This is a genomic window from Leifsonia naganoensis (assembly GCF_013410615.1).
GTDB classification, from domain to species: Bacteria; Actinomycetota; Actinomycetes; order Actinomycetales; family Microbacteriaceae; genus Leifsonia; species Leifsonia aquatica.
Genome location: NZ_JACCHJ010000001.1, coordinates 847,087 through 960,804, shown reverse-complemented (window position 1 = coordinate 960,804; position 113,718 = coordinate 847,087). Strand labels below are relative to the sequence as shown.

At 70.8% G+C, this 113,718-nt stretch carries 105 protein-coding genes and 1 tRNA gene (2 of these 106 cut by a window edge); 67 read left to right on the top strand and 39 right to left on the bottom strand.

Features of this window, described 5'->3' with window-relative positions; translation table 11 throughout:
* The 3 genes from HNR14_RS04575 to HNR14_RS04565 form a co-directional block, all read left to right on the top strand.
* On the top strand, window positions 1–353 hold the 3' portion of the coding sequence (locus HNR14_RS04575) for a MaoC family dehydratase (RefSeq protein ID WP_179700070.1). Its footprint begins 88 nt before the window's first position; the window shows 353 of its 441 coding nt (coding positions 89–441); the start codon falls outside the window, past its left edge; its stop codon occupies window positions 351–353.
* Entirely contained in the window at window positions 350–1,504 is a 1,155-nt protein-coding gene (locus tag HNR14_RS04570; protein ID WP_179700069.1) for a UDP-N-acetylmuramate dehydrogenase, read from the top strand. The genes HNR14_RS04575 and HNR14_RS04570 overlap by 4 nt, the downstream gene beginning before the upstream one ends.
* Window positions 1,505–1,603: 99 nt before the next feature.
* Complete coding sequence (locus HNR14_RS04565; RefSeq protein WP_179700068.1) at window positions 1,604–2,311, top strand: hypothetical protein; 708 nt, start codon at window positions 1,604–1,606, stop codon at window positions 2,309–2,311.
* Window positions 2,312–2,343: 32 nt separating this feature from the next.
* Here HNR14_RS04565 and HNR14_RS04560 read toward each other — a convergent pair whose 3' ends face one another.
* The 5 genes from HNR14_RS04560 to HNR14_RS04540 form a co-directional block, all read right to left on the bottom strand.
* A complete protein-coding gene (locus tag HNR14_RS04560; RefSeq protein WP_179700067.1) occupies window positions 2,344–4,440 on the bottom strand; it encodes a RecQ family ATP-dependent DNA helicase in 2,097 nt (698 codons plus the stop codon).
* A gap of 109 nt (window positions 4,441–4,549) precedes the next feature.
* The gene (locus HNR14_RS04555) at window positions 4,550–5,362 is read right to left on the bottom strand and encodes an ABC transporter permease (protein ID WP_179700066.1); all 813 of its coding nucleotides are present in this window, start codon (window positions 5,360–5,362) and stop codon (window positions 4,550–4,552) included.
* Entirely contained in the window at window positions 5,359–6,237 is an 879-nt protein-coding gene (locus HNR14_RS04550) for an ABC transporter ATP-binding protein (RefSeq protein WP_179700065.1), read from the bottom strand. The genes HNR14_RS04555 and HNR14_RS04550 overlap by 4 nt, the downstream gene beginning before the upstream one ends.
* A gap of 7 nt (window positions 6,238–6,244) precedes the next feature.
* Window positions 6,245–6,682 carry a hypothetical protein gene (locus tag HNR14_RS04545; RefSeq protein WP_179700064.1) on the bottom strand — a complete coding sequence of 146 codons (438 nt, stop codon included), beginning with the start codon at window positions 6,680–6,682 and terminating at the stop codon, window positions 6,245–6,247.
* 8 nt (window positions 6,683–6,690) lie between these two features.
* Window positions 6,691–8,289, bottom strand: a complete 1,599-nt coding sequence (locus HNR14_RS04540; RefSeq protein WP_179700063.1) for a PspC domain-containing protein — start codon at window positions 8,287–8,289, stop codon at window positions 6,691–6,693.
* 116 nt (window positions 8,290–8,405) lie between these two features.
* On the opposite strand from HNR14_RS04540, the gene HNR14_RS04535 reads away from it, so the two are divergent.
* Together HNR14_RS04535 and HNR14_RS04530 are read left to right on the top strand one after the other, a co-directional pair.
* Complete coding sequence (locus HNR14_RS04535) at window positions 8,406–9,596, top strand: ATP-binding protein (RefSeq protein WP_179700062.1); 1,191 nt, start codon at window positions 8,406–8,408, stop codon at window positions 9,594–9,596.
* Complete coding sequence (locus HNR14_RS04530) at window positions 9,593–10,291, top strand: LuxR C-terminal-related transcriptional regulator (protein WP_179700061.1); 699 nt, start codon at window positions 9,593–9,595, stop codon at window positions 10,289–10,291. Before HNR14_RS04535 ends, HNR14_RS04530 begins: the two co-directional genes overlap by 4 nt.
* Window positions 10,292–10,301: 10 nt before the next feature.
* On the opposite strand, the gene HNR14_RS04525 is transcribed toward HNR14_RS04530, so the two are convergent.
* The 3 genes from HNR14_RS04525 to HNR14_RS04515 are packed head-to-tail and all read right to left on the bottom strand — an operon-like array spanning window position 10,302 to window position 14,608.
* Window positions 10,302–11,684 (bottom strand): L-serine ammonia-lyase, encoded by a 1,383-nt coding sequence (locus HNR14_RS04525; protein WP_179700060.1) that lies wholly within the window; start codon window positions 11,682–11,684, stop codon window positions 10,302–10,304.
* A 3-nt stretch (window positions 11,685–11,687) separates the two neighbouring features.
* Window positions 11,688–13,133: an MFS transporter gene (locus tag HNR14_RS04520; protein ID WP_179700059.1), complete on the bottom strand. Its 1,446-nt coding sequence runs from the start codon at window positions 13,131–13,133 to the stop codon at window positions 11,688–11,690.
* Between the two features lie 26 nt (window positions 13,134–13,159).
* Window positions 13,160–14,608, bottom strand: coding sequence for an amidase (locus HNR14_RS04515; protein ID WP_179700058.1), 1,449 nt, complete (start codon window positions 14,606–14,608; stop codon window positions 13,160–13,162).
* Window positions 14,609–14,648: 40 nt separating this feature from the next.
* Here HNR14_RS04515 and HNR14_RS04510 point away from each other — a divergent pair, with 40 nt between their 5' ends.
* Window positions 14,649–15,296, top strand: coding sequence for a TetR/AcrR family transcriptional regulator (locus tag HNR14_RS04510; protein WP_179700057.1), 648 nt, complete (start codon window positions 14,649–14,651; stop codon window positions 15,294–15,296).
* A gap of 31 nt (window positions 15,297–15,327) precedes the next feature.
* A complete protein-coding gene (locus HNR14_RS04505) occupies window positions 15,328–16,158 on the top strand; it encodes an alpha/beta fold hydrolase (RefSeq protein WP_179700056.1) in 831 nt (276 codons plus the stop codon).
* 18 nt (window positions 16,159–16,176) lie between these two features.
* Here the strand turns inward: HNR14_RS04505 and HNR14_RS04500 are convergent, their stop codons facing one another.
* The gene (locus tag HNR14_RS04500) at window positions 16,177–17,064 is read right to left on the bottom strand and encodes a hypothetical protein (RefSeq protein WP_179700055.1); all 888 of its coding nucleotides are present in this window, start codon (window positions 17,062–17,064) and stop codon (window positions 16,177–16,179) included.
* Between the two features lie 364 nt (window positions 17,065–17,428).
* Here HNR14_RS04500 and HNR14_RS04495 point away from each other — a divergent pair.
* From HNR14_RS04495 to HNR14_RS04465, 7 genes are all read left to right on the top strand, one after another.
* Window positions 17,429–17,501: transfer RNA gene (locus tag HNR14_RS04495), tRNA-Trp, on the top strand.
* Window positions 17,502–17,543: 42 nt separating this feature from the next.
* Window positions 17,544–17,816 (top strand): preprotein translocase subunit SecE, encoded by a 273-nt coding sequence (gene secE, locus HNR14_RS04490; RefSeq protein ID WP_039923027.1) that lies wholly within the window; start codon window positions 17,544–17,546, stop codon window positions 17,814–17,816.
* Between the two features lie 73 nt (window positions 17,817–17,889).
* On the top strand, window positions 17,890–18,810 hold the full coding sequence (nusG, locus tag HNR14_RS04485; RefSeq protein WP_039923029.1) for a transcription termination/antitermination protein NusG: 921 nt from the start codon (window positions 17,890–17,892) through the stop codon (window positions 18,808–18,810).
* A gap of 101 nt (window positions 18,811–18,911) precedes the next feature.
* Window positions 18,912–19,343 carry a 50S ribosomal protein L11 gene (rplK, locus tag HNR14_RS04480; RefSeq protein WP_021764077.1) on the top strand — a complete coding sequence of 144 codons (432 nt, stop codon included), beginning with the start codon at window positions 18,912–18,914 and terminating at the stop codon, window positions 19,341–19,343.
* Window positions 19,344–19,434: 91 nt separating this feature from the next.
* Window positions 19,435–20,124 (top strand): 50S ribosomal protein L1, encoded by a 690-nt coding sequence (rplA, locus tag HNR14_RS04475; RefSeq protein WP_021764078.1) that lies wholly within the window; start codon window positions 19,435–19,437, stop codon window positions 20,122–20,124.
* A gap of 231 nt (window positions 20,125–20,355) precedes the next feature.
* Entirely contained in the window at window positions 20,356–22,350 is a 1,995-nt protein-coding gene (locus tag HNR14_RS04470; protein WP_218874970.1) for a S53 family peptidase, read from the top strand.
* Between the two features lie 85 nt (window positions 22,351–22,435).
* Window positions 22,436–22,975: a GNAT family N-acetyltransferase gene (locus HNR14_RS04465; RefSeq protein WP_179700054.1), complete on the top strand. Its 540-nt coding sequence runs from the start codon at window positions 22,436–22,438 to the stop codon at window positions 22,973–22,975.
* A gap of 18 nt (window positions 22,976–22,993) precedes the next feature.
* On the opposite strand, the gene HNR14_RS04460 is transcribed toward HNR14_RS04465, so the two are convergent.
* On the bottom strand, window positions 22,994–23,962 hold the full coding sequence (locus tag HNR14_RS04460) for an NADP-dependent oxidoreductase (protein WP_179700053.1): 969 nt from the start codon (window positions 23,960–23,962) through the stop codon (window positions 22,994–22,996).
* 182 nt (window positions 23,963–24,144) lie between these two features.
* Between HNR14_RS04460 and HNR14_RS04455 the strand changes: the two genes are divergently transcribed.
* Window positions 24,145–24,852 carry a DUF998 domain-containing protein gene (locus tag HNR14_RS04455; RefSeq protein ID WP_179700052.1) on the top strand — a complete coding sequence of 236 codons (708 nt, stop codon included), beginning with the start codon at window positions 24,145–24,147 and terminating at the stop codon, window positions 24,850–24,852.
* Here the strand turns inward: HNR14_RS04455 and HNR14_RS04450 are convergent.
* From HNR14_RS04450 to HNR14_RS04430, 5 genes are all read right to left on the bottom strand, one after another.
* Window positions 24,809–25,576: a YqaJ viral recombinase family protein gene (locus HNR14_RS04450; RefSeq protein WP_425485022.1), complete on the bottom strand. Its 768-nt coding sequence runs from the start codon at window positions 25,574–25,576 to the stop codon at window positions 24,809–24,811. The two genes, HNR14_RS04455 and HNR14_RS04450, sit on opposite strands and share 44 nt — an antisense overlap.
* 35 nt (window positions 25,577–25,611) lie before the next feature.
* Window positions 25,612–26,655 carry a Gfo/Idh/MocA family protein gene (locus HNR14_RS04445; RefSeq protein WP_179700051.1) on the bottom strand — a complete coding sequence of 348 codons (1,044 nt, stop codon included), beginning with the start codon at window positions 26,653–26,655 and terminating at the stop codon, window positions 25,612–25,614.
* Between the two features lie 263 nt (window positions 26,656–26,918).
* Complete coding sequence (locus tag HNR14_RS04440) at window positions 26,919–27,650, bottom strand: ThuA domain-containing protein (protein WP_179700050.1); 732 nt, start codon at window positions 27,648–27,650, stop codon at window positions 26,919–26,921.
* Between the two features lie 3 nt (window positions 27,651–27,653).
* On the bottom strand, window positions 27,654–28,745 hold the full coding sequence (locus HNR14_RS04435; RefSeq protein ID WP_179702532.1) for a Gfo/Idh/MocA family protein: 1,092 nt from the start codon (window positions 28,743–28,745) through the stop codon (window positions 27,654–27,656).
* Between the two features lie 170 nt (window positions 28,746–28,915).
* Window positions 28,916–30,106 (bottom strand): ROK family transcriptional regulator, encoded by a 1,191-nt coding sequence (locus tag HNR14_RS04430; protein ID WP_179700049.1) that lies wholly within the window; start codon window positions 30,104–30,106, stop codon window positions 28,916–28,918.
* A 149-nt stretch (window positions 30,107–30,255) separates the two neighbouring features.
* Between HNR14_RS04430 and HNR14_RS04425 the strand changes: the two genes are divergently transcribed.
* The 5 genes from HNR14_RS04425 to HNR14_RS04405 are packed head-to-tail and all read left to right on the top strand — an operon-like array spanning window position 30,256 to window position 34,930.
* Entirely contained in the window at window positions 30,256–30,999 is a 744-nt protein-coding gene (locus tag HNR14_RS04425) for a sugar phosphate isomerase/epimerase family protein (protein ID WP_425485021.1), read from the top strand.
* Window positions 30,996–32,093 (top strand): Gfo/Idh/MocA family oxidoreductase, encoded by a 1,098-nt coding sequence (locus tag HNR14_RS04420; RefSeq protein ID WP_179700048.1) that lies wholly within the window; start codon window positions 30,996–30,998, stop codon window positions 32,091–32,093. Before HNR14_RS04425 ends, HNR14_RS04420 begins: the two co-directional genes overlap by 4 nt.
* A gap of 27 nt (window positions 32,094–32,120) precedes the next feature.
* The gene (locus HNR14_RS04415) at window positions 32,121–33,254 is read left to right on the top strand and encodes a Gfo/Idh/MocA family protein (RefSeq protein ID WP_338092039.1); all 1,134 of its coding nucleotides are present in this window, start codon (window positions 32,121–32,123) and stop codon (window positions 33,252–33,254) included.
* Window positions 33,251–34,282 (top strand): sugar phosphate isomerase/epimerase family protein, encoded by a 1,032-nt coding sequence (locus tag HNR14_RS04410; protein WP_179700046.1) that lies wholly within the window; start codon window positions 33,251–33,253, stop codon window positions 34,280–34,282. The genes HNR14_RS04415 and HNR14_RS04410 overlap by 4 nt, the downstream gene beginning before the upstream one ends.
* Before the next feature lie 45 nt (window positions 34,283–34,327).
* Window positions 34,328–34,930 carry a pentapeptide repeat-containing protein gene (locus tag HNR14_RS04405; RefSeq protein ID WP_179700045.1) on the top strand — a complete coding sequence of 201 codons (603 nt, stop codon included), beginning with the start codon at window positions 34,328–34,330 and terminating at the stop codon, window positions 34,928–34,930.
* A gap of 61 nt (window positions 34,931–34,991) precedes the next feature.
* On the opposite strand, the gene HNR14_RS04400 is transcribed toward HNR14_RS04405, so the two are convergent.
* Entirely contained in the window at window positions 34,992–35,663 is a 672-nt protein-coding gene (locus HNR14_RS04400) for an ATP-binding cassette domain-containing protein (protein ID WP_179700044.1), read from the bottom strand.
* A gap of 23 nt (window positions 35,664–35,686) precedes the next feature.
* Window positions 35,687–37,264, bottom strand: a complete 1,578-nt coding sequence (locus HNR14_RS04395; protein WP_179700043.1) for an ABC transporter permease — start codon at window positions 37,262–37,264, stop codon at window positions 35,687–35,689.
* Window positions 37,265–37,429: 165 nt separating this feature from the next.
* Between HNR14_RS04395 and HNR14_RS04390 the strand changes: the two genes are divergently transcribed.
* The 8 genes from HNR14_RS04390 (at window position 37,430) to HNR14_RS04355 (ending at window position 43,957) form a co-directional block, all read left to right on the top strand.
* A complete protein-coding gene (locus HNR14_RS04390; protein ID WP_021760255.1) occupies window positions 37,430–38,200 on the top strand; it encodes a response regulator transcription factor in 771 nt (256 codons plus the stop codon).
* The gene (locus tag HNR14_RS04385; RefSeq protein WP_179700042.1) at window positions 38,197–39,879 is read left to right on the top strand and encodes a sensor histidine kinase; all 1,683 of its coding nucleotides are present in this window, start codon (window positions 38,197–38,199) and stop codon (window positions 39,877–39,879) included. The genes HNR14_RS04390 and HNR14_RS04385 overlap by 4 nt, the downstream gene beginning before the upstream one ends.
* The gene (locus HNR14_RS04380; protein ID WP_179700041.1) at window positions 39,876–40,652 is read left to right on the top strand and encodes an alpha/beta fold hydrolase; all 777 of its coding nucleotides are present in this window, start codon (window positions 39,876–39,878) and stop codon (window positions 40,650–40,652) included. The genes HNR14_RS04385 and HNR14_RS04380 overlap by 4 nt, the downstream gene beginning before the upstream one ends.
* Before the next feature lie 241 nt (window positions 40,653–40,893).
* Window positions 40,894–41,409 (top strand): 50S ribosomal protein L10, encoded by a 516-nt coding sequence (gene rplJ / locus HNR14_RS04375; RefSeq protein WP_025158075.1) that lies wholly within the window; start codon window positions 40,894–40,896, stop codon window positions 41,407–41,409.
* A gap of 68 nt (window positions 41,410–41,477) precedes the next feature.
* On the top strand, window positions 41,478–41,864 hold the full coding sequence (rplL, locus tag HNR14_RS04370) for a 50S ribosomal protein L7/L12 (RefSeq protein WP_021760246.1): 387 nt from the start codon (window positions 41,478–41,480) through the stop codon (window positions 41,862–41,864).
* A 225-nt stretch (window positions 41,865–42,089) separates the two neighbouring features.
* Entirely contained in the window at window positions 42,090–42,233 is a 144-nt protein-coding gene (locus HNR14_RS04365) for a hypothetical protein (RefSeq protein WP_021760242.1), read from the top strand.
* 103 nt (window positions 42,234–42,336) lie between these two features.
* On the top strand, window positions 42,337–43,290 hold the full coding sequence (locus HNR14_RS04360) for a DUF7507 domain-containing protein (protein WP_179700040.1): 954 nt from the start codon (window positions 42,337–42,339) through the stop codon (window positions 43,288–43,290).
* A 55-nt stretch (window positions 43,291–43,345) separates the two neighbouring features.
* Window positions 43,346–43,957, top strand: coding sequence for a class I SAM-dependent DNA methyltransferase (locus HNR14_RS04355; protein WP_343064413.1), 612 nt, complete (start codon window positions 43,346–43,348; stop codon window positions 43,955–43,957).
* Here the strand turns inward: HNR14_RS04355 and HNR14_RS04350 are convergent.
* Window positions 43,878–45,362 (bottom strand): amino acid permease, encoded by a 1,485-nt coding sequence (locus HNR14_RS04350; RefSeq protein WP_179700039.1) that lies wholly within the window; start codon window positions 45,360–45,362, stop codon window positions 43,878–43,880. The genes HNR14_RS04355 and HNR14_RS04350 overlap by 80 nt on opposite strands.
* Window positions 45,363–45,456: 94 nt before the next feature.
* Here HNR14_RS04350 and HNR14_RS04345 point away from each other — a divergent pair, with 94 nt between their 5' ends.
* Together HNR14_RS04345 and HNR14_RS04340 are read left to right on the top strand one after the other, a co-directional pair.
* Window positions 45,457–45,927, top strand: a complete 471-nt coding sequence (locus HNR14_RS04345) for a MarR family winged helix-turn-helix transcriptional regulator (RefSeq protein ID WP_039921464.1) — start codon at window positions 45,457–45,459, stop codon at window positions 45,925–45,927.
* 59 nt (window positions 45,928–45,986) lie between these two features.
* Window positions 45,987–47,225 (top strand): MFS transporter, encoded by a 1,239-nt coding sequence (locus HNR14_RS04340; protein WP_179700038.1) that lies wholly within the window; start codon window positions 45,987–45,989, stop codon window positions 47,223–47,225.
* A gap of 165 nt (window positions 47,226–47,390) precedes the next feature.
* On the opposite strand, the gene HNR14_RS04335 is transcribed toward HNR14_RS04340, so the two are convergent.
* From HNR14_RS04335 to HNR14_RS04315, 5 genes are all read right to left on the bottom strand, one after another.
* Window positions 47,391–48,425, bottom strand: coding sequence for a LacI family DNA-binding transcriptional regulator (locus HNR14_RS04335; RefSeq protein ID WP_179700037.1), 1,035 nt, complete (start codon window positions 48,423–48,425; stop codon window positions 47,391–47,393).
* Window positions 48,426–48,441: 16 nt separating this feature from the next.
* Window positions 48,442–48,681 (bottom strand): hypothetical protein, encoded by a 240-nt coding sequence (locus HNR14_RS04330; RefSeq protein WP_179700036.1) that lies wholly within the window; start codon window positions 48,679–48,681, stop codon window positions 48,442–48,444.
* Window positions 48,682–48,685: 4 nt separating this feature from the next.
* Entirely contained in the window at window positions 48,686–49,600 is a 915-nt protein-coding gene (locus tag HNR14_RS04325) for a carbohydrate ABC transporter permease (protein ID WP_021760227.1), read from the bottom strand.
* A complete protein-coding gene (locus HNR14_RS04320; RefSeq protein WP_021760225.1) occupies window positions 49,597–50,634 on the bottom strand; it encodes a carbohydrate ABC transporter permease in 1,038 nt (345 codons plus the stop codon). Before HNR14_RS04320 ends, HNR14_RS04325 begins: the two co-directional genes overlap by 4 nt.
* Before the next feature lie 85 nt (window positions 50,635–50,719).
* Window positions 50,720–52,003 carry an ABC transporter substrate-binding protein gene (locus HNR14_RS04315; RefSeq protein ID WP_179700035.1) on the bottom strand — a complete coding sequence of 428 codons (1,284 nt, stop codon included), beginning with the start codon at window positions 52,001–52,003 and terminating at the stop codon, window positions 50,720–50,722.
* A gap of 232 nt (window positions 52,004–52,235) precedes the next feature.
* On the opposite strand from HNR14_RS04315, the gene HNR14_RS04310 reads away from it, so the two are divergent.
* The 4 genes from HNR14_RS04310 (at window position 52,236) to HNR14_RS04295 (ending at window position 59,299) form a co-directional block, all read left to right on the top strand.
* Window positions 52,236–54,107, top strand: coding sequence for an ABC transporter ATP-binding protein (locus HNR14_RS04310; RefSeq protein WP_081703905.1), 1,872 nt, complete (start codon window positions 52,236–52,238; stop codon window positions 54,105–54,107).
* 241 nt (window positions 54,108–54,348) lie between these two features.
* A complete protein-coding gene (locus HNR14_RS21295) occupies window positions 54,349–56,565 on the top strand; it encodes an adenylate/guanylate cyclase domain-containing protein (protein WP_179700034.1) in 2,217 nt (738 codons plus the stop codon).
* On the top strand, window positions 56,558–57,979 hold the full coding sequence (locus HNR14_RS04300; RefSeq protein ID WP_218874968.1) for a mechanosensitive ion channel domain-containing protein: 1,422 nt from the start codon (window positions 56,558–56,560) through the stop codon (window positions 57,977–57,979). The genes HNR14_RS21295 and HNR14_RS04300 overlap by 8 nt, the downstream gene beginning before the upstream one ends.
* Before the next feature lie 78 nt (window positions 57,980–58,057).
* Window positions 58,058–59,299 (top strand): Nramp family divalent metal transporter, encoded by a 1,242-nt coding sequence (locus tag HNR14_RS04295; RefSeq protein WP_179700032.1) that lies wholly within the window; start codon window positions 58,058–58,060, stop codon window positions 59,297–59,299.
* Window positions 59,300–59,584: 285 nt separating this feature from the next.
* Here the strand turns inward: HNR14_RS04295 and HNR14_RS04290 are convergent, their stop codons facing one another.
* Window positions 59,585–60,253 (bottom strand): metal-dependent transcriptional regulator, encoded by a 669-nt coding sequence (locus tag HNR14_RS04290; protein WP_179700031.1) that lies wholly within the window; start codon window positions 60,251–60,253, stop codon window positions 59,585–59,587.
* A gap of 64 nt (window positions 60,254–60,317) precedes the next feature.
* Here HNR14_RS04290 and HNR14_RS04285 point away from each other — a divergent pair, with 64 nt between their 5' ends.
* The 3 genes from HNR14_RS04285 to HNR14_RS04275 all read left to right on the top strand — a co-directional run bounded on the left by HNR14_RS04285 (window position 60,318) and on the right by HNR14_RS04275 (window position 63,433).
* Complete coding sequence (locus HNR14_RS04285; protein ID WP_179700030.1) at window positions 60,318–61,682, top strand: cystathionine beta-synthase; 1,365 nt, start codon at window positions 60,318–60,320, stop codon at window positions 61,680–61,682.
* Between the two features lie 95 nt (window positions 61,683–61,777).
* Window positions 61,778–62,941 (top strand): cystathionine gamma-synthase, encoded by a 1,164-nt coding sequence (locus tag HNR14_RS04280; protein WP_179700029.1) that lies wholly within the window; start codon window positions 61,778–61,780, stop codon window positions 62,939–62,941.
* 75 nt (window positions 62,942–63,016) lie between these two features.
* Complete coding sequence (locus HNR14_RS04275) at window positions 63,017–63,433, top strand: VOC family protein (protein WP_179700028.1); 417 nt, start codon at window positions 63,017–63,019, stop codon at window positions 63,431–63,433.
* A 25-nt stretch (window positions 63,434–63,458) separates the two neighbouring features.
* On the opposite strand, the gene HNR14_RS04270 is transcribed toward HNR14_RS04275, so the two are convergent.
* Window positions 63,459–64,271, bottom strand: a complete 813-nt coding sequence (locus HNR14_RS04270) for a hypothetical protein (RefSeq protein WP_179700027.1) — start codon at window positions 64,269–64,271, stop codon at window positions 63,459–63,461.
* A gap of 122 nt (window positions 64,272–64,393) precedes the next feature.
* On the opposite strand from HNR14_RS04270, the gene HNR14_RS04265 reads away from it, so the two are divergent.
* Entirely contained in the window at window positions 64,394–65,515 is a 1,122-nt protein-coding gene (locus HNR14_RS04265; RefSeq protein ID WP_179700026.1) for a glutamate--cysteine ligase, read from the top strand.
* 66 nt (window positions 65,516–65,581) lie between these two features.
* Entirely contained in the window at window positions 65,582–65,851 is a 270-nt protein-coding gene (locus tag HNR14_RS04260) for a hypothetical protein (protein WP_021764468.1), read from the top strand.
* Window positions 65,852–65,882: 31 nt separating this feature from the next.
* Here HNR14_RS04260 and HNR14_RS04255 read toward each other — a convergent pair whose 3' ends face one another.
* Both HNR14_RS04255 and HNR14_RS04250 read right to left on the bottom strand, forming a co-directional pair.
* Window positions 65,883–66,089 carry a hypothetical protein gene (locus HNR14_RS04255; RefSeq protein ID WP_021764467.1) on the bottom strand — a complete coding sequence of 69 codons (207 nt, stop codon included), beginning with the start codon at window positions 66,087–66,089 and terminating at the stop codon, window positions 65,883–65,885.
* Between the two features lie 85 nt (window positions 66,090–66,174).
* The gene (locus tag HNR14_RS04250; RefSeq protein WP_179699271.1) at window positions 66,175–66,381 is read right to left on the bottom strand and encodes a hypothetical protein; all 207 of its coding nucleotides are present in this window, start codon (window positions 66,379–66,381) and stop codon (window positions 66,175–66,177) included.
* A gap of 157 nt (window positions 66,382–66,538) precedes the next feature.
* Here HNR14_RS04250 and HNR14_RS04245 point away from each other — a divergent pair, with 157 nt between their 5' ends.
* The 5 genes from HNR14_RS04245 (at window position 66,539) to HNR14_RS04225 (ending at window position 72,763) form a co-directional block, all read left to right on the top strand.
* Window positions 66,539–66,742 carry a cold-shock protein gene (locus HNR14_RS04245; protein ID WP_179700025.1) on the top strand — a complete coding sequence of 68 codons (204 nt, stop codon included), beginning with the start codon at window positions 66,539–66,541 and terminating at the stop codon, window positions 66,740–66,742.
* Window positions 66,743–66,908: 166 nt separating this feature from the next.
* Window positions 66,909–68,159 carry a bifunctional glycosyltransferase family 2/GtrA family protein gene (locus tag HNR14_RS04240; RefSeq protein ID WP_179700024.1) on the top strand — a complete coding sequence of 417 codons (1,251 nt, stop codon included), beginning with the start codon at window positions 66,909–66,911 and terminating at the stop codon, window positions 68,157–68,159.
* Between the two features lie 4 nt (window positions 68,160–68,163).
* On the top strand, window positions 68,164–70,236 hold the full coding sequence (locus tag HNR14_RS04235; RefSeq protein WP_179700023.1) for a glycosyltransferase family 39 protein: 2,073 nt from the start codon (window positions 68,164–68,166) through the stop codon (window positions 70,234–70,236).
* A gap of 41 nt (window positions 70,237–70,277) precedes the next feature.
* On the top strand, window positions 70,278–71,597 hold the full coding sequence (locus tag HNR14_RS04230) for an APC family permease (RefSeq protein ID WP_179700022.1): 1,320 nt from the start codon (window positions 70,278–70,280) through the stop codon (window positions 71,595–71,597).
* 182 nt (window positions 71,598–71,779) lie between these two features.
* Entirely contained in the window at window positions 71,780–72,763 is a 984-nt protein-coding gene (locus tag HNR14_RS04225) for a LacI family DNA-binding transcriptional regulator (protein ID WP_179702528.1), read from the top strand.
* 21 nt (window positions 72,764–72,784) lie between these two features.
* Here HNR14_RS04225 and soxR read toward each other — a convergent pair whose 3' ends face one another.
* Window positions 72,785–73,240: a redox-sensitive transcriptional activator SoxR gene (gene soxR / locus HNR14_RS04220; RefSeq protein WP_281371270.1), complete on the bottom strand. Its 456-nt coding sequence runs from the start codon at window positions 73,238–73,240 to the stop codon at window positions 72,785–72,787.
* A gap of 36 nt (window positions 73,241–73,276) precedes the next feature.
* Here soxR and HNR14_RS04215 point away from each other — a divergent pair, with 36 nt between their 5' ends.
* Window positions 73,277–74,725 (top strand): MFS transporter, encoded by a 1,449-nt coding sequence (locus HNR14_RS04215; RefSeq protein ID WP_425485020.1) that lies wholly within the window; start codon window positions 73,277–73,279, stop codon window positions 74,723–74,725.
* Here HNR14_RS04215 and HNR14_RS04210 read toward each other — a convergent pair.
* Window positions 74,722–75,351, bottom strand: a complete 630-nt coding sequence (locus HNR14_RS04210) for a TetR/AcrR family transcriptional regulator (protein ID WP_179700020.1) — start codon at window positions 75,349–75,351, stop codon at window positions 74,722–74,724. The two genes, HNR14_RS04215 and HNR14_RS04210, sit on opposite strands and share 4 nt — an antisense overlap.
* An 84-nt stretch (window positions 75,352–75,435) precedes the next feature.
* On the opposite strand from HNR14_RS04210, the gene HNR14_RS04205 reads away from it, so the two are divergent.
* Window positions 75,436–76,866, top strand: a complete 1,431-nt coding sequence (locus HNR14_RS04205) for a purine-cytosine permease family protein (protein WP_179700019.1) — start codon at window positions 75,436–75,438, stop codon at window positions 76,864–76,866.
* Entirely contained in the window at window positions 76,863–78,485 is a 1,623-nt protein-coding gene (locus HNR14_RS04200; RefSeq protein WP_179700018.1) for an amidohydrolase family protein, read from the top strand. Before HNR14_RS04205 ends, HNR14_RS04200 begins: the two co-directional genes overlap by 4 nt.
* Window positions 78,486–78,574: 89 nt before the next feature.
* Here the strand turns inward: HNR14_RS04200 and HNR14_RS04195 are convergent, their stop codons facing one another.
* Window positions 78,575–79,903: a M20/M25/M40 family metallo-hydrolase gene (locus HNR14_RS04195; RefSeq protein WP_343064412.1), complete on the bottom strand. Its 1,329-nt coding sequence runs from the start codon at window positions 79,901–79,903 to the stop codon at window positions 78,575–78,577.
* 16 nt (window positions 79,904–79,919) lie between these two features.
* Window positions 79,920–81,371: an anaerobic C4-dicarboxylate transporter family protein gene (locus HNR14_RS04190; protein WP_179700017.1), complete on the bottom strand. Its 1,452-nt coding sequence runs from the start codon at window positions 81,369–81,371 to the stop codon at window positions 79,920–79,922.
* A gap of 91 nt (window positions 81,372–81,462) precedes the next feature.
* Between HNR14_RS04190 and HNR14_RS04185 the strand changes: the two genes are divergently transcribed.
* Complete coding sequence (locus HNR14_RS04185) at window positions 81,463–82,443, top strand: substrate-binding domain-containing protein (protein ID WP_179700016.1); 981 nt, start codon at window positions 81,463–81,465, stop codon at window positions 82,441–82,443.
* A gap of 48 nt (window positions 82,444–82,491) precedes the next feature.
* Here the strand turns inward: HNR14_RS04185 and HNR14_RS04180 are convergent, their stop codons facing one another.
* Complete coding sequence (locus HNR14_RS04180) at window positions 82,492–83,154, bottom strand: ThuA domain-containing protein (protein WP_179700015.1); 663 nt, start codon at window positions 83,152–83,154, stop codon at window positions 82,492–82,494.
* A 155-nt stretch (window positions 83,155–83,309) separates the two neighbouring features.
* Here HNR14_RS04180 and HNR14_RS04175 point away from each other — a divergent pair, with 155 nt between their 5' ends.
* From HNR14_RS04175 to HNR14_RS04160, 4 genes are read left to right on the top strand one after another with little or no spacing between them, the layout of a single operon-like run.
* Complete coding sequence (locus HNR14_RS04175) at window positions 83,310–84,470, top strand: Gfo/Idh/MocA family protein (RefSeq protein WP_343064411.1); 1,161 nt, start codon at window positions 83,310–83,312, stop codon at window positions 84,468–84,470.
* Window positions 84,467–85,624, top strand: a complete 1,158-nt coding sequence (locus tag HNR14_RS04170) for a dihydrodipicolinate synthase family protein (RefSeq protein WP_179700013.1) — start codon at window positions 84,467–84,469, stop codon at window positions 85,622–85,624. Before HNR14_RS04175 ends, HNR14_RS04170 begins: the two co-directional genes overlap by 4 nt.
* Window positions 85,621–86,490, top strand: coding sequence for a sugar phosphate isomerase/epimerase family protein (locus HNR14_RS04165; protein ID WP_343064410.1), 870 nt, complete (start codon window positions 85,621–85,623; stop codon window positions 86,488–86,490). The genes HNR14_RS04170 and HNR14_RS04165 overlap by 4 nt, the downstream gene beginning before the upstream one ends.
* A gap of 5 nt (window positions 86,491–86,495) precedes the next feature.
* Complete coding sequence (locus tag HNR14_RS04160; RefSeq protein WP_179700011.1) at window positions 86,496–87,626, top strand: glycerate kinase; 1,131 nt, start codon at window positions 86,496–86,498, stop codon at window positions 87,624–87,626.
* A gap of 219 nt (window positions 87,627–87,845) precedes the next feature.
* On the opposite strand, the gene HNR14_RS04155 is transcribed toward HNR14_RS04160, so the two are convergent.
* The 6 genes from HNR14_RS04155 to HNR14_RS04130 all read right to left on the bottom strand — a co-directional run bounded on the left by HNR14_RS04155 (window position 87,846) and on the right by HNR14_RS04130 (window position 96,256).
* Window positions 87,846–89,303 carry an FGGY family carbohydrate kinase gene (locus HNR14_RS04155; RefSeq protein ID WP_179700010.1) on the bottom strand — a complete coding sequence of 486 codons (1,458 nt, stop codon included), beginning with the start codon at window positions 89,301–89,303 and terminating at the stop codon, window positions 87,846–87,848.
* Window positions 89,304–89,409: 106 nt separating this feature from the next.
* Window positions 89,410–90,600: a xylose isomerase gene (gene xylA / locus HNR14_RS04150; protein ID WP_039923941.1), complete on the bottom strand. Its 1,191-nt coding sequence runs from the start codon at window positions 90,598–90,600 to the stop codon at window positions 89,410–89,412.
* A gap of 48 nt (window positions 90,601–90,648) precedes the next feature.
* On the bottom strand, window positions 90,649–92,991 hold the full coding sequence (locus HNR14_RS04145) for a beta-xylosidase/alpha-l-arabinosidase (protein WP_179700009.1): 2,343 nt from the start codon (window positions 92,989–92,991) through the stop codon (window positions 90,649–90,651).
* A gap of 57 nt (window positions 92,992–93,048) precedes the next feature.
* Window positions 93,049–93,942: a carbohydrate ABC transporter permease gene (locus tag HNR14_RS04140; RefSeq protein WP_179700008.1), complete on the bottom strand. Its 894-nt coding sequence runs from the start codon at window positions 93,940–93,942 to the stop codon at window positions 93,049–93,051.
* Window positions 93,939–94,922, bottom strand: coding sequence for a carbohydrate ABC transporter permease (locus tag HNR14_RS04135; protein WP_343064559.1), 984 nt, complete (start codon window positions 94,920–94,922; stop codon window positions 93,939–93,941). The genes HNR14_RS04140 and HNR14_RS04135 overlap by 4 nt, the downstream gene beginning before the upstream one ends.
* A gap of 47 nt (window positions 94,923–94,969) precedes the next feature.
* Window positions 94,970–96,256, bottom strand: a complete 1,287-nt coding sequence (locus tag HNR14_RS04130) for an extracellular solute-binding protein (RefSeq protein ID WP_179700006.1) — start codon at window positions 96,254–96,256, stop codon at window positions 94,970–94,972.
* Between the two features lie 226 nt (window positions 96,257–96,482).
* Here HNR14_RS04130 and HNR14_RS04125 point away from each other — a divergent pair, with 226 nt between their 5' ends.
* A complete protein-coding gene (locus tag HNR14_RS04125) occupies window positions 96,483–97,481 on the top strand; it encodes a LacI family DNA-binding transcriptional regulator (protein WP_021764501.1) in 999 nt (332 codons plus the stop codon).
* A 109-nt stretch (window positions 97,482–97,590) separates the two neighbouring features.
* On the opposite strand, the gene HNR14_RS04120 is transcribed toward HNR14_RS04125, so the two are convergent.
* On the bottom strand, window positions 97,591–98,565 hold the full coding sequence (locus HNR14_RS04120) for an acetylxylan esterase (RefSeq protein WP_179700005.1): 975 nt from the start codon (window positions 98,563–98,565) through the stop codon (window positions 97,591–97,593).
* Between the two features lie 26 nt (window positions 98,566–98,591).
* Between HNR14_RS04120 and HNR14_RS04115 the strand changes: the two genes are divergently transcribed.
* From HNR14_RS04115 to yicI, 14 genes are all read left to right on the top strand, one after another.
* Entirely contained in the window at window positions 98,592–99,632 is a 1,041-nt protein-coding gene (locus HNR14_RS04115) for a LacI family DNA-binding transcriptional regulator (RefSeq protein ID WP_179700004.1), read from the top strand.
* A 96-nt stretch (window positions 99,633–99,728) separates the two neighbouring features.
* The gene (locus HNR14_RS04110) at window positions 99,729–100,916 is read left to right on the top strand and encodes a Gfo/Idh/MocA family protein (protein ID WP_179700003.1); all 1,188 of its coding nucleotides are present in this window, start codon (window positions 99,729–99,731) and stop codon (window positions 100,914–100,916) included.
* An 18-nt stretch (window positions 100,917–100,934) separates the two neighbouring features.
* A complete protein-coding gene (locus tag HNR14_RS04105) occupies window positions 100,935–101,627 on the top strand; it encodes a ThuA domain-containing protein (RefSeq protein ID WP_179700002.1) in 693 nt (230 codons plus the stop codon).
* On the top strand, window positions 101,612–102,709 hold the full coding sequence (locus HNR14_RS04100) for a Gfo/Idh/MocA family protein (RefSeq protein WP_179700001.1): 1,098 nt from the start codon (window positions 101,612–101,614) through the stop codon (window positions 102,707–102,709). The genes HNR14_RS04105 and HNR14_RS04100 overlap by 16 nt, the downstream gene beginning before the upstream one ends.
* 417 nt (window positions 102,710–103,126) lie before the next feature.
* The gene (locus HNR14_RS04095) at window positions 103,127–103,582 is read left to right on the top strand and encodes a hypothetical protein (protein WP_179700000.1); all 456 of its coding nucleotides are present in this window, start codon (window positions 103,127–103,129) and stop codon (window positions 103,580–103,582) included.
* Complete coding sequence (locus HNR14_RS04090; protein WP_179699999.1) at window positions 103,579–104,436, top strand: Ppx/GppA phosphatase family protein; 858 nt, start codon at window positions 103,579–103,581, stop codon at window positions 104,434–104,436. The genes HNR14_RS04095 and HNR14_RS04090 overlap by 4 nt, the downstream gene beginning before the upstream one ends.
* Window positions 104,437–104,468: 32 nt before the next feature.
* Window positions 104,469–105,629 (top strand): hypothetical protein, encoded by a 1,161-nt coding sequence (locus tag HNR14_RS04085; protein WP_179699998.1) that lies wholly within the window; start codon window positions 104,469–104,471, stop codon window positions 105,627–105,629.
* Window positions 105,630–105,729: 100 nt separating this feature from the next.
* Entirely contained in the window at window positions 105,730–106,872 is a 1,143-nt protein-coding gene (locus HNR14_RS21290; protein ID WP_179699997.1) for an MFS transporter, read from the top strand.
* Window positions 106,838–107,839 carry a glycosyltransferase family 2 protein gene (locus HNR14_RS04075; protein ID WP_179699996.1) on the top strand — a complete coding sequence of 334 codons (1,002 nt, stop codon included), beginning with the start codon at window positions 106,838–106,840 and terminating at the stop codon, window positions 107,837–107,839. Before HNR14_RS21290 ends, HNR14_RS04075 begins: the two co-directional genes overlap by 35 nt.
* 50 nt (window positions 107,840–107,889) lie before the next feature.
* Window positions 107,890–109,113 carry an ROK family transcriptional regulator gene (locus tag HNR14_RS04070; protein ID WP_179699995.1) on the top strand — a complete coding sequence of 408 codons (1,224 nt, stop codon included), beginning with the start codon at window positions 107,890–107,892 and terminating at the stop codon, window positions 109,111–109,113.
* 184 nt (window positions 109,114–109,297) lie between these two features.
* Entirely contained in the window at window positions 109,298–110,608 is a 1,311-nt protein-coding gene (locus HNR14_RS04065; RefSeq protein ID WP_179699994.1) for an ABC transporter substrate-binding protein, read from the top strand.
* A 72-nt stretch (window positions 110,609–110,680) separates the two neighbouring features.
* The gene (locus tag HNR14_RS04060; RefSeq protein WP_179699993.1) at window positions 110,681–111,640 is read left to right on the top strand and encodes a carbohydrate ABC transporter permease; all 960 of its coding nucleotides are present in this window, start codon (window positions 110,681–110,683) and stop codon (window positions 111,638–111,640) included.
* Window positions 111,640–112,539 carry a carbohydrate ABC transporter permease gene (locus HNR14_RS04055; protein WP_179699992.1) on the top strand — a complete coding sequence of 300 codons (900 nt, stop codon included), beginning with the start codon at window positions 111,640–111,642 and terminating at the stop codon, window positions 112,537–112,539. Before HNR14_RS04060 ends, HNR14_RS04055 begins: the two co-directional genes overlap by 1 nt.
* A 2-nt stretch (window positions 112,540–112,541) precedes the next feature.
* Window positions 112,542–113,718, top strand: the 5' portion of a protein-coding gene (yicI, locus tag HNR14_RS04050) for an alpha-xylosidase (protein ID WP_179699991.1). It continues 1,067 nt past the right edge of the window; the window shows 1,177 of its 2,244 coding nt (coding positions 1–1,177); its start codon is at window positions 112,542–112,544; its stop codon lies off the right edge, out of view.

Genomic DNA, 113,718 nt, shown 5'->3' with positions numbered 1-113,718 from the left:
ACTCCCTCGTCCGCTACGCCGGCGCCTCGGGAGACTTCAACTCCATCCACTACCGCGACGACATCGCGACCTCCGTCGGCCTGCCCGGCGTGATCGCGCACGGGATGCTGACCATGGGTCTCTCGGTGCAGCCGGTCGTCGACTGGGCCAGCGACCCGGCGCGCGTCGCCGACTACCAGGTGCGGTTCACGCGGCCGATCCTGGTGGACCCGGTCTCCGGCGCGACCGTCTCGGTCACGGCGAAGATCGGACAGCTCGACGCGGACGCCCGCGTCGCCCGCGTCGACCTCACCACGACGTTCAACGGCGAGACCGTGCTCGGCAAGGCGCAGGTGCGGGTCACCCTGGCATGACCGACGCCCAGCCGCCCGCCGCGCCAACCGCACTCGCCGACCTCACCACGATGCGGGTCGGCGGCGTGCCCGCGCGCCTCGTCGCCCCGGCCGACCGCGACGGGCTCGTCGCCACGGCGCTCGAGGTGTGGGGGAGCGGCGACGACTGGTTGCTCCTCGGCGGCGGCTCGAACACCATCGCGGGCGACGACGGCTTCGACGGAACCGTCATTCGCATCGTCACCCGCGGCGTCGAGCGCCTGGAGGCACCCGACGGCCGCGTGCGCCTGCGCGTGCAGGCGGGCGAGCCGTGGGACGACCTGGTGGCCCTCACCGTGCGCAACGGCTGGGCGGGCATCGAGGCGCTGTCCGGCATCCCCGGATCGACTGGCGCCGCCCCCGTGCAGAACATCGGCGCCTACGGCCAGGAGCTCGAATCGGCCCTGCTCGGCATCGAGTTCCTCGACTACCGCACCGGCGAGGTGACGACGCTCACGAAGGCGGAGCTCGGCCTCGGCTACCGGATGTCGGCCCTCAAGGGCGGCCTGGCGGGCATCGTGCTCTCGGTCGACCTCGAACTGGCGGACAACACCGTGCCCGGCGGCGTCGGCGCACCGCTCAGCGCCCCGGTGGGATACGCGCAGCTCGCGGATGCCCTCGGCGTCGTGATCGGCGCCCGCGTCCCGATCGCGGAACTGCGTCGCTCCGTGCTCGCGCTGCGCTCGTCGAAGGGGATGGTCCTCGATCCGGACGACCCCGACTCGGTCAGCGCCGGCAGCTTCTTCACGAATCCGATCGTGTCCGAGAACTTCGCGCGGTCGCTGCCCCGCGACGCTCCGCGCTGGCCGGTGACCCCGCCGGAGCCGGACGCCGTGCTCGGCCTGGAGCCCGGCGGGGTGCACCCCCTCGACGTGCCGCCGCTCGCCGACGGCCCGTACGACGTGAAGCTCTCGGCCGCGTGGCTCATCGAGCAGGCGGGCATCCGTCGCGGCTATGGGCTCCCGGGCTCGGCGGCAGGACTGTCCTCCAAGCACACGCTCGCGATCGTGAACCGTGGAGGCGCATCGGCGCAGGACGTCGTGCAGCTGGCGTCGTTCATCCAGGCCCGCGTGCAGTCGGAGTTCGGTGTGCTGCTGCGGCCGGAGCCGGTGCTCGTCGGCGTCGTGCTGTAGGCGACCGCCCGGCTTTCTCTGAGAACTCTCACACGCACGGAACCTAGGCTGACGGCAGCACGGCGCACCCGCACAGCCGTCGACCGAAGGGGCACGACCATGGGATTCCTCGACCGCCTTCTCGGACGCGAAGAGCCGCGTCCCGCCGGCCAGCAGTATCCGGCCGCGCCGGTGCCTCAGCAGGCGCCCGCTCCGCAGCAGCGCACCGACGACGAGATCGCGGTCGAGCGTTACCGCTACCTGCTGCGCACTGCTCCGCCTGAGACCATCGAGCAGGTGCACGAGGAGGCGTTCACGAAGCTGACGCCCGAGCAGCGCAGACTTCTCTTCCAGCAGCTCAGCGAGAACGCCCCGGCCGGTGAGCAGCCGCGCGGCGACGATCCGCGTTCGCTCGCGCAGTCCGCCACGCGCTCCGAGCTGCGTCAGCCCGGGACCCTCGAGCGCTCGCTCGGGGGCCGCGCGGGCGGCGGCGGTGTGGGCTTCGGTGGGATGTTCGCGAGCTCCCTTCTCGGAAGCGTCGCCGGCTACGTCATCGGATCCGCCCTGGTCGGCGCGTTCCTCCCGTCGCCGGCCGACGGCCAGGCGGGCGCGGACAACGGTGACGGCGGCGACAACGGTGGAGACGGCGGCTCCGGCGACGGAGGTTCGGGCGATGCCGGTACGACCGACGCGGCCGGTGCGGACGCGGGCGGCGCCGACATGGGCGGCGCCGACGCAGGCGGCTGGGGTGACAGCGGCGGTGGCTGGGGTGACTTCGGCGGCGGTGACTTCGGCGGCGGCGATTTCGGCGGTGGCGACTTCATCTAGTCGTCTTCATCTCGTCCTCGGCACCCCGACCCTCACCCCCTCAGCGCCGCCGCGAACGGGAGCACGGCCGAGGCGCCCGCGGCCAGCAGGGCGCGCCCGGCGACGGTGATCGTCCAGCGGCTGTCGACGAGGTCGTCAACGAGGAGGACGGGGCGCCCGTTCGGCACGTCGAGACCCTCGGCGCCGAAGCGATCCCACACGGCGGCCAGCCGGAACGCGCTGTTGCCGCCCGGGTCTCCGGTCGGACCTCCTCCGCGAAGCGCGAGCGAGCCGAGGAACGGCAGCCGTCCGACGTCGGCCAGACCGCGCGCGAGCGACTCGACGAACACCGGTCGTCGTCGCGACGGCATCGCGACGACCGCAGCGGGCCGCTCGGCCCAGTCCCAATCCGCCAGGACCCGGATGCAGGCGGCGAGCAGCTCGGGAGGGCACGGCGCGTCCGGAGACTGAGGAGAGAGCACTTCACGAAGACGATTGCCCCAGCCCAGGTCGGTGAGCCGGGCGAGGGCCCGGCCGGACTGCAGCTGCTCGGCAGGGGCGATCTTGCCGCGCACGGACACGCCCAACCGGTCCGCGCCGGTCGGCCAGAGCTTGCGCGGCTCGATCTCGACCCCCACCCGATCGAGCATCGCCGAGACCGACCCGGAGGCCTCCGCGGCGATGGCGCTCGGATACCAGGCGCCTGCACAGTTGTCGCATCGGCCGCACGGTGCCGCTGCCGGGTCGTCGAGGGCTTCCTGCAGGAACTGCATCCGGCACATCCCGGTGCTCTCGTACTCGAGCATCGACTGCTGTTCCGCTTCACGCGCTGCGGCGATCCGCTCGTACCGGTCGCGATCGTAGACCCAAGGCTGACCCGTCGACACCCAGCCGCCAGACACTCGGCGGACGGCGCCGTCGACATCCAGGACCTTGAGGAGCAGCTCCAGCGTCGACGCCTTGAGGTCGACCCGGCTCTCGAGCACGCGGGTCGACTGCGTCTCCTGCGAGAGGGCGTCGAGGACGGCCGCCGCCTTCTCCTCCGACGGCATGGAGGCGGTAGCGAAGTACTGCCAGATGGCGCGGTCCTCCGGGCCCGGCAGCAGTAGGACGTCGGCGTTCTCGGTCGCGCGCCCGGCGCGGCCGACCTGCTGGTAGTACGCGACGGGCGACGACGGCGCCCCCAGGTGGACCACGAAGCCCAGGTCGGGCTTGTCGAAGCCCATGCCGAGAGCGCTCGTGGCGACGAGCACCTTCACCTCGTTGCGCTTGAGCCGCCCCTCCAGATCCTCACGCTCGGCGGTGTCGGTCTGCCCGGTGTACGCGTGCGCCTCGAACCCCGCCTTCCGCAGCACGCGGGCTGTGTCCTCCGCGGCCGCGATGGTCAGGGTGTAGACGATGCCGCTGCCCGGTAGTGCGTCGAGGTTGCTCGCCAGCCACGCGAGCCGCGACGTCGCGTCCTCCAGGGTCAACACGCCGAGGCGCAGGGACCGCCGTGCGAGCGGTCCGCGGATCGTCAGGACCTCCGCGTGCCCACTGCCCTCGCCCATCTGCTCGGCGACATCGGCGACGACGCGCTCATTGGCCGTCGCGGTCGTCGCCAGCACGGGCACGCCATCCGGCAGCGACGCGATCAGGTCGCGCAGGCGGCGGTAGTCCGGCCGGAAGTCGTGACCCCAGTCCGAGATGCAGTGCGCCTCGTCGATCACGAGGAGACCGCTGCGCGCGATCAGGTCGGGGAGGTGCTGGTCGCGGAAGTCGGGATTGTTGAGCCGCTCCGGGGAGACCAGGAGCACATCCACCGAGTCCTCGCGCAGCCGCGCGGATACGTCGTCCCACTCGTGGCGGTTGGCCGAGTTGATGGTGACGGCGCGCACTCCCGCGCGTTCGGCGGCGGAGACCTGGTCGCGCATGAGGGCGAGCAGCGGCGAGACCAGGATGGTCGGCCCGGCACCGCGCTGCCGGAGCAGCATGGTCGCCACGAAGTAGACGGCCGACTTGCCCCACCCGGTGCGCTGCACGACCAGCGCCCGTCGCTGCTCGTCGACAAGGGCCGCGATCGCCTCGTACTGCCCCGAGTGGAAGTCGGCGTCCTCCCGCCCGACGAGGGCGCGGAGGCTGGTGACGGCGAGGTCTCTGGTGGTGCTCATGCAGCCATCGTTCCAGAGGGGGCCGACGCCCGATCGCCCCGGGCGCGGATCGGTGGACAAGTCCCAGGCCGGGACGGCTGTGCAGAACCCTCTGCCACGGCAGCGTGGATCAGCCGTCCTTGCGGATCCACCGGAACGTCAGCCGGCAGGCGATCAGCCCGGCGACCAGCCAGATCAGCAGGACCACGGCCATCCAGCCCAGCTGCCAGCTCCCGCTCGGCTCCTGCGACTCGAACGATGCGGGCAGGAAGACGCTGCGCATCCCCTGCGCGATCCATTTCAGCGGGAACACGCTCGCGATGTTCTGCAGCCAGGCGGGGAGGAGGTTGAACGCCAGGTAGACGCCCGAGATGAACTGCAGCACCAGCACGATCGGGATGATGACGGCCGTCGCACTCTTGCCCGTGCGGGGCACCGCCGACAGGGCGATCCCGAGCACCGCCGACGTCACGATCCCAAGCAGGTAGATCCAGAGGAAGCGCAGCCACGCCTCGGGGTCGGTCGGCAGTTCGACGCCGAAGGCCAGTCTGGCGACCAGCAGCAGGAGCACGATCTGAAGGGCGCTCGTGACGATGACCTGGCCCATCTTGCCCATGAAGTACGAGACCACCGGCAGGGGCGTCCCGCCCAGACGCTTGAGCGTCCCGTTGCTCTTCTCGACGGCGATGTCGACGGCGAGGTTCTGGACGCCGCTGAGCAGGATGCCCGCGGCGATCATGCCGGGCAGGTAGTAGGCGGCCTGCGCGATGCCGCCCGAGCCGTCGGGCGCCGCTCCGACCTTCCCCAGCCCCTGGAACGCGACCGAGAAGATGCCGAGCATGACCACCGGGAAGAGGAAGGTGAAGAAGATCGTGTCGCCCTGCCGGAAGTAGGTGAGGGTCTCGTAGCGGGCACGGGCGATGCCGAGCGGGATGGTCGTCACGCGATCGCCTCCTGCTCCGCGGCCCCCGCCTCGCGCACCAGCTCGAGATAGATGTCCTCCAGGCTCGGCCGGATCACCTCGAGGTCGCGCGGTTCGCCGCCGAGCTCCGCGGTGATCCGGGAGACGAGTGCGCCCGGCTCATCGGTGCGTTCCCGCTGGAGGGCACCGCCGCCGTCTCGCCAGCTGACGATGGGGATGCGCGCATCCGCGCCGCCGATCTCGTCGACGGCGCCGATGTCGATCAGGGTGCCGCGCGCGATCACCGCGACCCGATCGCTCAGTTGGGCGGCCTCATCGAGGTAGTGGGTGGTGAGGAGGATGGTCGTGCCCTCGCGCTTGAGGTCCCTGATCAGATCCCAGAACTGGTGGCGCGCCTCCGGGTCGAAGCCGGTGGTCGGCTCGTCGAGGAAGAGCAGCTCCGGCCGGCCGATGACGCCGAGCGCGACGTCGAGCCGGCGCCGCTGGCCGCCCGACAGATTGCGGATGCGCGTCTTCGCCTTGTCGGTGAGGCCGACCGCTGCGATGAGCTCGTCGACGTCGCGACGCTGAGGGTAGAAGCGCGAGAAGTGCACGAGCTGTTCGCGCACCGTCACGTCGGCGGCTTCGATGCCCGACTGCAGCACGATCCCGAGCCGGGCCTTCCACTCCGTGCCGCCGTGCTGCGGGTCGACCCCCAGCACCTCGGCCGTGCCGCCGCTGCGGTCGCGGTAGCCCTCGAGGATCTCGATCGTCGTGCTCTTGCCTGCACCGTTCGGGCCGAGGAGGGCGAACGTCTCGCCCTCCTCGATGTCGAAGTCGACTCCGCGCAGCGCCTCGAATGCGCCGTACGTCTTGCGGAGGTCGCGGACCGAGACCGCAGCGCGGTGGGGAGTCATGCCCCCATCATGCCGTCTGGCGGCGTCGCTGTGCCGACCGGATCGCACCGAGCAGTGCGAACACCACGATGAGCACGCCCGCGGCAGCAAGCCACAGCGCCCACGCCGTACCGGGTGTGAGGGCGGCGAGCCAGACCTCCACGGCCGCCAGCCGTTCGGGCGCGGACAGGACGAACAGCGTCCCCGCGGCGAACAGCACGAGGAGCAGTCCCCACACCACCCCTCCCCACCGGATCGGCGGACGGGACGCGGTGGATGTCGCGGGTGACCACGAGGACGGTGGCGGTGGGGTCAGCCAGGGTTCGGCGGGCAGCGGGCGCGTCGGCTGAGAGGCGGTCGGCTGCTCCACGGTCGGCTGCTGCGTTGTCGGCTGCTCCGTCGTGGGGAGTGCCTCCGTCGGCTGCGTGTCGGACGGGTCGGGGGTCTGGTTCGCGTCGGTGGTCATGACGTTCCTCACTTCTGCTCGCGCTGGACGAGCACGTCGTCGAGCTGGGCGATCCGGACGACGGCGTCGGGATCTCCACCCGAGCCGACGACGATGTTCGTGCTGCAGCCGCCCAGCGGGCGTGGCTGGCAGCGATGGACGTGCTCGGCGCCCGACGGGTCCGTCACGATCACGGCGGACGGCGTCGCCGCCTCCAGTCGCACGGTGGCGTCGGCAGGGATGATCAGCGTCGTCGCGTCCGAGCCCTTGGCCAGGTCGATCTCGGGTGTTCCCGAGGCCGTCACGGCGTCGGTCAGGTCGATCGTGGTGTGACCCCAGCCCTGCACGTAGGCGGCGTCCGACGACGGCGAGAGGGTCTGGTCGGCTCCCGCGACGATGGACGTCGCGGAGAAGCTCGCGCGAGCGCCCCCGGGAAGAGCCGCCGTGAGCGCGGTGAGAGCGGCGAGGATGATCCCGAACGTGATGAGGAATCCGCTGCGGCGGCGGGCGATGCCCGCGATGAGTGCAGCGAGGCCGAAGACCAGCGTCGCGGCGGCGAGGGCGGCGGTCGACGCGTAACCGGACAGGCCGGTCAGCGGGATCCAGAGCGCCGAGACGGCGGCTCCCGCGATGATCGCGAGGCCGACGGTCAGCCAGCCCAGCGGAGCGCCGACCCGGGGATTGGCGGCGCGGTAGGCCGCGCGTCGCGCGTTGGCCGCGGCGTTGGCGGCGGCCGCCTGGGAGCGGATCTCCGCCGAACGTTGCGCCTTGACGGCACGCATGTCCTCGGCGAGGCGCGCCTTCCAGCGGGCGTGGTCGGCCTTCCACTCGGCCTGACGCTGCTGCCAGTCAGCGAGGTCCTGAGGGCTGGCGCCCACGGTCGGTGCCGGAGGGGCGACCGGCTCGGCGGTGATGTCGAGCGGGGGCGTCGGAGCGCCGGCCTCTGTGGTCGGGTCCGCGCTCGCCGCGGTGGTGGTGGTCGCGCCGTCCGCACCCGTGGCGAACGCGGCGGAGGTGGTGGGTGGGCTCGAGGAGTCGCTGGGTGCTCCCTCGGCCGTCGCGCTCGGCCACGCGCCTGGCGCGGGAGGTGCCGGCCGGTCCGCGGGGGTCGATGCACCCGGCCGTTTGTCGGCCGCCCGCACCGCGAAGACGATCAGCCCGGCGACGAGCGCCAGCACGAGGAGCGTCCAGAACACGCGGCCGACGATCTCGGCCCAGCCCCAGTCGTGCCAGACGCCGCCACCGAACCAGCCGAGCCCGCTCGACCAGGGCAGCAGGGAGAGGACGATCAGAACGCCCGCCGCGACGATCGGCGCGTCCACGTCGCCCTCGAAGAGGCGCTGGAGGTGGATGCGGCCGTCGCGATCGGGGAGGAGCGCCCAGGCGAGCGCGTAGACGAGGAGGACGGGCGCGCCCAGCAGGGCGGCCACGACGGCGATGCCGCGGACGATCAGCGGGTCAATGCCGAGTCGGTAGGCGACGCCGGCGCACACACCGCCGACCCAGCCGTCCGCGCGGACGACGCCGAGGCTGCGCATCCAGTCGAAGAAGCGGGAGCCGCGGCCGGAGAGGCCGGTGCTCGGGCCGCCGTACGGCGGCGGCGTGGTGGTGGAGTCGTTCTGTGACATGCTTCGATCCTGGCGTTCGGAGGCGGCGCTGCGACATGGGGTGACACCCTGAGCGGACCCTGATTCCCCTGCCCGTGGGCTGTCCGGGTGGCTCCGGGTCTGCTTGGATTCTGAACATGACCCCGACCGTCCCCGCTGCCCGGCCGCCGCTCGCGCGTCCGCGCGACTGCGTGTTCGGCGGTGTGAGCCAGGCGCTCGCCGAGCACCTCGGGTGGCCGGTCGCTGCCGTGCGGTGGATCTTCGTCGGGACGACGTTCCTGGCCGGCGCGGGCGTCCTCTTCTACCTCTGGCTGTGGGCGCTCGTCCCCCTGCGCGCGGCGGAAGGGGACGAGGCCGTCCAGCGGGTGCACCGCCGCGTCAACATCCCCTGGTTCTTCGGGATGGCCGGTGCGGCGTCCGGTGTCGTGTCGATCGTCCTGGTGTCGACCGGTGCTCTGGGCTCGGCCATCGGCCTCCTCTTCCTCTCGATCGTCCTGGTCGTCGCCGCCGTGGCCTGGGACCAGCTCGTGGAGGACGACAGCCTCCTCCCCACGCCGTTGTCGGCCACCGCGTTCCGCACGGCCGCCGGCGCGTTCCTGGTCGTGGTTGCGCTCGTGCTGAGCGTGCTCCAGAACGGGCGCAGCTCAGGACCGTTGTGGCTCGGGATCATCGCCGCGACCTTCGCCGGGGCGGCCGTGCTGGTCGCGCCATGGGCCCTGCGCCTGTGGCGGGAGCTGATCTCGGAGCGCACCGCGCGCATCAAGGAGGAGCAGCGCGCCGAGATGGCGGCGCACCTGCACGACTCCGTGCTGCAGACCCTCGCGCTCATCCAGAACCGCGCCGGGGCCTCGAGCGAGGTCGGCCGCATCGCCCGGGCCCAGGAGCGTGAGCTGCGCGACTGGCTGTACGCCGACGCCGCGCACGCGGCCGAGAGGGACGCGGCCGACCTGGCCGGGGAGCTGCGAGAGGTCGCCGCGGCGCTCGAGGTCGACCACGCCGTCCACTTCGATATCGTCTCGGTCGGCGAGCCGGTGCGGAACGCTCCTGCCGAGCTCGGTGCCGCCTCCCGCGAAGCCATGCTGAACGCCGCGCGCCATGCCGGAGGCGAGGTCTCCGTGTACATCGAGAACGGCGCCGGCTCCGCCGACGTCTTCGTGCGAGACCGAGGGGCGGGATTCGACGTCGACGCGCTGCCCGACGGACGCCTGGGCGTGCGGGAGTCCATCATCGGCCGGATGCGCCGCGCCGGCGGCACGGCCACCGTCACCTCCCGGCCCGCCGGCACCGAGGTCCACCTGAGCATCGAGTTCGCGAACGAGGCACCATGACAGACCACACCGAAACCGCCCCTGGCAACGGGGAAACCGATCCGCGGCGCATCACCGTCGTGATCGTCGACGACCACTCCATCTTCCGCTCCGGCCTGCGTGCCGATCTCGACGACCGTCTCGACGTGCTCGCCGAAGCCGCGGACGTGGACGCCGCCGTCGAGGCGATCGTGCGGACACGGCCGGCCGTCGTGCTGCTCGACGTGCACCTGCCGGGCGGCGCGGGAGGCGGTGGCGCCGAGGTCGTGCGACGCACGGTCTCCGAATGCCCGCACACCCGCTTCCTCGCGCTGAGCGTCTCGGACGCCGCCGAGGACGTCGTCGGTGTCATCCGGGCCGGTGCCCGCGGCTACCTCACCAAGGGCAGCTCCGGCGGCCAGGTGAGCGATGCCGTGGTGGCGGTGGCCGGAGGCGACGCGGTGTTCTCGCCGAAGCTCGCGGGCTTCGTACTCGACGCCTTCGGAGCGGCTGCGGGCGAGCAGGCGGAGACCACGGACGAACTGGACCGGCTCTCGGCCCGCGAACGTGAGGTGATGCGGCTGATCGCCCGCGGCTACGCGTACAAGGAGGTCGCGGCCGAGCTCTTCATCTCCATCAAGACGGTGGAGACCCACGTCTCCGCGGTACTCCGCAAACTCCAGCTCTCGTCCCGGCACGAGCTGACGGCGTGGGCTCTGGAGCGCAAGCTGCTGTAGTCCGCCGGCCTCAGCACTCGACGACGTTGACCGCGAGGCCGCCGAGGGACGTCTCCTTGTACTTCATCGACATGTCCTCCCCGGTCTGCCGCATGGTCTCGACCACGGTGTCGAACGAGACCGCGTGGCTCCCGTCACCCCGCAGCGCGAGCCGGGCCGCCGCGACCGCTGTCGACGCCGCGATGGCGTTGCGCTCGATGCACGGGATCTGCACCAGCCCGGCGACGGGGTCGCAGGTCAGGCCCAAGTGGTGCTCGACCGCGATCTCGGCGGCGTTCTCCACCTGCCGGGGCGAACCGCCCAGGACGGCGGTGAGGCCGGCGGCGGCCATCGCGCAGGCCGAGCCCACCTCCGCCTGACAGCCTCCCGCCGCACCGGAGATGGAGGCGTTGGCCTTGATGATCGAGCCGATCGCCGTGGCAGTGAGGAGGAAGTCGCGCGTGCCTGCGGCGGTCGCCGTGCCAGCGGCGAGGACAGCGGACCAGTAGCGCAGGACGGCGGGCACGATGCCGGCGGCGCCGTTCGTGGGCGCCGTCACCACGCGTCCGCCGGCCGCATTCTCCTCGTTCACCGCGAGGGCGAAGACGCCCAGCCACTCGGAGGGGTCCGTGTGCGGCCGGCTCTCGAGCTGCGCCCGGATCGAGGACGCGCGTCGCCGCACGTTCAGCCCGCCCGGCAGGACACCGTTGTGGCTCAGGCCGGCATCAATGCACGCGTCCATGGCCGCGGCGATCGCATCGAGACCAGCATCCACCTCCTCCGCCTGGCGGAGCGACAGCTCATTGCGACGCGCGAGCTGCGCGATGGAGGCGCTCGTGCGCTCGCAGTGGTCGAGCAGGGCCGTCGCGTCGCCGAACGGCACCGGGTATCGCTCGGGACGGCCGGCGGGCTCCTCGTCCTGTGCCGCCGCTTCGTCGTCCCGGACGATGAATCCGCCGCCCACCGAGTAGTACGTCTCGGCGAGCAGTTGCTCTCCGGAGGGCGCGAACGCCCGCAGAGTGAGCGTGTTCGGCTGCCCGGGCACGCGCACATGGGGTCGGAGCCGGATATCGTCCCGCCGGAAAGGCACGGTCGCCCGGTCTCCGATGGAGAGGGTCGCGCCGTCCGTCCAGTCCGTCCAGATCCCTCGCACGAGCGACGGGTCCACAGTCTCGGGATCGTGGCCGAGGAGGCCGGCGACCACCGCATCCGGCGTGCCGTGGCCGAGGCCCGTCGCGCCGAGCGAGCCGAAGAGATCGCACTCGATCCTGGCCACGCGATCAGGAGCGCCCGACGCGACCAGCGTCGCGGAGAACCGTCTCGCGGCGCGCATGGGGCCGACGGTGTGCGAACTCGACGGGCCGATGCCGACGGAGAAGAGGTCGAAGGCCGAGACGTAGGCGGAGCGATCCACGTGCTACGCGCTCTCGCCGCTGATCGCGGGCAGGGGAGCGGGACGAGCCGCCCGCGGGAGCGCCAAGGAGAGGAACGCGCCGATCGCGGCGAGCACCGCACCGATCAGGAACGCGACGCGGAGACCGGCGAGGTCCGGGACGCCGCCGACCGCGCCCGAAGCGAGAATCGCCGCGACGCTCTGGGTCGCCAGGGCGGAGCCGAGGGCGCGGGCGATCGTCACCAGGGCCGTCGAGACGCCGACCTCGTGCTCGCCGGCTCCGCCCGCCGCGGAGGCGAAGACTGCGGTGGAAGCGGAAGAGGCGCCGATCCCGGCGAAGAGGAGGGCGACCACGATGGCGATGGGCTGCGTCGACACGGCGGCGACGAGGGCGCCGGCGGCGAGCACGCCCATCCCGACCACCCCGACGACGGTCGTGCCGACCCGTCGCGCGATCACGCCGGCGAGGGGCGAGGCGATCACCGCGATCCCGAAAGCGGCGGCCAGGAAGAAGCCGGTCTCGGTCGCGCTCGCGCCCAGTCCGTAACCTGTTGCCGGCGACTGGGCGATCTGCTGCGGCACGAGGTACACGACGACGCCGTACGCGGCCCCGATGAAGAGCCCGACGGTGACGGCGCCCCCGACCGCGCGTGTCCGGAGGGTGCGCACATCGATCATCGGCTGCGCGACCGTGCGCTCCACGGCGATCCAGGAGGCGACCGCACCGACCGCGACGATCAGCAGCACGAGTGGCACCGGGGCGAACGGGCCGGCCGCAGCGAGGCTGCCGAGCCATCCGACGGTGGCGACCAGCGCGACCGCCAACAGGAGGGACCCCGCCCAATCGATCCGGGTCGGAGCACCGCGCTCGGCGACGGCGAGAGACGGGCGGGCGGCGAAGAACGCGATCGCGCCCGCGATCACGATCGCGACCGGGGCCGCGAACAGCACCGCTCGCGACAAGTTCTCGACGATCGGCCCGGCGACGAGGACTCCCAGGCCCGCTCCCGCGACCGTCATCGCGACGATGACGCCTGACGCCACCTTGAGGCTCCCGCTGTCGAAGATCGCGGCGATGACGACGAAGCTCACCGGGAGGATGCCGAGGCCGAAGCCCTGGAGCACCTGGCCGACGACGAAGAGGCCGAAGACGGGGGCGAACGCGCTGACCAGACCGCCGGCGATCACGAGGCAGACGAGTACGGCGAGGGTCCGCTTCGCGCCGAAGACGTCGGCGAACCGGCCGGCGAGCGGTGTGACGATGACGGTCGTGACGGTCGGAGCCACGGTCGCGAGCGCGCCCGTCGCGGCGTCGACGCCGAACTCTTTCTGCAGGTGCGGGAGGGCGGGGAGCAGGAAGCTCTCCAACGCGGCGACGGCAACGACGACGAGCGCGAGGCCGGTCAGTGTCAGCGCCCTCCGGCCCGCCGGGCGGGGGGACGGGTGGAGTGGTGCGGATTCGTGGGACACGGGACTCCTTCGGGTGGGTTCGCTCGTCAGCTGCGAGCGGTTCGGGGGACGGAGCGGCGGAGCGGGGGGATGTGGTCGCTCCAGGGCAGCAGCCGCTCCAGCTGGGCGGCGACCGCGAGGAGGAGGTCGTCACGGCCCCAGCGGGCGGTGAGCGAGACTCCGAGCGGAAGCCGGGAGGCACTCCAGCCGAGCGGCAGGCTGATGGCGGGGAAGCCGGTCGCGTTGGCGAGCACGGTGTTGCCCGTGAACAGCGTCATCGCCTCCAGCTCGCCGGCCGGGTCGGTGTCGTCGCGCAGCTCACCGACACGGGTGGGCGGCCGGGTCATCGTGGGGCTCACGACGATGTCGGCGTCGGCGAATCGCTCCGCCCATCGGCCGGCGGCCGACTGCGTGCCGAGGATTGCGGCGGCGAGTTCGCCGGCGGTCGTCGTGGAGGCGCGATGACGCAGGTGCCGGACGATCGGCCGCAGCTGGTGCTCGCGCTCGACGGGGACCGGTTTGGCGCCGGCGAGCGCGCTGAACATCGTGGTGAAGTCGCGCACGAAGATGGTGTCCGTCGGTTGCGTCCGGGTCTCGATGTGATGGCCGGCGGCGGCCAGCGCTACGCCGACGTCCGCGCAGGCGGCAGCCAGCTCGGGAGCGACCTCGCCGCCCGACACGGACCCCTCGGCGACCACGACGCGCAGCGGACCCACGGTCTCGTCGCAGGCGAGGAGGAACCCGCGCCGCCGTGCCGGGTGAATGGTGCCGGCGGGAGCTGCCGCCGCCATCGCGTCGAGCAGGGCGGCGGTGTCGCGGACGGACCGGGCGATGGGGCCCTTGGTCGTCAGCCCGATTCCGTCGGTGGCGGTGGATCCACCCGTGAGCAGCCCGCGGCTGGGCTTCATGCCGATGACGCCGCAGGCGCTCGCGGGGGAACGCAGCGATCCGGCGGTGTCGCTGCCCTGGGCCACCGGGACGAGGCGCGCGCCGACGGCGGCCGCGGCGCCTCCGCTGGAGCCGGCGGCCGAGCGCTCGAGGTCGTAGGGGCTGCGCGCGGGAGGGGCGACATCGGGTTCCGTGTAGCAGGCGGCCCCGAGTTCCGGGACGGTCGTCTTGCCGATGCTCACGAGACCTGCGTCGCGCAGAACGGTGACGATGGTCTCGTCGGCGTCGGGGATCCAGTCGGCGAAGGCGGCCGAACCGAGGGTCGTGCGCACGCCCGCCGTCGCTTCCAGATCCTTGATCGCCGTGGGGACGCCGAGGAGGGGATGGACGTCCTGCTCGCCGTCGTCGATCCGGCGCTGGGCCTCAGCGGCTTCCGCCAGCGCCCGTTCCGGGTTCAGCGTGGTGAAGGCGCCGACGACGTCCTCCCGTGCCGCGCGGTCGAGTGCCGCCGCGACGACCTCGACCACGCCGAGAGAACGGTCGGCGTAAGCCGCGCGCAGCTCGAGCGCCGTCGGCTCGTCGACGGAGGAGGGTGCGTTCGGTGCCATGGGTTTGCCTTTTCGTTACGCGTATCGTTATTGTGTCGGAATGGTACAGCATCCATCCCGCCCCGTGCGAAGCGGTCGTCCCCGGGCCGTCGATCCCGAGCAGGTGGTCGCGGCAGCGGTTCAGCTCGCCGACGACGAGGGGCTGGACGCGGTCACGCTCCGCGCGCTCGGCGACCGCCTCGGTGTCTCGGCCATGGCCGTGCATCGCACGAGTGGCGGTATCGACGCCTTGAGGCGGACGCTCGTCGGGCGTCTGGTCGGCGAGGCGACCGCGACCGTGCGGTGGGGTGAGGACTGGGAGGACGTCGTCCGGACCTTCGCCCGGAGCCTTCGCACCCTCCTGCTCCGCCACCCCCTCGTGCTGGAGGCCCATCGGCAGGCCCCGCTCGAGGCGCCCGGCGCCGACGCGGTCGCGCATCGCGTGGTCGAGGCGCTCGCGGCCGCGGGCCTCTCGGCCGAGGATGCAGCGTATGGCTACGCGACGGTGCACGATTTCGTGACCGGCCACGTGGCCATCCGACTCGGCCGTGGTGAGCTCGAGCTCGAGCGGCTGAGTTCCGAGCGTCGCATCGCGTCGGTCTTCGCCGACCACCATGATTACGACCAGCGTTTCGAGACCGGCCTCGACATCGTGCTCGGCGGCCTCCGGGCGCGGGCGGATGCCGACCGTGAGGCCCGTCGTGGCTGACCGGGCGACCGCGATTCCGCTGACCAGGCGGATGACCGATACGGCGGGGAGGACCATCGCTTGGTGCGAACTCGGCGACCCCGCCGGCCGCCCCGCACTCGTGGCGCACGGCTCCCCGGGTAGTCGCTACCAGCTCCTCCCGCTGCACGCGTCGGCGCGGGCGGCAGGGATCCGGCTCATCGCTCCCGACCGTCCCGGGTTCGGCCTCACCGACCCCAGTGAGGACCGCGCATTCCATTCCTGGGATGACGACGCGATCGCACTGCTCGACCACCTCGGCCTCGACAGTGTCCCCGTGGTCGGCTTCTCCGGCGGCGCCGGGTACGCGCTCGGACTGGCCGCCGCGCATCCCGACCGGGTGGAGAAACTGGTGCTCGCGTGCGGCATGATCCCGGGGGCTCCCGCGGGTGAGCTCCGGGCCCGCCTTCCCCTGATCACGCTGCTCTACCGCGCCTGCCGGTACGTTCCCTGGGTCGCCACTGCGATGCTGGAGGGCCGCGGTCCCTTCCGGTCGACCCGCGCCGCCAACGTCGACAGCTGGCCGGCGGGCGATCGCCGGGTGATGACCGACCCCGCCTCCCAGGCGCTGACCGCTCCGGACGGCGCCGAGGGGATGCGGCAGGGTGCGCGCGCGGCAGTGACCGACCTCGCCCGCTACTATCGCGCGCTCCCCGAACCCCTCGAAGCGATCTCCGTGCCCACCGTGCAACTCCACGGCGACGCGGATGTGAACGTTCCGATCGCGGTCGCCCGCTGGGCGCGCGATCGGCTCCCCGCCTCGCGGCTGGTCGAGATCCCCGACGGCGGACACTACTTCCTGGTGGAGAATCCCGCTCCGCTCCTCGACGCCCTCGCCGGCTGACAGCGACGGGATCCGCCATCATCGCCCGGCCGCTGGGGCGGCGGCGAGCACGGCACGCACCCGACGCGCGAGACCCGGGTCGCCGAGGTCGTCCGGCCCGAGCTCGACGATCGTCCAGCCGTCGGCCTGCAGGTCCAGGCGCCGGCGGAGGTCGCGACGGTACTGCTCCTGCTCGCGGTGATGGTCGCCCTGGTATTCGAGGATCACCCGGCGCTCCGGGAACACGAGGTCTCCGCGGTAGTTCTTGCCGGTGGTCGTCCGGATGGCGAGGTTCGACTCGAAACCCAGCACGCCTCCGGTCACGAGCCGGAAGCGGAGGCGGGATTCCTGCGGTGACTCCGCCCGGGGATCCAGGAGGTCGAATGCCTGGAGCAGCTCCGGCCGGCCGCGCCGCGACGCACAGCGGCTCAGCGCATCGCGCAGCGCACGGAGGCGATCGCGACCGGTGGAGCGACGCGCGACCGCATCGCCCGCGACCACCAGGTCCTCGACGCTGAACATCCCGGCGAGTTCGCACCAGGCGCGCGGGAGGGAGCTCAGCTGCAGACCGTTCTTGACGATCACATCTCCGAACGAGACCCGGACCGAGTGCCCGTGGATGCCCGGCCGCCGCGGGGCGCGAGCCGGCGCGGGCACCGACACATGCAGGCCCGACGGGAGGCGGGGGAGAGGGATGCCGTGGAGCGCCGCCGCGGTCGGCCCCGAGAAGAACGCTCCGGGCGGCGCGACCGGAAGGTAGGCGCGGCACCAGTCGTCGAGCCGGCGGAGGGGTGTCGTCGTCACCACCCCGCGGAACGGGTGATGGACGGTCGGCCCGCGCAGCCGCTTCTCGGTGGAACCGAGGGCTCGCGCCTCCCGCACGGCAAGAGGGCGGCGTTCGAGCTGGACGGGGTGCGCGCTGTTCATGCGCACCACTCTTCCGCGCCGCAGCCCGTCCGACGCGGTTGTCCACAGGCGAGGGAGGCGCGGATCGGGTGAGACGTCACAAGACGCCCTCCAAGGCGGTGAGCGGTCACGGAAAAGGGCGGGTCGTGACTGTTCAACCCAGCCCGGACGCGCGCTTTTGCGCAGGTGGTGCAGCGTCCCGTACACTGGACGCGGTGGTTGAATCTGCCAAGCTTTTCTGCGCCTTTTTTCGGTTGTGGCGACGGCAGATGTGCCGAGCTGCGATCAGGCATTCGGAGCACATTCGGATGCGTGATCGGCTAGCCTTGACCGAGGCTAGGTTTGTCTCAGGACGTGCGGAGCGCTTCGCGGGTTCGTCTTCCCTAGGGCGGTAGCTCAATTGGCAGAGCAGCGGTCTCCAAAACCGCAGGTTGCAGGTTCGATTCCTGTCCGCCCTGCAAGTCGACATTCCGATGTCGGCCCACGAAAGGTGTAACGAGGTGGCCCGAAAAGTTATCGACGAGCCGAGTGAGGACATCGTCGCCAACGCGAAGAAGGATCGCGCTGCGAAGCGCAACCCCTTCGCGCGCATCGCGCTGTTCATCCGCCAGGTCATCGGCGAGCTCAAGAAGGTCGTCACGCCGACCCGCAAGGAACTCCTGAGCTACACGGGCGTCGTGCTCGTCTTCGTGGTGATCATGATGGCGCTCGTGTCCCTCCTCGACTGGCTGTTCAGCCTGGGCGTCGTCTGGGTCTTCGGCAACCCCACCTAGAGCGGACGACTCCCGCTCGAGTGGAAAGCTCGGCCGGACCACCGGCCACCCCGACAGAAATGGAATGAATTCAGTGTCTGAGACGAATCGCGACGACGTGGACTGGGCCACCGCAGCCGAGCAGTCCTCCGAGGACGACGAGGCGCAGACCGGCAACGTGCTCGAGCACGACGAGGACTCGTCGGACGCCGCCGAGCACGAAGCGCTGCACGTCGTGGCCGAGGACGGCACCCAGATCGATCTGGACGCCGTGCTGGACGCGATGGCGGAGGCCGTCGACCCCGAGGCCGATCACGCCGTCGACGAGGCCCTCGAGGTCCACGACGACGAGGAGGCCGAGGCCGCCCAGGAAGCCGTCGAGGACGAAGAAGAGGTCGCCACCGACCCCTACGAGGAGTTCCGCACCGAGCTCCGCGGCAAGATCGGCAAGTGGTACGTCATCCACTCGTACGCCGGCTTCGAGCGCCGGGTGAAGTCCAACATCGAGAACCGCATGGTCTCGCTGAACATGGAGGACTACATCTACGAGGTCCAGGTCCCGATGGAGGACGTGGTCGAGATCAAGAACGGCCAGCGCAAGATGGTCAACCGCGTGCGCATCCCGGGCTACGTGCTCGTGCGCATGGACCTCAACGAGGACAGCTGGTCGGTCGTCCGCCACACGCCGGGCGTCACCGGCTTCGTCGGCAACGCGCACAACCCGACGCCGCTGCGCTTCGAAGAGGCGTTCTCGATGCTGAAGAGCCTCGTCCAGATCGAGGCCGCACCGGTCAAGGGCGCCGCCAAGGGCCAGAAGGCCACCGCCCGGGTCATCCCGGCCGAGGTGGACTTCGAGATCGGCGAGACCATCACGATCAAGGAAGGCTCGTTCGCGGGCCTGCCCGGATCGATCAGCGAGATCAAGCCGGAGAGCGGCAAGCTCACCGTGCTGGTGTCGCTCTTCGAGCGCGAGACGCCGGTCGAGCTCAGCTTCGACCAGGTCACGAAGCTCTGACCCCCTAGTTTTCAGATCACCGGGTCTCGGAAGGGCCGAGAAACCGGGAGAGCGGCACGGAGAGATCCAACGCCGCTCGAATACACAAAGAAGGAAGAGACATGGCACCGAAGAAGAAGGTCACCGGTCTGATCAAGCTTCAGATCAACGCCGGCGCTGCCAACCCGGCCCCGCCGATCGGCCCGGCCCTGGGTCAGCACGGCGTGAACATCATGGAGTTCTGCAAGGCGTACAACGCTGCGACCGAGTCGCAGCGCGGCAACGTCATCCCGGTCGAGATCACCGTCTACGAGGACCGTTCGTTCACGTTCGTCCTGAAGACCCCGCCGGCTGCGGAGCTCATCAAGAAGGCGGCCGGCGTCGCCAAGGGCTCGGGTGTCCCGCACACCAACAAGGTCGGCAAGCTGACCCAGGAGCAGGTCCGCGGCATCGCCGAGCAGAAGATGGTCGACCTCAACGCGAACGACATCGACGCCGCGTCGAAGATCATCGCCGGCACCGCCCGTTCGATGGGCATCACCGTCGAGGCGTAAGCCCCGACCGCCCTCACACACCCTCCGCCGAAAGGCATCACAGTGGCAGAGCCGGCCAGGCTCGCACCACATTCTCGTTAGGAGAAAACTCATGGCACAGAAGTCCAAGGCCTACCGGGCCGCCGCCGAGAAGATCGAAGACGGCAAGTTCTACACCCCGACCGAGGCTGTCGCCCTCGCGAAGGAGACCGGTTCCGCGAAGTTCAACTCGACCGTCGAGGTCGCGCTGAAGCTCGGTGTGGACCCGCGCAAGGCGGACCAGATGGTCCGCGGTACCGTCATCCTTCCTCACGGCACCGGTAAGACCGCGCGCGTCATCGTCTTCGCGACCGGCCCTGCGGCCGAGGCGGCCATCGCGGCCGGCGCGGACGAGGTCGGCGGCTCCGAGCTGATCGAGAAGGTCGCCGGCGGGTGGACCGACTTCGACTCGGCCGTCTCCACCCCGGAGCTCATGGGCCAGGTCGGCCGTCTCGGTAAGGTGCTCGGCCCGCGCGGCCTCATGCCCAACCCGAAGACCGGCACGGTCACCCCGGACGTGGCGAAGGCCGTCTCCGACATCAAGGGCGGAAAGATCGAGTTCCGCGTCGACAAGCACTCCAACGTCCACTTCGTGGTCGGCAAGGCGGGCTTCACGCAGGAGCAGCTCGACGACAACATCAAGACCGCGCTCGAGGAGATCGTGCGTCTGAAGCCGTCGGCCGCCAAGGGCCGTTACATCCAGAAGGGCGCCGTGTCGACCACGTTCGGCCCGGGCATCCCGCTGGACGTCAACGCGATCTGATCGTCACGCAGACACTCGAAGGGGTCGGGACCGGCAGCAGCCGGTGCCGGCCCCTTCGGCGTTGCTGAAGCCCTCCCCACGATTCTGAGAGAACGTACACACTCGTCATGGATCGCGACAGACCCGTCTACCCCCTCTTGTGTGGCAGAACGACGCGGGTTTACGCTCGCTCTGGCGCGCGCCGCGCGTCGGCTCGATGTCGAGTCCGTCCGAGTGAAGGATGACGTTTCCATGACTCCTCGCACCACACGATCCCTCCACAAGAGGGTCGTCGGAATCATCGCCACCGTGGCCGCCACGGTGGCTTTGTCATTGGCGGGTACCTCCGCGGCCACCGCCGCCGACCGGGTGACCTACACAGACTCCGTCCCGTCGTGGGCCACCGCCGCGAACGACGCCGGCGCCGCACCCGCCGACACGACGGTGGAAGGTGAGATCTACCTCCCGCTGCGCGACCAGAAGGGCGCGGAAGCGCTCGCGAAGCAGGTCTCGAACCCGGCGATCGCCGGCTACCGCAAGGCGCTCGCGCCGGCTCAGTGGATCGGGCGCTTCTCGCCGACGCAGGCCGACTCCGACGCCGTGGTCAGCTTCCTGACGACGGCGGGACTCACCATCACCGCCGTGCCCGCCAGCCGTCAGTACGTGGTGTTCCGCGGGACGCCCGATCAGATCGGGTCGATCTTCGGCACCTCCCTTCGCTCGTTCAACTACGCCGGCCGCCAACTGATCGCGCCCGCGACGGCGCCGTCCCTGCCCGCGTCGATCGGCACGAAGGTGTCGGGCGTCAGCGTCGAGCAGTCGCGGACCCTGACCCGGCCGGACTCGATCCAGCAGGGCGACCTCGGATCATCCGGTGAGCCGCAGCTCTCGCGCAAGGTCGCCGCGGCTCCGGTGGTCGACACTCCCTGCTCTCACTACTTCGGTGAGAACACGGTGACGGTCCCCGCCGCCTACAACGGCCAGACGAAGTACAGCACCTACAACTGCGGCTACACGCCGCAGCAGTTGCGCAGTGCCTACGGTCTGAGCGACCTCAGCAAGCGTGGCGTGAACGGCACCGGTCAGACGGTCGCCATCATCGACGCATACGCCAGCCCCAGCATCGTGAAGGACGTCAACTCGTACTCCGCGCAGAACGGCGAGCCGGGTCTGACCAACTCCTCGTACCAGCAGCTGGTGCCGAAGCCGGCCGACTTCACCGACCAGGAGCTGTGCCAGTACCCCAGCGGTTGGCAGGGTGAGCAGACGCTCGACGTCGAGTCCGTGCACGCGATCGCACCGGGAGCGCGCATCCTCTACGTGGGTGGCACGAACTGCGGCGGCGGTCTGGACGTGGCGATGTCCAAGATCCTCGACAACAAGCTCGCGACCATCGTGAGCAACAGCTACGGCAACGTCGGCGAAGCGGTCCCGGCCGACGTGATCCAGGGTGAGGTCAACCTCCAGCTGCAGGCTGCGGGTGAAGGCATCGGCCTCTACTTCTCGAGCGGTGACAACGGCGACGAGGTCGCGAACCTCGGCTACGCGTCACCCGACTTCCCGGCCTCCTCGCCGTGGGTCACCTCGGTGGGCGGCACGAGCATGGCGATCGACAAGAACGGCAAGATCGCCTTCGAGACCGGCTGGGGCGACACCGTCGACCAGATCGTGAAGAACGCCGACGGCTCCCTGAGCTACGCGGAGCCGCTGCCGGGCAGCCGGTTCGTCGGAGGCGCGGGAGGCGGCACGAGCGCCGTGTTCGCGCAGCCGGACTACCAGCGCGGCATCGTCCCGGCTGCTCTGGCCGCGGGCAAGCGCGTCTCGCCGGACGTCTCGGCCCTGGCCGACCCGTACACCGGCTTCCTGATCGGCATCCGGCCCATCGTCGACGACGACACGCTCGCGGTCGGCGACTACATCAACGAGACGTATGGCGGCACCTCGCTCGCCTCGCCGATCGTGGCCGCGCAGATCGCGATCGTCCAGCAGTCGACGCACACGACGATCGGGTTCGCGAACCCGACGCTGTACGCCGTCAAGCGCGTGCTGCCGGGGAGCTTCCGCGACGTGCTGCCGCAGAACCCGACCCAGGCCGTCGCATACACGAGCAAGACCAGCGGCAACAGCTACCTGGTGTCGTTCGATCAGGACACCACGCTGAAGACGGCCAAGGGCTACGACCCCGTGACCGGCCTCGGCGACGTGTCGTTCTCGTTGCTCAGCCTGGTGGCGCAGGGCCGGCACTAGTCGGCGCCTGAACGACCGGACCGGCCGCCCCATTCCCCCGGGGGCGGCCGGTCCCTCCATGCCCGCCACCCGTTACCCTGGTGGCGTGACCGTCACCATCCGTCCCGCCCGCACAGGCGACGCCGCCGCGCTCGCCTCCGTCGCCGCCGTGACCTTCCCGCTCGCCTGCCCGCCCCACACCACGGAGGAGGCGAAGGCGCACTTCATCGCGACCGTGCTCTCACCGGAGCGGTTCGCGGAGTACGTCACCGACCCCTCCCGTCGCGTGCTGATCGCGGAGGACGAGACCGGGGAGGCGATCGGCTACACGATGGTCATCGTGGGGGAGCCTGCCGACGAGGACGTGCGCCGCGCCATCCGGGTGCGCCCGACCGCCGAGCTGAGCAAGTGCTACGTGCTGCCCGGCCACCACGGCGAGGGCGTCGCCGGCCGCCTGATGGTCGCGAGCGTCAGCGCGGCTGCGGACGCCGGGGCCGAAGGGATGTGGCTGGGCGTCAACGAGGAGAACGCGCGTGCCCAGCGCTTCTACGGCAAGCACGGCTTCGAGCACGTGGGGTCGAAGCGGTTCCTGGTCGGCGAGCGGTGGGAGGACGACTGGGTGATGGAGCGCAGCCCGATCTCCTGACCACGCCGTTCGGAGCTCCTACCCCTCGGCGATCTTGAGCACGACCTTGCCGCGGGTGTGGCCGCTCTCCACGGCCCGGTGCGCGTCCGCGATCTGCTCGAGTGCGTAGATCTGGTCGACATGGACGCGGACGTTCCCGGCCTCCAGCAGGCGCGAGATCACCCCGAGGGTGCTGCCGTCCGGGGCGACCCGGTAGCGGGTGCCGCGTACGCCGGCTGCGGCGATCTCGTCCTCGAAGCCGGGCCAGCTCCCGGTCGGCGCGTTGATGATCAGGCCGCCGGGACGCAGGACGCTCAGGGAGCGCGATCCGGTGTCGTCGTGCACGTTCCCGATCAGGTCGATCACGACATCCACCTCTTCCACCGCATCCTCGAACCGGGTGGTGGTGTAGTCGACCACCTCGGCGGCGCCCAGCGATCGCAGCCACGCGGCGTGGGAGCCCGAGGCCGTCGCGATCACGTGCGCGCCGAAGTAGGAGGCGAACTGCACGGCGAAGTGACCGACTCCTCCGCTGCCCGCGTGGATGAGCATCCGCTGGCCCTCGTGCGCCTTGGCGACCTCCACGACCATGCCCCACGCGGTGAGCGCGGCGAGCGGGGCGGCGGCGGCCTCGATGTGGGAGAGGGTGGAGGGTTTGCGCACCACGCTGAGGCTCGGCACCGAGATGTACTCGGCGTAGCTTCCCCCGAACCGCGGCACCATCACCATCCCGAAGACCTCGTCGCCGGGGCGGAGGGGATGGGCGCTGTACGGTGACTCGACGACCACGCCGCTGAAGTCGTGGCCGAGCACGGCGGGGAAGGAGTGGATGGCGTCGAACACCCCGCGGCCGGCGCGCGTCTTCGCGTCGAGGGGGTTCACGCCGGCGGCCACCACCTTCACCAGGAACTCCGCGTTGACACGGTCGGGGGAGATCGTGTCGCCGATCCGCAGGGACTCCGGCCCACCCGCCGCATCCAGGAGTGCGGCCCGCATGGTCTTCGGCATTCGTCGTCCCCTCGTCGGTCGCCCTCCACTGACGCGATCAGGCTGAACCCAGTCAATCCCGGGATTGCGTCACCGGTGTTACGCCGGGGTCACCGCATGTGAACACTCTGTTTCGGATACCCCCAGGACGTTTCCAGGAGGGGTCGCGTTAGGATGCTTCGACCCGGACCCGAGGAGCCAGCGTGCAGCGATTCCTGCGCATCGTGCGCCAGCCCTTCGCGGTGCCTCCGCTCGCCCGCGGGTGGGAGCGCGCCGTGCCCATCCTGCTCGCCATCGGCACCGTCGCGGTGCTCGGCGGGCTCACGATCATCTGGGCCGCCCGGCTCACGGTCGACCGCCCGGTGTACGTGAGCGAGCTGGGCGCGGAGGGCGCCCCGACGGCGGGGATGTTCCGGGTCGCGCTGCTGCTGGTCGCCGCGGGCGGCTTCTCGATCGCTCTCGCGAGCGGGCACGTGCGCTCCCGCATCCGGCCGCTCGACCGCTGGGTGCCGGCCCTCAGCCTCGGTTTCGCGGCGCTCTGCTTCGTGGTGGCCTCGCAGGTGACGTGCACGGCGAACTGCCCGGTGCCGATCGCCGATCCGCGCTCGACGGCGCAGGATCTGACCCACACCGTCTCCGCCGTGCTCGGCTTCGTCGCCGCCTGCTACGCGATGCTGCAGGTGGCGTTCGCGGCGCGGCTGCCGCGGGTCGCGCGGTTCTCACTCGCCAGCTGCGTCGCCGTCGCCGTCATCACGATCGTCGGGGGGATGCTCGCGATCGTGCACGTCGCCACGGACGTGGGCGCCTGGCTGGAGTTGATCGGCACCACGGTGGCGATCGCGTGGATCGCAGTATTCGCGCTCGCGCTCAGTAGAGGGTCGCGACCGGCGCGGGAACAGGTGCAGGCGTAGGAGGAGGAGCGGGTGCGCTGGCCGGCACCGCCGTCGCCTGACGGAGCAGCTCGATCAGGTCGCCCGCGAGCCCGACGAGTTTGGCGATCTCCGCGTCATCGCGGTCGACCCAGCGGCACTCGGGCTCGTCGTGCAGCGGCACGAAACCGTCGTGCTGCTCCCAGACGAACAGGGTGCGCTCGGCGCCGAGCACGTACTGCTGCCACCAGATCTGGCGCAGGTAGCTGCGCGGGATGCTGCGGAACGGCTTGTTCGTCGTCTTGATCTCGCAGAGCTCGATCCGCTCGTCGGAGCGCACGGCGAGTCCGTCGGGCGTCGCAAGATGACGGCGATCCCGCTCGGCGTGGAAGAGGGCGTCCGAGGGCTGGATGCCGTGGGTCGCCGCAACCCAGGCCGCGATCTCCGGCTCCCGCACCCGGCCGTGCTGCGTGTACGAGTTGCCCGAGAATCCGGTGCCGTGCAATTTGTCGTAGACGGCTGCACGCAGGGAGCGCGGTGTCGAGAGCTTGGCGACGTCGGTCGCGGTGATGCCGCGGCTGCGGGCGCGCAGCCAGCCGACGCGGTCGCTGGAGCGCGCCACGACGCGGGCGAGGTGCCCGATCTGATCCGGGACGGCCGGGATCACGGGGACGGGAGCGGGTGCGGCGGCCCTCACCGGGCCGAGGTCTGCCAGCACGCCCGGCCGGTAGAGGTCGGCGGATCGGGTGTGGGCGGGGTCGAGCACCCCTCCATTGTGCCTCGCTCCGGCGACGCCCGCTGTCAGCCCACGCCCGCTGCGCCGAGCTGGCGACGGGCTTCGTCGATCGTGGCGAGCGTCGAGACGGCCTCGTCGAGGGAGTGGAGCGGCGACTCGGTGCGGCCTTCTGCCACGTAGCGGGCGAGCGCTGCACCCTCGTACGACATCCCCTGCCGGTGCGGGCGCCCGTACGGGTCGCGCCAGTGCGCGGCGAGGGACCCGTCGGCGCGGTGCACCCGCAGGCCGCTCGGTCCCCAGAACGGCGCATCCGTCTCAATGCGACCGGACGACCCGCTGATCGTGGCGAGCGACGGCGTGCCGGCCCGCAGCCCGGTGCTGAGCAGCGCCTGCGCTCCCGAGACCGTGCTGAGCACGAGGGCGACCTGCTCGTCCACGCCGGTGGGGGCGAGGGATCCGCTGGCGATGATGCCCGCCGGCGAGCCGAGCGCGAAGGACGCCCACGAGACGACGTACACGCCGAGGTCGAGGAGGGCGCCGCCGGCCAGGTCCGGGTTCCAGAGCCGGCTCGTCGGGTCGTAAGCGGCGTTCCCGCCGAAGTCGGCCGTCACGACCCGCACCTCGCCGAGGGCGCCGTCGTCGAGCAGCTGGCGGGCGATGTCGGTCTGCGGCAGGTAGCGCGTCCACATCGCCTCCATCGCGAACACCCCCGCCTCCCGCGCCGCGGTGACGATGCGGCGCGCCTGATCGGCGGTCGCTGCCATCGGCTTCTCGATCAGGACGTGCTTGCCCGCCGCGATGGCGAGCAGCGCGTGCTCGAGGTGCTCGCTGTGCGGTGTCGAAACGTAGACGACGTCGACACCGGGGTCTCCGACCAGAGCCTCGTAGGAGCCGTGCGCCCGCTCGACGCCGTGCTCGGCGGCGAACGCGGAGGCGCGCTCGGCGGAGCGCGACCCGCAGGCGACGACCCGCTGCGCCGTGTGGGCGTGGAGCGCCTTCGTGAAGTCGGCGGCGATCACGCCCGGCCCCAGGACGCCCCAGCGCAGCGGCGGTGCGTCGGCGGGATCGGGATGCCGTGGTGCGGGGAGGGAGGAGAGCACGTCCGTCATGTGCCCAGTCTGCCGTGCCTCCCCGCCGCGCGGTGAAGGGAGGAGATCCGGCGTCCTCGCGCGCCGACCTCCTCCCTTGCCCGCCATTTCCGGGTCGATCCCGAAAATCTCCTCCCTTTCCGGCCATGCGGCGAAGGGAGGAGATTCAGGGACGTGCGTCGGCGGGTCGCAGGCAACGGAGGAAATCAGCGCCATGATAGGCAGCGAGTTCCTCCGTTGGCGACGGAAGCCGGAGGATCGCCCTCCGGATCGCGGCCCTCTGCCTAGACCGGCTCGGGGTTGGAGACGGCGGGGGCGACGCGGGCGCCGGCCACGGGGGCCGCCCACTGCACACCGTTGGCGAGCACGCGGCGCACCTGCGGGTGGAAGTAGACCGGGTACTCCTGGTCGCCGGGGGAGAAGTAGAAGATCTTGCCGCGGCCGCGGGTGAACGTCACCCCCGAGCGGAACACCTCCCCGCCGGTGAACGAGCTGATGAAGACGAGGTCGTCGGGCGTCGGGATGTCGAAGAACTCCCCGTACATCTCCTGCGCCTCGATCACGATCGGCTGCTCGACCCCGGCGGCGATGGGATGCGTCGGGTTCACGTTCCAGACCAGCTCCCGCTCGCCGCCCTCGGGGTTGCGCCAGCGCAGGGAGCAGGTGGTGCCGAGCATCCGGATGAAGATCTTCGAGAAGTGGCCTGAGTGGAGGACGATGAGGCCCATCCCGCCGAGCACGTGCTCGCGCACCCGCTCCACGACCTCGTCGGCGACCTGGTCGTGGGCGATGTGGCCCCACCAGAGCAGCACGTCGGTCTCGGCGAGCACGGCCTCGCTCAGGCCGTGCTCGGGGTCGGCGAGGGTCGCCGTGCGCACGACGACCTCCTCGCCGAGCAGGTCGCGGAGGCCCTCGGCGATCGCGCCGTGGATGCCCTCCGGGTAGATCGCGGCGATCGCGGGCTGGGTCGTCTCGTGGACGCCCTCGTTCCAGACAGTGACGCGCAATGCGGCCATGGTTCAGGCTCCCTTCGTGGCGACGCTGGTGTCGGCGGTGGTGTCGTCGACGCTGGTGTCGTCGGCGCCGACGGTGGCCGGCTGCAGCCGCACCTCGGCTCCGCGTTCGGCGGACGCGTAGGCGGCGTCGATCACCCGCGCGCGGTCCAGGGCGAGGGAGCCGTCCCACTGCGACCAGTTCGCCTCGTCGGCGACGTGCTCGAGGAACGTCTCCACGACGGCGAGGTGGCCACGGCCCGCGTCGGCGGCGACGCGGACGTCCGCCGTCTCCTCTCCGTCGCCGGTGAAGATGGTCAGCTCGCCGGCGGGGGCGTAGTCGACGACCCGCAGGTCGGCGCCGCCCTCGGTGCCGTACAGCGTGATGCCGAACTCGTCGCCGGCGGGCCGGTACGCGGCCCAGCTCGTCTCGATGACGATGGAGCCGCCGCCCTCCAGGCGGAGCAGCACGCTCGCGAGGTCCTCGACCTCGTAGGCGGAGCCGACCAGCTGCTTGTCCGACGTCGCGCCGCCGCGACCGCGGACGCCGAGCTCGGAGTGGGTGACGGCCGAGACGGCGACGACCTGCGGCTCGCCGAAGAGGTGGAGCGCGTAGTCGAGCACGTGCACGCCGATGTCGATCAGGGGTCCGCCGCCGGCCATCTCGCGGTTGGTGAACCAGCTGCCGAGCGCGGGGATGCCGGCCCGGCGCAGCCAGATGGCGCGCGCGTGGTACGGGCGGCCGATCTGACCGGCGTCGATGGCCGCTTTGAGGGCCTCGATGTCGCCGCGGCGACGGTGGTTGAACGCGACCTCGAGCACGCGGCCCGAGCGATGCGCGGCGTCGACCATGGCCTGCGCTTCGGCAGCGCTGCGGGCGATCGGCTTCTCGCTGAGCACGTGGATGCCCGCGTCGAGCGCCCCGACGGTGATCGGGGCGTGCAGGAAGGTGGGCACGGCCACGCTCACGACGTCGAGGTCGCCGTCGGCGACGAGGTCCTTCCAGTCGGCGTAGCGGCGCTCGACGCCGTACTTCTCGCCGAGGGCGGCGCGAGGTTCGTCCTCCATCCCGGCGATGGCGACGAGCTCGACGCCGGGAAGGGTGGCATAGGCCTCCATGTGCTGCTGACCGGCCCAGCCCAGGCCGATCACGCCGGCGCGCAGGGGTCGACCGGCAGCGGCGCCGGAGGAGAGGGATTCGGTGGTCACGAGAGTCCTTTCAGAGGTGGGGTGGAGCGGGATCGAATCGATTCGATGGTCGATGCGGGTGGACGGGGTGATGGAGGGGGTCAGCGCGAGAGCGCGCGCACCGCCCCCGAGCCGGGATCGAGCACGTGCTGGATCACCATGATCGCGGCACCGATCACACCGCCGGTCTCGCCGGAGCGCGACTCGGTGATGGTGAGGTGCTGGGTGGCCAGCGGCGTCGACCGCTGGTAGACGACCTCCCGCACCCCGGCGAGCAGCTGCTCGCCGACCCGGGAGAGACCGCCGCCGACGATGACCATCGACGGGTTGAGGAGGTTGACGCAGGTCGCCACGACCTCGCCGAGATCGCGTCCGGCCTGGCGGATGGCCGCCTGCACGATCGGATTGCCGGTGCGTGCGAGGTCGACGACGTCGTCGGTGGTCTCGGCGGGGATGCCTGCAGCGGTGAGCGCCCGCGCGATCGCCGGTCCGCTGGCGAGGGCCTCGAGGTCCGCATCCTGCGCGCCGTGGCTCGGGGTGCCCTCGCCGAACGGCACGCGTACATGGCCCAGGTCGCCGGCGGAGCCCTGCGCACCGCGCTGGAGCCGGCCGCCGCTGATCAGGCCGGCGCCGATGCCGGTCGCGACCTTCACGAACAGCAGGTCGGTCTGCTCCGGCCAGACGCGGGCGTGCTCGCCGAGGGCGAGGAGATTGACGTCGTTGTCGACGAGCACAGGCACGTCGAACACGCGACGGACGTAGGCGGGCACGTCGAAGCGGTCCCAGCCCGGCATGATCGGCGGGTTCACCGGGAGTCCGGTCGAGTGCTCCACCGGGCCGGGCACACCGATCCCGATGCCGACCAGGTCGCCGAGCGGGCGGCCGCTCTCCCGGTAGAGGCGCTGCGCGCTCTCGAGCGCCCAGTCGAGCACGGACTCCGGGCCGTCGGCGATGCGGATGCGCTGGGACTCGCGGGCGAGGATGTCGCCGGCGAGATCGGCCAGCGCCACCACGGCGTGCGTCGCACCCAGATCGATCGCGATCACGACGCGCGACGACGGGTTGAAGCGCACCCGCGCGGGCGGGCGGCCTCCGGTCGACACATCGTCGCCCGCGGGTGCGATCAGTCCGGAGGCGGTGAGCGAATCGATGCGCACCGCCACGGTCGAGCGGGCGAGACCGGTGAGCTCGGCGAGCTGGGCGCGCGTGCGTGGGACGCCGTCGCGCAGGATCGCCAGCAGGTCGGCGGCGTCCGTCGCGACCAGGCCCGTCTCGCGCGCGGTGTCGGTCATGCGGTCATTGAACCACACCGGTCGCCCTCCATCCAAAGATCGCGCGGCATCCGTCGACTTTTGATTGACATCCGACAGAAGTCTCGGTTGAATGGAGTCATCGCCATCCGGCGGCCATCCATCCGCACCACCACTCGACGAGGAGTCCTGTGTCGACGTCAAAACTCTCCGTGCAGCTCTACACGGTCCGCGAACTGCTGACCGAGGACACGGCCGGCACCCTGCGCCGCATCGCCGACATCGGCTTCACCCAGGTCGAGCCGTTCGCCTTCCTCGAGTTCGGTGACGCCCTCCGCGACGGCCTCGCCGAGGCGGGGCTCGCCGCTCCCACCACCCACCAGGGTTTCATCGGCGGGGATCTGGATCGGGTCTTCAGCGCTGCGCAGGCCCTCGGCATCCAGACGGTCATCGACCCGTTCGTCGCTCCGGAGCGCTGGCAGACCGCCTCCGACGTCGCCGCGATCGCCGACCAGCTCAACGAGGCGGCCGAGGTCGCCGCCCGCTACGGCGTCCGCGTCGGATACCACAACCACGCGCACGAGATCGAGAGCACCATCGAGGGCACGACCGCCCTCCAGTTCTTCGCGGGCAAGCTGGCCCCGGAGGTCGTGCTCGAGGTCGACACCTACTGGGTGACCGTTGGTGGACACGACCCGCGCACCCTCCTCCCCGCTCTCGGCGACCGCGTCGTCGCCCTCCACATCAAGGACGGCCCCGGCAGCACGGAGACGAAGGACCAGGTCGCCGTCGGCCAGGGCTCGCTCCCGATCGCCGAGATCATCGCCGCCGCCCCGAACGCCCTGCGCGTCGTGGAGCTGGACGACTCGCGCGGCGACCGCTTCCAGGCCGTCGCCGACAGCTTCGCCTTCCTCACCGCCGAGGGCCTCGCGTGAGCGCCGGGCGCGTGGGCGTCGGCGTCATCGGCGCCGGTGTGATCAGCAACGAGTACCTGGGCAACCTCACCTCGTTCCCCGACCTCGAGGTGCGCTTCGTCGCCGACATCGACCAGGAGCGCGCTCGCGCGCAGGCCGACAAGTACGGCGTGCCGGGCTCGGGCTCGGTGGAGGAGCTGCTGGAGGACGACGGCATCGAGATCGTCGTCAACCTCACCATCCCCAAGGTGCACGTCGAGGTGGCGCTGCAAGCGCTCGCCGCGGGCAAGCACGTGTGGAGCGAGAAGCCGTTCTCGCTCGACCGCGCGACCGGGCAGGAGCTGCTCGACACCGCGAACGCACGCGGGCTGCGCGTGGCCACCGCGCCCGACACCTTCCTCGGGGCCGGCATCCAGTCCGCGCGGCGTCTGCTCGAGAGCGGCCGCATCGGCGCCCCGCTCACCGCACTCACGCTGATGCAGTCGCCCGGCCCGGAGTCGTGGCACCCCAACCCCGACTTCCTGTTCCAGGAGGGCGCAGGCCCACTGTTCGACATCGGCCCGTACTACCTCACTGCGCTGGTGCAGCTCTTCGGCCCGGTCGCCCGCGTGGCCGCCGTGGCGTCGAAGTCGCGCGAGACCCGCGTGATCGGCTCGGGCCCGCGCGCGGGCGAGGAGTTCGCCGTGACGGTGCCCACGCACGTCAGCGCTCTCTACCAGTTCGAGAGCGGGCAGACCGCCCAGGCGATCTTCAGCTTCGACTCGAAGCTCGGCCGCACGCTCTTCGAGGTCGCCGGTGTCGACGGCACCGTCGAGGTCCCGGACCCGAACACCTTCACCGGCGAGCTGCGCATCCACGGCGCCGACGGCGAGGAGACGGTCGCCTCGACCGGTTCGACGTCCTCCCGTGGCACCGGCGTCGTCGAACTGGCCCGCGCCATCCGCGCCGGCGTCCCCGAGCGCGCCTCGGGTGAGCAGGCGTTCCATGTGCTCGACGTGATGGTCGCGACCATCGAGGCCGGGGAGTCCGGCGTTCCGGTGGAGGTCGCGAGCACCGTGCAGGTGGCGCCCGCCCTCCCCGAGGACTGGGACCCGCGAGCGGCGACGCTGGCGTAGCCGGCTCGGAGACGTGAGGACGTGACTGTGGGAGATGCGACGAACGGCGGCCTGACCCGCCGCGACGAGAGCCGGGCGGGCGAACGCCTCCGGGTCGCCATCGTGGGCGGCGGCTTCATGGCCGAGGTCCACACTCGGGCCGCACGCGCAGCCCGGGCCGAGCTGGCCGGGATCGTGTCGTCGACGGCCGAGAAGTCGGCCGCGGCGGCGGACCGCCTGGGCGTCGCCCGCGCGTACGGCTCGCTCGACGAGCTGCTCGCGGACGACAGCATCGACGTGGTGCACGTCACCACGCCGAACGCCCTGCACGCGAAGCAGGCCGGGGCGGTGCTCGCCGCGGGCAAGCACGTCATCTGCGAGAAGCCGCTGGCCACGACGACCGCGGACGCGGAGGAGCTGGTGCGGGCGGCCGAGGGGCGCGTCGCCACGGTGCCGTTCATCTACCGCTTCCACCCGATGGTGCGGGAGGCGCGTCACCGCTTCGCCTCGGGAGAGGCCGGTCGGGTACTCAGCATCAACGCCTCCTACCTGCAGGACTGGCTGCTGGGCTCGGGCGACGACAATTGGCGCGTCGATTCGGCGCAGGGTGGACGGTCCCGCGCTTTCGCCGACATCGGCTCGCACCTCGTCGACCTGGTCGAGTTCGTGTCGGGGGACCGGGTATCCCGCGTCTCCGCGACGAAGAAGACCGTGTTCGCCGAGCGGGCGTCGCACTCCGCGATCACCACGGAGGACGCCGTCGCGGTGGTCGTCGAGACCGTGGGCGGTGCGCTCGGCACCCTCCTCGTGTCGCAGGTCGCACCCGGCCGCAAGAACAAGCTCTGGCTCGAGATCGCCGGTACCGCCGAGAGCGTGGCCTTCGACCAGGAGCAGCCCGAGACGCTGTGGGTCGGCCGCCGGGCGGGCAGCCTCCTCATCCCGCGCGACGGCGACCAGCTGAGCGCGGACGCCGCCCGGCTGTGCGTGGTCCCCTCGGGTCACCCGCAGGGCTACCAGGACGCGTTCAACGCGTTCATCGCCGACAGCTACGCGGCGGTCGCGGGGGAGAGCCCCGACGGCCTGCCGCGCTTCACCGACGGCCTGCGGGCCGTGCGGATCACCGACGCCGTGCTCGACTCCGCCGAGGCGGGCACCTGGATCGAATTGGGAACGGAACGATGACGGATCAGAACGAGTCGGGGCGCACTCACCCGGTCACCCTCTTCACCGGCCAGTGGGCCGACCTCACGCTGGAGGAGGTGGCGAAGCTCGCGAGCGGGTGGGGCTACGACGGCCTCGAGATCGCCGCGTCGGGGGAGCACCTCGACGTCTGGCGTGCCGCCGAGGACGACGCGTACTTGCAGGGGCGCCTCGACATCCTGGACACGTACGGACTCAAGGTGTGGGCCATCTCCAACCACCTCAAGGGCCAGGCCGTCTGCGACGACCCGATCGACTTCCGCCACCAGGCGATCGTCGGCTCGAAGGTCTGGGGCGACGGGGATCCGGAGGGCGTCCGCCAGCGTGCCGCCGAGGAGCTGAAGCTCACCGCGAAGGTCGCCCGCAAGCTCGGCGTCGACACGGTCGTCGGCTTCACCGGGTCGAAGATCTGGCCGTACGTCGCCCAGTTCCCGCCGGTCCCCGCCTCCGTCATCGACGCCGGGTATCAGGACTTCGCCGACCGCTGGAACCCCATCCTCGACGTGTTCGACGGCGAGGGCGTGCGGTTCGCCCACGAGGTGCACCCGTCCGAGATCGCCTACGACTACTGGTCGAGCGTCCGCTCGCTGGAGGCCATCGAGCACCGCGAGGCGTTCGGCTTCAACTGGGACCCGTCGCACATGATGTGGCAGGACATCGACCCGGTCGGCTTCATCGTCGACTTCAAGGACCGCATCTACCACGTGGACTGCAAGGACACCCGGCTGCGTCCGCGCAACGGCCGCGCCGGCGTGCTCGGCTCGCACCTGCCGTGGGGCGACCCGCGCCGCGGCTGGGACTTCGTCTCCACCGGGCACGGCGACGTGCCCTGGGAGGACTCCTTCCGCGCGCTCGAGTCGATCGGCTACACCGGCCCCATCTCGATCGAGTGGGAGGACGCCGGCATGGACCGTCTGCACGGCGCGAAGGAGGCCGTCGGCTACATCCGCTCCCTGCTCTGGAAGCAGCCGACCGCCTCGTTCGACGCCGCGTTCAGCAACCAGGACTGAGCCGGCCCCGGCCGGGCTGTCACCCCGGATGGCTAGGCTCGACCCGTGAGTACGGAGAGCATCATCCGGGGTGAGGACTGGTACGGGCGCGACCTCGACGGGGTGGAGTTCACGGACGTCGAGTTCGTGGACGTCGACATGACGGAGCTGCGCTCCTCGGGCGCGACCTTCACCCGGTGCACGTTCCGGTCGGTGCGGTTCAACGTGAGCGAGCACACCGACTCGGCGTTCGTGAACTGCACCTTCCAAGGGTGCAACTTCTTCGACACGACCTTCCGGCGCTGCAAGCTGACCGGCAGCACCTTCCACGCGTGCGACTTCGCGCTGCTCAAAGTGGAGGGCGGCAACTGGGGCTTCACCGGTCTCTCGCGCGCCGAACTGCGGGGCGCGGAGTTCCGCGGGGTGCGCCTCCGGGAAGCCGATCTGGGCGAGGCGCGCTGCGCCGAGTCCCGGTTCGACGGGTGCGACCTCTCGGGAGCGACGCTCACCGGTGCCGACTTCACCGCCGCCTCCCTCGTCGGCAGCGACCTCACCGGGGTCGACCCGGCCGACGTGCTCCTTCGGGGCGCCACGATCGACGAACGCCAGGCCGTCGTGCTCGCCGAGGCCCTCGGGATGTTCGTCGTCCCGACTCCCACCGCCCGGTGATTTGCACCAAATGTCGACTCTGCGACGCGCAGAGTCGACATTTGGTCCAAATCTGAGGGGGTCAGGCGGCCTCTTTGACCTGGCCGTGCTTGATGTGGAGGCGGCGCTGGGCGCGCTTCGCGACCGCGCTGTCGTGCGTCACGATGACGAGGGTGAGGCCGCGGTCGCGCCAGAGCCCCTCCAGCAGGTCCATGATCTCGTCGCGGGTCTCCTCGTCCAGGTTGCCGGTCGGCTCGTCCGCGAGCAGCACGTCCGGGTTCTTCACCAGGGCGCGAGCGATCGCGACGCGCTGCTGCTGACCGCCGGAGAGCTCGGACGGCAGGTGGGTGCCGCGGTCGCCGAGTCCGACGGACGCGAGCGCCTCCGCGGCCCGCCGCTTGCGCTCCTCCGCGCTCACCTTCAGCGGGGCGAGCGCGGTCTCCACGTTCTCCTGCGCCGTCAGCGTCGGGATGAGGTTGAAGCCCTGGAAGACGAAGCCGATCTCGTTCGCGCGGATGCCCGTGAGCTTGCCGTCGCCGAGCTTCGACAGGCTCGACGTGCCCAGCTCGACCGATCCGGTGGTGGGGCGGTCGAGGGCGCCGAGCATCTGCAGCAGCGTCGACTTGCCGCCGCCGGTGGGGCCCTGGATGGCGACGAGCTGGCCGTCCGGGATCTCGAGGGTGACGTCCTTGAGGGCGACGACCTCGCGCTTGGACTGGGTGTACTTCTTGGTGACGTTCGTGAGGGTGTACACGGTTGCTCCTTGAGGCGGTGGGGTCAGGCGACCGAACGGAGGGCGGCGGCCGGGCGGAGGCGCGAGGCGCGCCAGCCGCCGATCGCACCGGCGATCAGGCCGCCGAGGACGGCGAGCCCGACGGCGCCGAGGATGATCCACAGGGTGATGGGCGCGTGGAGGGCGATCTCGCTGGTGGAGGCTGCGGCCTGACGTGCGCCGGAGAAGCCTCCGCCTGCGCCGCCGAAGCCGCCTCCCGCACCGCCGAAGCCGCCTCCCGGCGCATTGGTCGCCGCCGTGCCGACGGCTCCTGCACCGCGTCCCGCGGCGTCGGCGAAGCCGGAGCGGGTGTTGACGCTGCCGGTCAGGGTCGGCGAGACGAGGTTCACGATCAGCACGCCGAGGAGTCCGACGGCGACGCCGATGATGCCGCCGATGACGCCCTGCACGACCGATTCGCCCGCCACCTGGCCGACGATGCGGCCGTTGGACCAGCCGATCGCCTTGAGCGTGCCGAACTCCCGGGTGCGGCGGGTGACGCCGGAGATCGTGAACAGGATGGCGATGAGGAACGCCGCCGCGAGCACGATGAGCGACAGCCAGGTGCCGAGGTTCGCGATCAGGTCGCCGGCGCTGCCGAGCGAGCCGGAGACGTCGGCGGCGAGATCGGCCTCGGTGCTGACGGTCGCGGTCGGGAGCACCTTCGTCAGGTCGGTCTTGATCTGCGAGATGTCGCTGGAGGACGCCGCCGTCACGTAGACGGAGGAGATCTTGGCCGTCTGCCCTGAGAGGGTCTGCGCGACGTCGAGCGGGATGTACGCGTTGGAGGCGGTGGAGGAGTCGGACCCGGTGGCCGCGACCACGCCGATGACGCTGAAGTCCGTGCCGCCGATCGTGACGGTGTCACCGACGGCCTTGCTCGCCGTCTTCGCGTAGGCGGAGTCCAGCACGACGACGTCCTTGCCGGCGTCGGCCTTGGTGAAGGTCCGGCCCGAGGTCAGCGTGACCGATGCGAGCGGGCCGACCGACTTGCCGGCCGGGTCGAGCCCGAGCACGCTGAACGAGTCGACGTTGAACGAGCTGCCGCCTGCGCCGTCCGCGCCCCCGGTCGGAGCGGGGGAGGGAGCGGCCGCGTCGCCGCCGGCCGCCCCGGTGCCGCCGGCCTGCCGCTCCTGGCGCAGCTGCTGGAAGTCGGGGAGCGTGCCGCTGAAGCTGGTGTTGGTGAGGGAGAGCACCGCGGCCGCGGCCGAGACGTTCTGCACCTTCTGCACGGTCGCCAGGGTGGAGTCCGCCATCACGGTGGCCCCGCGTGTGGGCTCGAGCCGGGAGGTGTTGACGCTGCGGCTGCCGCCGGCGTCCGTCCCGGAGTTCGCGCCGAAGTCGAAGCGTCCGCCGCCACCCGCCTGGCCGGTCGCGGTGGGGGCGGTCGCGGGCTCGCTGACGGTGATGTCGGTGCCGACGCCGTAGACGGACTGGAGGACGCTGGCCTGCGCGTCCTTCACTCCGGCGGAGACCGCGTTGACGATGATCACGAGGGCGATCGCGAGGGCCATGCCGATCGCGATGATGATCGTCTGCTTGCGACGATTGAGGAGTTCCCGTCGCAGATATGTGCCGAACATGTGGCTTCCAAACTGGGCTGTGGTCCGATGATGACGGGGGGACGCTAGGTCCGCACCCTTTCGGGCGCTTATGGCGTTCCTATGGTTTCGCTGAAGATGTGAGGGATCGAAGCTCTCAGAGGGCTCATAGGTTTCGCATAGCCAGTGCGAAGACCCCTCTTCATAATGGGAAAGGTGACCATCAACGCCCGCGCCGCCTCCAGCGCCTCCCCCCAGCCCCGTACCCTCCTGCGCCGTGCGGACGGCAGCTCCATCCGCGTGCTCGTCGTCGACGACGAGGCCACGCTGACGGATCTGCTGGCGATGGCGCTGCACTACGAGGACTGGGAGGTGAAGACCGCGGCCAACGGCCAGCAGGCGCTTCAGCTCTCGCGCGAGTTCAAGCCGGACGTCGTGGTGCTCGACATCATGCTTCCCGACATCGACGGGCTGCAGGTGCTCTCCCGGATGCGCGCCGACGGCAACGAGGCGCCCGTGCTCTTCCTCACCGCGAAGGACTCCCTCGACGACCGCATCGCCGGCCTCACCGCCGGTGGTGACGACTACGTGACGAAGCCGTTCAGCCTGGAGGAGCTGGTGGCGCGTCTGCGGGGGCTGCTGCGCCGGTCGCGCGCGGCGGTGGCGGACCAGGACGACCCGGTGCTGATCGTCGGCGACCTCGTGCTGGACGAGGACAGCTACGAGGTGCACCGCGACGGCGAGCCCATCCAGCTCACGGCCACCGAGTTCGAGCTGCTGCGCTTCCTGATGCGCAACCCGCGGCGCGTGCTGAGCAAGGCGCAGATCCTCGACCGGGTGTGGAGCTACGACTTCGGCGGTTCCTCGAGCGTGGTCGAGTTGTACATCTCTTACCTGCGCAAGAAGATCGACGCCGGCCGCCCCGCGATGATCCACACCGTGCGCGGCGCCGGGTACATGGTGAAGGCCGCCCAATGACCGCAGCCCGCACCGCGGGCGCACCGGCATCCGGCGGCGGGACCAGCTGGTTCCGCCGCATCCGCCCTTTCCGCTCGTGGACGCTCCGCAGCCGCGTCGTGCTCGTCGTCGTGGCGATGCTCGCGGTGCTCGGCGCCGTGATCGGGACGGTCAGCGTGCTGTCGCTGCAGAGCTATCTCGTCGGACGGCTGGATTCACAGCTGACCTCGTCGCTCAATCGGGGCCAGCAGCGGGCGAACTCGCTGTTCGGCGAGGGCCCGACCGGTCCCAACGTGACCCAGGTGGTGGCGGCTCCCGGACAGCAGACGGAGACCTTCGGCGTCGTCCGCAGCGGTCAGAACCTCCTCTACCCGGTCATCCTGGCCGATCGCCCACCGGAGGGGACCCCTGACCAGTCCGCGGCCCCGCAGAGCGTGGCCATCAACCGCGCGGTCCTGCTGAAGCTCCCGGCCGACGGGACGCCGCGGACGATCACGCTCGGCCCGACCGTCGGCGACTACCGCGTCGCTGCCGTCCCTCTCGACAACGGCGACAGCGTCATCATCGGGCTGCCTCTCGCCCCGGTGAACGCGACCGTCGCTCAGCTCACGCTGGTCATCGTGCTCGTGACGCTCGCCGGCCTGATCTTCGCGTTCCTCCTGGCGAGCTTCATCGTGCGGCTCGCGATGAAGCCGCTGGAGCGCGTGACCGGCACGGCCGAGCAGGTGGCGAACATGCCCCTCGACCGCGGCGACGTCGCCCTCTCGGTCCGCGTGCCGGAGTCCGACACCGACCCGCACACCGAGGTGGGCAAGGTGGGCTCTGCGCTGAACCGGATGCTCGGCCACGTCGCCTCCGCACTGACCGCGCGTCAGGCGAGCGAGCAGAAGGTGCGCCAGTTCGTCGCCGACGCGAGCCACGAGCTCCGCACCCCGCTCGCCTCCATCCGCGGCTACGCCGAGCTCACCCGCCGCGCCCCGCACGAGCTGCCGGCGGACGTGACGCGCTCGCTCGGCCGCATCGAGTCGGAGGCCACGCGCATGACCTCACTGGTCGAGGACCTGCTCCTGCTCGCGCGGCTCGACGAGGGGCGAGAACTCGACCAGGACCCGGTCGACCTCTCCCTGCTGCTCATCGACGCCCTCAGCGACGCGCACGCGGCCGGCCCCGATCACCGCTGGCGGATCCTCGTGCCCGAGGAGCCGGTGGAGGTCGTGGGTGACGCCCCGCGCCTGCACCAGGTCGTGACGAACCTCCTCGCGAACGCGCGGGTGCACACCCCCGAGGGCACCGTCGTGACGGCGGCGCTCGCCGTCGACCGCGAGGCCGGCCGAGCGATCGTCACGGTGGAGGACAACGGTCCCGGCATCCCCGACGAACTGCAGTCGACGCTGTTCGAACGGTTCGCCCGCGGTGACAGCTCCCGCAACCGGGCGACCGGGTCCACCGGTCTCGGCCTGGCGATCGTGCAGGCCGTGGTGGAGGCGCACGGCGGAGACGTGTCGGTGCGCAGCGAGCCCGGCGATACGGTCTTCACGGTGAGCCTGCCGCTCGTGGAGGGCGACGGCTCGTCCGCCGAGCCCGTGGCGATGCTCGAGCCGGACGACGTCGAATCGGACGAGATCGAGGTCGACGCTGACGAAGGCGACGCTGTCGAAGACGACGCCGTGGAGACCGCGCCGAGAACGGAACGGGAGTGACCCGCCCGGCGACGATCGCCGCGACGCCCTACGGTCCGCCCTCGGCGCCGCCCCTGGTGTTCCTCCGCGGCCTGCCCGCCGTCCCGCACGCACCGCACGGGATCGACGCGTTCACCGAGCGCCTGTCGCTCCGTGGGACCGACGGGCACCGCGTCTACGCGCTGGGTCGTCCCGACACGCTGGCCGGCGCCGTGACCATGCCCGAGATCGCAGACTTCTACGCGAGCACGCTCCGGCGTCGTTTCGGTGCGCCGGTCCCGATGGTCGCGACCTCCACCGGCGCGAGCATCGCCCTCCAGCTGGCCGTCGATCATCCCGACCTCGTGAGCGCCCTCGTCATCGTCTCGGGGGCGGGCCGGCTCGGTGACGAAGGGCGCTTGTTGCAGCGGCGCTACGCCGACCAGGTGGAGGCGGGGGACCGTCGCGCCGACGCCGAACTGGCACTGGCGACCCTCGACTTCCTGGGCGCCGGGCCGATGCTGCGGGCGGTGGCGCCGTTCCTGACGTCCCCGGAGGACGTCGGGACGCTCGTCCCGCTCGTCCGCGCCGAGGACGGCTTCGACATCGTCGACCGGGCAGACCGGATCACCGCGCCCACCCTCTTCCACAGCGGCGACCACGACGCCTTCTATCCGCACGAGGTGGTGCGCGCCACCGCCGACCGCATCCCCGACTCCCGTGTCGTCGTCCACCGCGGCTGCGCTCACGGGGAGGTCGTGCTGCGGCCGGGCTACGGCGCCTCGGTCCGCGGGTTCCTGCGCCGCCACCGCTGACCGCGATTTGCGCCGGGACGCCCCATCACGTACCCTTGACGAAGCCAAAGACCGCTGGTCCCCGTGTCCGCACGGAGAGAAGATCCACTCAGGTGGGCGCCCGCGCAGGTGTATGAAGCAAGACTCGCAGGTTCCTGCGTCCTCCAGCTCCGTGCCTCTGCGCCGGAGCTTTTTTCTTTGCCCGCGGTCGAGGCGCACGCCGCTCCCGCGGTGTGCGACGAAGAAGATTGAGAGGTAGGCCATGGCGAACAAGGAAGCCACGGTTGCCGAGCTCGAGAACCTGTTCACGAGCTCGACCGCCGTTCTGCTGACCGAGTACCGCGGTCTCACTGTCGCTCAGCTCAAGCAGCTGCGCACGTCGATCAGTGAGCACGCGACGTACGCCGTGGTGAAGAACACGCTGACCAAGATCGCAGCGAACAAGGCCGGAATCTCGTCGTTCGACGACGAGCTCGCCGGTCCGTCCGCGATCGCATTCGTGCACGGCGACCCGGTCGCCGTCGCGAAGGCACTGCGTGACTTCACCAAGGCGAACCCTCTGCTGGTGGTCAAGGGCGGTTACTTCGACGGTAACCCGCTCACCGCCGAAGAGGTAGGCAAGCTCGCCGACCTCGAGTCCCGTGAGGTTCTGCTGGCCAAGCTGGCCGGCGCCTTCAAGGCCTCGCTGTTCGGAGCCGCATATCTGTTCAACGCACCGCTGTCGCAGGCCGTTCGCACGGTCGACGCGCTGCGTGAGAAGCAGGAGTCCGCTGCGTAAGGTCCCTCGAGGACCAGGCCCCCGGGCCCCGCAAGCGGTGAGTAACCACACACACTAAGGAGAAAATCATGGCAAAGCTGTCGACTGACGAGCTGCTCGACGCGTTCAAGGAGCTCACGCTCATCGAGCTGAGCGAGTTCGTGAAGAAGTTCGAGGAGACCTTCGAGGTCACCGCCGCCGCCCCCGTCGCCGTTGCTGCGGCCGGCGCCGGCGCTGCTGCCCCCGCCGAAGAGGTCGAGGAGAAGGACTCCTTCGACGTCGTCCTCGAGGCGGCCGGTGACAAGAAGATCCAGGTCATCAAGGAGGTGCGCGCCCTCACCAGCCTCGGCCTCGGTGAGGCGAAGGCTCTCGTCGACGGTGCGCCCAGCACCGTTCTCGAGGGTGCCAACAAGGAGACCGCTGAGAAGGCGAAGGCCCAGCTCGAAGAGGCTGGCGCCACCATCACCCTGAAGTAGTCGACGCCCCATCGGGGCTCTTCTACACGCAGGTTGACGCTGCTCGACGCGGACTCCTCTCACGAGAGTGTCCGCGTTGTGGAGGGCGTCGCCCCCGCTGCGGGGCGACGCCCTCCGTGCGTTTAACGACGCGCGGACGCGGACGCTCATCCACATCGGAGCGTCCGATCGCGCCTGCCTGCGTGTGTCGGTGTGCAAGGACGCACAATCGGAAGAAGAACAACGATGAGTACATCGCTGTGGCGCAGCTGCGCCGCATACCTCCGCGGCTTCGGGGCCGCACTCCTGCACGGTGAGGACCGCGACAACGGTTGCCACCCGCCGGATCTCTGCCGCAGGACCCTCCTGTACGACCGGTACCTGCGGTAACCCGAACCACCTGAGACGCCCTCGGCGCCGGATCCGTCCGGTGCCGGGGGCGTCCGTGTGTGCGGTCTAGAGGGCTCCGATGAGGCTTCATAGGATGGAGCGCATGGGGAGATTCCGCGCACTCGCGCTCGTCGTCGTCGGGGTCGTCACGGCCGGATTGGCGGGGGCGGTGATCGCGGCGCCCGCGTCGGCGGCGCCCAACGCCGAGCTGGTCCTCACCGCCACACCTGACACCCCTGCGGAGCTGACGGCCGGCACGACGATCGTGTTCACGTACGCGGTGACGAACACTGGCGACGCGGCGTTCTCCGGACTCGACGTCACCACGGTCGAGATCTCCGGGACGGGCACCCTGTCGCCCGCGACGTGCGTCGGCCTGCCGCTGGACCCGGGGGCGTCCACCACCTGCACAGCCGACTACACCGTCACCCAACGTGACGTGGATGCCGGGGGGATCGTGCACCGCGCGTTCGTCACCGCCACCGGCAACCCGGGCGAGACGATCGACACCCCCACCGAGGAACTGGTCCTCGACACCGTGCGGGACCCGGGGCTCTCGCTCGCGAAGTCGGTCACCCCGGCCTCCGGGCCGGTCGCTTCCGGCGCTGTCGTGACCTACTCGTACACGATCACGAACACCGGCACGGTGACCGTCACCGCGCTGGCCGTCGTCGAGGGCGCGTTCACCGGGACGGGCACGCTCGGCGCGATCTCGTGCCCCGGCACCACGCTCCTGCCGGGCGAGGCACTGACCTGCACGGCTCCGTACACGCTCACGGCGGCCGATATCGCTCGCGGCACTCTCAGCAACACGGCCACGGCAACGGGCGGGACCCCCGAAGAGACGGTCGTGACTTCTGCCGCGTCCACTGCGACGCGGACCCTGGCAGCCGTCGTCGTCACCCCGACGCCGCAGCCGACGGCCTCTCCGTCGCCGATCGACCCCGCTGTGCTGGCGGACACCGGCTCCACCACCGCACTCGGCGGGCTCATCGCGGCCGCTCTGCTCATCGGTGGTGCCGCCCTCGTCCTGATGCGACGCGTTCGGAGGGTCTGACATCGAGACGACCGAACCCGGCGACCGCGACGCCACCCGCGTCGCCTACGACGCCGTGGCGCAGGACTACGCCGATCTGCTGCGCGACGACCTGCGCGGCAATACGTTCGACCGGGCGGTGCTCGGTATCTTCGCCGAGCAGGTGATCGACGGCGGCGGCGGACCGGTCGCCGATCTCGGCTGCGGTCCCGGACGCATCACAGGTCATCTCGCGGGGCTCGGCCTCGACGTCTGGGGGATCGATCTCTCGCCCGGGATGGTGGAGGTCGCGCGGCGCGAGCATCCCGGCATCCCGTTCTCCGTCGGCTCGATGCTCGACCTGCCGTTCGGGGAGGCAGAGCTGGCGGGCGCGCTCGCCTGGTACTCGATCATCCACATCCCGCAAGACGAGCAGGACGCCCTCTTCCGGGAGTTCGCGCGCGTCGTCCGGCCCGGCGGCCGGCTGGTGCTGGCGTTCCAGGTCAGCACGGCGGGGGACGAGGATGTGGTGCACCTGACGCACGCGTACGGCCACGACATCGACCTGCGGACGCGACGCCAGTCGCCGGAGCGGGTGCGCGGCCGACTCATCGCGGCGGGCTTCGCCCTCACGGGCGAGGTGCTGCGCGAGCCGGTCGCTCCGGAGAAGACGCGGCAGGCGTATCTTCTTGCTCGGCGAACGCGGTGACCCGGCGCCGCACCAGGTACCAGCCGCCGATCAGCAGCGGGACGACGATCACGACGGCGGCGCCGACGGTGAACGTCCCCGTGGGGTAGTCGAGCAGGATGAGCACCCCCACCGTGGCGAGGAAGGCGAGGGCGACGTAGCCGGACCACGGTGACCAGGGCATCCGGAACGACGGCCGCACCTCCTCGCCGCGTCGCGAGCGGCGGTACAGGGTCAGCTGGCACAGCACGATGACGCTCCAGGCGGTCAGCAGGCCGACCGAGGTGAGGTTGATGCCGATCTCGAACGCCTGCTCCGGCAGGAGCACGTTCAGGACGATGCCGAGCAGCGCGACCGTGCCGGTGATGACGATGCCGCCGTAGGGGACGCCCGAGCGGTTCATCCGCGCGGCGAAGGCGGGGGCCGCACCGCGCAGGGCCAGCGACCGCGCGATCCGGCCCGTGGAGTAGAAGCCGGCGTTCAGCGAGGACAGGGCTGCCGTCAGCACGACGAGGTTCATCACCACGTCGGCGCCCTGCACCCCGATCGAGGCGAAGAACGTCACGAACGGGCTCTCGTCGGCGGAGTAGGCGCTCGACGGGAGCAGGAGGGCGAGCAGCAGCACCGAGCCGACGTAGAAGAGGGCGATGCGCAGGATGACGGAGTTGATCGCGCGGGGCATGGTCCGCTCCGGGTCGGCGGTCTCGCCCGCCGCCGTGCCGACCAGCTCGATCGCGCCGTAGGCGAAGACCACGCCCTGGACGACCAGGATGAGCGGGACGACCCCGTGCGGGAACATCCCGCCGCTCTCGGCCAGGAGGGCGAAGCCGGGAGTGTGGCCGGCGACCGGGGTCCCGAGCACCACGAACAGCGTCCCTATGATGAGGAAGAGCACGAGCGCGGCCACCTTGATGAGCGCGAACCAGAACTCGAGCTCGCCGAACACCTTCACCGAGAGCAGGTTGAGGCCGAACACCAGCAGCAGGGCGCAGAGCGCCCAGACCCACTGCGGCACCTCGGCGAAAAACGGGAGGTACGCGCCGAAGAACCGGAGATAGAGGGCGACGGCCGTCGCGTCGACGACGCCGATCATCGCCCAATACATCCAGTACATCCACCCGGTGACGAAGCCGGCCTTCTCGCCCAGGAACTCGCGCGCGTAGCTGACGAACGAACCCGAGTCGGGGCGGCGCAGCACGAGCTCGCCGAGCGCGCGGAGGATCAGGAAGGCGGCGAGACCGCAGACGGCGTAGGCGATGACGAGGGACGGGCCGGCCGAGGCGAGCCGTCCGCCCGCGCCGAGGAAGAGCCCGGTGCCGATCGCGCCGCCGATGGCGATCATCTGGATGTGCCGCGGCTTCAGCTCGCGGTGGTAGCCGCCGGAGCCCGCGGTTCCGGGCCGGTCGGGAGGAGTGCTTCGTCGCATCCTCCGATTCAAGCATCCCGGATGCTGTATATCACTAGCGTGCAATGGATGCATTCGCTTGATTTATATAGGCCAGCTATATAAAATGGAGGACATGTCCGAGAACCGCACCGAAGAACTGAGGAGCACGCTGGGCGACCTGGTCGTCGCCAGCCATCGACTCACCCGCCTCGCCGCCCGGGTCACCGGGAGCACCGAGTCGCCGGCCATCTGGCGCACGCTGAGCGTGCTGCAGACCTCCGGCCCGCTGCGCCTCGGCGAGCTCGCTTCGCACAGCCGGGTCTCGCAGCCGACCATGACCAAGCTCGTCCGCACGCTGGTCGAGTCCGAGTGGGTCAAGCGCATCGCCGACACCGACGACGCCCGCGCGTGGCAGATCGCCCTCACGACGAAGGGCGCGGACGCGCTCCAGTCGTGGCGCGACGAGCTCTCCGCCGCCCTCGTCCCGATGTTCGCCGACCTCAGCGAGGACGAGCTCGCGGCCATGCGCTGCACGGTCGAGGTCATCGCCTCCCGCGTCGACCTCTCGACGGCGACCTCCGCCGCCCTCGCCGGCGCGCGCTGAGCGCGCCCCCGTTCACACCCCTCCCGCACCACCGAATCACCAGGAGCCGTCCACCCTCGATGTCCCACGACAAACCAGACAACATCCTCAAGCAGCCCACCGCCGTGTGGGCCGTCGCCTTCGCCTCCGTCATCGCCTTCATGGGCATCGGACTGGTCGACCCGATCCTCCCGGCCATCGCCAAGAGCCTCGAGGCGACCCCGACCGAGACCGAGATGCTCTTCACGAGCTACCTGCTCATCACGGGCCTGGCGATGTTCTTCACCAGCTGGATCTCGAGCCGCATCGGCGCGAAGCGCACCCTGCTGATCGGTCTGGCGCTCATCGTCGTGTTCGCGCTCGCCGCGGGCCTGTCGCAGAACGTGGAGTCGATCATCGGCTTCCGCGCCGGCTGGGGCCTGGGCAACGCCCTCTTCATCTCCACGGCGCTCGCGACCATCGTCGGCGCCGCCTCGGGCGGGACCTCGGCCGCGATCATCCTCTACGAGGCGGCACTGGGCCTCGGCATCGCCATCGGCCCGCTCCTCGGCGGCCTGCTCGGCAGCTGGAGCTGGCGCGGACCGTTCTTCGGCACCGCCACCCTCATGGCGCTCGGCTTCATCGCGATCGTGATCATGCTGAAGAAGAACCCCGAGAAGCCCGTCCCGACGAAGCTCTCGGCTCCGTTCCGCGCCCTCGCGAAGCCCGCGCTCGGCTTCCTCGCCGCGGCCGCCCTGTTCTACAACATCGGCTTCTTCGTGCTGCTCGCCTACACGCCGTTCGCCCTCGTGCCGCTGGGCGTCGAGGACGCGATCACCCTCGGCCTGATCTTCTTCGGCTGGGGCCTCTCGCTCGCCGTCACGTCGGTCTGGGTCGCCCCGCTGCTGACCTCCCGCCTCCCGCGCACCCGCGTGCTGTGGATCGTGATGCCGCTGCTCGCGCTCGACCTCGCGGCCGCCGGACTGTTCATCTCGTCCCTCGCCGCCCTCATCGTCTGCGTCATCGTCGGCGGCCTGCTCCTCGGCGTCCTGAACACCGTGCTGACCGAGTGCGTGATGGAGGCGACCGACCTGCCCCGCTCGGTCGCGTCGAGCGCCTACTCCGGCGTCCGGTTCCTCGGCGGCGCCATCGCCCCGCCGGCGGCCACGCTCCTGGCCGACACCATCAGCCCGGCCACACCGTTCTTCGCCGGCGCCGTCTCGGTGCTGATCGCCGTCGCCCTCGTGATGATCGGCCACAAGCACCTGCGCCGGGTCGACGCCCCGCAGGAGTCGACGCAGCAGGAGGCCGAGGTGCTGTCGCTCGCCGACGCCGACTGACCGCGCCCGCGGCGCACGCCGTGGAATTCGAAGGGCCGCCCTGTCCTAGTCAGGGCGGCCCTTCTCGCGTCGAGGCCTAGGAGAGCCAGGAGCGAACAGCCGCTGCGCACTCGATCGTGCCTACCCGAAAGGCGCGATCCGCAGCAGCGGCGCAGAAACATTCTTTCAGATGGACGGGGCTGCTCGGTACACGCCGCGCGGAGGGGCCGTCGAGGACCGCACGACGAGCGAGACGGGGGAGCGCACCGACCCGCGGCGCGGCTCGCCGCCGCCGAGTTCGTCGAGCAGGATGCGCGCGGCGACGGCGCCCTGCTCGAACGGGCTCTGCGCCATCGTGGTCAGCCCGAACGACTCGGAGAAGTCATGGTCGTCGATGCCGATGACGGACAGATCGCCCGGCACGCTGAGCCCGTGATCGCCCGCGGCGAGGATCGCCCCGAACGCCATCTCGTCCGACCCGGCGAACACCGCGGTGGGCCGTGGACCGGGACGGTCGAGCAGCCGGTTCATGGCCGCCCGCGCGGCCGGGAGCGCGAAACCGCCCGGCACGGTCCACTCGGGCCGCACCGGCAGCCCCGCCGCCCGCATCGCGATGGTGAAGCCGCGCAGCCGCCCGGCCGGCACCTGGCTGTTGAGCCCCTCCTCGTCCTCGCCGCCGAGATGCGCGATCTCGGTGTGGCCGAGGCTCAGGAGGTGCTCGGTCGCACGGCGCGCGGTGCTGCGCTCGTCGATGCCGACGCTCCGCAGACCCTTCACCGGGCCGCCCACCACGATCGTCGGGTGGCCGAGGGAGGCCAGCTGCTCGCGCTCCTCCACGGTGAAGTCGAGGCAGAGCGCGAGCAGGGCGTCGGTGCGCTTGCGCAGGATGCTGCGGTGGAACACCCGTTCCCGGTCGCCGCGGTGGCCGCCGAGGTTGAACAGGATCATGTCGTAGCTGGCGGCGCGCAGCTCGGCGTCGACGCCCTCCATCACCTGCGTGTAGAACCAGCGGCTCACCGACGGGACCACCACCCCGAGCGCGAGCGTGCGGCCGCTCGCGAGACCGGAGGCGCTGGAGGACGCGACGTAGCCGAGCTCGTCAGCCGCCCTCCGCACCGCCGCGCGCGTCGTGTCGGAGACGTTCGGGAGGCCGCGGAGCGCCCGCGAGACGGTCGCTGTCGAGACGCCGGTCGCGCGCGCGACCTCCTCGATCCCGGGCATCCGCATGGTCGGTCGCTCAGAGCTGCTCGGGCGCGGCGTGCTCCTGCTGCGCTCGGAGGCGCGCCGCCAGGATGCGGCGGCGCGCCTGCCAGAGCGCGATCAAGAGCAGCACCAGGACCAGGGTGATCAGTGCCCAGACGAGCGCCGGCTGGCCGGTCAGCTCGCAGACGAGCGTGATGACGAAGAACGCGACCGCGAAGAAGCCGACGAAGCCGATCCCGACGTCGACGGCTTCTCTCGGATCGCTCCAGCGCATCTGCTCAGCCCTTCACTCCGCCGGCGGTGAGCCCCGCGACGATCCGGCGCTGGAAGATCAGCACCAGGATGATGAGGGGGACGGTCACGATCGTACCGGCTGCCATCACGGCGGTGTACGGCTCCTGGTGCGGCTGGCTGCCGGTGAAGGAGGCGATGGCCACCGTGACCGGCTGGGTCGCGTCGCTCGACAGCTGGCTGGAGATCAGGAACTCGTTCCACGACGAGATGAACGCCAGGATCGCTGTCGTGAAGACGGCCGGGGCCGCCAGCGGCAGGATGATCTTGCGGAACGCCTGCGCCTGGGTGCAGCCGTCGATCCGCGCCGCCTCCTCGAGGTCCCACGGCATCTCCCGGAAGAACGAGGAGAGCGTGTAGACCGTCAGCGGCAGCGCGAACGAGATCTGCGGGATGATCAGCGCCTGATAGGTGCCCATCCAGCCGATGCTCGTGAACAGCTGGAACAGCGGCGTGATGAGCGCGACGCCCGGGAACATCGAGGCGGCCAGGATGATGCCGAGCACGATGCCCTTGAACCGGAAATCGAGCCGCGCCAGGGCGTAGGAGGCGAAGATGCCGAACACCAGCGAGACGACCGTGACGCACACGCCGATGATCAGCGAGTTCAGCAGCGCCTGACCGAGGTGGTTGCCGAGGTTGGTCGAGAACGCGGTCGCGTAGTTGTCCCACGTGAAGTGCGTGAACCACGGCGTCGTGTCGAAGGTGTAGCCGACATCCCGGAACGAGGTGACGACCATCCAGTAGAAGGGCAGCAAGCACCACAGGACGATGACGACGGCCTGCACGCCCGTGCGGACGCCCGCGTTGCGGCGGCGGGAGGCGCCCTTCCTCTTCGTCTGGGTGCGGGGGAGGGCGTTCGCCTCGGCGGTGGCGGCGGCGGGGCCGGCGACTGCGGTCATTGCTTCGCACCCTTCTGCTGGGCTTCCTGCGTTCTCACGACGTTCGTCCCGAGTATTCGGACGAAGATGAACGCGACCAGGAAGATGATGATGAACGTGATGGTGGAGAGGGCGGCCGCGCTGTTGAAGCCCTGCCTGATCTGGTCGATGACCAGGATCGACAAGGTCGTGGTGGCATGGCCCGTACCTCCTCCACCGCCGGTGAGGATGGCCGGCAGGTCGTAGATGCGGAGGGCGTCGAGGACGCGGAACAGGATGGCGACCATGAGCGCCGGCTTGAGCAGCGGCATCGTGACCCGCCAGAACCGCTGCAGGGTGGACGCGCCGTCCATCTTGGCGGCCTCGTAGACGTCTTCGGGGATCAGCTGCAGACCCGCCAGGATCAGCAGGGCCATGAACGGCGTGGTCTTCCAGGTGTCGGCGATGATCACCGCGAACCGGGAGGCCCATTCGTCGCTGGTCCAGAGGATGTGCGCCCCGAGGATCGCGTTGGCGATGCCGGCGACCGAGAAGATGAAGAACCACAGCTTCGCGGTGACGGCGGTCGGGATGGCCCACGGCACCAGGATCGCGGCGCGGACGAAGCCGCGGCCGCGGAACGCGCGGTTCATGATGAGGGCGAACCAGAGGCCGAGGACGGTCTCGAGGATGACGGTCGTCACGGTGAAGAAGAAGGTGACGAACACGGCGTTCCAGAAGGTGGAGCCCAGGTTGCCGGGCGGGCACGCGATGGTGTTGCCGTCCGTCCCCATGCACTGCTGGAACAGCCAGTGCGCGTAGTTCTGGAATCCGGCGAAGCCGCCCTGGACGAACAGGCCGGTGGCCGGGTCGAGGCCGGCATCCTTCTGGAAGGACATGACGATGGCGGTCACGACCGGGTAGCCGATGACGACGGCCAGGAGGATGAGTGTCGGGATGATCAGGTAGAGGGCCCAGCGGCTCTGCTGGCGCCTGTTCTTCTTGATACCGGCCCGGACCGGTGGTTTGCCGCTCTGATTGGTGGATGAGGGGGCGACGACGTTCGACGCTGACATGTGTGCCTCCGGTGACGTGGCAGAAGAGAGGGGGACCGGGCGGCGGGAAGGATCCCGCCGCCCGGTGACCGGTGGACCGGCCGGGTCAGCCCTGGCTGGCCGTCTGGATCGCCGACGCCATGTCCTTCAGCGCCTGGTCGACCGTCTTGTCGCCCTTGAGGGCGGCGTAGGAGTTGTCCTGAACGGCCTTGGTGATGGCCGGGTAGAACGGCGAGACGGGACGCGGCACCGCGTTCTCGATCGACGTCTTCAGGGTGGACAGGTACGGCAGCTGGGTGTTCAGGTCAGCGTCGTCGTACAGCGACGACAGGACCGGGGCCAGCGATCCCTGCGTGACGAAGAACTTCTGCGTCTCTTCGCTCTGCAGGAACTTGAGGAACTCGAACGCGGTCGCCTTGTGCTTGGAGTACACGCTGATGGCCGCGTTGTGACCGCCCAGGCTGGAGACGCCCGGCTTGTCGGCCGAGACGCCCGGCAGCGGAGCGACGCCGAAGGTGTCCTTCACCGTCGAGGAGCCGTCGGTCTTGGCCAGGTTGTAGACGTACGGCCAGTTGCGCAGGAACAGCAGCTTGCCGGCCTCGAACGCCTGCCGGCCCTGCTCCTCCTGGTAGGTGATGGCCTCGGCCGGGATCTGGCCGTTCTTGAAGCCGTCGACCAGGCGGGACAGACCCGCGTTGGCCTCCTTGCTGTCGACCGTCACCGTCTTGCCGTCGTCGCCGACGATGGTGCCGCCGTTGGTGTTGATGGCCTCGGCCACGTTCACCGTCAGGCCCTCGTACTGGGCGAACTGACCGGCGTAGCAGCCGATCCCGTTGGCCTTGGCGATGTCGCAGTCCTTGAGCATGTCGTCCCAGGTCTTCGGCGGCGTGGGCACGAGGTCCTTGCGGTAGTACAGGATGCCGCCGTCGGAGGTCTGCGGCGCCGCGTACTGCGTGCCGTTGTAGGTGCCCGACTTGACCGTCGGGGCGAGGAGGGACGAGTTGTCCATCTTGAAGTCGCCGGTCAGCGGCTGCAGCCAGCCCTTCGCCGCGAACTCACCCGTCCACACCACGTCGACATCGACGACGTCGTAGTTGGAGTCCTTCGCCTGGAAGTGCTGCACGAGGTCGTCGTGCTGCTGGTCCGCCTGGTCGGTCTGCTCCTTGAAGGTGACCTTCTCGTCGGGGTGGGCGGAGTTCCACTTCTCGATCAGGGGGCGGACGACGTTCGAGTTGTCCTTGCCCTGCACGTAGGTGATGGGGCCTTTGCCCGTGAGGTTCTGGCTGGCGTCGCCGCTGCTGCTTCCTCCCGATCCCCCACCCGTGCAACCGGCAAGCGCGAGGCCGACCAGGGCGACTCCCGCGACCACGGAGAGACGTGCTGCTTTCATTTCACTCCTCATTGAGCTCTTGGTGCGGGCGCGGGTGCGCCCGCCGTCACCGTACCCCCGGTCCGCGCGTCGATGCAAGCGTTTACGTCAAGCGCTTGCATCACGGTTCCGTCACGGGGTTCCACCCTCGGGTGGGGGACGGGGATGCGTGGGACCGGTCATACGCGCCGCGGACGGGCGCGTCGCACGGCGGAGTTAGGCTGAGGCCGTGAGCGGGATGCGCGGGATGGGCATGGGCGGCGGAGGCGGCGGCGGGATGCGGTCGCGCGTGAGCGGCGGCGACGCCGAGGCGCAGAAGGCGCTCAACGCGACGGCGCCGAAGATCCCGCACCTGTTCCGCCGGATCGTCTCGCTGTTCGCCGCGCACCGCACCGCCATCATCGTCACGATGGTGCTCGTGCTGGTCGGCGCGGCCCTGTCGGTCATCCCGCCCCTCCTGACCCAGCGGGCCTTCGACGACGGCCTCTTCCCCAAGGGCGGCCCCGACATGCCCGTGCTGATCGAGATCGTGGTCGCGATGATCGTGGTCTTCGTCGGCTCCGCGCTGCTCGGCGTCTGGCAGACCTACCTCACGGCCTCCGTCGGCAACAAGGTGATGGGGGCGCTGCGCGTGCGCCTCTTCTCGCACCTGCAGTCGATGGAGCTGAGCTTCTTCACGAAGACCAAGACCGGCATCATCCAGTCCCGGCTGCAGAACGACGTCGGCGGGGTGGCGAGCGTGCTCACCAACACGATGTCGAGCATCCTGGGCAACACCGTGACCGTGATCGCGGCGCTGGTCGCGATGCTGCTGCTCAACTGGCAACTGACGATCGTCGCGGTGGTCCTGATGCCGATCCTCGTGATCGCGCAGCGGCGGGTGGGCCAGGTGCGTGCGCGGATCGCGACGCGCACGCAGGAGTCGCTGTCGGACATGACCGCGATCACGCAGGAGACCCTGAGCGTCTCGGGCATCCTGCTCTCGAAGAGCTTCAACCGGCAGGGCGCCGAGGTGCAGCGCTACTCCGACGAGAACGAGAACCAGATCCGCCTGCAGGTGTCGCAGGCGATGAGCGGCCAGTGGTTCTTCGCGATGGTGAACATCTTCCTGTCGTCCATCCCGGCGATCGTCTACGTGGTCTCGGGCTGGCTCATCCTGGGCGGCGCGACGGACATCACGGCCGGAACGATCGTCGCGTTCACGACCGTGCAGGCGCGCCTCCTCTTCCCGCTGCTCGCGCTGATGCGGGTCGCGCTCGACCTGCAGACCTCGGGTGCGCTGTTCGCGCGCATCTTCGAGTACCTCGACCTGAAGCCCGCCATCGCCGACCGCCCCGACGCCGTGCCGGTCGACCCCGAGCGCGACCTCGGCCGCATCGAGTTCGACCACGTCGTCTTCCGCTACCCGGACGCGCGCGAGGGCGAGCGCAACACGCTCGACGACGTGTCGTTCACGATCCGAGCGGGCGAGTTCGCCGCCTTCGTCGGGCCGAGCGGTGCGGGGAAGACCACCGTCTCGTACCTCATTCCGCGGTTCTACGACGCGACGAGCGGGCGCATCCTGTTCGGCGGGTCGGACATCCGCGGGCTGCAGCAGGAGTCGCTCGTCTCGCACATCGGCGTGGTCAGCCAGGAGACGTATCTGTTCCACGCGACCATCGCCGAGAACCTCCGGTACGCCCGGCCGGACGCGACGCAGGAGGAGCTGGAGGCGGCCGCCCGGCAGGCGAACATCCACGAGACGATCGTGAGCTTCCCCGACGGGTACGCGACGATCGTGGGGGAGCGCGGCTACCGGCTCTCCGGCGGCGAGAAGCAGCGCATCGCCATCGCGCGCGTGCTGCTCAAAGACCCCGAGGTGCTCATCCTCGACGAGGCGACCAGCGCCCTCGACACCATCTCCGAACGCGTGGTGCAGCAGGCGCTGGACACGGCCTCCCGCGGCCGCACCACGATCGCCATCGCCCACCGCCTCTCCACCATCGTCGCGGCCGACGTGATCTTCGTCGTCGACCACGGGCAGATCGTCGAGCGCGGCACGCACCGGGAACTGCTCGAGGCCGGCGGCGTCTACACGAAGCTCTACCGCGAGCAGATCGAAGGGTCCCTCAGCCCGGAGGCGTGAGGCGGCGGGGCGGGGATGCGTCCGCCGCACTCCGTAACTCCGGAAATCTCGGCGACGCGCCGCTCAGTTCGCCGTAATTCCGGTGGATGGGTGGCCGGGTGGCGGGATCGCCGGAGTTACGGTGTGCGGCCGGGAGCGTCGGAAGTTCCGGTTTTCCGGCCGGGACTAGATGTGCTGGCGGGGCGGGCATAGCGTGCGAGCACAGTTGTATGCCGAGTTCTGCGCGACAAAAGGGGACCGCGTGACCGCCGACACGCTCGAGACCGCATCTGTTCCGCCCGAGGCGACGCCGCCCGGTTCCGCACCGCCGACGTCCGCCCCGCCACCCGCTACGCCGCGGCGCCGGCGCCGAGGCGGGCTCAGCATCCAGTCGAAGCTCCTGCTGATGCTGCTCGGGGTGAGCATCTTCTCGGTGCTGGTCACGGGCGTCATCGGCTACGTGAACGCCACCGACTCGCTCAAGGAGGCGGCTCTCAAGCAGCTGACGAGCGTGCGGGAGACGCGGGCGGCGGAGATCGAGCGCGTGTTCGCCAACGTGCGTTCGGCGGTGGTGCTCGGCTCCAGCAACCAGAGCGCGATCGACGCGTCGGCCGCGTTCAACGACGCGTTCGCGCAGCTCGGGACGGCGATGCTGCCGCCCGCACGGTCGCAGGCGCTCGACGCCTTCTACGCGGACACGTTCGTGCCGGCGCTCGACAAGCGCAGCGAGAACACGTACTCCGCCGACGGATTCACGCCCGAAGGCGCAGGCGCCTACCTGCAGTCGTATTACACGGCGCCGTACAAGCTCGACTACGACAAGGCCATCGCCCAGACGGACGCGGGGGACGGGAGCGCCTGGTCGGCCGCGAACGCGCAGTACAACCACTACTTCAGCGATCTGGTCACCAACCTCAACTTCGACGATGCCCTGCTGCTGAACACGCAGGGCGACGTCGTCTACTCGGCGTATAAGGGCACCGACCTGGGCACCAACGTCCTCACCGGTCCCTACAAGAACTCGCTGCTGTCGACGGCCTACCAGCAGGTGCTCACCACCAACACGCTCGACGCGACCGTGACGACGGACTTCGAGCGGTACCTCCCGTCGCTCGGCGTTCCGACGATCTGGGTCGTCTCGCCGGTCGGTCAGGACGGCACGCTCACGGGCGTGCTCGCCTTCCAGATCAACATCGACACCATCAACAACGTGATGACGGGCAACGAGGGCTGGGCGAAGCAGGGGCTCGGCTCGACCGGCGAGGTCTACATCGCCGGGCCGGACAAGACGATGCGATCGGCGTCGCGGCTCCTCATCCAGGACCCGAAGTCGTACGCGCAGCAGGCGATCGCGGCCGGAACGCCGCCCGCGGTCGCGAAGCGGATCGTCGACGTCAAGGGCACGGTGCTCCTGCAGCCGGTGAACACGATCGCGGTGAACAACGCCCTGAAGGGGAAGACGGGGACCTCCATCGGGGCGAGCTATGTCGGCAAGGAGAACCTCGCCGCCTACGCGCCCCTCGACATCCAGGGCCTCAACTGGGTGATCGTCGCCCGCGAGGACACGTCGGAGGCGTTCGCCCCGGCGGCCGACTTCACCCGCAACCTCGTACTCTCGACCGCGGCCCTCGTGCTCGTGGTCTGCCTGCTGTCTCTGCTGCTCGCGCAGGTGTTCCTGCGACCGCTCCGCCGCCTCCTCGACGCGGTGAAACGGGTGGCGGCGGGGGAGGTCGGCGTGCAGGTCGACACGAAGTCGCGCGACGAGATCGCGGACCTCGGCACGGCGTTCAATGACATGTCGCGCAGCCTCCAGGTGAAGGCGGACCTGCTCGAGGCGGAGCAGGAGGAGCACGAGCGGCTCCTGCTCACCCTGATGCCCGAGGGCGTCGCCAAGCGGTACCGGCAGGGCGACGAGACGATCGCGGAGGATCACCAGGACGTCACGGTGCTCTTCGCCGACATCGCCGGCTTCGACGACTACGCCCGCGGCAAGGACTCGGCGGAGTCGCTCGCGCTGCTCAACAGCATCGTCCGCAGCTTCGACGAGGCGGCCGAGAAGCACGGGGTCGAGCGGGTGCGGACGACGCGGCAGGAGGGGTACCTGGCCTCGTGTGGACTCACCGTCCCTCGGGTCGACAACGCCAGGCGGATGGTGGAGTTCGCGATCGCGATGCAGGGCATCCTCGACCGCTACGGCGCCCAGAACGGCATCGAGCTCAAGTTGCGCGCCGGCATCGACAGCGGCACGGTGACGAGCGGCCTCGTCGGCCGGACCAGCGTCGTCTACGACATGTGGGGCGACGCCGTGAACCTCGCGCACCGGGTGCAGGACGTCTCCAGCCGCCCGGGCATCTACCTGACGCAACGGGTCGTCGACTCCCTCCCGGATTCCGTCGGCTACTCCGATTCGGGAGTGCTGGAGACGCAGACCGGTCGCGTGCGGGTCTGGCGCATCGATGCGGAGGCGGCGCGTGTCTGACATCACCGGCCAGCCGTGGTTCTGGCCCGCGCTGATCATCGTGATCGGACTGCCGGTCGTGCTGCTCGTGCTGACCGAGCTGATCGCGTGGATGACGCGGCGCGGCAACCCGGCGGCGAAGATCGTGCGTCTGGTGCGCAACTACGTGCTCCCGCTGGGGGCGCTGCTGATCCTGCTGAGCCAAGTGGACCTCGGCTCGCGCGACGTGACGTCGACGAAGGTGGTCGCGACGGTCTTCGGCTTCCTGCTCATCCTCGTGCTGCTCAACGGGCTGAACGTGGCCCTGTTCGCGACGGCCGACCGCGGCTCGTGGCGGGCGCGCATCCCGTCGATCTTCGTCGACATCGTGCGGCTGCTGCTCATCGTGATCTGCCTGGCCGTGCTCTTCGCCTGGGTCTGGGGCGCAGACGTCGGCGGCCTGTTCACGGCGCTCGGGGTGAGCTCGATCGTCATCGGCCTCGCACTGCAGAACGCGGTCGGCCCCATCGTCTCCGGTTTGTTCCTGCTCTTCGAACAGCCCTTCCGGCTCGGCGACTGGCTCGACACCGGAAGCGTGCGCGGCCGGGTGATCGAGGTGAACTGGCGAGCGGTCCACATCGACACCGGTAACGGCATCCAGATCGTGCCGAACGGCTCCCTCGCCGACGCGTCGTTCACGAACCTGTCGAAGGCGCCCGGCCCCTTCCTGCTGTCGTCCACCCTGACCTTCACGACGGACGACGCCCCGCAGGACGTGGTGCGGCTGCTGCGGACGGTGGCGGCTGAGCTGCCGATGCTGGCCCGGGAGGCGTCGCCCGCCGCGTACCCGGTGGGCGGCGGGAAGTACCAGATCGATATCCCGGTCGACAGTCCGTCGCAGGGTGACCAGACCCTGGCGCTGTTCCTCACGTGGCTCTGGTACGCGGCGCGCCGGGCCGAGCTGCACCTCGACGGCGACCTCACCGACGACTACCGCACGCCGGAACGCCTGCGCGAGCTGCTGGCACGGGTGGCGGCCACCCTGCACATCGCCGAGGACGAGGTCGAGGAGTTCGCGTCGCGCGCGACACTCGAGCGCTACGGGGCGGGGGAGACCATCCAGCGCGCCGGCGGCATCCCGGACTCCACCGGCGTGATCGCGGTGGGGGAGGCCCGGCTCGACGCTGTGGCGGAGGACGGCTCGCTGCTGCCGCTCGGCCAGCTCGGCGTCAACGACTACATCGGGCTGACCGCGCTGACGGGCGAGAAGCTGTTCACCTCGGTGGTGGCGCTCACCGACGTCACGCTGGTCACGGTGCCCGTGCCGGTGCTGGAGGAGCTCGTGCGACGCCGTCCACTCCTGGCGCGCGAGATCGGCCAGACGATCGACAACCGCAAGGCCATGGCCGAGCGGGCCGGTGGGGACGTCTCAGAGACACGGGGACTGCGCCGCTGACGCGTCGAGCGGGAGTCCTCGCGGCGCGCTCTCGTCAAGTGTTAGCCTAGGCTAACACTTGAGTTCGGGAGGGCGTAGATGGCGGTCACGACGACGGAGCGAGCCGCCGGCTCCCGCGCCCGGCTGCTGTTCCTCCTGGGACCGGCGTTCGTCGCCGCCATCGCCTACGTCGACCCGGGCAACGTCGCCGCCAACCTGACGGCCGGCGCCCAGTACGGCTACCTGCTCGTGTGGGTGCTCGTCGCCGCGAACGCGATCGCGGTGTTCGTGCAGTACCAGTCGGCGAAGCTCGGCATCGTCACCGGCAAGAGCCTCCCGGAACTGCTGGGCTCGCGGCTCGGCACCGGATCCCGGCGGGCGTACTGGGTGCAGGCGGAGCTCGTCGCCGCCGCGACCGACATCGCCGAGGTGATCGGCGGTGCGATCGCGCTCAACCTGCTGTTCGGCCTGCCGCTGCCGATCGGCGGTCTCATCGTCGGGATCGCGTCCATCGGCATCCTCAGCATCCAGTCGCGCCGGGGGCAGCGGCCCTTCGAGGTCGTCGTGATCACGCTGCTCGGCGTCATCGCGGTGGGATTCCTCGCCGGGATGTTCGTCAGCCCGGTCGACTGGGGTGCGGCGGCCGGGGGCCTGGTGCCGCGGTTCGACGGTGCGCCCACCGTGCTGCTCGCGGCGAGCATGCTCGGGGCGACCGTGATGCCCCACGCGATCTACCTGCACTCGGCGCTCGCCCGCGACCGTCACGGCGTCTCGGCCGACGCGGGGCGGGTGCGCACACTGCTGCGCGCGACGCGCCTGGACGTTGTGCTCGCGCTCATCCTGGCCGGCGCCGTCAACATCGCGATGCTGCTCGTGGCGGCAGCGTCGCTGCGCGGCGTCGACGGGACGGACTCCATCGAGGGCGCGCACGCCGCGATCTCCTCGGCGCTCGGACCGGTCGTCGGCGTCGTCTTCGCGATCGGCCTGCTCGCATCGGGCCTCGCCTCCACGTCGGTGGGCAGCTACGCGGGCGCCACGATCATGGGCGGCCTGTTGAAGGTGCGCGTTCCGCTGCTGGCCCGGCGGGTCGTGACGCTCATCCCGGCCGTGGTCATCCTCGCCGCCGGCGTCGACCCGACCTGGGCGCTCGTGCTCTCGCAGGTCTTCCTGAGCCTCGGCATCCCGTTCGCGATGATCCCGCTGCTGCGGCTGACCGGGTCGAAGGAGGTCATGGGCGAGCGCGCCGACGCGGTCTGGGTGCGCGTGGCCGGGGGGATCGTGGCTGGCCTGGTCGTGGTGCTCAACCTCGCGCTCGTCGTGCTGACCGTGACCGGAGCGTGAGGCGACGGGGCGTGGCGAACGGAGGAGTCTTCGCGCGACACGCCGCGGGAGAGCGGGCAACGGAGGAGGTGCGGGACGCTCGGGCCCGGGATCTCCTCCGTTCGCTGCGCCCGTGGCGATGCAGCCAGGGGAGGAGATCGGGGGTGGACTGGGGCTGATGTCCTCCCTGAGCTGCGCCGGGACGACGGGTCGCGACGGATGTCCTCCGTTACCTGCGCCGCCGTGGCCGATCCGGGCCGGTATGTCCTCCGGGAGCGGCGCCGCGGCAGCGCGCGGGAGAGCGGGTCAGGCGGTGACGACCCAGACGGCCGCGGCGGCGGTCGCGCCCAGCACGATCGTGGCGTCGGCGGTGCGCACGGTGACGTCGCCCGCGAACTCGCGGTGCTCGTCCACCGTCAGCGCGGTGTCGAGGCCGATGCGGAGCTCGCCGAGGTAGCGCAGGATGGCCGGGTCGGCGTCCGAGATGCGCGCCACCACGACCTCCACGCCGGTCTGCGCAGACAGCAGCGGGACGGCGTCGGGCCTCCGGGGCTGGCCGTCCGCGGTGGGGATGGGGTCGCCGTGCGGGTCGCGGGCCGGGAAGCCGAGGCGGCGGTCGATGCGCTCGACGAGGTCGTCCGAGACGGCGTGCTCCAGGACCTCGGCTTCGTCGTGCACCTCGTCCCAGCCGTAGCCGAGCTCCTCCACCAGGAAGGTCTCGATGAGGCGGTGACGGCGCACCATCGCGACCGCGTGCCGCCGGCCCTCCTCGGTCAGCTCGATGCCGCCGTAGGGCTCGTGGGCCAGGAGGCCCTGCTCGGTCAGGCGGCGGATGCCGTCGGAGACCGTCGCCGCGCGCACGCCCATCCGCTCGGAGAGCTGCTTCACGGTGACGGGATCGCCCTCCCATTCGGTGGCGGACCAGATGAACTTCAGGTAGTCCTGCGCCACGGGCGAGAGGTCGGACACGGGCATGCACGAAAGTCTACGGGCTGTAACAGGATCGATCCGCGGTGCCCGCGCTGTTACCGTTGGAGCCGTGAAGTACGCAGAGACCATCACAGACCTGGTCGGCGACACCCCGCTCGTGAAGCTCAACCGGCTGACCGAGGGGATCGCGGCGACGGTGCTCGTCAAGCTCGAGTACCTGAACCCCGGAGGATCCTCCAAGGACCGCATCGCGAGCCGCATCATCGACGCTGCGGAGCGGGACGGCCACTTGAAGCCCGGTGGCACCATCGTGGAGCCGACGAGCGGCAACACCGGCGTGGGGCTGGCGCTCATCGCCCAGCAGCGCGGCTACCGGTGCGTGTTCGTGCTGCCCGACAAGGTGGGCGAGGACAAGCGCAACGTCCTGACCGCCTACGGGGCGGAGATCGTGGTGACGCCGACGTCGGTGCCGCCCGAGCATCCCGACTCCTACTACTCCGTCTCGGACCGCCTGACGGCCGAGATCCCGGGGGCCTTCAAACCCAACCAGTACGCGAACCCCAACGGACCGCGCAGCCACTACGAGACCACCGGTCCCGAGATCTGGCGCGACACCGACGGCCGGGTGACGCACTTCGTCGCGGGCGTCGGGACGGGTGGCACCATCTCCGGCACCGGCCGCTACCTCAAGGAGGTGTCGGAGGGCGCGGTGCGCATCATCGGCGCCGACCCCGAGGGCTCCGTCTACTCAGGCGGCACCGGGCGACCCTACCTGGTCGAGGGCGTCGGCGAGGATTTCTGGCCGACCGCCTACGACCCCACCGTGGTGGACGAGGTCATCCCGGTGACCGACGCCGAGTCGTTCCACATGACCCGGCGCCTGGCGCGCGAGGAGGGCATCCTCGTCGGCGGCTCCAGCGGCATGGCCGTGGTCGCCGCCCTGCGCGCGGCGAAGAGCCTCACGGCCGACGACATCGTGGTGGTCATCCTGCCCGACGGCGGACGCGGCTACCTGGCCAAGATCTTCAACGACAAGTGGATGCAGTCCTACGGCTTCAGCGAGGTGCCGGACGAGTCGACGGTCCAGGACGTCATCAAGACCAAGCGGGGCGACCTCCCGGACCTGGTGCACACGCACCCGGCCGAGACGGTGCGCGACGCCATCCAGATCATGAACAAGTACGGCGTCTCGCAGCTGCCGGTGCTGACCGCCGAGCCGCCCGTCGTGATGGGCGAGGTCGCCGGCGCGCTCGACGAGACGTCGCTGGTCGACGCCGTGTTCAGCGGACGGGCCGCCATGAGCGACCCGGTCGCCAAGCACATCGGCGACGCGCTGCCGCTGATCGGCGTCAACGAGCCGGTGACGGCGGCCCGCGCCGCGCTCGGCACGGCCAACGCCCTGCTCGTCACGGAGGACGGCAAGCCGCTCGCGGTGCTGACCCGGCAGGACCTGCTCAACTACCTCAGCGACTGAGCCGTGCGGGGTGCGCTCGCGCATCCCGCACCTCTGCGCCCCGCATCCCCGCGGCCTTCCCACTGAACGACACGAACGACACGAAAGACACCACCATGACCGCCGAGCACGACACGAACCAGGGCTTCGCCACCCGCGCCATCCACGTGGGCCAGGAGTTCGACCCGACGACCGGCGCGATCATCCCGCCGATCTACCAGACCTCCACCTTCGTGCAGGACGGCATCGGCGGCCTGCGCAACGGCTACGAGTACGGCCGCGGCGGCAACCCGACGCGCACGTCGCTCGAGACGCTGCTCGCCTCGCTCGAGGGCGGGGTGAGCGCCCTGTCGTTCGCCTCGGGCCTCGCCGCGGAGGACGCGCTGCTGCGCGCCGTGCTCGTGCCGGGCGACCACGTCGTGCTCGGCAACGACGTCTACGGCGGCACCCACCGGCTGATCAACCGCATCCACCGGGCCTGGGGCATCGGCAACACCACCGTCGACGTGACCGACCTCGACGCCGTGCGCGCCGCCCTCACCACCGAGCGCACCCGCGTGCTCTGGATCGAGACGCCCAGCAACCCGCTGATGAAGATCAGCGACCTGGCCGCCCTCGTCGAGCTGGGGCACGCGGCCGGCGCGCTCGTCGTCGTGGACAACACGTTCGCGTCGCCCGCCCTGCAGCAGCCGCTGTCGTTCGGGGCCGACGTGGTCGTGCACTCGACCACCAAGTACCTCGGCGGCCACTCCGACGTCATCGGCGGCGCGCTGGTGTTCGCGGACGAGGAGGTGGCGGAGAAGGTGCAGTTCATCCAGTTCGCGGCCGGCGCGGTGTCGGCCCCGATGGATGCGTGGCTCACGATCCGCGGCATCAAGACGCTGGCGGTGCGCATGGACCGCCACACGGCCAACGCGCAGGCGATCGCCGAGGCGCTCGTCGGGCACGCCGGCGTCGACGCCGTCTACTACCCCGGCCTCCCGAGCCACCCCGGGCACGACCTCGCCGCCCGCCAGATGAGCGGCTTCGGCGGCATGATCTCGGTCGCGCTCAGCGGTGGGGCCGCGGCGGCCCGCACGTTCGCCGAGTCGACGACGGTCTTCCAGCTCGCCGAATCGCTCGGGGGCGTGGAGTCGCTCATCGGCTACCCGTCGGAGATGACGCACGCGTCGGTGCGCGGCACCGAGCTCGAGGTGCCGGACAACATCGTGCGCCTCTCCGTCGGCATCGAGGACGTCGCCGACCTGCTCGCGGACATCGATCAGGCCCTGGCCCGCTGACCCTGCGCGTCACTTCTCGCCGCCTTGGCGTCCAGCTCGGCGAGGGTTGTGGGAGGTGCGGAGTAGGGTCGCCGCATGGACCAGCGACTCAGTCTCGTGACCCTCGGCGTCGACGACCTCGCGCGGGCGCGCGCCTTCTACGAGGACGGCCTCGGCTGGCGCCCCGCCGACGCCCCCGAGGGTGTCGTCTTCTACCAGCTGCCCGGGATGGCGTTCGCGCTCTGGTCGCGGAGCGAGCTCGCGGCCGACGCGCGCACCCCCGTCGACGGCTCGTTCAGCGGTATCGCCCTCGCCTGCAACCAGCGCACCGAGGACGACGTGGACCGGGTGCTCGCCCAGGCGGAGGCGGCCGGGGCGCGCATCCTGAAGCCGGCGGTCCGCGCGGAGTGGGGCGGCTACTCCGGCTATTTCGCCGATCCGGACGGCCACGTGTGGGAGATCGCGTACAACCCCGGCTGGGCGCTCGCCGAGGACGGCACCGTCACGGTCTAAGCGCTCGACATCGCGGCGCGGACCGTCACGTGGTCAGCGCCGACGCCTCCCGCGCCACGTCGAGCCGTGCGGCCAGCGCCGTCAGCCGGGCCTTCTTCAGGTTCTCGCGGGCGATCCAGCGGGCGTCCGCGTCGGCCGCGGTGGCGAGGCGTTCGAGCAGCGGGATGCCCTCGTCGGGCGCCGCAGCCGCGACGACGCTGACCGCGTAGCCGAGCGCTTGGCGCAGGATCCGCACGTCCGGCTCGCGGCGCTGATCCGCGGGGACGGCGAGCAGCAGGTCGATGGCATCGCCGACGACCGCGCATGCCTCGGCACCGTGCGGCGCCTGCTTCAGGAGGCGGGGCTCGGCGACGGCCGCGACGGCCGCGCGAGCGAGGAGGGCGCGGGGAGCGGGCGCGTCGTCACCCCGGAGCCACAACCGCACCTCCTGGAGGCCGCCCGTCCAGTCCCGGTCCAGGATGCGCTGCATCCCGGTCGCCGCCAGCTCGCGCACCCGCCAGCGGTCGTCGCCCGCGGCCCTGGTCAGCAGCGGCACCTCGCCGAGCGCACCGGCCGCGAGGGCGGCGCAGGCGGCGACGTACTCGCGGTGCGGTTCGGGGAGGTCGGCGGCGGAGCGTGGGGGATCCGCCAGCCAGCCATCGAGGAGGGCGAGCGCGGCATCCCGGTCTGCGGCAGGCGTCGCGCCGGCGGTGTCGGCCAGCCGGGCGGCGAGCTCGAGGTCGGCGCGGGGCCCCGGGAGCCTGCTGTTCTCACCGAGCGCCCGCTCCAGGCCGGCCGGTTCTCCGGCGAGGGCGGTGGCCCAGAGGGCGGCGAGGGCGGAGGCGTCGGGAGCCGTCATGCGGCCGAGTCTAGAGGGCCGCGCGACCCGCGTCAGGAGCCGATCCGGCGGCCCCGGTCTCACGGCCGATTCATGGCGGACGGGGATTGCCGGTCCCGGCGGTCCGCGCGCATAGTTGTGGCGTGAGGACGGTCGGGGTCGAGGAGGAGCTCCTGCTCGTCGACGCGCGCGGGGTCGCGGCGCCGGTGGCCCCTCTCGCTCTGGCGGATGCCCCTCCCGAGGGCGACGGCCCGGCGGTCAGCGCCGAGATCCAGCAGGAGATGCTGGAGACCCAGACGCGGCCGCACCTGTCCATGACCACGCTGCTCGCCGACATCGTCGCGGGCCGCGAACTTGCCGATCAGCTCGCGCTGCGGCACGGTGCGCGGGCGGTGGCGCTCGCGATGTCGCCGCGTCGGCTGCGCCCGCACGCCACACCCGACCCCCGGTACGACCGGATGATGGAGCGCTACGGGCTGACGGCCCGCGGCACTCTCGTCTGCGGCTGCCACGTGCACGTCGGCATCGCCTCCCGCGAGGAGGGCGTCGCGGTGCTCGACCGCATCCGCACCTGGCTGCCGGTGCTGCTCGCGCTGACGGCGAACTCGCCGTTCGCGGGCGGCGTGGACACCGGCCACGCCAGTTACCGGTTCGTCGTCTGGCACCAGTGGCAGAGCGCCGGCCCGACGGACGTGTTCGGGTCGGTGGAGGCGTACGACCTGTTCGAGCGGATCCTCGTCGACACCGGGGTGATCCTCGACAAGGGGATGCTCTACCTGGACGCCCGGCTCTCGCACAAGCAGCCCACGATCGAGATCCGCGTCGCCGATGTGTGCCTGGATGCCCGGGACACCGTCGTGCTGGCCGCTCTCGTGCGCGCGCTCGTCGAGACCGCGGCGCAGCAGTGGCGTGCCGGGGTGCCGCCGGTCCCACTGCCGTCGGCCGCTCTACGGCTCGCCGAGTGGCAGGCGGCGCTCACGGGGACGACCGGCGGGCTCCCGCATCCCGAGTCCGGCGTCGCGGGCACCGCCGCGGACGCAGTGACCGCGTTGCTCGCCCACACCGCGCCCGAGCTGGAGCGGGCGGGCGACCTCGCGATGGTGCGGCGCGGGCTGGCGCGCATCCTGCGCACCGGGGGAGGGGCGGGCCGGCAGCGCGCGGCGTTCGCACGTCGCGGCCGGATGCGGGACGTGGTGGATGCCGCGGTGGCGGCCACGCACGAGCAGTCCGAGGACGACGACGGCGACGATGCCGACGTCGCGTGAGGGCACACCGGGGACCGGCGCGACAGTCCCTTCCGCGCGGCGGCGAAGACGCCTATTCTGCCGAACATGACGGACAACCAGCTCGCTCACCAGCATGCCGTCTACACCTACGGCTCGCTGCCGTTGACCCTGATGTACAGCCCCACCTCCACGGCGGCGTGGGAGGTGTACTACGGCGGCGACTACCTCGGGCTGGTCGAGGAGCAGCATCCCGCGGGCGAGGCGTGGCCGACCTTCGTCGCCCGCCTCCCCGGCGAGGAGGAGACCGGCGAGGGCATCCCGTCGGTCGATTGGCGCGCGGCCGTCGACGTGCTCGCCGCGCAGGCCGGCCTCTGACGCCCACGTCGCTCAGAGGCGAGCTGTCGGCTCAGAAGGCGAACTGCGCCCATTCCTCGCGCGGCAACTCGACGCGCTGCCCGCGCGACTCCACGATCCAGTCATGGGGCGTCCCGGCCAGATAGGTGCACAGCAGCGTCTCGCTGCTCCACCCGTCCGCCCGATGAACCCAGCGGACCAGATGGATGTCCTGCCCTGCCTTCGGCGCATTCCCGATCGGCGTCTCATAGGTCGTCACGCGGCACCCCTCCCCGAACGTGCAGCTTGCTTTGCTCGACCATAGCGGGGTACACGGCCGGGGGACAAGGGGTGCTGGGTGAACGTCAGTCGTACGGATCCTGGCGGTTCACGTCGACGCCGTCGAACTCCTCGTCGCGGACCGCCTCGTCATCGTCGGCGGTCTCGTCGTGCTCGGGCTCGAACACGCCGTCGGCGTCGTACGGGCCCTGCCCGCCGCCCTCGGCGATCGCATCCACGTCGATCGGCTCGCCGGACGGCGTCTCGGGGAATTGCTCCTTCGCATCGGTCATGCCTGGATCGTAGGCGCGTGCCGACCGCGCGGGAAGGGGCGGGATGCGCGGATACCAAGCGTCACGAACGATCGGGATACTCGCGTTTCAGCCGCACTTGGGGGACACTGGCGGTGGGCCGTCCGTGTGGCCCGCGCAGAAGAGAAGGCAGAAAACGATGGCAATTGGCACCGTCAAATGGTTCAACTCGGAGAAGGGGTTCGGGTTCATCGCCCCGGACGACGGTTCGCCCGACGTCTTCGCCCACTTCAGTGAGATCTCGGGGGATGGCTACCGCAACCTCACCGAGAACCAGCGCGTCGAGTACGAGGTGACGCAGGGCCCGAAGGGCCTGCAGGCGTCGAACATCCGTCCCGCCTGACGCACCTCCGCTCCACCGGCGAGACCCGCCGCCGCGCTCGCCGTCGAGCGCGGCGACGGCCGCGGGCGCGCCCTGGAACGGCGCATAGGAACCCCGCAGAGAACGCATGAACCGCGCATAGGTCCGCGAAAGGTCACGGGCATGTAACGGCGCGAGGGTTGTGCGCATGTCGTACGAACCCGCCACCCTCTCGCTCGACATCGCCGTGCCCGTGTACAACGAGCAGGCGACGCTCGAGTCGTCCATCCGCCGGCTCCACGCCTATCTGACCGACTCCGTCGAGCAGACCTGGCGGATCACCATCGCGGACAACGCCAGCACCGACGAGACCGCCGCCATCGCGGACCGCCTCGCCGGCGAGCTGAGCGGCGTCGCCGCGGTGCACCTCCCCCTGAAAGGGCGCGGTCGCGCGCTCAAGCAGGTGTGGGGCGCCTCCGAAGCCGAGGTGCTCGTCTACCTGGACGAGGACCTCTCCACCGATCTCGCCGCGCTGCCCCCGCTGGTCGCCCCGCTGCTCTCCGGGCACTCCGACCTCGCCATCGGCACGCGGCTCGGCCGCACCTCGCGGGTCACACGGGGCGGCAAGCGCGAGTTCATCTCGCGCAGCTACAACCTGCTGCTCCGGCGGACGATGTCCGTCGGGTTCAGCGACGCCCAGTGCGGGTTCAAGGCGATCAGGAAGGATGTCGCGCAGCGCCTCCTCCCGCTTGTCGAGGACGACGCCTGGTTCTTCGACACGGAGCTGCTGATCCTCGCCGAGCGGTCGGGCCTGCGCATCCACGAGATCCCGGTCGACTGGGTCGACGACCCGCAGAGCTCCGTCGACATCATGGGCACCGCCGTCGAGGACCTCAAGGGGATGGCGCGGGTCGGCACGAACATTGCCCGCGGCCGCATCCCGGTCGAGTCGATCTACGCGGAGCTGGGGAGGCGGCCGTTCGCGCCGCCGCGACCGCCGAGCTTCTTCGGGCAGGTCGTCCGCTTCGGCCTCGTCGGGGTGCTCTCGACCGTCGCGTACGCACTGCTCTACCTGCTGCTGCAGGCGGTCGTGGCTCCACAGGTCGCGAACTTCGCCGCCCTGCTCATCACCGCGGTCGCGAACACCTGGGCCAACCGACGCTTCACCTTCGGGGTGAGCGGGCCCGGGATGGTGCGCCACCAGTTCCAGGGGCTCATCGTCTTCGGGATCGCGTGGGTACTCACCAGCGGATCGCTGCTGGGCCTGCACGCGTTCGTGCCCGACGCCTCGGCCCGGCTGCAACTGGTCGTGCTCACGGTGGCGAACCTCGTCGCCACCCTCGTGCGGTTCGTGCTGCTGCGGCTCTGGGTCTTCCGCGCCTCCCGCCGCGCACCGGTCGCAGCCGCCGCACCGGCGGCCTCCCGGACACTCTCCCTCACCACCAGCGAAAGCGAGTGACACCATGACCACCACGACCACCGCCGCCACGCCCGTGGCGCCGCCCCCGACGGCGGCCCCAACGCGCGGCCGCACCCGCACCGTCCTCCGTCGTCTCGTGCGCGGCCGGGAGGACGCCGCGGCCTGGGAGCGCCCCGCGCTGCTCGGCCTCCTGGGCGTCACACTCCTGCTCTACGTGTGGGACCTCGCTGCGAGCGGCTGGGCCAACTCGTTCTACTCGGCCGCGGTGCAGGCGGGCTCCGTCAACTGGGAGGCGTTCTTCTACGGCTCCAGCGATGCGGCCAACTCCATCACGGTCGACAAGCCGCCGGCCAGCCTCTGGATCATGGCGCTCTCCGTCCGGATCTTCGGGCTGAGCTCGTGGAGCATCCTGCTCCCCGAGGCGCTGATGGGCGTCGCGACCGTCGGCCTCGTCTACGCCACGGTGCGCCGCCACTTCACCGCACGCACGGCGCTCCTGGCGGGCGGCGTGCTCGCGATCACCCCGGTCGCCGCACTGATGTTCCGGTTCAACAACCCGGACGCGCTGCTGGTGCTCCTGCTCACGCTCGCCACGTATCTGACGCTGCGGGGGATCGAGTCGGGCCGCATCCGCTGGGTGGTGTGGGCCGGTGTCGCGATCGGCTTCGGCTTCCTCACGAAGCAGCTGCAGGCGTTCCTCATCCTGCCCGTGCTCGCGGGCGTCTATCTGGCCGCGGCGCCGATCTCGTGGCGGAAGCGGTTCGGGCACCTCTTCGCCGCGCTCGGCGCCGTGGTCGTGGCCGCCGGCTGGTGGGTCGCGATCGTCGAGCTGGTCCCGGCGTCCTGGCGGCCATACATCGGCGGTTCGCAGACCAACAGCTTCCTGGAGCTGACGTTCGGCTACAACGGGCTCGGCCGGCTGACCGGTGACGAGACCGGCAGCGTCACCGGTGGCGGGGCCACGACGGGCGGCGGGATGTGGGGCGCCACCGGCATCACACGTCTCTTCGACGGCGAGATCGGCGGCCAGATCACCTGGCTGCTCCCCGCTGCGCTGGTGCTGTTCGCGCTGGCGCTGGTGCTCGGTCGCCGGATGGCGCGCACCGACGGCCGGCGTGCGACCCTGCTGCTCTTCGGCGGCTGGCTGGTCGTGACCGCGCTCGCCTTCAGCTTCATGGCCGGCATCTTCCACGCCTACTACACGGTCGCGCTCGCCCCGGCTCTGGCCGGCGTCGTCGCGATCGGCGCGGCATCGGCGTGGGGCGCACGCGACCGGCTGTGGGTGCGGATCGTCTCGGCCGTGGTGATGCTCGGCACGGGAGTCTGGGCCTGGGTGCTGCTGGACCGCGCCACGGATTGGCTGCCGTGGCTGAAGGTCCTGGTCGTGGTGCTCTCGGTTGTCGCGGCGGCGCTGCTCCTGCTGCCGCAGCGCGGCCGGGCGCTGCGCACCGCGACCATCGCCGTCACGCTCGTCGCCGGCCTGCTGGCGCCGTTCGCCTACACGATCCAGACCGTCACCACCGCGCACACCGGGTCGATCCCCACGGCCGGACCGACCGTGACCGGCTCCATGGGCGGACCGGGTGGAGGGGGAGGCCGCGGCTTCGGCGGCGGCGGACAGGGCGGCACCCCGCCCAACGGCTTCGGGGGCCAGACCCAGGGCGGGACCACCGGCGGCACCACGACCGGCGGCACCACGACTGGCGGCACTGGCGGCACCGGGACCCGGACAGCTCCGGGCGGCACGGGCGGCGGCGGTGGATCGCTCCTCTCCTCCGGCACCGTGGGCTCGGCGCTCTCGGTCCTGCTGAAGGCCGACGCCTCCTCCTACACGTGGGTGGCCGCGGCCATCGGCTCCAACTCGGCGGCCGGATACCAGCTGACGACCCAGGAGGCGGTGATGCCGATCGGCGGCTTCAACGGCTCCGACCCGTCCCCGACACTGGCGCAGTTCGAGGAGTACGTCGCGAAGGGCGAGATCCACTACTTCATCGCCGGAGGCGTCGGCCAGTCGAACGGCGGGAGCAGCGCCTCCAGCGCGATCTCCAGCTGGGTCGAGCAGAACTTCACCGCGAAGACGGTGGACGGCGTGACGGTCTACGACCTGACCGAGTAACAGAGGGGGGGAAAGTCGGGGGCCCGGGCCATCATGGAGACATGACGGACGGGCCCCCACTCACGCGCGCGCCCGAGACGGTCGACGACGGTGCGCCGCACGGGCGGATCGGGGTCGCCGGCGGCACCGCCCTCTACGTCGCCGCCGTGCTGGGCACCGGCATCCTCGTGCTCCCGGCGCTCGCCGCGTCCGCCGCCGGGCCGGGCTCGATCCTCGCGGTCGCCGCTCTCGCCCTCGTCTCGGTGCCGCTCGCGGCGACCTTCGCGGCGCTCGCACGGCGGCATCCCGATGCGGGCGGGGTCGCGACCTTCGCCCGTCGCGCGTTCGGGCCCACGGCGGCCCGGATCGTCTCGTACTGGTTCTTCTTCGGCACCCCCATCGGTGCGCCGATCGCGGCCCTCATGACCGCGCGCTACGTCGTCGCCGTGATCGGCGGCGACGCGGTGAGCACGACGGTCATCGCCGTCGCGCTGATGGTCGTGCCGGTGGCGGTCACGGCGTTCGGCGTGCGCTTCGCCGCCTCGGTGCAGCTGGTGCTGTCGGGCGCGCTGGTCGCCGTGCTCGTCTTCGTGCTCGCGGTGGCGGTCCCGCACGGCGACACCGCCCACCTGCAGCCGCTGCTGCCGCACGGCTGGGCCGGGGTCGGTCTCGCGATGAGCCTGTACATCTGGGCCTTCGCCGGGTGGGAGGCCGTGGCCGGCATCGGCGGCGAGTTCCGTGATCCGCGCCGCGACATCCCGCGCGCGACCGCGCTGGCGCTCGTGATCGTGTCGGTCGCCTACTTGGCGATCCAGACGGTGACGGTGCTCGTCCTGGGCGATGCGGCCTCGGCCAGCGAGGTGCCGCTGCTCGATCTCGTGACGGCCTCGACCGGGGGCGGCGGCGGGATCGTCGTGGCCGTGATCGCGGCGATCGTCGTCACGGGCGTCTTCAACGCCTACCTCGCCGCCTTCTCCAAGCTGGGCGCCGCGATGGGCCGCGACGGCGACCTCCCGCGCTGGTTCGGCCGCGGCGCCGAGAACGGCGCGATCGCGCGACGCGGGCTCCTGCTCTCCGCCGTGGTGATGGCCGCGTACTCCGTCGTCGTGCTGGCCAGCGGCGACCTCCAGCCGTTCATCCTCGTGCACACGAGCATCGCCGCGGCCGTCTACGGGCTCGGCGTCGCCGCCGCGGTGGTGCTGCTGCCGCGCTGGTCCGTGGGGTGGTGGATGGCCGTGCTGTCCTGCCTGTTCGCCGCCGGCCTCCTGGTGCTGGCCGGTTGGCACCTCGTCTTCCCGGCCGGGGTCGCGGTCGTCGCCGTGCTGGTCGGCGTCGTGACGCAGCGCTCCCGGCGCGCGGCCGTCGCCCGCACCGGCGCGTGACGGGAGGGCCCGGCGGCTGAGCCGGGATCGCGCATAATGAGGGGAACCCGCGCCCGATGGGCGGCGCGCAGCCGAAGGGGGACGCCGTGACGGCAGACGAGCACGCCGAACCGCCGCAGGCGTCCGCCCCGGGCTCCCCGGGCGCCCCGGCCGCTCGCCCGTATCCGCCGCGCGCGTCGAGCATGCGCGACGTCGCGGCTCTCGCCGGGGTCTCTCACCAGACGGTCTCACGCGTCATCAACGGGCACGCGAGCATCCGCGACGAGACGCGCGAGCGGGTGCAGCGCGCGATGGAGGAGCTCAACTACCGGCCCAACCGCGCGGCCCGCGCGCTCGTCACCGCCCGGTCGCGCACCATCGGCGTGCTGTCGACGTCGGCCGCGGCCCTGTACGGGCCGGTGTCGAGCATCAACGCGATCCAGGACGCGGGACGCGAGGCCGGGTACTACATCGCGGTCGCGCAGCTCGCCGACCTGACGCCGTCCGGCATCGAGGCGGGCCTCGACCACCTGCTCGCCCAGGCCGTCGAGGGGATCATCGTGATCGCCCCGCAGGAGGCCGTGCTGGAGCAGATCGCCGCAGCCCGGCTGGGCGTGCCCTACATCACGCTGCAGAGCGGCACCGCGAGCATCGACCGCGAGCTGTCCGTGGACCAGGTCGCGGGGGCACGCGCCGCGACCCGGCACCTGATCGAGCTCGGGCACCGCACGATCGCGCACCTCGCCGGACCGCAGGCGTGGTTCGAAGCGCAGGCGCGCCGCGCCGGCTACGAGGAGGAACTGGGCGCCGCGGGCCTCCCGGTGCCCGTCGTCCCGCACGGCGACTGGACAGCCGAGTTCGGCTACCGCGCCGGTCTCCAACTGCTCGCCGACCGCTCGCTCACGGGCGTGTTCGCCTCCAACGACCAGATGGCGCTCGGCGTCTATCACGCGGCCCACGAGCTGGGGCGGCGCATCCCGGAGGACCTGAGCGTGGTCGGCTTCGACGACATCCCGGAGGCCGCGCACTTCTGGCCGCCGCTGACGACGGTGCTGCAGGACTTCACGGCGCTCGGCCGGGGGAGCGTCGAGCGGCTCGTCGCCGAGATCGAGGGAGGGGCGGAGCCGTCGGCCGCCAGCATCCTCCCGGACCTGATCGTGCGCGCCTCGACCGCGCCGCCGCGCTGAGCGGAGTGGGGCGGCCCGGGTTCAGTCTTCGGTGCCGTCCGCCCACAGCCGGGGCCCGGAGCCGGAGGCGGCGAGTTCGTCGGACGGGTTCTGCAGTGAGCACCTGCGCAGGCTGAGGCAGCCGCAGCCGATGCAGTCGGTCAGGTCGTCGCGCAGGTGCTGGAGGTCGCGGATGCGCGCGTCCAGCTCCGTGCGCCAGAGGCGGGAGAGGCGCGCCCAGTCCTTCTTGGTGGGCGTGCGGCCTTCCGGAAGGGAGTCGAGCGCCGCGCGGATGTCGGCGAGCGGGACTCCCACCCGCTGCGACACCCGCACGAAGGCGATGCGGCGCAGCACGTCGCGCCGGTAGCGGCGCTGGTTGCCCGCCGTGCGCTCGCTGGCGATGAGGCCCTGGCGCTCGTAGAAGTGCAGGGTCGAGACGGCGACGCCGCTGCGGGCGGCGACGTCTCCCACGCTGAGGACGGGTTCTGCCGGAGTCATTGACCTCAACCATAGTTGAGGTTCTAGGCTCGGACCATGACCTCCCGCGACACCGACGCCGACCCCGCCGGCGCCCCTCTCCCGGCCGCGCCCGCGGCTCCGCCCGCCGGCGACGAGACACCCGCCGACCGCTCTCCGCCGGGCGGCGTGCTCAGCGCGCACTACCGCTGGGTGAGCATCGGCATGTGCCTGCTCATCATGCTCGCCGCGTTCGAGGCGCTCGCGGTGACCACGATCATGCCGACGGTGAGCCGGGAGCTGGACGGCGCCGCCCTCTACGCCTTCGCGTTCGCCGGCCCGCTCGCCGTGAGCGTGGTCGGCATGGTGATCGCCGGCGCGTGGGCCGACCGCGGCAACCCGCGATCGGCGCTGTACGGCTCGGTCGTGTTCTTCGTCGTCGGCCTGCTGGTCGCCGGGACCGCGCAGACGATGCCGCTCTTCGTCGCCGGCCGTCTCATCCACGGGCTCGGCGGAGGCGCGCTCACGGTCGCCCTCTACGTCATCGTCGCGCGCGTCTATCCGCCACGACTGCACCCGCGCATCTTCGCGGGCTTCGCCGCGGCCTGGGTCGTGCCGTCGCTGATCGGGCCGCTGATCGCCGGGCTGCTCGCCGAGAGCGTGGGCTGGCGCTGGGTCTTCCTCGGCGTGGTGGGGCTGGTCGTCCTCGCGATGTTCATGGTCATCCCCGCGATGCGCGGGGTCCACGGGCCGGAGGCCGGAGCCGAGCTGCCGCCCCGCGACCTGGGCCGGATCGGCCTGGCGCTGCTGGTCGCCGTCGCCGTCCTCGCGCTCACGCTCTCGGCGGAGGCGACCGGGCCGGTGCAGTGGATCGTGCCGCCGATCGCGGCCGTGGGGGCCGTCGTCGCGCTCCGTCCGCTGCTGCCGGCGCGCACATTACGCGGAGCCCGCGGTCTCCCGAGCGTCATCCTGACCCGCGCGCTCGTCGCCGGCACCTTCTTCGCAGCGGAGGTCTACGTCCCGCTGCTGCTCGTGACGCAGTACGGGCTCTCGGCCGCGCTCGCGGGCCTCGCCCTCACGGCCGCCGGCCTCAGCTGGGCGGCCGCCTCCTGGGCGCAGGGACGCTTCGACGGCCTCACGAACCGCACGACCGCGTGGCTCGGGCCGCTCGGGCTGTCGATCGCGATCGCGTCGCTGGTCGTCACCGCCGCGTTCCACCTCGCGCCCGCGGTCGTCGTCGTCGGCTGGGCGTTCGCCGGCGCCGGGATGGGCGTCCTGTACCCGCGGCTCGGCGTGCTGACCCTCCAGTACTCCACCCGTGATGACCAGGGCTTCAACAGCTCGGCGCTCTCGATCGCCGACGCCATCGGCTCGGCCATCGCGCTGGCCGCCACCGCGATCGTCTACGCCGCACTGCACGCGGCGGGAGGGGCGTGGCCGTTCGTCGGCGCCTACGCCGTCACCGCTGTGCTGTGCGCGCTCGCGTGGGTCGTCGGCCCGCGGATCCTGAGCCGCCGCGACGGCTAGCGGGCGACGACCCGCGCCAGGGTGCCGGGGGCGAGCCCCAGGGTCCACTCGGCGACGTCGGCGACGAACCGCGCCTGCGCCGGGTGGCTGAGGTCGCCCGTGCTGTTGACGTAGGAGCCGCTGCCGTCCACGGCGATGAGGAGGCGGATGCTCGCCGCCTCCGGGTCCACCTCGGCGAACTCGCCCGCTGCGACACCGGCGGCGACGATCGCCCCCAGTTCGGCGCGGTCGAGGTCGTCCTGCTCCCGCAGGGTGGCCTCCAGCGACGGGGCGAACCGCGAGAGGTGGCGGGCGTTCAGCCAGAGTCGGGCGAGCGGCAGGGAGGCGCCGCTGTCGATGTGGTCGACGAAGTGCGCCAGTCGCTCGATGGGCGCGCCCTCGGCGGGGAAGAACTGCACGCGCTCGACGGTCGCGGCGCGCACGAAAGCCTCCTCGACCAGGTCTTCCGCTGCGGGGAAGTAGTGCGAGATGAGGCCGGGCCGCACGCCGAGGCGCGTCGCGACCGCCCGCAGCGTGATGCGCTCCAGACCCTGCTCGAGGGCGATGGAGGCCGCTGCGGACAGGATCTCCTCGCGCCGCTCCTCCGGTGCTTTCCGCGAGCGCGACGACGGCGTGCTTGACTCCATGACCTCCATGCTATTGAATGACTGACCAACAGGTTATTGGCCATGTGACCAACAGCAACGATGCTGAGTCGGGAGAGAGACCATATGTCCGCAGAACGGATCGGCGCCGAGGAGTTCGTGGACGCCTCCACGGCACCCGAGACACGGGGGATCGAGGTCATCGGCGATGCCGAGCGCCACGGCCGCGCCCGCGACCTCTTCTTCGTCTGGGCGGCGCCGGGGGTGAGCATCCTCAACTTCACCGTCGGCGCGACGCTCATCCTCCTGGGGCTGGAGATCTGGCAGGCCATCGCGGTGATCCTCGCCTCGTCGCTGCTCTGGGTCTTCCCCGGCCTCATCGCCGGGAGCGGACCGGCCGCCGGGACGTCGGGCTCGGTGGTGACCCGCGCGATGTACGGCGTGCTCGGCAACAAGCTCTTCGTCGCGTTCGTCGGCTGGTTCATCGGAGCGGTGTTCCTGTCGCTCACCTGGCTCGCCTCGTCGTTCATGGGCGCCGACCTGCTGCGCCGGATCGGGCTCGACGACCCCGTGTGGGTGCCGATCGGCGTGACGCTGGTCGTCTCGGCGGTGACGGTCCTGGTCGCGATCTTCGGGCACGGGCTGATCCTGCGGATCTACCCGATCATGGCCGTGGTCCTCTTCGTGATCTTCCTGCTGGTCAGCGCGTTCATCCTCCCCACGGTGGACTGGGGGTACACGGCGCCGCAGCAGCTGAGCGGGGGCCAGCTGTGGTCGGCGATCTCGATCGGCTTCACGATCCTCGCCTCCACCCCGCTGTCGTTCATCAACAGCCCCGACATCGCGCGCTACCTGCCGCGCTCGACCAAGCCGTCGCACATCGCCGCCGCCACGGCGTTCGGCGGCGCCCTGCCCTTCATCGTGTTCACGAGCGTCGGCGTGCTGCTGGCGACCGGGCTGAAGGCCGGCGCCTTCGACGCGGGCATCGATGTGGCGCTCTTCGACCTGCTGCCCGGCTGGGTCGGGCCGGTGCTGGTCATCGGCGTCATCGTGAACACGATCGCGCTGAACGCGATGACGACCTACACGTCGAGCATGGCGCTGCAGGCGATCGGCTTCCGGCTGCGCCGCATCCCCTCGGCGATCATCGTCGGGGCCGTTGGCACCGCGCTGACGATCTACTTGGTGCTGTCGTCGAGCCTGCTGGAGGCCGCGAACATCCTGCTGCAGCTCTTGGTGATCGTGTCGGGTCCGGCGATGGCGATCTTCGTGGTCGACGTGCTGCGGCGCCGCTACGTCTACGACGGCGCCGAGCTCTTCGACGACTCCCGCGGCAGCCGCTTCTGGTACTCGGGAGGCTGGAGCATCCCGGGCATCGCGGCCCTGCTCCTCGGCGGGCTCGCGACGGCGCTCTGCCTCTCCACCGACGTCTGGACCGGCGCGATCGCCGCCGCCCTCGGGCACGTGGACCTGTCGGTCCCGGTCGGCATGATCGTCGCCGCCGTCACGTATCTTCTCCTCAGCCGCACTCGACTCGGAAAGGAGGGCCGGCTGTGACCGACCCCACCACCCTCTACCGCGACGGCCGCGTCTTCACGGCCGACACCGACCCGGAGCACGCCTGGGCGACCGCCTTCGCCGTCACCGGAGACCGCATCGTCTGGGTGGGTGCGGAGGGTGACACCCCGCCCGTCGCCGATCGCGTCGTCGAGCTCGGCGGCCGGCTCGTGCTCCCCGGCTTCACCGACGCGCACACCCACCTCCTGATGATGGGCGCGGCGCTCGGCCAGGTGTACCTGACGGACGCGCGTTCGCTGGACGACATCCTGCGATTGCTGCAGGAGGCGCGGGCCGCGGACCCGGAGGCCACGGTGCTGCGCGGGCGCGGCTGGCTGTTCGACGCGGTCCCGGGTGGAGCGCCGACCGCGGCGATGATCGACGCGGTGCTCCCCGATGTGCCCGTCTACCTCGACGCCAACGACTACCACTCGTGCTGGGTGAACACGGCCGCGCTGGCCGAGCTCGGCATCACGCGCGACACCCCCGACCCGATCGGGGGCGAGATCGTGCGCGACGCGGACGGGAACCCGACGGGGCTGCTGCTCGAGACCGCCGCGACCGAGTACGCGTGGGGGCAGCGCGACGCCGCGACGACCGACGCCGACCGCGACGCGCACGTCGAGCGCGCCATCGAGGCGTACCTCGCGACGGGCGTCACCGGCGTCGTCGACATGGCGATGGACGAGTTCGGCCTGGCCGCGCTGAAGCGCGCGCAGGAGCGGCACGGGGGCGAGCTGCCGATCCGGGTCGCCGCGCACTGGCTCGTCACCAACACCGGGGACGACGCCGCCAACCTCGCGCAGGTGGAGCGGGCTGCGCGGCTCGCCGCCGAGCCGTCCACGTCCTGGCTGCGCGTCGTCGGGATCAAGCTCATCCTGGACGGCGTGATCGACGCGTGCACCGCGGCCATGCGGCAGCCCTACGCGAACGGCACGAACGCCGACCCGATCTGGCCGCTGGAACGGCTGAAGCCGGTTGTCGCCGCGGCGGACGCGGCCGGCCTCCAGATCGCCCAGCACGCGATCGGTGACTACGCGAGCACGATCGCCCTCGACGCGATCGAGCACGCCGCGGCCCAGAACGGCGACCGCCCGCGCCGCCATCGCATCGAGCACCTCGAGTACGCGGCCCCCGGCACGGCGGAGCGGATGGCGCGACTCGGCGTCACCGCGTCGATGCAGCCGGTGCACTCCGACCCGGCGATCTTCGACAACTGGGTCGAGATGCTCGGCGACGACCGCGTCGACCGCGCCTTCCCGTGGCCCGAGTACGAGGACGCGGGCGCGCTCCTCGCCTTCTCGACGGACTCGCCGACCGCGCCGCACCAGGCGCTCGCCAACATGTATGTGGCGTCGACGCGTGCCTCGGCGCTCGACCCCTCCGTGCTCGCGAAGCAGCCCCAGCACGCGGTGCCGCTGGAGCGGGCCGTCGGACATGCGACGCGGGATGCGGCGGCGTCGGTCGGCGACGGCGACTGGCGCGGGAGGATCGCGCCGGGCTTCGCCGCCGACGTCGCCGTGCTCGACGCCGACGTCTTCGCGGACGGTGCGGCCTCCCTGCTCCGCGCCCGCATCATCGAGACGGTCGTGGCGGGCAGGAGCGCGTACAGCGCGTAGCGCCCGCACCCCTGCCGCACATTCGTGCCGAATGTCGCCTTCGCGTCGCGCAGAGTCGACATTCGGCACGAATGTGCGGGGGTGCGACGTCAGCGGGCGGAGGCGAACTCGCGGATGAAGAGTGTCTGCGCGTCGATCATCCGCCGGATCTCCTCCGGGTCGACCGACTCGTCGGAGGCGTGGATGCGCGACTGCGCGGTGTCCTCCGCGCCCCAGAGCACGATCGCGGCGTCGGGGGAGACCTTCTTCAGCGACGCGACGAGCGGGATCGATCCGCCCGCTCCGATCGACTCGGCCGGGACGCCGAACGCCGTCCCGAGCGCATCCATCGCCGACGTGATCGCCGGGTGTGACTCGTCGACCCGGAAGGCGTGGCCGACCTTCACCTTCTCGACCTCCACCTCGCAGTTCCACGGGCGCTGCGCCCGCAGGTGCGCCATCAGCGCCTCGAGCTGGGCGTCGCCGTCGGAGCCCGGGACGATGCGCATCGAGAGCTTCGCCGTGACGGAGGGCAGGAGGACGTTCGACGCCTCGGCGGTGTTCGGCAGGTCCATCCCGAGCACCGTGACCGACGGCTTCGCCCAGATGCGGTCGGAGAGGGATCCGGTGCCGAGGTAGCCGACACCGGGCAGGATGGCGGATCCGGCCCGGTAGGCGGCCTCGTCCATGTCGGCGCCGGGCCAGGTGCCCGCATCCACGCCGGGGATGACGGTGTCGCCGTTCTCGTCGTGCAGGGTGTCGAGGATGCGGATCATCGCCGTCATCGCGTCCGGCGCCGCACCGCCGAACTCGCCCGAGTGGACGGGGTTCGCGAGGGTCCGCACCGTGACGGTGCACGCGACGTCCCCGCGGAGGGCCGTGGTGAGCGCCGGCCGCCCGGCCTCCTGCGGGCCGAGATCGGCGATCACGAAGGCGTCTGCGGCCATGAGCTCGGGGTTCGCCTCGACGAACTCCTCCAGGTGCGAGATGGTCTCCTCCTCGCCCTCGATCAGGATCTTCACGCGGCACGGCCGGTCGGGCCCGAGCAGGCGGAGGGTGCCGTAGTGGATGACGAGCCCCGACTTGTCGTCGGCGGCGCCGCGACCGTAGATGCGGCCGTCGTCCTTGCGCGTCGGCTCGAACGGTTCGGAGCTCCAGCCCTGGCTCGCGGGCGCGGGCTGCACGTCGTAGTGCGCGTACAGCAGCACGGTGGGCGCCCCCTCGGGGCCCGGGAGGTCGGCGTAGACGCAGGGGTAGCCTCCCGGCACGTCGAGCAGGCGCACGTCGTCGGCGCCCGCCGCCTCGAAGAGCTCGACCACGGCGCGGCCCATCGCGTGGACCGGCTCGGTGTCGAAGCCGGGGAAGGCGATCGAGGGGATGCGCACCAGCGCGTCCAGACGATCGAGGACGTCGGGCATGAGGGCTTCGGCTTCGGACACGGGCGCTCCTAACGGTTCAGGATGGGATGACGAGCTGGATGAGCAGCCCCGACACGACGACGGACACCCACGAGACCAGCATAGGAATCGTGAACGAGTGCCAGATCGGCACCGGCGTGAGTCGCGTCGACCCGGTGCGGTCGGTCTCCACCGCCGCGATCTGCGAGCCGTTGGCCGGGAACAGCCAGACGCCGATCAGCGACGGCCACATTGCGGTGATCACGCCGGGCGCGAGACCGGCGGCCAGGGCGATCGGGATGAGGGTGTTGGTCGTCGCCGACTGGCTGGTGGTCAGCCCGGCGACGAGGAAGAGGGCGACCGCCAGCAGGAGGGGCTGGGCCGTGATCAGCTGGCCGAGCGGTTCGATGATGGTCTGCTGGTTGGCGGAGATGAAGGTGTCCGCCATCCACGCGATGCCGAAGAGGGCGACCGCCGCGACGTAGCCGGAGCGCAGGAGGGGCTGCTCCACGACCAGCGACGGTTTCACCTTGCGCACCAGGATGATCACCAGGGCGACCGTGAACATCACCATCTCGATCACGGGCGACATGCCGATCGGCACGAACTTCCCGTCCGCGTCGGGGAAGGCCGGGCGGAGGGCCGGGAACAGCCCGAGTGCGACGACGAGGAGCGTGCCCACGATGAAGATCCAGGCCGCGGTCTGACCGCCCGGCGGCACCGTGTGCTCGACGGGGGCGGCGCCCGCGCTGGTCAGCCGCGCGGCCTTGGCGGATGAAGCGGGACCGGAACCGGAACCGGAACCGGCCGCGGCCTCCGCTCCGCCCGACGCCTGGGCAGCGAAGCTCGCCTCCAGCGCGGCGGGCACCTCGACCGTGCCGGCCTCGACCCGCTTGCGGAACACCGGGTCGGCGATCAGCTCCTTGCCGATGCGCTGCTGCACGAAGGAGGTCACGATGCAGGCGACGATCGCGGACGGCACGGTGATCGCCAGCACCTGCGGCAGCCCGAACCCCTTGGCCTCCATCAGCACCAGGTACGCCGCCATCGCCGCCGAGACCGGGCTCGCGGTGATCCCGAGCCCGGAGGTCACGGTCGACGCCGCGAGCGCCCGTTCGGGTCGCTGCCCGTTGCGGTACGCCGTCTCGTAGATGACCGGGATCAGCGCGAAGAAGATGTTCGACGTGCCCGACAGCACCGTGAACACGAACGCCACGAGCGGGGCCACGTAGGTCAGCCTCCGCGGGTTGCGCTGGATGATCTTCGACGCGATCGACACCAGGAAGTCGATGCCGCCCGCGGCCTGCATGGCGGACGACGCCGTGATCACGGCGATGATGATGAAGAAGGCGTCCACCGGGGGAGAGCCGGGCGGCAGGCGGAAGACGAACACCAGGATCGCGGTGCCCACCACGCCCCACAGTCCCAGCCCGATCCCGCCGACGCGCACGCCGAGCACGATCGCGCCGATGACGACGCATGCCTGCAGGATGACGAGAACGACTTCCATGGCGACCTCCCCCTCGGCGACAGCATGCCCGATGGCGGGCGCGCTGTGAAGGCCCGGCGCGGGAGGACCGGTGCGCCGGTAGGTTGGGCATGTGAGCGAGAACGCCCCGACCCTGACCGACGTGGCGGCGCACGCGGGCGTATCGCTCGCGACGGCGTCGCGAGCCCTCAACGGCAGCGCGCGCAAGGTCAACCCGGAACTGCAGGACCGGGTGCTCGCCTCCGCGCGCACGCTCGGGTACAGCGCGAACGTGCAGGCGCAGGCGGTCGCGCGCGGTACAAGCAACGTGGTGGCGCTCGTCGTCGGCGACATCGCCGACCCGTACTTCGCCTCCATCTCGTCCGGGGTCGTGCGCGTGGCCGACGAGCGCGGACTGATCGTGACCATCACCGCGACGGGGCCCTATTCCGGACCGGAGTCGATGGCCAGGGAGGAAGCGGCCCTCGATGCTCTGCGCGGTCAGCGCCCGCGGGCGGTGGTGCTCGCCGGCAGCCGCGTCGCCGGGGCAGGGACCCGCGTCGGCGACCGCGAACGCGTGGCGGTGATCGGCACGGGCGCGCCCGAGCTGCGCACGGTCGACGTCGACAACCGCGGTGGTGCGGCCGCGCTCGCCGCCGAGCTCCTCGCGCTCGGCTATGCCGACTTCGCTGTGCTCGCCGGCCCCGGGGAGCTCGTGACGGTGCGCGACCGCGTCGCCGGATTCCTGTCGGTGGTTCCCTCGGCGCGGGTCGTGCATGCCGCCTTCACGCGATCCGGCGGCCACCAGGCGATGAGCGACCTGATCGCGGCGGGCGACGTACCCGAGTGCGTCTTCGCCGTCAGCGACGTCATGGCGATCGGCGCGATGGCCGCGCTCCGGGAGGCGGGCATCGCTCCGGGCGCGGAGGTGGCCGTCGCGGGCTTCGACGACATCCCCCTCGTCGCCGATGTGACGCCCGCGCTGACCTCGGTGGCGCTCCCGCTGGCCGACATCGGGGCGCGCGCGCTGGAGTTGGCCCTCGCCGACGACCCGTCGCCTGCGGTGCCGGTCGTGGCCGAGGTGCGCCTGCGCGCCTCCACCCCGCGCCGCTGATCCGGAGCTGCTGACCCCGCCGCGCCGCGCCGCTTTTCGCGCTGCCGCTCAGGACACGAGCCAGCGCACCGCCCGCTCCAGGATCTGCCGGTGCGTGGGCGCGTCGTACGACGCGGCGTCGTGGCCGAGCGCGTCGTAGAACACCTTCGCGTCGCCGTAGCGCCGCGCCCAGATCAGCGGGTGCTCCCGGCCCTCGTGCTCGTGCGAGGCGAGCGCGACCACCGCAGGGTCGACCCGCAGGTCCGTGTAGCGCTCGTCCACCACAGTGAAGTCGCCCAGCCCGGCGACGAGGGGATCGCGGTCCGGGTGCACCAGGATGGTCGCCGGGCCGCGATCCGGGTGGAATGTCGTGCCGCGCACCCAGACCCCGCCGAGGATCGCCTCCCATTCCGGGATGCCGCGGAGCGACGTCGAGGTGACGTGCGACGCCAGCAGCGGGCGGCCGCGGCCGAGATACGCGAGGAGACCCTCGCGACCGCGCGCCTCCGCCTCGGGATCGGGTGCGCCGGTGTGCGCCGGGTCACCGACGTTGAGGACCAGGAGGTCGGGGTCGTCCTCGGTCAGCGCAGCCAGGCGCGCGTCGACGTCCTCCGACGTCTCGACCTCCAGGCCCTGGCCGCGGAGGATGCCGGCCAGGCGCTCCGAGGTCTCGGCGAAGGGATGCCACGGGTCGGCGTACCGGCCGGCGCCGCTCAGGATCTGTGCTCGCATGGGGTCCTCCTGGTGATCACGCTATGGGATGGTAAGCGCTCTCCGGAATCGGTGGCCGGCGTATTGACGGACCGCCGGTCGGTGGGTAGCTTAGCGGTAAGCGCTTTCCCATGAGGAGGGTGCTCGTACCGCACGCATCGCACAAAGGAGTACACGTGTCGTCGATCGGCATCATCATGAACGGCGTCTCCGGGCGCATGGGCTACCGGCAGCACCTGGTGCGGTCGATCCTCGCGATCCGCGAGCAGGGCGGCGTGCTGCTCTCCGACGGCACGCGGGTGCAGGTCGAACCGCTGCTCGTCGGCCGGAGCGAGCAGAAGCTCGCCGAGCTCGCCAAGCGCCACGACATCCCGGACTACACGACCGACCTCGACGCCGCGCTCGCGGACGACCGCTGGCAGATCTACGCCGACTTCCTGGTCACGAAGGCGCGCAGCACGGCGATCCGCAAGGCGATCGCCGCTGGCAAGGCCATCTACACCGAGAAGCCGACCGCCGAGTCGTTCGAGGAGGCGCTCGAGCTCGCACGCCTCGCCGACGAGGCCGGCATCAAGAACGGCGTCGTTCACGACAAGCTCTACCTGCCCGGGATGCGCAAGCTCAAGCGGCTCATCGACTCCGGCTTCTTCGGCCGCATCCTCTCGGTGCGGGGCGAGTTCGGCTACTGGGTGTTCGAGGGGGACTGGCAGGCGGCGCAGCGCCCCTCCTGGAACTACCGCGCGGAAGACGGCGGCGGGATCGTCGTCGACATGTTCCCGCACTGGAGCTACGTGCTCGAGAACCTGTTCGGCCGGGTCGAGTCGGTCTACGCGCACGCCGTCACCGAGATCCCGCAGCGCGTCGACGAGCAGGGCCGGTCGTACGCCGCCACCGCCGACGACGCCGCGTACGCCATCTTCCAGCTCGCCGGCGGCGTGACCGCGCAGCTGAACTCCAGCTGGACCACGCGGGTCAACCGCGACGAGCTGGTCGAGTTCCAGGTCGACGGCACGCACGGCAGCGCCGTCGTCGGGCTCTTCGGCTGCAAGATCCAGCCGCGCAACGCCACGCCCAAGCCGGTGTGGAACCCCGACCTCGCGGACGCCCACGACTACGACGCGGACTGGATCGAGTCTCCCGCCAACGACGTCTTCGAGAACGGCTTCAAGACACAGTGGGAGGAGTTCCTGCGCCACGTGCTCGAGGACGGTCCGAACGCGTTCGACTTCCTCGCCGGTGCACGCGGCGTGCAGCTCGCGGAGGAGGGCCTCCGCTCGTCGCGCGAGGGCCGCCGCATCGACCTCGCCGAGGTGCGCCTGCCCGAGGTCGCCCGATGACCGACGTCGCCGTGCGCGCCGTCACCCTGGTCGGCGCCGACGGCACCACCTCCACCGCCGACCTCGCGGCCCCGGCCGTGACCGAGCGCCCGTCCTCCCCGCTGCGGTCGCGCGTCGCCTACGCGGCGGCGCACGTCATCCCGAAGCCCTGGGCCGACAACGTGCCCGGCGCGCCGGCCGACATCGACTGGGATGCGACGCTCGCCTTCCGCCGGCACGTGTACGGCTGGGGCCTCGGGGTCGCCGACGCGATGGACACCGCCCAGCGCAACATGGGGCTCGACGCCGCCGCGACCCGCGAGCTCATCCGCCGCAGCGCCGACGAGGCCCGTGCGGTGGGCGGGTCGGTCGTCGCCGGGGTGAACACCGACCACGTGGCGGACGAGGTCATCAGCCTCGACGCCGTGATCGACGCCTACGTCGAGCAGCTGCACTTCACCGAGGACGCGGGCGCCGGGGTGGTGCTCATGGCGAGCCGGCACCTCGCGCGCGCCGCGCAGTCGCCCGCCGACTACGAGCGTGTGTACGGCGCGGTGCTGGCGGAGGCGGGTGCCCCGGTCGTCCTGCACTGGCTCGGGGAGGCGTTCGACCCGGGACTGGCGGGCTACTTCGGCGACGCCGACACGGTCCTGCGGATCATCGAGGCGGGCGGCGACCGAGTGGCGGGCATCAAGATGAGCCTCCTCGACGCGGACGCCGAGATCGCGTTGCGCTCCCGGCTGCCCGAGGGCGTGCGGATGTTCACCGGCGACGACTTCAACTACGTCGGGCTGATCGAGGGGACGGGGGAGGCGCACTCCGACGCGCTCCTCGGGGCGTTCGCCGCGCTCGCGCCGAGCGCATCCGCCGCCATCCAGGCGCTCGACGTGGGCGACTCCGAGCGCTACCGCGCCATCCTCGGCCCGACGGAGGCGCTGTCGCGGCAGGTGTTCGCCGCACCGACATACTTCTACAAGACCGGCGTCGCCTTCCTCTCCTGGCTCAACGGCCACCAGGACGCCTTCGCCATGGTCGGCGGCCTGCACGCTGCGCGCAGCCTCCCGCACCTCTCGGAGATCGTGCGGCTCGCCGGAGCATGCGGCGCCCTCGAACGCCCCGACCTGGCAGCACAGCGCTGGTCGGATCTGCTGCGCCTGAACGGGGTGGACGCGTGACCGCCCCGGCCCGACTGTCGCTGAACCAGGCGACGATCAAATACGCGAACCTGGCCGACGCGCTGCGCCTGACCGTGGCGGCCGGCATCGAGGCCATCGGCGTCTGGCGCGAGCCCGTCGCGGAGGTGGGGCTGGCGGAGGCCACGCGGATGGTGGCAGACAGCGGCCTCCGCGTCTCCAGCCTGTGCCGCGGCGGGTTCTTCACGCGGCCCGAGGGCGCCGAGCGCCGCGCCGCGATCGACGAGAACCGCCGCGCGATCGAGGAGACGGCCGCGCTCGCCGCGGCCGGCGCTCCCGGTTCGGCGGCGGTGCTCGTGCTCGTCGCGGGCGGCCTGCCCGAGGGGTCGACGGATCTCGTCGGCGCGCGCGGGCGCGTCGGCGACGCCCTCGCCGAGCTGGAGCCGGAAGCGCGCGCGGCGGGGGTGACCCTCGCCATCGAGGCCCTGCACCCGATGTACGCCGCCGATCGCGCCGTCGTGTCCACGCTCGGCCAGGCGCTCGATCTGGCCGAGCCGTTCCCGGCGGAGTCGGTCGGCGTCATCGTGGACACGTTCCACATCTGGTGGGACCCGCAAGTGCTCGAGCAGATCGCCCGCGCCGGCGCCGCGGGACGCATCGCGAGCTACCAGGTCTGCGACTTCCTCACCCCGATCCCCGCCGACGCGCTGCTCGGCCGGGGGATGATGGGCGACGGCCACATCGACTTCGCGAGCCTGACCGCGGCGGTCGAGGCGACGGGATACGCCGGCGACATCGAGGTGGAGATCTTCAACGCCGACATCTGGGCCGCCGATCCGGAGGAGGTCGTTGCCCGCACCGTCCGGGCGTTCGAGCGCAGCATCCCGCTGCGGTCTGTGCCAGTGTGAGACGCGTGACCGCCCGCACCGTCGTCGTCGCCCCGGACTCGTTCAAGGGCTCCGCCACGGCCGCCGAGGTGGCGGAGGCGCTCGGCGCGGGCTGGCACAGCGTGCGGCCGGGGGACACGGTGGTGCTCGCGCCGACGGCCGATGGCGGCGAGGGGACGCTCGACGCGTTCGCCGTCGCCGTGCCCGGTTCGCAGCGGCAGCCGGTACGCGTGCTCGGCCCGTCCGGCGAAGCGGTGGAGGCGGCCTGGCTGGGGCTGCCCGATGGCGTGGCGGTCGTGGAGCTCGCCGCGACCAGCGGACTGGGACTGCTGCAGCATCCCGCGCCCTTCGACGCCCACACGGTCGGGTTCGGCCAGGCCATCGCCGCTGCGCTCGACGCCGGGGCGACCTCCCTGCTCCTCGCGATCGGTGGGAGCGCGTCGACCGACGGCGGCGCCGGGGCGCTGACCGCGCTCGGCGCCCGGTTGCTGGATGCGGCCGGTCAGCCGGTCGCGCCCGGGAACCGCGGCCTGGCGCGGCTGGCGCGGGTGGATCTCTCCGGCCTCCGGGCGCTGCCCGCCGGTGGCGCGCGCATCCTGAGCGACGTGACGAGTCCGCTGCTGGGGCCGGCTGGCGCCGCCGCGGTCTTCGGGCCGCAGAAGGGCGCGACTCCGGAGGATGTCCCGGAGCTCGATGCCGGGCTCGCGCGGCTGGCGGCGGTGCTGGGAGCCGCGGGCGGTAACGGCACGTTGGGGCCGACCGGGGTGTCCGTCGACGAGCCGGGCACGGGGGCCGCGGGAGGCACCGGGTACGGCCTGCGCGTGTGGGGCGCGACGATGGCCCCGGGAGCGGCGGCCGTCGCCGACGCGCTCGGACTGCCGGAGCGCATCGCGTCGGCCGACCTCGTCATCACGGGGGAGGGGCGCTACGACAGCCAGTCGGCCTCCGGCAAAGCACCGGAGCACGTCGCCGCGCTCGCGCGCCGTGCCGGCATCCCGGTGCTGCTCGCCTCCGGGGCAATCACCGCGGAGACGCACGGCTTCGCCGACGCCGTCGCCCTCACCGACCTGGCCGGCGGCACCGACGCCGCCCTGGCCGACCCGCTCCGCTGGGCGCGCGCCGCCGGCGCCGCCCTCGCGTCCCGCACCGCCGACTGACCCGGCCGCCTCCGCGGCAGGCAACGGAGGAGTTCCGTGCCTGCCGCTCGCGCATCCCCTCCGTTCCCTGCCCGATCCGGGCGTGTCACGCCCGATCTCCTCCGTTCCCCACGGCGTGGCCAAGGGAGGAGATCCCATCACTGTGACGGCGTGTCGACCGGGAACGGAGGAGGTTCGGGGTGGGGAGGGACGGATCTCCTCCGATGGCGCCGCGGGGGCCTACGGCCGCGCGGCCGCGTACTGCTCGCGGATCACGGCGCGCGTGTCGACGGGCAGCGGCTCCGCCGCCTCCACGGTCCACACCGGACGCTCGCCGGTCAGCGCCCACGCGGCCTGCACCGCACCGCCGTCGGCGACGTACTCCCCGGGCGCCGGGATGACGACGGGCGCGTCGAAGACCTGTGCGGCCACCGCGGCGACGGCCGGGTTCTGCGCCGCGCCGCCGATCAGCAGGATGCGCTGCTCGGTCACGCCGACCCCGCGCACGGCGTCGAGGCCGTCGGCCAGCCCGCACAGCATCCCCTCGATCGCCGCGCGGGCGAGGTTGGCGGGGGTGGTGGAGGCGAGGGTCAGGCCGTGCAGACCGGCCGTCGCGTCGGGGAGGTTGGGGGTGCGCTCGCCCTCGAAATAAGGCACGAGCACCACGCCGCCGGCACCGGGCTCGGCGGTGAGGGCGAGCTCGGCGAGGCCGTCGTGGTCGAGGTTCAGGAGGCGCGCGATCGCGTCGAGCACACGGGCCGCGTTGAGCGTCGCGATGAGCGGCAGGGAGAGCCCGCTCGCATCGGCGAAGCCGGCGACCGTTCCCGTCGGGTCGGCGGAGGGGGTGTCCGTGACGGCGAAGACGGTGCCGCTGGTGCCGATGGAGACGACGACGTCGCCGCCCGCGGCACCGAGTCCCAGCGCGGCGCCGGCGTTGTCGCCCGCTCCCGGACCCACGAGCACACCGGACGGGGTGCGGCCGGCGGCCTCACCCGGCCCGAGCACACGGGGAAGCACCACGCCGGGTGCACCGGCAGCGACTCCCGGATCGCCGTCCGACGTGCCGCCGGCCTCCCGGCCCGCCACGCCGAGCGCGCGCGAGAACAGGTCCAGGTCGTACTCGCCGGTGCGCGCGCTCCAGTAGGCGGTGCCGCTGGCGTCGGAGCGGTCGGTGGTCAATGCCTCCAGGTCCGGCCCGAGCGGGCTCTCGTCGGCGGGGCCGTAGCCGCGCAGCCGCCAGGTCAGCCAGTCGTGCGGGAGGGCGACGGCGGCGACGCGCGCGGCGTTCGCGGGCTCCGCCTCCCGCAACCACCGCAGCTTCGTGGCGGTGAAGGAGGCGACCGGCACCACGCCGACGCGCTTGGCGTACGCGTCAGCGCCGACCTCGTCGATCAGGTCGCGGGCGGCCTGCGCCGAGCGGGTGTCGTTCCAGAGCAGGGCGTCGCGGATGACACGCCCCTCGGCGTCGAGCACGACCATCCCGTGCTGCTGGCCGGCGATGGAGATCGCGGCCACGTCGTCGAGTCCGCCCGCGGCGGCCAGCGCCTCCTGCAGGGCGCTCCACCAGGCGGCGGGCGCGACCTCGGTGCCGTCGGGATGGGCGGCCCGGCCGCTGCGCACGAGCGCGCCGGTCTCCAGGTCGCGCACGACCACCTTGCAGCTCTGCGTCGAGGAGTCGACGCCGGCGACGAGTGTCACGTCACTGTGTCCTAACGATCGATCGAGGTGCACGTCGTGGTCGTCATCCTCGCAGGGATGAGCGCCACGACGTGCACCTCGACGGTGAAGCGGGGTGGGGGAGGGGTCAGCGGGCGTTGAGGAGGTGCTCGAGCGCCAGCTGCTGCAGGCGCACGAAACCGAAGCCCTTGCCGCCGAAGTAGGCGCTCGCGTCGAAGTCCTCGTAGGCGCTGCGGTCGGCGAGCAGGTCGTCGTAGCTTTCGCCGGCGCCGAGCGTCGTCTGCGACAGCTCGTTGACCTTGGCGGCCTCGAGCGCCTCCTGCACCTCGGGGTCGGCGCGGAAGGCGGCCGCGCGCTCCTTGAGCAGCAGGTAGGTGCGCATGTTCGCCGCGGCGGAGTCCCAGACGCCCGTCGCGTCCTCGGTGCGCGACGGCTTGTAGTCGAAGTGGCGCGGGCCTTCGTAGGCCTGGCCGCCGTTCGGGCCGCCGTTCTCGAGCAGGTCGACCAGGGCGAAGGCGTTCTGGAGGTCGCCGTGACCGAAGACGAGGTCCTGGTCGTACTTGATGCCGCGCTGCCCGTTGAGGTCGATGTGGTAGAGCTTGCCGTGGTAGAGCGCCTGCGCGATGCCGGCGGCGAAGTTCAGGCCTGCCATCTGCTCGTGTCCGACCTCGGGGTTGAGGCCGACGAGCTCCGGGCGCTCGAGCGAGTTGATGAAGGCGAGCGCATGGCCGACCGTCGGCAGCAGGATGTCGCCGCGGGGCTCGTTCGGCTTCGGCTCGATGGCGAAGCGGATGTCGTAGCCCTTATCGGTGACGTAGTCGCCGAGCAGGTTGACGGCCTCGCGGTAGCGCTCGAGGGCGGCGCCGATGTTCTTCGCGGAGTCGTACTCGGCGCCCTCGCGGCCGCCCCACATCACGAACGTCTTGGCGCCGAGCTCGGCGGCGAGGTCGAGGTTGCGCAGCACCTTGCGCAGGGCGAAGCGGCGCACGGAGCGGTCGTTGGAGGTGAAGCCGCCGTCCTTGAAGACCGGGGCGCTGAAGAGGTTGGTGGTGACCATCGGCACGATGAGGCCGGTGTCGGCGAGGGCCTGCTTGAGGCGGTCGATCTGGGTCTGCCGCTCGGCGTCGGTGGAGCCGAACGCGAACAGGTCGTCGTCGTGGAAGGTGAGGCCGTAGGCGCCGAGCTCGCTGAGCTTGGTCACCGCCTCGACCACGTCGAGCTGGGGGCGGGTCGGGCCGCCGAACGGGTCGGTGCCGTTGTAGCCGATCGTCCACAGTCCGAACGAGAACTTGTCGGCGCGGGTGGGGGTGAGGCTCATGGTTCTGCTTTCCTTCAGCGTCATCGGTGATTTGTTGTTTCGATAAACTTATACCAGGCCGGACACGGCCTCGTCCAGTGCCAACCCCTCGATCGACTCGCGTTCGATCGAGACGGCCACGAAGCGCTGGTGGTCCGGCGTGACTTCGTGCGCGTCGCCGGTGACGACGACGGTCGCCGTCGTCGCGCGGTCCGCGCAGGAGGCGCCGACCCACAGGTCGACCGCACCCGGTTCCACGATCCGCCGGAATCGGCGATCCGTGAAGGCCAGCCGCGTCGACGGCACGGTGAACCGCACCACGGCCTCCTCGCCCCCCTCGAGCTCGACGCGCTGGTAGCCCAGTAGCTGGGCGACGGGCCGCGTGACGCTCGCGCTCACGTCGTGGCCGTAGAGCTGCAGGAGGTCCGTGCCTGCGCGGTCGCCGGTGTTGCGCACGCGGACGGTCGCGGTGAACGACTCGCCGGCCGCGACCTCCGTCTCCACCGCGAGCTCGCTGTGCTCGAACGAGGTGTACGTCAGGCCGTGGCCGAACGGCAGCGTGGGCGTGCTGTCCGCGCTCGTGATCTCGGTGGGGCCGCCGAGCCGCGGGTGGAGGTACGAGTAGGGCTGGGCGCCCGCGGAGCGCGGCAACGACACGGGCAGCCGTCCCGAGGGGGACACCCGGCCGGAGAGCACGGAGGCGATGGCCGCCCCGCCCTCCTCGCCGGGGAAGAACGCCTGCACGACGGCGGCCGGCGCCCCGTCGTCGGCGTGGAGGTTGCCGACGGCCCAGTCGAGCGCGTACGGCCGGCCGGAAAGCACGACCATCACGACGGGGGTGCCGGTGCGCACGACGGCCTGCACCAGTTCGCGCTGCACCCCGGGCAGCTCGAGGCTCTCCACGTCGTTGCCCTCGCCGACGGTCCCGCGCCCGAAGAGCCCGGCGCGGTCGCCGACCACGACGAGCGCCACGTCCGCCGCCTCGGCCGCCTCGACGGCGTGCGCGAAGCCGGAGCGGTCGTCGCCCTCCACGTCGCACCCGCGCACGTGCGCGACCGCGGACTCGGGGAACTCCGCCGTCACCGCCTCCAGCAGCGACGGGATCTCGAATCCCAGGGGGACCTCCGGATGATGCGCCAGCACATGGTTGGCGAAGGAGTAGCAGCCCATCAGCGCCTCGGCGGCGTCGGCGTTGGGTCCGAGCACCGCGATGCGGCGGGTCGCCGGGCGCGTGTCCAGGGGCAGCAGGCCGTCGTTCGTCAGCAGCACCACCGACTCCTCGGCCAGCTGCCGCGCGACCGCACGGTGCTCCGGGGTGTCGAGGTCGATGGAGGCCGGGGGCTCGGCGAAGGTCTCGTCCAGCAGCCCGAGCTCCTCCTTCTGCGCCAGCACGCGCAGCACGGCCTGGTCGACGAGCGCCTCGTCGGTCAGCCCGGCGCGCACCCGCGCGGCCAGCGGCTCGAGGAAGGCGTCGCCGGTCGGCAGCTCCACGTCGATGCCGGCGGCGAGGGCCAGCTCGGCCGCCTCGCCCCGGTCGGCCGCGACCGCGTGCATCGTGCGGAGGAAGTCGACTGAGAAGTAGTCGGAGACCACGACGCCGTCGAAGCCCCACTCGTCGCGCAGCATGCCGGTCAGGTACTCGGGATTCGCGGCGACGGGCACGCCGTCGATCTCGGCGTACGAGTTCATCACCGACCGCACCCCGCCGTCGCGGACCGCCATCTCGAACGGCGGGAGCAGCACATCCCGAACCTCCCGGGTGCCCGCGTGCACCGGTGCGTGGTTGCGGCCGGCCTGCGAGGCCGAGTAGCCGACGAAGTGCTTGAGGGTCGCGTGCACGCCGGCGGACTGCAGCCCGCGCACGTACGCGGTGCCGATCGTGCCGACCACGTACGGGTCCTCGGCGATGCACTCGTCCACGCGTCCCCAGCGCGGGTCGCGGATGACGTCGAGCACCGGGGCCAGGCCCTGGTGGATGCCCAGCTCGCGCATGGAGCCGCCGATCAGGGCGGCCATCCGCTCCACCAGGCCGGGGTCGAAGGAGGCGCCCCACGCGAGCGGCGTCGGGAACGTCGCGGCCTTCCAGGCCGCCAGCCCGGTCAGGCACTCCTCGTGGACGAGGGCCGGGATGCCGAGCCGCGTCTGCTCGACCAGCCGGCGCTGCTCGCTCCACAGCCAGGCGGCGCGCTCGGCGGGTTCCACCGGCCGGGTGCCGTACACGCGGGTGAGCTGGCCGAGCCCGTGCTCGGTCGCCTCCTGGTACGGAGCCGCGTTGCCCAGTTCGCCGGCCATCGGCGCGACGACCTCGTCGCCTTTGTCCACCCAGTAGCCCACCAGCTGGGCGAGCTTCTCCTCGAGGGTCATCCGGGCGTGCAGGTCGCGCACGCGGTCGGTGGGGTCGAGAGCGGTCATGGTCAGATCACACTTCTTTCTGCGGCGCGCGCGGGGCGTCGCCAGGGGAGGGGCCGGTCAGCCCTTGACGGCGCCGGTCAGCCCACCGACGATGCGGCGCTCGAACAGGCTGAAGAAGATCAGCGCCGGGATCATGGAGAGGGAGGTGAACGCGAGCACCTGCGCCGTGTCGGTGGCGTACTGCGACGAGAACGCCTGCACGCCGAGCGGCAGGGTGAAGGTCGCGTCGTTGTTGAGGATGAACAGCGGCAGCAGGTAGCTGTTCCAGCTGCCGATGAAGGCCAGGATGCCGGTCGTGATCACGCCGGGCAGCGACAGGCGCAGCACCATCCGGAAGAAGAAGCCCAGGCGGCTGCAACCGTCGATGAAGGCCGCCTCCTGGATCTCGTCCGGGATGGCGCGCAGGAACGGCACCAGGATGATGATCGTCGTCGGCAGGGCGAACGCGATCTGCGGGATGATGACGCCGCCGAGCGAGTTCATCAGGCCGAGGTTGCGCACCACGATGTAGAGCGGCGTGATGGCCACCGTGATCGGGAACATCAGCCCGGCGGCGAACAGCGCGTAGAGAGCGCCGCGGCCGCGGAACTGGTACCGGGCGAGCACGTAGCTCGCCATCAGGCCGAGTCCGACGGCGCCGATGGTGGTCACCAGCGCGACGATCGTAGAGTTGAGCACCTGCCCCCAGAACACGCTGCCGCCGAGGATGCTCAGATAGTTCTGCACGTTCCACGGGTTCGGGAAGCCCGCCGGGTCGACGGTGATCTGCGAGTTGGTGCGGAAGCCGCCCAGGATGATGTAGATGATCGGCACGATCATCAGGGCGATCACGACGAACGCGATGAAGTAGACCGTCGGCGAGCCCCAGGGCAGGCGCTCCTTCGTGGAACGCTTGGACGGGTTCGTGCCGCTCCCGCGGCGCCGGGTCCGCCCGGCGGTGAGCGCGGTCATCGGGTCTTCCTTTCGGTGAGGGCGCCCGCGGTGTCGCGGCGGAGCACGAAGCGCTGGTAGATGAGCGCGACGACGAGGGAGATCAGGAAGATCACGACCGCGACCGCGTTGCCGTAGCCGTAGTTGCCCGCGTTGCGGCCGTTCGCGACCATGTAGGTCGCCATGGTCGACGTGCCCGCGGTCGACGCCACGTACTGTCCCCAGATGATGTAGACGAGGTCGAAGAGCTGCAGCGCGCCGATGATCGACAGGAACGCCCAGATCCGCAGCGTCGGTCCGAGCAGGGGGAGGGTGATCCGGCGCTGCATCTGCCAATAGGACGCGCCGTCGAGCGCGGCCGCCTCGTACAGCTCCTCCGGGATGCCCTGCAGGCCGGCGAGGAAGAGGATGACGGCGAAGCCGACGTACTTCCAGGTCAGGATGCCCATCAGGGTCCAGATCGCGATGTTCGGGTCGGAGAGCCAGTCGTGCGCGAGGCTGCCGAGGCCGAGGTTGTGGAGCATCCCGTTGAGCGCGCCGTTGGTCGAGAGCATCAGGCTCCAGCCCGTGCCGACGACGACCTCCGAGATCACGTAGGGGACGAAGATCAGGATGCGGATGATCGACTGGCCGCGCATCCTTCGGTTGAGCAGCAGCGCCAGCAGGATCGCGATCGGGCCCTGGATGACCAGGGACATCACGACGATGAAGGCGTTGTGGCCGATGGCCTGCAGGAACGCCGGGTCGGTCAGGATGACGACGTAGTTCTGGAGTCCGACGAAGTCGGTGGGCGGGCCGTATCCGGCCCAGCGGTAGAAGCCGTAGTAGGCGGCCATCGCGACCGGGAGGATCACGAAGGCCAGGAAGACGATGACGGCCGGGCCGGCCAGGATCGCGATCTCTGCGCGGCCGGCCCAGCCGGCGCCGCGCCGGCGCGGCCGCGACGGGAGCGACGCTGTAGCGCCGCTCCCGTCGTGCTGCGCGAGATCCGACGTCGACACGGAGCCGGGGCGGGTGGTCTCGCGGGTGCTGCTCACGAGTGGTCCTCTCAGCCCTTCTTGGCGGCGTCATTCGCCGCCTGGATGAGGCCCTTCGGGTCGCTCTTGCCCGCCAGCATGTCGACGACCGCGACGTTCAGCGCGTTGCCGATGTTCTGGCCGAGCACCGTGTCGAGCCACTGCGAGACGTACGGCGCCTTGTTGTAGGCGGCGAGCACGTCCTGCAGGTAGGGCTCGGTGACCTGCTTCTGCGCCTCCGTGTTGACCGGCGGGGCGTTGAAGGCCTTGTAGTAGGCCTCCTGCACCGGTGTGGTCGCGATGTAGTTGAGGAAGTCGGCGCACTGCTTCGGCGCCTTGGCCGAGCACGAGTAGCCGTCGACGCCGCCCATGATGGAGCCGGGCTCGCCCTTGCCGCCCGAGAGCTCGGGGAAGGGGTAGAAGCCGAGGTCGGGCAGCGGCTTCTGGTCAGGGGTGAGCGAGGCGATCACTCCCGGGTCCCAGGCGCCCATGAGCTCCATGGCCGCCTTGTGATTGGCGACGAGGCCGGCCGAGCTGCCGGCGCCCTGCTGGGCCGAGGTGGTGAGGAAGCCCTCGTTGAAGGGATCCTGCGCGGCGAAGTCCTGCAGGTCCTGCGCGGCCTTCAGCCAGCAGCCGTCGGAGAAGCTCTTCGAGTCGGCGGTCTTCTCCATGGTCGAGCCGGAGCACTCACGCAGCGCGAACCAGTAGAACCAGTGCGCGGCGGGCCAGGCGTCCTTCGCGCCGAGCGCGATGGGGGCGACGCCGGTGGCCTTGAGCTTCTGCACATCGGCGCTCAGGTCGTCGATGGTCGCGGGCGCCTCGGTGATCCCGGCGGCCTTGAACAGGTCCTGGCTGTAGAACAGCCCGCCCGGCAGCACCGAGACCGGCATGGCCCAGACCTTGTCCTGGTACGTCTCGGCCTTGAAGGAGCCGTCGGAGACGACCTTCTTGGTGTCGGACGAGACCTTGTCGCTGAGGTCCATCAGCTGCCCGGCCTGCACCATCGCGGCCATCTTGCCGCCGCCGCGCTGCAGGAAGATGTCAGGGGCGTCGCCGGAGTTCAGCGCGGTCTGGAGCTTGCCGTCGAGGTCCTCGTTCTGGATCGCCTGGACCTTGATGGTGACGTCGGGGTTCGCCTTCTCGAAGTCGGCGACCGTGGTCTTCCAGAACGCCGCACCGGGACCGGTGGTGGCGTTGTGCCAGAGGGTCATGGAGACCTTGCCGTCGCTGGAGCTGTCGGACGGACCGCTGCAGGCGCTGAGCGCCAGCGATCCGAGAACCAGGACAGCCGCCCCTGTCAGGAGCTTCATGCCTTTCATGTGATTCCAACCTGTTCTCTTCGTTGAGTGGGGCGCCGCCGCGCGGTGCCCCGGTTCGGGTGTCGTCTCGTCCGCCGTGCAACTGCCTCGTTCGCGGCGGCGGGGTCGACCTCGCAGGACCCGGGATGACCCGGACGGTGACTGAAGTGTCGCAACCCCGCCGAGACGTGTCAAACGTTTTCAATATCGTTTTCAATACCGTTTTCCGGTGCTAGGCTCGCGCTCCATGGGACGCCGACCGACGATCAACGACGTGGCCGAGGCCGCGGGCGTCTCGGTCGCCACGGTGTCGAAAGCGGTCAACGGGCGCTACGGCGTCGCCGTGCAGACCGTGGAGCGCGTGCTGCAGGTGGTGCAGGAGCTCGGTTACGAGTCGAGCCTCGTCGCCAGCAGCATGCGGTCGCGCCAGACCGGCGTGATCGGCGTGCTCGTGGCCGACTTCGAGCCGTTCAGCGCCGAGATCCTGAAGGGCGTCGGCGCCGCCCTGCACGACTCCCGCTACGACCTCCTCGCGTACAGCGGGTCGCGCCAGCTCTCGCCCGAGGGCTGGGAGCGCCGCTCGCTGAGCCGGCTGAGCGGCACCCTGATCGACGGCGTGATCATGGTCACCCCGACCGTCGTCAACGTCTCCGCCGACGTGCCGATCGTTGCCATCGACCCGCACACCGGCCGTGCCGACCTCCCCACGGTCGAGTCCGACAGCTTCGGCGGCGCCCGCCAGGCCACGGAGTTCCTGGTGCAGCTCGGCCATCGGCGCATCGGTTTTCTCGCCGGCCGACCGGATCTGCGCTCCTCCGGGCTGCGCGATGCCGGTTACCGGCGCGCGCTGGGGGAGGCGGGGCTGCCGTACGACCCCGAGATCGTCGCCATCGGGCGCTACGAGCCCGAGACGGTGCGGGAGGCCGCGCTGCGACTCCTCGCACAGCCGGGCCGCCCGACAGCGGTGTTCGCGGCGAACGACCTCTCGGCGCTCACGGTGATCGAGGTCGCGGCGGAGCTGGGGATCGACGTCCCCGGCGACCTGGCCGTCGTGGGCTTCGACGACGTGCCCGAGGCGTCGCAGTCGACGCCGCAGCTCACGACCATCCGGCAGCCCATCCAGGGCCTCGGCGCCGCCGCGGTCGGCATGCTCACCGCCCTGATGGCCGGCGAGACCCCCGAGAAGACGCACCTCGTCCTCCCTACGCGCCTCATCACCCGCGGCACGACCGCGCCCCCGCGCTGAAGCGACTGCGGCGCGACTGCGGTCCCGCGGGACGATTGCGGCGCGTCGACGGCGCGCAATCGTCCCGGGACGGCGCAGTCGCAAGCGGCCGCGCGGAGCGTCCGGCGCCTCAGGCGGCGAAGCGCTCCCGCAGCCAGACCGCCTGCTTCTGCCAGTGGACGGTGCCGCCGCCCTCGTGGTTGTTGAACGCGTAGGCCTCGATCGTGCGGTCCTCCGACGCGAGGCGGTTGAAGGCGGCGAAGGTCGTCGACGGGGGCACGATCGTGTCCATCAGGGCGACCGAGAACAGCGCGGGCGCGTGGATGCGGCGGGCGAAGTTCACCCCGTCGAAGTACGACAGCGTGCGGAAGACGTCGTCCACCCGGTCGCGGTGCACCGACAGGTACTGCGCCAGCTCGATGAACGGGCCGTCCGCCGCCACGTCCGCGCCGCGCCGGTACGCGCACAGGAAGGCGATGTCGGGCAGCACGGCGGCCACACCGTCGGCCAGCGCGCCGGCCGCGATCGCGATCCCGCCGCCCTGGCTGCCGCCGGTCACCGCGACGTGGTCGCGGTCGACGAACGGCAGCTCGCGCGCGGCATCCACCGCGCGCACCGCGTCCGTGAACACCCGGCGGTAGTAGTAGTCGTCCGGGTGCTCGATGCCGCGCGTCATGAAGCCGGGGACCGACGGCCCGGCGCCGTGCGGGTCGGCGGTGTCGCCTCCCGAACCCCACCGGCTGCCCTGGCCGCGCGTGTCCACCATCACGTGCACGTATCCCGCGAGCGCCCACAGGGCGTTGTCGCCGGGGAGGCCGCGGCCGCCGCCGTAGCCCTGGTACTGCACGACCGCGGGGAGCGGCCCGTCGGCCTCCTTCGGCCGCGTCACCCACGCGCTCACCGGGTCCCCGCCGAAACCGGGGAACGTGAGGTCCTCCACGATCAGCTGCGTGATCGGCGTCTCGGCGGGGACGAGGGTGGCGGCGCCTCCGGCGGCACGCGCCTCGGCGAGCGTCCGCGTCCAGAAAGCGTCGAAGTCGGCCGGTTCGTCGACCTCCGGGCGGTAGGCCAGCAGCTCGGCGTGGGTGAGGTCGGAGAGAGGCATGGCCGACATTGTGGCACAGTGACAGCATGGCCGAACGACGGGTGGGCGCATCCCCCGCCTCCCCTGCATCCGCGCGGCCCACGCTGGAGGCGATCGCCCGCGAGGCGTCCGTCTCCCTCTCGACGGTGTCCAAAGTGCTCAACGGCCGCCCGGGCGTCTCGGCCGCGACGCGACAGCGCGTCGAGAGCCTCCTGCTCCGCTCCGGATACGCCCGCCGCGGCCTCGATCCCGAGCGCGGCGGCACGGTGGAGGTGGTGGTCGAGAACATCGAGAGCGAGTGGTCCATCGAGATCCTGCGCGGGGTGGAGCGGATCACCCGCGAGAACGGGCTGGTGCTCACGCTCAGCGTGGTCGGCGACCATCGGAGCTTCGGCGACGACTGGATCGCCGGCGTGCTCCAGCGCAAACCGCTCGCGGTCGTCCTGCAGTTCTCGAACCTCACGGCCGTGCAGCGCACACAGCTGCGCACCCGCAACATCCCGGTGGTCGTCGTCGACCCCGCCGGGGACCCGCCGGCGGACATGGCCGCCGTCGGCGCGACCAACTGGGCGGGCGGCGTCGCCGCGACGCGTCACCTGCTCGACCTCGGCCACACCCGCATCGCGGTGATCTCGGGCCCGACCGACCTGATGTGCTCGCGCGCCCGCGTCGCCGGGTACCAGTCCGCGCTCGCCGAGGCGGGCATCCCGTTCGACCCGGAGCTCGCGCGGGTCGGCACGTTCGGCCAGGCGTCGGGGGATAAGGAGGGGCGTCGGCTGCTCGGCCTCCCCGAGCGCCCGACCGCGATCGTCGCGGCGAACGACACGCAGGCGCTCGGCGTCTTTGACGCGGCGGCGGCTCTCGGGCTCCGCATCCCGGAGGACGTGTCGGTCGTCGGGTTCGACGACGTGCGGCCGGCGCTCTGGGCACGGCCGCCGCTCACCACGGTGCGGCAGCCCCTGCAGGAGATGGCGGAGGAGGCGACCCGGCTCGCGCTGCGGATGCGGGCCGGGGAGGCCGACGTCACGCGGATCGAGCTGGCGACCTCCCTCGTCGTGCGCAGCTCCACGGCCGGCCCGCCGAGGTGATCCACGAAAGTTTTCCAATCCGTCCGCGGTAACTTGCGGGCCGCTCCGAGCCGCCGTTAGCGTCGCCACCGGACGAGCGCGAGGGAGCGGGACACGATGACGGATTCGACGGGCCGCCTGCGGGTGGCGATGGTCGGCTACGGCTTCATGGGGGCCGCCCACTCGCAGGGCTGGCGGGTCGCGCCGCGGTTCTTCGACCTCCCGGCCGAGCCCGTGATGCGCACGATCGTCGGGCGCGACGCCGAACGCGTCGAGGCCGCTCGCGCGAAATTCGGCTGGGAGCGGGCGGAGACCGACTGGCGTCGCGTGATCGACGATCCGGACATCGACGTCGTCGACATCTGCTCGCCGGGCTCGTCGCACGCCGAGATCGCGATCGCGGCCCTGGATGCGGGCAAGCACGTGCTCTGCGAGAAGCCGCTCGCCAACACGGTCGCGGAGGCGGAGGCCATGGTCGCCGCCGCCGAGCGCGCCGCCGCCCGGGGCGTGCGGTCGATGGTGGGGTTCAGCTACCGGCGGGTGCCCGCGATCGGCTTCGCGCGGCGGCTGGTCTCGGAGGGGCGCCTCGGCACGATCCGCCAGGTGCGGGCCCTCTACCTCCAGGACTGGCTCACCGACGAGGACGGCCCGATGACGTGGCGGCTCGACAAGGAGCAGGCGGGCTCCGGCTCCCTCGGCGACATCGGCGCCCACGCGATCGACCTCGTCGAGCACCTGACCGGCTCGCAGCTGTCGAGCGTGTCGGGCACGCTCGCGACGTTCGTCGAGGAGCGCCCGTTGCTCGGCGAGACCGTCGGGCTCTCCGGGACCGCTTCAGCGGAGCGCGGACGCGTGACGGTGGACGACGCGGCGTGGTTCACCGCCCGCCTCGTCGGCGGCGCGGCGGCGGGTGCGATCGGCGCCTTCGAGGCCACCCGGTACGCGACCGGACGCAAGAACGCGCTGCGGATCGAGCTGTCCGGCTCCCGCGGCGCGATCGCCTTCGACCTGGAGGCGATGAACGAGCTGCAGTTCTACGACGCCACGGCGCCCGCGGGGGAGCAGGGCTTCACCCGCATCATCGTGACCGAGCCCGAGCACCCGTACATGGCCAACTGGTGGCCGACCGGGCACGCCATCGGCTACGAGCACGCCTTCAGCCACGAGGTCGTCGACCTCGTCACCGCGATCGCCCGCGGCACCGACCCCGAACCGTCGTTCGCCGACGGCCTCCACATCCAGCGCGTCCTCGACGCCGTCGAGCGCAGCGCCTCCGCGGGCAGCGCCTGGACCCCGACCATCTGAGCCACCTCGAAAGGCACCATGACCAGACACGCCCTCGTCGTCCGCGGCGGCTGGGACGGGCACATGCCCGTCGAGACCACGGACCTCTTCATCCCCTTCCTCGAGGCGAACGGCTTCACCGTGCGCGTCGAGGACTCGCCCGCCGTCTACGCGGACGAGCCGTTCATGGACACCGTTGACCTCATCGTCCAGATCAACACGATGAGCACCATCGAGCCGGCCGAGCTCGCCGGGCTGCAGCGCGCCGTGCTGAATGGTGCGGGTCTCGCGGGCTGGCACGGCGGAATCGCCGATGCGTACCGGAACAGCGCCGACTACCTCCACATGATCGGTGGCCAGTTCGCCCACCACGCGGGCAAGGACCCCGCCGAGCGCACCGGCGAGCAGAGCGACAACTACATCCCGTACACGGTCCACATCACCGAGTACGGCAAGACCCATCCGATCACCGCCGGGATCGACGACTTCGATCTCGTGAGCGAGCAGTACTGGGTGCTCTCCGACGAGTACAACGACGTCCTCGCCACCACGACGCAGTCGGTGCGGCCGTGGGATGCGTGGAACCGGCCCGTGACGGCGCCGGCGATCTGGACGCGCCAGTGGGGCGAGGGCCGCGTCTTCGTCTCCGCCCCCGGCCACCGGCTCGAGATCGTCGAGAGCAAGCCCGTCCGCACCATCATCGAGAGGGGACTGCTGTGGGCAGCCCGTTGAACATCGGCGTCATCGGCGTCGGGAACATCAGCCGGCAGTACTTCGCCCAGTTCCCGGCGCTGCCCGGGCTGCGGCTGGAGGCCGTGGCCGATCTGGACCTCGCACGGGCGTCCGCGGTCGCCGGCGAGCAGGGCGTGCGCGCCCTCTCGGTGGAGGACCTGCTCGCCGATCCGGGCATCGACGCGGTGCTCAACCTCACCATCCCGCAGGCCCACGCCGAGGTGGCGCTGCGCGCGCTGGAGGCGGGCAAGCACGTCTACGGCGAGAAGCCGCTGGCGCTCGCCACCGCCGAGGCCGCACCGGTGCTTGCCCGCGCCGCCGAGCTCGGCCTGCGCGTCGGCAGCGCGCCCGACACCGTCCTCGGCACCGGCATCCAGACCGCGCGCGCCCTGATCGATGACGGCCGCATCGGCACCCCGGTCGCCGCGGCCGTGGCGTGGAGCGCGCCCGGGCACGAGCTGTGGCATCCCGCCCCCGCGTTCTACTACCAGCCGGGTGGGGGCCCGCTCTTCGACATGGGGCCGTACTACCTCACCAGTCTCGTCACCTTCTTCGGTCCGGTCGTGCGCGTCTCCGGCGTCACGGGGCGGTCGTCACGCGAGCGGACCGTCGCGACCGGCCCGCTCGCCGGCGCCGCCATCCCGGTCGGCGTCGACACCCACGTGACCGCCATCCTCGAGCACGCATCCGGCGTCGCCTCCACCGTCACCATGTCGTTCGAGGTGTGGGCCACGCGCATCCCGCTCTTCGAGGTGCACGGCACCGGCGGCACGATCGCGGTGCCCGATCCCAACCAGTTCTCCGACGCTGTGCTCATCGCCACCGCCGAGGACCGGGAGTTCCGGGAGGTCCCCGTCGCCGCCGGCTACGCGGACGCCGGCCGCGGCGTCGGACTGGCCGACCTGGCCCGGGCGATCGAGACGCACCGCCCGCACCGCGCCTCCGGCGACCTGGCCTTCCACGTGCTGGAGATCATGGAGGCGGTCGTCACGGCCGGCCGCGAGCACGCGGTCGTCACGCTCGCGTCCACGGTCGAGCGGCCGGCGCCGGTGCCGCTGGGAGCGCGTCCGGAGAGCTGGTGAGGGCGTCGATCAGCGCGCTGAACGCGAGTTCCCGGGATAGGAGATCGGTTGCGTCACCCCGCCCGGGGGGCTTGCGAACTACGCCCGAAGCGGTGGCTATGACCTGTCCCGCCGTCCCGCCTTCGCCCGACCACTTGTCGGAGGAACTGTCCGGCTGGCGCGGCTCATCGCAGGATGGAAGCTTCGTACTGATTTTCGAGGCCGGACATACTTAATGTGATGTGAACCTGCACTGAATTGCTTGCGGTGGTTCTGTCGGAGTCGCGGTCGCTGGCTAATCTCCACGCAGGGCGCGGACAACAATGTCTGCCTCTGCATTCAAAGGAAGTCAACGATGACGAAACATTACCTGCGAGCGACCAGCATATGCTCTGCCGAGGGAACCGGCATCCACGGTGAGGATTCGGGAGCGCGTCGATGACCGCGAACACGATCGCACTCAAGGCGGTGATCAGCGGATCCTACCGTCGTCATTTCGCCGAGATGCTCGCGCTGAAAGCGGCGCTCGAAGCCGAACGCGTGAGCGTGCTCGCGCCCGTCAGCGAAACGATCATCAACCCCACAGACGAGTTCGTGTTGCTGGACCTCGACCCGACAACTGACCCTCGCACGCTTCAAGACTCGATCTTCGCCATGATTCGGCACTCGACATTCATTGTCGTGGCAAACATCGATGGGTATCTCGGCGCGGCAGCGACAATGGAGATCGGATACGCGATCGCCCAGGGCGTGCAAGTACTCACGCAGGAGCCGGTCAGCGACCCGAATCTTGCGGGGTACACTCGCCCGATCCACGAGGTGTTCCCGCTGCTGCCGACGCGATATTCGGCGACACTCGCCGGCTTCAAGGAGAATCACGAGGCAGTGGCGTGAGCCGTGTCGACTATGGGCAGGGAGCGGTCGAGTCCCGGCGCGGGCCATCGGTTCGGCCCGACGCCGCGACGTACACGCTCGATCTCGGTAGCCACAGTGTCAAGCTTTACGAACAGCAGGGCGAATCTTTTCGACTCGTACGAACGGCAACATGGGAAATCCTCGATGCGGAGATCAGTGCGGATCAACTTGGCGAGTTCCTCCAGCGGTTCCTGAACGGAGTGCCGGATCTCGAGAGCGTGACTGCACTTGCTACTGCGGCGTTCCGTCGCCGGCCGAACCTCGGCGAGACATTGGCTACAGCGTGTCAATTCCTCGGTATCTCGGTCTCGATCATCGACCAGGAGTCGGAAGCAGATCTCATGAGGCGGGCATTGGCGAGAGAGTCGGTCCTCGCCTCGCTCGATGCCATAAACGTCGGTGGGGGGAGCATCCAGGTGACCTCGCCGACGGGTCTCACACATCTACTTCCCTTCGGAATCGCGGATTTGAATCGCCGGTTCGGGCTCTCCAAAGGCCCCTCTGAACGAGAAGTAACGGCGTGTCGCGAATTCGTGGCCGGTCAACTTCCCGACTGGTTGGGCGAGTTCGCATACACCGGGGGTGAGCGGACGTACCTTGAGAGTTTTGGTGTCCCTCTGCAAGGGATCTGGTGCTTGGCCGATGATTTCGAGATCTTCGCCGCACGGATGGAACGATGGTCCAACCACGACCTTGAGAGTCGATCGCCGTACGACGCGCGGTGGATGTCAGGAGCCATCGCGTCGAATTCGATCGTGATCGCCTGTCTGCAGCGGAGCGGTGTCCATCGGTTCGCTCCCGTCGACCTCAACATCGCCCATGGAAACTCGTGAGCCCGTGCTCTCGGTCGCTCGACGGCGAGCGGATGACACAGAAGACGGTGCTGCTCACATCGTGGGGTCGTGGACACGGACACATCGCTCGACTCGAGAAAATCGGGCGTGCCTTTGACCACGAGGGTTGGACACCGATTGTCTATGGACATTCCAACTCCATGCACGTGCAGCGGATCCTCGAAGCCGGTTGGCAATACCATCGATATGAGCCGTGGGCAGAAGAAATCGACCCATGGATGGATTGGAACAAGGGCCGAGTCCTGTCAGCGTCTGTGGCGCTTGATCGGGAATTCTTGCGTCGCGTGCGGCCTTCGCTTGTCGTCAACGATAACCGTGTCTCGATGATGCTCGCCGCCCTCGCGGAACAGATCCCGATCGTTTCACTCTGCCAAGACAATCAGCTGCCGGGGTACTGCTACGACGGACGAACGACTCCGGAAACGTGGCTTCTGCCCATCGACGCGATAAACCATGAGCTGGTTGCCATTGGACATCTCCCCATCAGCGACGACGCTCGGTGGCTATTCTGTCGCAGTCGCGTAGCAATCCCGAGTTCCGAAGACCTCGAACCGGTCGACTGGTTCGCCTCGCCCGAGGTGGACGTCGTGTACACGGGACTGCTGGACCGCGGCTCCGGCGGAGCAGGGGCTCACGCGACGAGCCTCCTCTTCTACCGCACCGTAGGAAAAATCGATCCTGAGTTCAGGGAAGCCTTCTCGAGCTGGCCAGGTCGAATCTACATCGCCACGGGGGGCAGCCGACTCGATGACGACGGCTGCGGCCCACTCGGGTTGAGAAATCTCGAGGTCGCACCGCTCTGGGATCTGGACCGGATCGGTCACAGTCTTCAGGCGATCGTGCACCATGGGGGGCACGGAATCACGCTCAAGTGCCTAGCCGACCGGATCCCGTCAGTGGCGCTACCCGGTCACAACCCAGAACGACTGGCTAACGGAATGCGTGCCGCGAGCGAGGGCCCGAATCTCGTCCTCCATCCCCCGGCCCTGGTCGGGACCGTCTGGGGGGCTGCGGTCGACGAGACCGGAGACAGGCCACCGTGGACCGAGATCCGAGCAGCGATCGACTCACTACCTGATCGGGCGATATCGGAGACGACGGACATCGACGTCACGGCGGATCAGAAGCGTCTCGTCGCTCTGCTGACGGCAGCACCACATGCGCCGCGCTAGCAACATTCGCACGAATCGAATGCACGAGGTGAGTTCCGCGCCGCGCAGTGCGATTGGAAGGCGCGGTCGACCGAAGTCGTCAACGACTGCTCTTCTTTTCGTGAACGCCGTCTTTTCGGGGAGTCTCGGTGTCCCACTCGTTTTGACTCTCGACCATGCGGGAGTCGACAAGTGGGGGATCGCCGTCTTCTTCGTGCTCTGGAATCTGAGCGGGGCGGCGATCAACCTTGCGCCGCAACGTCGACTCAGAGCGGCACTGGGATCATCTCTGATCTTGTTGCTGTCTTCCGTGGCCGTCTTCGTCGGCATGTTGCTGTTGATCTTCGCGTTCGCGTTGCCACTGGCGGTTGTGCTTTCAGCTGCAGTTCTGATGGCGGCGTACTCGGTTCAGTATCCGATCTACCTGGGCCGCATAGTGTCGTCGGGCGAATCCGGCGCACGTGTCGGCTCGTCGATGGCCTCCGCGCGACGCATATGGATCTTCGGGTACATCGCGGGTCTGGGGGCGTATTCCGGGGTCGCCCTCATGGGAGGGGCCGCGCTTCAGGTGCCACTGGTCGCGTTGGCCGTCACCGTGGTTCTCCAGATCGTGTGGCGTCGCGTCCGCGAGGAACCGAGTTCTCCACCTCCGCACCCTTCAGGTGATCGGTTCGGAGGCCCGCGAGTCCGCGTGACGGCACTCGTGCTACTCGGTGTTGCGATCTCCCTGCTTCGCGCCACAGACTCGCTCCGATCAACCTATTTCCCGCTGTACGCGCAGCATGTCGGTGTCACTGCATCCGTCATCAGCCTTCTCTTCGTCGCTACAGCCGTCAGCGAGCTCCTGGTCGTGAGACCGCTCGGTCGAATCGGCGATCGCGCGCGAAGCGTGACGCCGTTGATGCTCGTCGCCTTCGTGGGAGCGTGTTCGATGCTGCTCGTCGCTGCCGGAACGTCTCTCTGGATCCTGATCACCTCGCAGATCCTCTACGCATTCTTCACTTCGGGCTTTCAGCTGTTCGGTGTGCAGAGGTTCGTGGAGGCCACCCAGCATGCAGAACGTGGTGCCAGCCTCTACCAGGGGAGCTTGCAGATCGGAGGTCTGGTGGGAATCCTCCTGCCTCTTCTGATCGCCGGCTATGGACCAGGCATATTCGTGGTCGGTGCTGTCTTGTGCGCGACGGCTCTCGTCACGCTTCTGCTCAATGCTCGACAAGGAAGGAAGATCGATGCCGGACGTGACCGTCGTCATTCCCACACGTAACAAGGAGGCCTACCTTGCACTGACCTTGGCGGGCTTCGCGCAGCAGACCTATGGGGACTTCGAACTGATCATCGTCGACGACGGCGGTTCCGTCGACCTTGACCCCGCGATTGCTCCACTGCATGGTCTCGTGGACTTTCACCTCATCAGGCAAGCGAACGCAGGGAGGGGTGCCGCGCGCAATACCGGCGCCTACGCCGGGAGCGGCCGACTGCTGGTGTTCTGCGACGATGACCGGATTCCTGGCGGCGACTTCGTGGAGGCGCACGTGCGAGCAGCGTCGGATTCGACCCAGATTACAATCGGCCAGAAGAGGCAGGCTCTCACTCGGTGGATTCCGAATTCGCTTTCCGTGCCGGCGTCTCTGCTCGCAGCGACTGCGGTCGATGGGTCGCTGGATTGCGTCGCCGATCTCGTAACACCTGAGGACATCCTCGGGCTCGGGGTCGAAGAGGCGCTTCGGCGATACCTGCTCCCGAGCCATCGCGACAATTTCGACGCGGTACGGGCTGCCCATGGCGATGCATTCGCGGGATACCGCCTGCCGTGGTTGGCGATGACAACCGCAAACGTGGCGATCGGCCGTGCTGTCTTCGAGGGCGTCGATGGCTTTGAAGGGTCGTACGAGGGATGGGGCGCTGAGGACACGGACCTGGGCTACCGTCTGTGGCGGGCGGGCTGCACATTCCAATACGTGGAGGACGCGATCAACTATCACCAAGTACACCCCATTGGTTCGAGCGGCGACTACGATCTGGACTTGATTCTTCGTCAACGAGAGTTGCAGCGAAACGCGAGGCAGATGGCTCGCAAATACGACACCCTGGAGACGTTCGTGTTTCAAGGGATGTGCGAGAGCCGGTACTCACCGGCCGAAGCCTCAGCGATCGTGCAGGACATTGAGGACGGACGGCTGTCGGACCGTGTGATGCGGGAGATCGTCTCCCTGTATCGCAAGGCCGCGTAGCCGGACGGATTTACCGCGGGAACCGGACCCTCCGGGGCTATTGTCGGATCATGTCGACGGCCTCCGAGCTCAGCACCGTGCGCCACGCCTCCGGCGGCGCCACGGACGCGCTGCGCCGGAGCAACCTGGCGACCGTCCTCGGGCTCGTGCATCGCGAGGGCGCGCTCTCGCGCAGCGACCTCACGCGCCTGACCGGGCTCAATCGCTCGACGGTCGGCGCCCTGGTCGGTGAGCTCTCCGGCCTCGGGCTCGTGGAGGTGGACGAGACGCCACCGACCGGAGCCGGCTCCGGGGCTCCCGCCCCGCGCGGCCGGCCGAGCCCGCTCGTGCGGGTGTCGGATCGCGTCGCCGCGGTCGCGGTGAACCCGGAGGTGGATGCCGTGATCGTCGGTCTCGTCGGTCTCGGCGGCCGGGTGCTCAAGCGGATCCGGGTCGAGACGGCCTCGGCACGGAGCGTCGCCGAGACCGTCGCGCTGGCCTCGGCCGGCATCGCCGGGATGCTTGCAGGCGAGACCGGCGTGCGGATCGCCGGCATCGGCGTCGCCGTGCCCGGCCAGGTGCGGCTCTCGGACGGCATGGTGCGGGAGGCCACCCACTTCGGCTGGGTCGACGAACCGCTCGCGCGGATGCTGGCCGAGACGACCGGGCTCCGGGTCTGGGCGGCGAACGCGGCCGTGCTGGGGTTGCGCGCCGAGAGCGCCTTCGGCGCCGGACGCGGCATCGACGACCTGGTCTACTTGATCGGCGGGGCCTCCGGGATCGGCGGCGGCGCGATCAGCGGCGGCCGGTTGCTCACCGGGGCGGCCGGCTACGCGGGGGAGTTCGGGCACACGTTCGTGCGCTCGGACGGCCGGGCCTGCTCGTGCGGTGCCCGCGGCTGCCTCGAAGCCGAGGTCACCCAGGCCGAGCTCCTCGGGGCGGTCGGCCTCGACTCCGCGCACGCCGCCGCGCTGGCCGACGAACTGGTCGCCTCCGACGAGCCGAGCGCTCGCGCCGTCGTGGCCGCCCAGTACGAGGCCCTGCGCATCGCGACGCGCAATGCCGTCAACGTCTTCAACCCGTCCGTCGTGGTGCTGGGCGGGTTCCTCGCCGCGCTCCACCGGGCGGCGCTGGCCCACGGCTCCGCGGATCTCCTCGATGGCGTCATCCACTCGTCACGGGACGGCGTGGTGGTCGCGGAGGCGCAGCTCGGCACCGACCAGATGCTCATCGGCGCGGCGGAACTGGTCTTCTCCGACCTGATCGCCGACCCGGCGCACGTGCTCGCTGCGTGACGCCCGCGCGGGCATTGTTGCGCTCGTGAACTAAATCGTTCAAGGCACCGTATCGGCCCTTCTGGGCAGAATTCGCGCTTGCAATCCGTCCCAGCCTCCTTTATGTTGTGGTCACCAACAAAATGCATCGGAGTGGCTGCGAGGCCTGCAGACGCGCGCCCACTCCACTACAAGGAGGTAAACGATGCGCAAGAGGCACCTCGCATTCGGCGCCGCTCTGGCCGCGGGCGCGCTGCTGCTGGCCGGCTGCTCCGGCACGTCGGAGCCCGGATCCGACAGCACGGACGGAACCGGCAAGACACTCACCCTGTGGCACTACGAGGGCGAGGACTCGGCGATGGGCAAGGCCTGGAACCAGGCCATCGCCGACTTCGAGAAGGAGACCGGGGCGAAGGTGAAGTTCGAGGCGAAGGCCTTCGAGCAGATCCGCTCCACGGCCTCCCAGGTCCTCAACTCCAACGAGGCCCCCGACATCCTGGAGTACAACAAGGGCAACGCGACCGCGGGTCTGCTCGCCAGCCAGGGCCTCCTCACCAATCTCGACGACGCGGTGAAGAAATACGGCTGGGACAAGAAGCTCGCGACCAGCCTCCAGACGACCGCCCGGTACGACGACAAGGGCATCATGGGCTCCGGCTCCTGGTACGGCGTCCCGAACTACGGCGAGTACGTCGAGGTCTACTACAACAAGGACATGTTCGCGAAGTACGGCATCGAGGTGCCGAAGACGCAGGACGACTTCGTCGCCGCGCTCCAGAAGTTCAAGGACAACGGAATCACGCCGCTCGCCGAGTCGGCCGCCGAGTACCCGCTCGGCCAGCTCTGGTACCAGCTGGCGCTGACGAAGGCCGACCGCTCCTTCGTCGACGACTACCAGCTCTACAAGGGCAAGGTGGACTGGCAGGGCCCCGAGCTCTCCTCCGCCACCAAGACGGTCGACGACTGGGTGCAGAAGGGCTACATCTCCACGGACGCCTCCGGTCTGAAGGCCGAAGACGCCGGGACCGCCTTCATCGCAGGCAAGTACCCGATCTTCTTCTCGGGCAGCTGGTGGTACGGCCGGTTCCAGTCCGAGATCACCGGCTACGACTGGGGCACCTTCCTCTACCCGGGCACGAAGCTGTCGCCCGGATCGGCCGGCAACATGTGGGTGATCCCCGAGAACGCCAAGAACAAGGGCCTCGCCGAGAAGTTCATCGACATCACGATGAGCGACAAGATCCAGGCCCTGATCGGCAACAACGGCGGCGTGCCCGTCGCGGCGAAGACCAGCGACATCACCGACGAGAAGTCGAAGGAGCTGATCGCCAACTTCAACACCCTGACCGGTGAGGACGGCATCGCCTACTACCCCGACTGGCCCACCCCGACCTTCTACGACCAGCTGAACGCCGGCTTGCAGGAGCTCATCAACGGGACGAAGGACCCGGCCGCCGTCAACAAGGAGCTCGGCAGCGAGTACCAGGACGGCGTCGACCAGATCGTCAACCAGTAACCACCCGTCGCGGGGCCGGCCGTCCGCTCGACGGAGGCCGGCCCCGCGACGGCACACAGCAAGGAGCAACGCATGGTCGCAGTCGACGTGCGCGCGGCGACGACGCGGAAGCGCGGCGGGGACTCGCTGCTGCCCAGCAGCGGGCGCGGATCGTTCTGGTGGTACCTGCTGCCGGGGTTCGTCCTGCTGGCGGTGATCGTCCTGATCCCGCTGGTCTGGAACATCTACCTCAGCTTCACGAGCTACCGCGGCATCCGCCCGCCCAAGTTCATCGGCCTGAACAACTGGGTCCGGCTCTTCGGGGACGACAAGTTCTGGACCTCGTTCGGCAACTCGATCGCGATGATCGTCGCGATGGTGGTCATCCCCACCCTCGTCGGCCTCATCCTGGCGGCGATGCTGTTCGACCTGATCGGCAAGAAGTTCGGCGGCCGGTTCGCCAGCTTCCTGCGCGCCACCTACTACCTCCCGCAGATCCTCCCCGTGGTCATCGCCGCGATCGTGATCGGCTGGATCCTGCGCCCGGACAACGGCGCGCTCAACACGATCCTCGCCGCGATCGGCCTGGGCGACCTCCAGCACAACTGGCTCGGGAGCCCGGACACCGCCCTCGCGTCGATCATGGCGGTGATGGTGTGGGTGCAGCTCGGCTACCCGGTCGTCATCTTCATGGCCGCCCTGCAGCGCGTCGACCCGGAGCTCTACGAGGCGGCGGAGCTCGACGGGGCCAACTGGTTCCAGCGGTTCCGCGCCATCACGGTGTCGATCATCCGGCCCGAGATCTTCGTCGTCACCCTCACCTGCACCATCGCGGCCCTGAAGGTGTTCGGCCCCGTCTACACCCTCACGCGCGGCGGCCCCGGCACCGCCACGATGGTGCCGAGCTACTACTCCTACAGCGAGTTCTTCCAGAGCCAGCAGGTGGGATACGGCGCGACGATCGCGACCGCGTTGACCATCGTCATCGTGGTCGTGTCCATCCTCTTCATCGTCGCCCAGAACCGAGCCGAGCGCCGGGAGGCCCAGAGCTGATGTCCACCACCGTCGACCGCCCCCGCACCGGCGCTCCCACGCCCGCCGCCCCGCGCACGCTCAAGCGGCAGAAGCCCAAGAAGACCGTGACCGACTGGATCATCCTGGTCGTGGCCGTCCTGATCGGCGTCGGGATCGCGTTCCCGTTCCTGCTGATCGTGCTCAACTCGTTCAAGAGCCCCGCCGACTACAACTCCGGCGGGCCGCTCCAGCTGCCGACGACGTTCTACACGGACGGCATCGTGAACTTCTGGAACCGGGTGAACTTCCCCGAGAAGCTCTGGAACTCCATCTTCATCTCGGGCGTCGTCTCGATCCTCGCGGTCATCATCTCCGTGCTCAACGCGTACGCGCTCGGCATCGGCCGCGTGAAGGCGCGCACGTGGATCATCGTCCTGTTCCTGCTCGCGAACATGCTGCCGCAAGAGTCCCTGCTGTACCCGCTCTACTTCATGTTCAAGCAGGTGGGTCTCTACGACAACGTGTGGAGCGTCATCATCATTTTCACCGTGATCCAGAGCGCGTTCGGCACCTACCTCCTGTCGAGCGTGTACGGCACGTTCCCGAAGGAAGTGCTGGAGGCCGCGTCGCTCGACGGCGCCGGACGCTGGCGCATCCTATGGCGCGTCGTCGTGCCGATCTCGCGGCCGACGCTGAGCGTACTGCTGATCTTCTTCTTCATCTGGACGTGGAACGAGTTCCTCATCCCGCTGACGTTCCTGGTCTCCAACGACAACCAGACGGTCCCGGTCGCGATCAGCGCGCTGCAGGGCGACCGGCTGATGGATGTGACCACCACGTCCGCCTCGGCCCTGCTGGGCCTCATCCCCACCCTCGTCTTCTTCCTCATCTTCCAGCGCACTCTCACGCGCGGCATCACAGCAGGAGCGGTCAAGTAGCAATGAAGTTCACCGATGGATTCTGGCAGCTCCGCGACGGCGTCACGCCCGTCTACGCCCAGGAGGCGTACGACGTGGAGGCCGGCGACGGCACCGTCACCGTCACCGCCCCCGGCACGGTCATCGAGCGCCGGGGGGACACCCTCAACAGGCCGACGTTGACCGTCACCCTCCACTCGCCGATGCCGAACGTGATCGGCGTCCGGGTCGAGCACTGGCAGGGCGCAGGCGCCGGGCGGGGGTTCACGCTCGCCGCCGAGGAGGGCGACGTCGAGGTGGTCGTCGACGACGAGAGCGGGAGGCTGCGCGCCGGCGACCTCGTCGCGACCGTCCGCCGCGGGGCGCCCTGGTCGCTCACCTTCTCGGCCGGCGACACCGTGCTCACGTCGAGCGGCCGCAAGTCGCTCGCCCACATGACGGTCGCGGGAGACGGCACCTACGTGCACGAGCAGCTGTCGCTCGGCGTCGGCGAGCTGGTGTACGGGCTGGGGGAGCGGTTCGGTCCGCTCGTGAAGAACGGCCAGACCGTCGATATCTGGAACGCCGACGGCGGAACCTCGAGCGAGCAGGCCTACAAGAACATCCCGTTCTACCTGACCAACCGCGGCTACGGCGTGCTGGTCGATCACCCCGGCCACGTCTCGTACGAGATCGGCTCCGAATCGGTCGAGCGCGTGCAGTTCTCGGTGCCGGGCGAGAGCCTCCAGTACTACCTGATCTACGGGCCGACGCCGAAGCAGATCCTGGAGCGGTACACGGCCCTGACCGGCCGGCCCGCCACCGTGCCGGCGTGGTCCTACGGGCTCTGGCTCTCCACGAGCTTCACGACCGCATACGACGAGGCGACGGTCACCTCCTTCATCGACGGCATGGCCGAGCGCGACCTCCCACTGTCCGTCTTCCATTTCGACTGCTTCTGGATGCGCGAGTTCAACTGGTGCGACTTCGAGTGGGACCCGCGCACCTTCCCCGACCCGGAGGGGATGCTCGCCCGCCTGCACGGCAAGGACCTGCGCGTGAGCGTGTGGATCAACCCGTACATCGGCCAGCGCTCGCCCCTGTTCGCCGAGGCCGCGGCCTCCGGATACCTCGTACGGCGACCGGACGGCGACGTCTGGCAGTGGGACATGTGGCAGGCCGGGATGGGGTTGGTCGACTTCACCAACCCGGACGCGACCC

Coding starts and splice junctions, on each gene's coding strand:
- HNR14_RS04550 (WP_179700065.1), bottom strand. CDS start 6,237: ATGACTCCCCACCGCGCTGCGGTCTCGGTCCGCGACCTCCGCAAGACG.
- HNR14_RS04105 (WP_179700002.1), top strand. CDS start 100,935: ATGACCAGACACGCCCTCGTCGTCCGCGGCGGCTGGGACGGGCACATG.
- HNR14_RS04085 (WP_179699998.1), top strand. CDS start 104,469: ATGACACAGAAGACGGTGCTGCTCACATCGTGGGGTCGTGGACACGGA.
- HNR14_RS04360 (WP_179700040.1), top strand. CDS start 42,337: ATGGGGAGATTCCGCGCACTCGCGCTCGTCGTCGTCGGGGTCGTCACG.
- HNR14_RS04235 (WP_179700023.1), top strand. CDS start 68,164: ATGACCACCACGACCACCGCCGCCACGCCCGTGGCGCCGCCCCCGACG.
- HNR14_RS04250 (WP_179699271.1), bottom strand. CDS start 66,381: ATGACCGATGCGAAGGAGCAATTCCCCGAGACGCCGTCCGGCGAGCCG.
- HNR14_RS04365 (WP_021760242.1), top strand. CDS start 42,090: ATGAGTACATCGCTGTGGCGCAGCTGCGCCGCATACCTCCGCGGCTTC.
- rplA (WP_021764078.1), top strand. CDS start 19,435: ATGGCACAGAAGTCCAAGGCCTACCGGGCCGCCGCCGAGAAGATCGAA.
- HNR14_RS04290 (WP_179700031.1), bottom strand. CDS start 60,253: ATGCCCGTGTCCGACCTCTCGCCCGTGGCGCAGGACTACCTGAAGTTC.
- HNR14_RS04330 (WP_179700036.1), bottom strand. CDS start 48,681: ATGCGCTGGAGCGATCCGAGAGAAGCCGTCGACGTCGGGATCGGCTTC.
- HNR14_RS04560 (WP_179700067.1), bottom strand. CDS start 4,440: ATGAGCACCACCAGAGACCTCGCCGTCACCAGCCTCCGCGCCCTCGTC.
- HNR14_RS04110 (WP_179700003.1), top strand. CDS start 99,729: ATGACGGATTCGACGGGCCGCCTGCGGGTGGCGATGGTCGGCTACGGC.
- HNR14_RS04395 (WP_179700043.1), bottom strand. CDS start 37,264: ATGTTCGGCACATATCTGCGACGGGAACTCCTCAATCGTCGCAAGCAG.
- HNR14_RS04060 (WP_179699993.1), top strand. CDS start 110,681: ATGGTCGCAGTCGACGTGCGCGCGGCGACGACGCGGAAGCGCGGCGGG.
- HNR14_RS04180 (WP_179700015.1), bottom strand. CDS start 83,154: ATGCGAGCACAGATCCTGAGCGGCGCCGGCCGGTACGCCGACCCGTGG.
- HNR14_RS04095 (WP_179700000.1), top strand. CDS start 103,127: ATGACCGCGAACACGATCGCACTCAAGGCGGTGATCAGCGGATCCTAC.
- HNR14_RS04535 (WP_179700062.1), top strand. CDS start 8,406: ATGACCCCGACCGTCCCCGCTGCCCGGCCGCCGCTCGCGCGTCCGCGC.
- HNR14_RS04460 (WP_179700053.1), bottom strand. CDS start 23,962: ATGCCGAAGACCATGCGGGCCGCACTCCTGGATGCGGCGGGTGGGCCG.
- HNR14_RS04205 (WP_179700019.1), top strand. CDS start 75,436: ATGTCCGCAGAACGGATCGGCGCCGAGGAGTTCGTGGACGCCTCCACG.
- HNR14_RS04570 (WP_179700069.1), top strand. CDS start 350: ATGACCGACGCCCAGCCGCCCGCCGCGCCAACCGCACTCGCCGACCTC.
- HNR14_RS04385 (WP_179700042.1), top strand. CDS start 38,197: ATGACCGCAGCCCGCACCGCGGGCGCACCGGCATCCGGCGGCGGGACC.
- HNR14_RS04280 (WP_179700029.1), top strand. CDS start 61,778: ATGACCGCCGAGCACGACACGAACCAGGGCTTCGCCACCCGCGCCATC.
- HNR14_RS04500 (WP_179700055.1), bottom strand. CDS start 17,064: ATGAACAGCGCGCACCCCGTCCAGCTCGAACGCCGCCCTCTTGCCGTG.
- xylA (WP_039923941.1), bottom strand. CDS start 90,600: ATGAGCCTCACCCCCACCCGCGCCGACAAGTTCTCGTTCGGACTGTGG.
- HNR14_RS04065 (WP_179699994.1), top strand. CDS start 109,298: ATGCGCAAGAGGCACCTCGCATTCGGCGCCGCTCTGGCCGCGGGCGCG.
- HNR14_RS04260 (WP_021764468.1), top strand. CDS start 65,582: ATGACGGACAACCAGCTCGCTCACCAGCATGCCGTCTACACCTACGGC.
- HNR14_RS04410 (WP_179700046.1), top strand. CDS start 33,251: ATGACGGATCAGAACGAGTCGGGGCGCACTCACCCGGTCACCCTCTTC.
- HNR14_RS04055 (WP_179699992.1), top strand. CDS start 111,640: ATGTCCACCACCGTCGACCGCCCCCGCACCGGCGCTCCCACGCCCGCC.
- HNR14_RS04215 (WP_425485020.1), top strand. CDS start 73,277: ATGACCTCCCGCGACACCGACGCCGACCCCGCCGGCGCCCCTCTCCCG.
- HNR14_RS04315 (WP_179700035.1), bottom strand. CDS start 52,003: ATGAAAGCAGCACGTCTCTCCGTGGTCGCGGGAGTCGCCCTGGTCGGC.
- HNR14_RS04540 (WP_179700063.1), bottom strand. CDS start 8,289: ATGTCACAGAACGACTCCACCACCACGCCGCCGCCGTACGGCGGCCCG.
- HNR14_RS04145 (WP_179700009.1), bottom strand. CDS start 92,991: ATGACCGCTCTCGACCCCACCGACCGCGTGCGCGACCTGCACGCCCGG.
- HNR14_RS04320 (WP_021760225.1), bottom strand. CDS start 50,634: ATGTCAGCGTCGAACGTCGTCGCCCCCTCATCCACCAATCAGAGCGGC.
- HNR14_RS04275 (WP_179700028.1), top strand. CDS start 63,017: ATGGACCAGCGACTCAGTCTCGTGACCCTCGGCGTCGACGACCTCGCG.
- HNR14_RS04125 (WP_021764501.1), top strand. CDS start 96,483: ATGGGACGCCGACCGACGATCAACGACGTGGCCGAGGCCGCGGGCGTC.
- HNR14_RS04075 (WP_179699996.1), top strand. CDS start 106,838: ATGCCGGACGTGACCGTCGTCATTCCCACACGTAACAAGGAGGCCTAC.
- HNR14_RS04325 (WP_021760227.1), bottom strand. CDS start 49,600: ATGACCGCAGTCGCCGGCCCCGCCGCCGCCACCGCCGAGGCGAACGCC.
- HNR14_RS04230 (WP_179700022.1), top strand. CDS start 70,278: ATGACGGACGGGCCCCCACTCACGCGCGCGCCCGAGACGGTCGACGAC.
- HNR14_RS04565 (WP_179700068.1), top strand. CDS start 1,604: ATGGGATTCCTCGACCGCCTTCTCGGACGCGAAGAGCCGCGTCCCGCC.
- HNR14_RS04245 (WP_179700025.1), top strand. CDS start 66,539: ATGGCAATTGGCACCGTCAAATGGTTCAACTCGGAGAAGGGGTTCGGG.
- HNR14_RS04170 (WP_179700013.1), top strand. CDS start 84,467: ATGACCGACGTCGCCGTGCGCGCCGTCACCCTGGTCGGCGCCGACGGC.
- soxR (WP_281371270.1), bottom strand. CDS start 73,240: ATGACTCCGGCAGAACCCGTCCTCAGCGTGGGAGACGTCGCCGCCCGC.
- HNR14_RS04445 (WP_179700051.1), bottom strand. CDS start 26,655: ATGACGGACGTGCTCTCCTCCCTCCCCGCACCACGGCATCCCGATCCC.
- HNR14_RS04510 (WP_179700057.1), top strand. CDS start 14,649: ATGGTACAGCATCCATCCCGCCCCGTGCGAAGCGGTCGTCCCCGGGCC.
- HNR14_RS04225 (WP_179702528.1), top strand. CDS start 71,780: ATGCGCGACGTCGCGGCTCTCGCCGGGGTCTCTCACCAGACGGTCTCA.
- HNR14_RS04310 (WP_081703905.1), top strand. CDS start 52,236: ATGGGCGGCGGAGGCGGCGGCGGGATGCGGTCGCGCGTGAGCGGCGGC.
- rplJ (WP_025158075.1), top strand. CDS start 40,894: ATGGCGAACAAGGAAGCCACGGTTGCCGAGCTCGAGAACCTGTTCACG.
- HNR14_RS04390 (WP_021760255.1), top strand. CDS start 37,430: ATGGGAAAGGTGACCATCAACGCCCGCGCCGCCTCCAGCGCCTCCCCC.
- rplL (WP_021760246.1), top strand. CDS start 41,478: ATGGCAAAGCTGTCGACTGACGAGCTGCTCGACGCGTTCAAGGAGCTC.
- HNR14_RS04210 (WP_179700020.1), bottom strand. CDS start 75,351: ATGGAGTCAAGCACGCCGTCGTCGCGCTCGCGGAAAGCACCGGAGGAG.
- HNR14_RS04545 (WP_179700064.1), bottom strand. CDS start 6,682: ATGACCACCGACGCGAACCAGACCCCCGACCCGTCCGACACGCAGCCG.
- rplK (WP_021764077.1), top strand. CDS start 18,912: ATGGCACCGAAGAAGAAGGTCACCGGTCTGATCAAGCTTCAGATCAAC.
- HNR14_RS04515 (WP_179700058.1), bottom strand. CDS start 14,608: ATGGCACCGAACGCACCCTCCTCCGTCGACGAGCCGACGGCGCTCGAG.
- HNR14_RS04270 (WP_179700027.1), bottom strand. CDS start 64,271: ATGACGGCTCCCGACGCCTCCGCCCTCGCCGCCCTCTGGGCCACCGCC.
- HNR14_RS04470 (WP_218874970.1), top strand. CDS start 20,356: ATGACTCCTCGCACCACACGATCCCTCCACAAGAGGGTCGTCGGAATC.
- HNR14_RS04345 (WP_039921464.1), top strand. CDS start 45,457: ATGTCCGAGAACCGCACCGAAGAACTGAGGAGCACGCTGGGCGACCTG.
- HNR14_RS04435 (WP_179702532.1), bottom strand. CDS start 28,745: ATGGAGGCCTATGCCACCCTTCCCGGCGTCGAGCTCGTCGCCATCGCC.
- HNR14_RS04505 (WP_179700056.1), top strand. CDS start 15,328: ATGACCGATACGGCGGGGAGGACCATCGCTTGGTGCGAACTCGGCGAC.
- HNR14_RS04440 (WP_179700050.1), bottom strand. CDS start 27,650: ATGGCCGCATTGCGCGTCACTGTCTGGAACGAGGGCGTCCACGAGACG.
- HNR14_RS04140 (WP_179700008.1), bottom strand. CDS start 93,942: ATGACCGCGCTCACCGCCGGGCGGACCCGGCGCCGCGGGAGCGGCACG.
- HNR14_RS04240 (WP_179700024.1), top strand. CDS start 66,909: ATGTCGTACGAACCCGCCACCCTCTCGCTCGACATCGCCGTGCCCGTG.
- HNR14_RS04130 (WP_179700006.1), bottom strand. CDS start 96,256: ATGAAAGGCATGAAGCTCCTGACAGGGGCGGCTGTCCTGGTTCTCGGA.
- HNR14_RS04295 (WP_179700032.1), top strand. CDS start 58,058: ATGGCGGTCACGACGACGGAGCGAGCCGCCGGCTCCCGCGCCCGGCTG.
- HNR14_RS04190 (WP_179700017.1), bottom strand. CDS start 81,371: ATGGAAGTCGTTCTCGTCATCCTGCAGGCATGCGTCGTCATCGGCGCG.
- HNR14_RS04430 (WP_179700049.1), bottom strand. CDS start 30,106: ATGACCGACACCGCGCGCGAGACGGGCCTGGTCGCGACGGACGCCGCC.
- HNR14_RS04070 (WP_179699995.1), top strand. CDS start 107,890: ATGTCGACGGCCTCCGAGCTCAGCACCGTGCGCCACGCCTCCGGCGGC.
- HNR14_RS04120 (WP_179700005.1), bottom strand. CDS start 98,565: ATGCCTCTCTCCGACCTCACCCACGCCGAGCTGCTGGCCTACCGCCCG.
- HNR14_RS04115 (WP_179700004.1), top strand. CDS start 98,592: ATGGCCGAACGACGGGTGGGCGCATCCCCCGCCTCCCCTGCATCCGCG.
- HNR14_RS04530 (WP_179700061.1), top strand. CDS start 9,593: ATGACAGACCACACCGAAACCGCCCCTGGCAACGGGGAAACCGATCCG.
- HNR14_RS04335 (WP_179700037.1), bottom strand. CDS start 48,425: ATGCCCGGGATCGAGGAGGTCGCGCGCGCGACCGGCGTCTCGACAGCG.
- HNR14_RS04350 (WP_179700039.1), bottom strand. CDS start 45,362: ATGCGACGAAGCACTCCTCCCGACCGGCCCGGAACCGCGGGCTCCGGC.
- HNR14_RS04340 (WP_179700038.1), top strand. CDS start 45,987: ATGTCCCACGACAAACCAGACAACATCCTCAAGCAGCCCACCGCCGTG.